General features: G+C 57.6%; 109 protein-coding genes and 4 pseudogenes (1 of these 113 running past the window's edge). 68 read left to right on the top strand and 45 right to left on the bottom strand.

The window, feature by feature from the left end; genetic code table 11:
* The 9 genes from ssb to G5137_RS00525 form a co-directional block, all read right to left on the bottom strand.
* On the bottom strand, positions 1–203 hold the beginning of the coding sequence (gene ssb / locus G5137_RS00565; RefSeq protein WP_421254728.1) for a single-stranded DNA-binding protein. Its footprint begins 280 nt before the window's first position; only the first 203 of its 483 coding nucleotides appear in the window; it begins with the start codon at positions 201–203; its stop codon lies beyond the left edge, outside the window.
* On the bottom strand, positions 203–460 hold the full coding sequence (locus G5137_RS00560) for a hypothetical protein (RefSeq protein ID WP_421254727.1): 258 nt from the start codon (positions 458–460) through the stop codon (positions 203–205). Before G5137_RS00560 ends, ssb begins: the two co-directional genes overlap by 1 nt.
* An 85-nt stretch (positions 461–545) precedes the next feature.
* Entirely contained in the window at positions 546–740 is a 195-nt protein-coding gene (locus G5137_RS00555; protein ID WP_421254726.1) for a hypothetical protein, read from the bottom strand.
* Positions 716–1,153 carry a hypothetical protein gene (locus G5137_RS00550; RefSeq protein ID WP_421254725.1) on the bottom strand — a complete coding sequence of 146 codons (438 nt, stop codon included), beginning with the start codon at positions 1,151–1,153 and terminating at the stop codon, positions 716–718. Before G5137_RS00550 ends, G5137_RS00555 begins: the two co-directional genes overlap by 25 nt.
* The gene (locus G5137_RS00545; protein ID WP_421254724.1) at positions 1,150–1,401 is read right to left on the bottom strand and encodes a hypothetical protein; all 252 of its coding nucleotides are present in this window, start codon (positions 1,399–1,401) and stop codon (positions 1,150–1,152) included. The genes G5137_RS00550 and G5137_RS00545 overlap by 4 nt, the downstream gene beginning before the upstream one ends.
* The gene (locus G5137_RS00540) at positions 1,401–1,556 is read right to left on the bottom strand and encodes a hypothetical protein (RefSeq protein ID WP_421254723.1); all 156 of its coding nucleotides are present in this window, start codon (positions 1,554–1,556) and stop codon (positions 1,401–1,403) included. The genes G5137_RS00545 and G5137_RS00540 overlap by 1 nt, the downstream gene beginning before the upstream one ends.
* Complete coding sequence (locus tag G5137_RS00535; protein WP_421254722.1) at positions 1,553–3,289, bottom strand: phosphoadenosine phosphosulfate reductase family protein; 1,737 nt, start codon at positions 3,287–3,289, stop codon at positions 1,553–1,555. Before G5137_RS00535 ends, G5137_RS00540 begins: the two co-directional genes overlap by 4 nt.
* Positions 3,286–4,623 (bottom strand): phage N-6-adenine-methyltransferase, encoded by a 1,338-nt coding sequence (locus G5137_RS00530; protein ID WP_421254721.1) that lies wholly within the window; start codon positions 4,621–4,623, stop codon positions 3,286–3,288. The genes G5137_RS00535 and G5137_RS00530 overlap by 4 nt, the downstream gene beginning before the upstream one ends.
* A 37-nt stretch (positions 4,624–4,660) precedes the next feature.
* Positions 4,661–4,882: a hypothetical protein gene (locus tag G5137_RS00525; protein ID WP_421254720.1), complete on the bottom strand. Its 222-nt coding sequence runs from the start codon at positions 4,880–4,882 to the stop codon at positions 4,661–4,663.
* Positions 4,883–5,937: 1,055 nt separating this feature from the next.
* Between G5137_RS00525 and G5137_RS00520 the strand changes: the two genes are divergently transcribed.
* The gene (locus G5137_RS00520; protein WP_421254719.1) at positions 5,938–6,687 is read left to right on the top strand and encodes an SHOCT domain-containing protein; all 750 of its coding nucleotides are present in this window, start codon (positions 5,938–5,940) and stop codon (positions 6,685–6,687) included.
* Between the two features lie 11 nt (positions 6,688–6,698).
* Here G5137_RS00520 and G5137_RS00515 read toward each other — a convergent pair whose 3' ends face one another.
* On the bottom strand, positions 6,699–7,391 hold the full coding sequence (locus G5137_RS00515) for a LexA family protein (protein WP_421254718.1): 693 nt from the start codon (positions 7,389–7,391) through the stop codon (positions 6,699–6,701).
* 409 nt (positions 7,392–7,800) lie between these two features.
* Between G5137_RS00515 and G5137_RS00510 the strand changes: the two genes are divergently transcribed.
* The 18 genes from G5137_RS00510 to G5137_RS00425 all read left to right on the top strand — a co-directional run bounded on the left by G5137_RS00510 (position 7,801) and on the right by G5137_RS00425 (position 18,173).
* On the top strand, positions 7,801–8,247 hold the full coding sequence (locus G5137_RS00510) for a phage regulatory CII family protein (RefSeq protein ID WP_421254869.1): 447 nt from the start codon (positions 7,801–7,803) through the stop codon (positions 8,245–8,247).
* A 68-nt stretch (positions 8,248–8,315) separates the two neighbouring features.
* Positions 8,316–8,612: a hypothetical protein gene (locus G5137_RS00505; protein WP_421254717.1), complete on the top strand. Its 297-nt coding sequence runs from the start codon at positions 8,316–8,318 to the stop codon at positions 8,610–8,612.
* Positions 8,605–9,699, top strand: coding sequence for a hypothetical protein (locus G5137_RS00500; RefSeq protein WP_421254716.1), 1,095 nt, complete (start codon positions 8,605–8,607; stop codon positions 9,697–9,699). Before G5137_RS00505 ends, G5137_RS00500 begins: the two co-directional genes overlap by 8 nt.
* Positions 9,700–9,748: 49 nt before the next feature.
* The gene (locus tag G5137_RS00495) at positions 9,749–10,174 is read left to right on the top strand and encodes a hypothetical protein (RefSeq protein ID WP_265061559.1); all 426 of its coding nucleotides are present in this window, start codon (positions 9,749–9,751) and stop codon (positions 10,172–10,174) included.
* Positions 10,175–10,176: 2 nt separating this feature from the next.
* Positions 10,177–10,437, top strand: a complete 261-nt coding sequence (locus tag G5137_RS00490; protein WP_421254715.1) for a hypothetical protein — start codon at positions 10,177–10,179, stop codon at positions 10,435–10,437.
* Positions 10,434–10,661 (top strand): hypothetical protein, encoded by a 228-nt coding sequence (locus G5137_RS00485; RefSeq protein ID WP_362789973.1) that lies wholly within the window; start codon positions 10,434–10,436, stop codon positions 10,659–10,661. Before G5137_RS00490 ends, G5137_RS00485 begins: the two co-directional genes overlap by 4 nt.
* Positions 10,661–10,867, top strand: a complete 207-nt coding sequence (locus G5137_RS00480) for a hypothetical protein (RefSeq protein ID WP_421254714.1) — start codon at positions 10,661–10,663, stop codon at positions 10,865–10,867. The genes G5137_RS00485 and G5137_RS00480 overlap by 1 nt, the downstream gene beginning before the upstream one ends.
* Entirely contained in the window at positions 10,860–11,165 is a 306-nt protein-coding gene (locus tag G5137_RS00475; RefSeq protein ID WP_421254713.1) for a hypothetical protein, read from the top strand. Before G5137_RS00480 ends, G5137_RS00475 begins: the two co-directional genes overlap by 8 nt.
* Complete coding sequence (locus G5137_RS00470) at positions 11,155–11,544, top strand: DUF4406 domain-containing protein (protein ID WP_421254712.1); 390 nt, start codon at positions 11,155–11,157, stop codon at positions 11,542–11,544. The genes G5137_RS00475 and G5137_RS00470 overlap by 11 nt, the downstream gene beginning before the upstream one ends.
* 102 nt (positions 11,545–11,646) lie before the next feature.
* Entirely contained in the window at positions 11,647–12,456 is an 810-nt protein-coding gene (locus G5137_RS00465) for a Bro-N domain-containing protein (RefSeq protein ID WP_421254711.1), read from the top strand.
* Between the two features lie 237 nt (positions 12,457–12,693).
* On the top strand, positions 12,694–12,999 hold the full coding sequence (locus G5137_RS00460) for a type II toxin-antitoxin system RelE/ParE family toxin (RefSeq protein WP_421254710.1): 306 nt from the start codon (positions 12,694–12,696) through the stop codon (positions 12,997–12,999).
* A 20-nt stretch (positions 13,000–13,019) separates the two neighbouring features.
* Positions 13,020–13,322: a HigA family addiction module antitoxin gene (locus G5137_RS00455; RefSeq protein WP_411633293.1), complete on the top strand. Its 303-nt coding sequence runs from the start codon at positions 13,020–13,022 to the stop codon at positions 13,320–13,322.
* Positions 13,323–13,449: 127 nt separating this feature from the next.
* A complete protein-coding gene (locus G5137_RS00450; protein ID WP_421254709.1) occupies positions 13,450–13,713 on the top strand; it encodes a hypothetical protein in 264 nt (87 codons plus the stop codon).
* Positions 13,710–14,699 (top strand): DUF968 domain-containing protein, encoded by a 990-nt coding sequence (locus G5137_RS00445; protein WP_421254708.1) that lies wholly within the window; start codon positions 13,710–13,712, stop codon positions 14,697–14,699. The genes G5137_RS00450 and G5137_RS00445 overlap by 4 nt, the downstream gene beginning before the upstream one ends.
* A gap of 62 nt (positions 14,700–14,761) precedes the next feature.
* Positions 14,762–15,052 (top strand): hypothetical protein, encoded by a 291-nt coding sequence (locus G5137_RS00440; protein WP_421254707.1) that lies wholly within the window; start codon positions 14,762–14,764, stop codon positions 15,050–15,052.
* A gap of 86 nt (positions 15,053–15,138) precedes the next feature.
* Positions 15,139–15,678 (top strand): antitermination protein, encoded by a 540-nt coding sequence (locus G5137_RS00435; protein ID WP_421254706.1) that lies wholly within the window; start codon positions 15,139–15,141, stop codon positions 15,676–15,678.
* Positions 15,679–16,048: 370 nt separating this feature from the next.
* On the top strand, positions 16,049–17,506 hold the full coding sequence (locus G5137_RS00430; protein WP_421254705.1) for a restriction endonuclease: 1,458 nt from the start codon (positions 16,049–16,051) through the stop codon (positions 17,504–17,506).
* Positions 17,507–17,741: 235 nt separating this feature from the next.
* Positions 17,742–18,173 (top strand): hypothetical protein, encoded by a 432-nt coding sequence (locus G5137_RS00425; RefSeq protein ID WP_421254704.1) that lies wholly within the window; start codon positions 17,742–17,744, stop codon positions 18,171–18,173.
* A 289-nt stretch (positions 18,174–18,462) separates the two neighbouring features.
* Here G5137_RS00425 and G5137_RS00420 read toward each other — a convergent pair whose 3' ends face one another.
* The gene (locus G5137_RS00420; protein ID WP_421254703.1) at positions 18,463–21,108 is read right to left on the bottom strand and encodes an AAA family ATPase; all 2,646 of its coding nucleotides are present in this window, start codon (positions 21,106–21,108) and stop codon (positions 18,463–18,465) included.
* Between the two features lie 281 nt (positions 21,109–21,389).
* Here G5137_RS00420 and G5137_RS00415 point away from each other — a divergent pair, with 281 nt between their 5' ends.
* The gene (locus G5137_RS00415; RefSeq protein WP_421254702.1) at positions 21,390–21,617 is read left to right on the top strand and encodes a hypothetical protein; all 228 of its coding nucleotides are present in this window, start codon (positions 21,390–21,392) and stop codon (positions 21,615–21,617) included.
* Here G5137_RS00415 and umuC read toward each other — a convergent pair.
* Both umuC and umuD read right to left on the bottom strand, forming a co-directional pair.
* A complete protein-coding gene (gene umuC, locus G5137_RS00410; protein ID WP_421254701.1) occupies positions 21,589–22,863 on the bottom strand; it encodes a translesion error-prone DNA polymerase V subunit UmuC in 1,275 nt (424 codons plus the stop codon). The two genes, G5137_RS00415 and umuC, sit on opposite strands and share 29 nt — an antisense overlap.
* 3 nt (positions 22,864–22,866) lie before the next feature.
* Complete coding sequence (umuD, locus tag G5137_RS00405) at positions 22,867–23,289, bottom strand: translesion error-prone DNA polymerase V autoproteolytic subunit (protein ID WP_421254700.1); 423 nt, start codon at positions 23,287–23,289, stop codon at positions 22,867–22,869.
* 1,004 nt (positions 23,290–24,293) lie between these two features.
* Between umuD and G5137_RS00400 the strand changes: the two genes are divergently transcribed.
* The 27 genes and pseudogenes from G5137_RS00400 (at position 24,294) to G5137_RS00270 (ending at position 51,502) form a co-directional block, all read left to right on the top strand.
* Complete coding sequence (locus tag G5137_RS00400) at positions 24,294–24,659, top strand: hypothetical protein (protein WP_421254699.1); 366 nt, start codon at positions 24,294–24,296, stop codon at positions 24,657–24,659.
* A 658-nt stretch (positions 24,660–25,317) separates the two neighbouring features.
* Complete coding sequence (locus G5137_RS00395) at positions 25,318–25,809, top strand: lysozyme (RefSeq protein ID WP_421254698.1); 492 nt, start codon at positions 25,318–25,320, stop codon at positions 25,807–25,809.
* Entirely contained in the window at positions 25,809–26,348 is a 540-nt protein-coding gene (locus G5137_RS00390) for a DUF2514 family protein (RefSeq protein ID WP_421254697.1), read from the top strand. The genes G5137_RS00395 and G5137_RS00390 overlap by 1 nt, the downstream gene beginning before the upstream one ends.
* Positions 26,349–26,433: 85 nt before the next feature.
* On the top strand, positions 26,434–26,814 hold the full coding sequence (locus G5137_RS00385; protein WP_421254696.1) for an HNH endonuclease: 381 nt from the start codon (positions 26,434–26,436) through the stop codon (positions 26,812–26,814).
* Between the two features lie 95 nt (positions 26,815–26,909).
* Positions 26,910–27,395, top strand: a complete 486-nt coding sequence (locus G5137_RS00380; protein WP_421254695.1) for a phage terminase small subunit P27 family — start codon at positions 26,910–26,912, stop codon at positions 27,393–27,395.
* A 9-nt stretch (positions 27,396–27,404) separates the two neighbouring features.
* On the top strand, positions 27,405–29,126 hold the full coding sequence (locus G5137_RS00375) for a terminase large subunit (RefSeq protein WP_421254694.1): 1,722 nt from the start codon (positions 27,405–27,407) through the stop codon (positions 29,124–29,126).
* Positions 29,120–29,308, top strand: coding sequence for a hypothetical protein (locus G5137_RS00370; protein ID WP_005346896.1), 189 nt, complete (start codon positions 29,120–29,122; stop codon positions 29,306–29,308). Before G5137_RS00375 ends, G5137_RS00370 begins: the two co-directional genes overlap by 7 nt.
* On the top strand, positions 29,308–30,561 hold the full coding sequence (locus G5137_RS00365; protein ID WP_319920469.1) for a phage portal protein: 1,254 nt from the start codon (positions 29,308–29,310) through the stop codon (positions 30,559–30,561). The genes G5137_RS00370 and G5137_RS00365 overlap by 1 nt, the downstream gene beginning before the upstream one ends.
* Positions 30,549–31,487 (top strand): S49 family peptidase, encoded by a 939-nt coding sequence (locus G5137_RS00360; protein ID WP_421254693.1) that lies wholly within the window; start codon positions 30,549–30,551, stop codon positions 31,485–31,487. Before G5137_RS00365 ends, G5137_RS00360 begins: the two co-directional genes overlap by 13 nt.
* 68 nt (positions 31,488–31,555) lie before the next feature.
* The gene (locus G5137_RS00355; protein ID WP_075114455.1) at positions 31,556–32,842 is read left to right on the top strand and encodes a phage major capsid protein; all 1,287 of its coding nucleotides are present in this window, start codon (positions 31,556–31,558) and stop codon (positions 32,840–32,842) included.
* A gap of 59 nt (positions 32,843–32,901) precedes the next feature.
* On the top strand, positions 32,902–33,378 hold the full coding sequence (locus G5137_RS00350; protein ID WP_421254692.1) for a hypothetical protein: 477 nt from the start codon (positions 32,902–32,904) through the stop codon (positions 33,376–33,378).
* Positions 33,379–33,380: 2 nt separating this feature from the next.
* The gene (locus G5137_RS00345; RefSeq protein ID WP_290024183.1) at positions 33,381–33,692 is read left to right on the top strand and encodes a head-tail connector protein; all 312 of its coding nucleotides are present in this window, start codon (positions 33,381–33,383) and stop codon (positions 33,690–33,692) included.
* A gap of 170 nt (positions 33,693–33,862) precedes the next feature.
* Positions 33,863–34,240, top strand: a complete 378-nt coding sequence (locus G5137_RS00340) for a head-tail joining protein (protein ID WP_421254691.1) — start codon at positions 33,863–33,865, stop codon at positions 34,238–34,240.
* Positions 34,240–34,797, top strand: a complete 558-nt coding sequence (locus tag G5137_RS00335; RefSeq protein ID WP_421254690.1) for a hypothetical protein — start codon at positions 34,240–34,242, stop codon at positions 34,795–34,797. The genes G5137_RS00340 and G5137_RS00335 overlap by 1 nt, the downstream gene beginning before the upstream one ends.
* Positions 34,794–35,216: a hypothetical protein gene (locus G5137_RS00330; protein WP_421254689.1), complete on the top strand. Its 423-nt coding sequence runs from the start codon at positions 34,794–34,796 to the stop codon at positions 35,214–35,216. The genes G5137_RS00335 and G5137_RS00330 overlap by 4 nt, the downstream gene beginning before the upstream one ends.
* A gap of 38 nt (positions 35,217–35,254) precedes the next feature.
* Entirely contained in the window at positions 35,255–36,004 is a 750-nt protein-coding gene (locus G5137_RS00325) for a hypothetical protein (RefSeq protein WP_319920475.1), read from the top strand.
* Between the two features lie 93 nt (positions 36,005–36,097).
* Entirely contained in the window at positions 36,098–36,874 is a 777-nt protein-coding gene (locus G5137_RS00320) for a hypothetical protein (RefSeq protein WP_421254688.1), read from the top strand.
* Between the two features lie 111 nt (positions 36,875–36,985).
* On the top strand, positions 36,986–40,534 hold the full coding sequence (locus G5137_RS00315) for a tape measure protein (protein WP_421254687.1): 3,549 nt from the start codon (positions 36,986–36,988) through the stop codon (positions 40,532–40,534).
* Positions 40,534–40,917, top strand: a complete 384-nt coding sequence (locus G5137_RS00310; protein ID WP_148140786.1) for a hypothetical protein — start codon at positions 40,534–40,536, stop codon at positions 40,915–40,917. The genes G5137_RS00315 and G5137_RS00310 overlap by 1 nt, the downstream gene beginning before the upstream one ends.
* Positions 40,914–44,507 carry a curculin (mannose-binding) lectin protein gene (locus tag G5137_RS00305; protein ID WP_421254686.1) on the top strand — a complete coding sequence of 1,198 codons (3,594 nt, stop codon included), beginning with the start codon at positions 40,914–40,916 and terminating at the stop codon, positions 44,505–44,507. The genes G5137_RS00310 and G5137_RS00305 overlap by 4 nt, the downstream gene beginning before the upstream one ends.
* A 39-nt stretch (positions 44,508–44,546) precedes the next feature.
* Positions 44,547–45,746, top strand: coding sequence for a hypothetical protein (locus G5137_RS00300; RefSeq protein WP_421254685.1), 1,200 nt, complete (start codon positions 44,547–44,549; stop codon positions 45,744–45,746).
* A 3-nt stretch (positions 45,747–45,749) separates the two neighbouring features.
* A complete protein-coding gene (locus G5137_RS00295) occupies positions 45,750–47,330 on the top strand; it encodes a hypothetical protein (protein ID WP_421254684.1) in 1,581 nt (526 codons plus the stop codon).
* 2 nt (positions 47,331–47,332) lie between these two features.
* Entirely contained in the window at positions 47,333–47,737 is a 405-nt protein-coding gene (locus tag G5137_RS00290) for a hypothetical protein (protein WP_182721791.1), read from the top strand.
* A gap of 12 nt (positions 47,738–47,749) precedes the next feature.
* On the top strand, positions 47,750–49,699 hold the full coding sequence (locus G5137_RS00285; RefSeq protein WP_421254683.1) for a hypothetical protein: 1,950 nt from the start codon (positions 47,750–47,752) through the stop codon (positions 49,697–49,699).
* Complete coding sequence (locus tag G5137_RS00280; RefSeq protein WP_421254682.1) at positions 49,696–49,920, top strand: hypothetical protein; 225 nt, start codon at positions 49,696–49,698, stop codon at positions 49,918–49,920. Before G5137_RS00285 ends, G5137_RS00280 begins: the two co-directional genes overlap by 4 nt.
* A 503-nt stretch (positions 49,921–50,423) precedes the next feature.
* Positions 50,424–50,843, top strand: a pseudogene (locus G5137_RS00275) (hypothetical protein); the annotation flags it as partial.
* Between the two features lie 56 nt (positions 50,844–50,899).
* On the top strand, positions 50,900–51,502 hold the full coding sequence (locus G5137_RS00270; protein ID WP_421254681.1) for a site-specific integrase: 603 nt from the start codon (positions 50,900–50,902) through the stop codon (positions 51,500–51,502).
* Positions 51,503–51,617: 115 nt separating this feature from the next.
* On the opposite strand, the pseudogene G5137_RS00265 reads toward G5137_RS00270, so the two are convergent.
* Together G5137_RS00265 and G5137_RS00260 are read right to left on the bottom strand one after the other, a co-directional pair.
* A pseudogene (locus G5137_RS00265) lies at positions 51,618–52,657 on the bottom strand (IS481 family transposase).
* 135 nt (positions 52,658–52,792) lie between these two features.
* A pseudogene (locus G5137_RS00260) lies at positions 52,793–52,937 on the bottom strand (IS5/IS1182 family transposase); the annotation flags it as partial.
* A 220-nt stretch (positions 52,938–53,157) separates the two neighbouring features.
* On the opposite strand from G5137_RS00260, the gene G5137_RS00255 reads away from it, so the two are divergent.
* From G5137_RS00255 to rplY, 5 genes are all read left to right on the top strand, one after another.
* On the top strand, positions 53,158–54,435 hold the full coding sequence (locus G5137_RS00255) for an HD domain-containing phosphohydrolase (RefSeq protein ID WP_421254680.1): 1,278 nt from the start codon (positions 53,158–53,160) through the stop codon (positions 54,433–54,435).
* Positions 54,436–54,556: 121 nt separating this feature from the next.
* A complete protein-coding gene (locus G5137_RS00250) occupies positions 54,557–54,979 on the top strand; it encodes a CBS domain-containing protein (protein ID WP_421208468.1) in 423 nt (140 codons plus the stop codon).
* A gap of 240 nt (positions 54,980–55,219) precedes the next feature.
* A complete protein-coding gene (gene hrpA / locus G5137_RS00245; RefSeq protein WP_421254679.1) occupies positions 55,220–59,119 on the top strand; it encodes an ATP-dependent RNA helicase HrpA in 3,900 nt (1,299 codons plus the stop codon).
* A gap of 95 nt (positions 59,120–59,214) precedes the next feature.
* Complete coding sequence (locus G5137_RS00240; protein ID WP_421254678.1) at positions 59,215–60,048, top strand: hypothetical protein; 834 nt, start codon at positions 59,215–59,217, stop codon at positions 60,046–60,048.
* Positions 60,049–60,163: 115 nt separating this feature from the next.
* Complete coding sequence (gene rplY / locus G5137_RS00235) at positions 60,164–60,451, top strand: 50S ribosomal protein L25 (RefSeq protein WP_005345280.1); 288 nt, start codon at positions 60,164–60,166, stop codon at positions 60,449–60,451.
* An 89-nt stretch (positions 60,452–60,540) separates the two neighbouring features.
* On the opposite strand, the gene G5137_RS00230 is transcribed toward rplY, so the two are convergent.
* Complete coding sequence (locus G5137_RS00230; RefSeq protein ID WP_216953528.1) at positions 60,541–60,939, bottom strand: MerR family transcriptional regulator; 399 nt, start codon at positions 60,937–60,939, stop codon at positions 60,541–60,543.
* A gap of 122 nt (positions 60,940–61,061) precedes the next feature.
* Here G5137_RS00230 and G5137_RS00225 point away from each other — a divergent pair, with 122 nt between their 5' ends.
* On the top strand, positions 61,062–62,225 hold the full coding sequence (locus G5137_RS00225) for an acetyl-CoA C-acyltransferase (RefSeq protein WP_421223402.1): 1,164 nt from the start codon (positions 61,062–61,064) through the stop codon (positions 62,223–62,225).
* Here G5137_RS00225 and G5137_RS00220 read toward each other — a convergent pair.
* The 11 genes from G5137_RS00220 to G5137_RS00170 all read right to left on the bottom strand — a co-directional run bounded on the left by G5137_RS00220 (position 62,222) and on the right by G5137_RS00170 (position 74,472).
* Positions 62,222–63,445: an EAL and HDOD domain-containing protein gene (locus G5137_RS00220; RefSeq protein ID WP_216953530.1), complete on the bottom strand. Its 1,224-nt coding sequence runs from the start codon at positions 63,443–63,445 to the stop codon at positions 62,222–62,224. The two genes, G5137_RS00225 and G5137_RS00220, sit on opposite strands and share 4 nt — an antisense overlap.
* Positions 63,446–63,561: 116 nt before the next feature.
* A complete protein-coding gene (locus tag G5137_RS00215; protein ID WP_227342804.1) occupies positions 63,562–64,818 on the bottom strand; it encodes an OmpP1/FadL family transporter in 1,257 nt (418 codons plus the stop codon).
* Between the two features lie 252 nt (positions 64,819–65,070).
* Positions 65,071–66,354, bottom strand: coding sequence for an outer membrane protein transport protein (locus G5137_RS00210; protein ID WP_227342806.1), 1,284 nt, complete (start codon positions 66,352–66,354; stop codon positions 65,071–65,073).
* Positions 66,355–66,756: 402 nt separating this feature from the next.
* The gene (locus G5137_RS00205; protein WP_227342808.1) at positions 66,757–67,536 is read right to left on the bottom strand and encodes a DUF3379 domain-containing protein; all 780 of its coding nucleotides are present in this window, start codon (positions 67,534–67,536) and stop codon (positions 66,757–66,759) included.
* Complete coding sequence (locus tag G5137_RS00200; protein ID WP_421230895.1) at positions 67,529–68,128, bottom strand: sigma-70 family RNA polymerase sigma factor; 600 nt, start codon at positions 68,126–68,128, stop codon at positions 67,529–67,531. The genes G5137_RS00205 and G5137_RS00200 overlap by 8 nt, the downstream gene beginning before the upstream one ends.
* Positions 68,129–68,141: 13 nt before the next feature.
* Positions 68,142–69,653 carry a BatD family protein gene (locus G5137_RS00195; RefSeq protein WP_216963840.1) on the bottom strand — a complete coding sequence of 504 codons (1,512 nt, stop codon included), beginning with the start codon at positions 69,651–69,653 and terminating at the stop codon, positions 68,142–68,144.
* Positions 69,654–69,673: 20 nt separating this feature from the next.
* Positions 69,674–71,125, bottom strand: a complete 1,452-nt coding sequence (locus G5137_RS00190; protein WP_421254677.1) for a VWA domain-containing protein — start codon at positions 71,123–71,125, stop codon at positions 69,674–69,676.
* Entirely contained in the window at positions 71,116–72,108 is a 993-nt protein-coding gene (locus G5137_RS00185) for a VWA domain-containing protein (RefSeq protein ID WP_216978739.1), read from the bottom strand. The genes G5137_RS00190 and G5137_RS00185 overlap by 10 nt, the downstream gene beginning before the upstream one ends.
* The gene (locus G5137_RS00180) at positions 72,105–72,644 is read right to left on the bottom strand and encodes a DUF4381 domain-containing protein (RefSeq protein ID WP_407956302.1); all 540 of its coding nucleotides are present in this window, start codon (positions 72,642–72,644) and stop codon (positions 72,105–72,107) included. Before G5137_RS00180 ends, G5137_RS00185 begins: the two co-directional genes overlap by 4 nt.
* Positions 72,629–73,531 carry a DUF58 domain-containing protein gene (locus G5137_RS00175; RefSeq protein ID WP_421254676.1) on the bottom strand — a complete coding sequence of 301 codons (903 nt, stop codon included), beginning with the start codon at positions 73,529–73,531 and terminating at the stop codon, positions 72,629–72,631. The genes G5137_RS00180 and G5137_RS00175 overlap by 16 nt, the downstream gene beginning before the upstream one ends.
* A complete protein-coding gene (locus G5137_RS00170) occupies positions 73,522–74,472 on the bottom strand; it encodes an AAA family ATPase (protein ID WP_421254675.1) in 951 nt (316 codons plus the stop codon). The genes G5137_RS00175 and G5137_RS00170 overlap by 10 nt, the downstream gene beginning before the upstream one ends.
* Before the next feature lie 182 nt (positions 74,473–74,654).
* Here G5137_RS00170 and fadI point away from each other — a divergent pair, with 182 nt between their 5' ends.
* Together fadI and fadJ are read left to right on the top strand one after the other, a co-directional pair.
* Positions 74,655–75,965 carry an acetyl-CoA C-acyltransferase FadI gene (gene fadI, locus G5137_RS00165; protein ID WP_421254674.1) on the top strand — a complete coding sequence of 437 codons (1,311 nt, stop codon included), beginning with the start codon at positions 74,655–74,657 and terminating at the stop codon, positions 75,963–75,965.
* The gene (fadJ, locus tag G5137_RS00160) at positions 75,965–78,112 is read left to right on the top strand and encodes a fatty acid oxidation complex subunit alpha FadJ (protein ID WP_421254868.1); all 2,148 of its coding nucleotides are present in this window, start codon (positions 75,965–75,967) and stop codon (positions 78,110–78,112) included. Before fadI ends, fadJ begins: the two co-directional genes overlap by 1 nt.
* 165 nt (positions 78,113–78,277) lie before the next feature.
* Here the strand turns inward: fadJ and G5137_RS00155 are convergent, their stop codons facing one another.
* The 4 genes from G5137_RS00155 to G5137_RS00140 all read right to left on the bottom strand — a co-directional run bounded on the left by G5137_RS00155 (position 78,278) and on the right by G5137_RS00140 (position 85,533).
* On the bottom strand, positions 78,278–79,798 hold the full coding sequence (locus tag G5137_RS00155; protein ID WP_040065652.1) for a SpoVR family protein: 1,521 nt from the start codon (positions 79,796–79,798) through the stop codon (positions 78,278–78,280).
* A gap of 9 nt (positions 79,799–79,807) precedes the next feature.
* A complete protein-coding gene (locus G5137_RS00150; RefSeq protein ID WP_421249828.1) occupies positions 79,808–81,079 on the bottom strand; it encodes a YeaH/YhbH family protein in 1,272 nt (423 codons plus the stop codon).
* A gap of 23 nt (positions 81,080–81,102) precedes the next feature.
* The gene (locus tag G5137_RS00145; protein ID WP_033113275.1) at positions 81,103–83,025 is read right to left on the bottom strand and encodes a PrkA family serine protein kinase; all 1,923 of its coding nucleotides are present in this window, start codon (positions 83,023–83,025) and stop codon (positions 81,103–81,105) included.
* Positions 83,026–83,616: 591 nt separating this feature from the next.
* Complete coding sequence (locus G5137_RS00140; RefSeq protein WP_421254673.1) at positions 83,617–85,533, bottom strand: RecQ family ATP-dependent DNA helicase; 1,917 nt, start codon at positions 85,531–85,533, stop codon at positions 83,617–83,619.
* 355 nt (positions 85,534–85,888) lie between these two features.
* Between G5137_RS00140 and sstT the strand changes: the two genes are divergently transcribed.
* A complete protein-coding gene (sstT, locus tag G5137_RS00135; protein WP_128815591.1) occupies positions 85,889–87,139 on the top strand; it encodes a serine/threonine transporter SstT in 1,251 nt (416 codons plus the stop codon).
* 597 nt (positions 87,140–87,736) lie between these two features.
* On the opposite strand, the gene G5137_RS00130 is transcribed toward sstT, so the two are convergent.
* The 3 genes from G5137_RS00130 to pabB all read right to left on the bottom strand — a co-directional run bounded on the left by G5137_RS00130 (position 87,737) and on the right by pabB (position 91,144).
* Complete coding sequence (locus tag G5137_RS00130; RefSeq protein WP_005351750.1) at positions 87,737–89,035, bottom strand: serine/threonine transporter; 1,299 nt, start codon at positions 89,033–89,035, stop codon at positions 87,737–87,739.
* 216 nt (positions 89,036–89,251) lie between these two features.
* Positions 89,252–89,818 carry a CoA pyrophosphatase gene (locus tag G5137_RS00125; RefSeq protein WP_268011457.1) on the bottom strand — a complete coding sequence of 189 codons (567 nt, stop codon included), beginning with the start codon at positions 89,816–89,818 and terminating at the stop codon, positions 89,252–89,254.
* A 42-nt stretch (positions 89,819–89,860) separates the two neighbouring features.
* Entirely contained in the window at positions 89,861–91,144 is a 1,284-nt protein-coding gene (gene pabB, locus G5137_RS00120; protein ID WP_421254867.1) for an aminodeoxychorismate synthase component I, read from the bottom strand.
* Between the two features lie 294 nt (positions 91,145–91,438).
* On the opposite strand from pabB, the gene G5137_RS00115 reads away from it, so the two are divergent.
* Entirely contained in the window at positions 91,439–92,965 is a 1,527-nt protein-coding gene (locus tag G5137_RS00115) for a fumarate hydratase (RefSeq protein WP_005351759.1), read from the top strand.
* Between the two features lie 204 nt (positions 92,966–93,169).
* Here the strand turns inward: G5137_RS00115 and G5137_RS00110 are convergent, their stop codons facing one another.
* A complete protein-coding gene (locus tag G5137_RS00110; protein WP_216977641.1) occupies positions 93,170–93,748 on the bottom strand; it encodes a PhnA domain-containing protein in 579 nt (192 codons plus the stop codon).
* 183 nt (positions 93,749–93,931) lie between these two features.
* Between G5137_RS00110 and G5137_RS00105 the strand changes: the two genes are divergently transcribed.
* Both G5137_RS00105 and G5137_RS00100 read left to right on the top strand, forming a co-directional pair.
* Positions 93,932–95,152: a methyltransferase gene (locus tag G5137_RS00105; protein ID WP_421254672.1), complete on the top strand. Its 1,221-nt coding sequence runs from the start codon at positions 93,932–93,934 to the stop codon at positions 95,150–95,152.
* A gap of 306 nt (positions 95,153–95,458) precedes the next feature.
* The gene (locus tag G5137_RS00100) at positions 95,459–96,922 is read left to right on the top strand and encodes a chitinase (protein ID WP_421254671.1); all 1,464 of its coding nucleotides are present in this window, start codon (positions 95,459–95,461) and stop codon (positions 96,920–96,922) included.
* A gap of 125 nt (positions 96,923–97,047) precedes the next feature.
* Here the strand turns inward: G5137_RS00100 and G5137_RS00095 are convergent, their stop codons facing one another.
* Positions 97,048–97,602: a porin family protein gene (locus G5137_RS00095; protein WP_337072204.1), complete on the bottom strand. Its 555-nt coding sequence runs from the start codon at positions 97,600–97,602 to the stop codon at positions 97,048–97,050.
* 392 nt (positions 97,603–97,994) lie between these two features.
* On the opposite strand from G5137_RS00095, the gene G5137_RS00090 reads away from it, so the two are divergent.
* Positions 97,995–98,330 carry a GFA family protein gene (locus G5137_RS00090; protein ID WP_421211118.1) on the top strand — a complete coding sequence of 112 codons (336 nt, stop codon included), beginning with the start codon at positions 97,995–97,997 and terminating at the stop codon, positions 98,328–98,330.
* Positions 98,331–98,365: 35 nt separating this feature from the next.
* Positions 98,366–98,947 (top strand): annotated as a pseudogene (locus G5137_RS00085) (histidine phosphatase family protein).
* Positions 98,948–98,964: 17 nt separating this feature from the next.
* Here the strand turns inward: G5137_RS00085 and smrB are convergent.
* A complete protein-coding gene (gene smrB, locus G5137_RS00080) occupies positions 98,965–99,489 on the bottom strand; it encodes an endonuclease SmrB (protein WP_005333198.1) in 525 nt (174 codons plus the stop codon).
* Positions 99,490–99,571: 82 nt separating this feature from the next.
* Between smrB and prmB the strand changes: the two genes are divergently transcribed.
* Positions 99,572–100,507, top strand: coding sequence for a 50S ribosomal protein L3 N(5)-glutamine methyltransferase (gene prmB / locus G5137_RS00075; protein ID WP_005345333.1), 936 nt, complete (start codon positions 99,572–99,574; stop codon positions 100,505–100,507).
* A gap of 12 nt (positions 100,508–100,519) precedes the next feature.
* The gene (aroC, locus tag G5137_RS00070; RefSeq protein WP_201951171.1) at positions 100,520–101,608 is read left to right on the top strand and encodes a chorismate synthase; all 1,089 of its coding nucleotides are present in this window, start codon (positions 100,520–100,522) and stop codon (positions 101,606–101,608) included.
* 125 nt (positions 101,609–101,733) lie between these two features.
* On the opposite strand, the gene G5137_RS00065 is transcribed toward aroC, so the two are convergent.
* A complete protein-coding gene (locus G5137_RS00065) occupies positions 101,734–102,543 on the bottom strand; it encodes a substrate-binding periplasmic protein (protein WP_266135035.1) in 810 nt (269 codons plus the stop codon).
* Between the two features lie 358 nt (positions 102,544–102,901).
* Here G5137_RS00065 and G5137_RS00060 point away from each other — a divergent pair, with 358 nt between their 5' ends.
* Positions 102,902–104,269 (top strand): DEAD/DEAH box helicase, encoded by a 1,368-nt coding sequence (locus G5137_RS00060; protein WP_421235798.1) that lies wholly within the window; start codon positions 102,902–102,904, stop codon positions 104,267–104,269.
* Positions 104,270–104,382: 113 nt separating this feature from the next.
* Here the strand turns inward: G5137_RS00060 and G5137_RS00055 are convergent, their stop codons facing one another.
* From G5137_RS00055 to cra, 5 genes are all read right to left on the bottom strand, one after another.
* The gene (locus G5137_RS00055) at positions 104,383–104,769 is read right to left on the bottom strand and encodes an MAPEG family protein (protein WP_108571800.1); all 387 of its coding nucleotides are present in this window, start codon (positions 104,767–104,769) and stop codon (positions 104,383–104,385) included.
* A 192-nt stretch (positions 104,770–104,961) separates the two neighbouring features.
* Complete coding sequence (locus tag G5137_RS00050; RefSeq protein WP_421254670.1) at positions 104,962–105,519, bottom strand: hypothetical protein; 558 nt, start codon at positions 105,517–105,519, stop codon at positions 104,962–104,964.
* A gap of 144 nt (positions 105,520–105,663) precedes the next feature.
* Positions 105,664–106,329, bottom strand: a complete 666-nt coding sequence (locus G5137_RS00045; protein WP_421254669.1) for a hypothetical protein — start codon at positions 106,327–106,329, stop codon at positions 105,664–105,666.
* Between the two features lie 154 nt (positions 106,330–106,483).
* Positions 106,484–107,677: an aromatic amino acid transport family protein gene (locus G5137_RS00040; protein ID WP_421254668.1), complete on the bottom strand. Its 1,194-nt coding sequence runs from the start codon at positions 107,675–107,677 to the stop codon at positions 106,484–106,486.
* Positions 107,678–108,236: 559 nt separating this feature from the next.
* On the bottom strand, positions 108,237–109,223 hold the full coding sequence (gene cra / locus G5137_RS00035; protein ID WP_245096561.1) for a catabolite repressor/activator: 987 nt from the start codon (positions 109,221–109,223) through the stop codon (positions 108,237–108,239).
* Between the two features lie 296 nt (positions 109,224–109,519).
* Here cra and fruB point away from each other — a divergent pair, with 296 nt between their 5' ends.
* Genes fruB through fruA form a run of 3 tightly spaced genes read left to right on the top strand, consistent with a single transcriptional unit; the run spans position 109,520 to position 113,345 of the window.
* Complete coding sequence (fruB, locus tag G5137_RS00030) at positions 109,520–110,635, top strand: fused PTS fructose transporter subunit IIA/HPr protein (RefSeq protein ID WP_421254667.1); 1,116 nt, start codon at positions 109,520–109,522, stop codon at positions 110,633–110,635.
* Positions 110,635–111,624 (top strand): 1-phosphofructokinase, encoded by a 990-nt coding sequence (pfkB, locus tag G5137_RS00025; RefSeq protein ID WP_421254666.1) that lies wholly within the window; start codon positions 110,635–110,637, stop codon positions 111,622–111,624. Before fruB ends, pfkB begins: the two co-directional genes overlap by 1 nt.
* Positions 111,621–113,345 carry a PTS fructose transporter subunit IIBC gene (gene fruA, locus G5137_RS00020; protein ID WP_245096568.1) on the top strand — a complete coding sequence of 575 codons (1,725 nt, stop codon included), beginning with the start codon at positions 111,621–111,623 and terminating at the stop codon, positions 113,343–113,345. Before pfkB ends, fruA begins: the two co-directional genes overlap by 4 nt.
* A gap of 101 nt (positions 113,346–113,446) precedes the next feature.
* Here fruA and G5137_RS00015 read toward each other — a convergent pair whose 3' ends face one another.
* On the bottom strand, positions 113,447–113,698 hold the full coding sequence (locus G5137_RS00015) for a DUF1289 domain-containing protein (protein WP_216953548.1): 252 nt from the start codon (positions 113,696–113,698) through the stop codon (positions 113,447–113,449).
* Positions 113,699–113,847: 149 nt separating this feature from the next.
* Here G5137_RS00015 and mltA point away from each other — a divergent pair, with 149 nt between their 5' ends.
* Positions 113,848–114,999: a murein transglycosylase A gene (gene mltA / locus G5137_RS00010; RefSeq protein ID WP_421173214.1), complete on the top strand. Its 1,152-nt coding sequence runs from the start codon at positions 113,848–113,850 to the stop codon at positions 114,997–114,999.
* A 98-nt stretch (positions 115,000–115,097) separates the two neighbouring features.
* Here mltA and G5137_RS00005 read toward each other — a convergent pair.
* The coding region (locus tag G5137_RS00005) for an integrase core domain-containing protein (protein ID WP_421254665.1) at positions 115,098–115,343 on the bottom strand (246 nt) is incomplete at its 5' end.

Genomic DNA, 115,343 nt, shown 5'->3' with positions numbered 1-115,343 from the left:
GCCACTTCTGCCAGCTTGCCCATAAAGACAACCCTGTGCCACTCGGTGCGCTCCTTCTGCTCCCCTGTCTGCTTGTCACGCCACGTTTCAGTGGTGGCCAGGGTGATGTTGGTGACAGCTCCGCCGCTCGGCATGTAGCGCACTTCCGGATCCTGACCGAGATTGCCTATCAGGATGACTTTGTTGATACCGCGGCTGGCCATCAGCGAGCCTCCAGAGGCTGGTGGAGTTGCTGGAACTTATCATTTACCTGACGCCACTCGGGATCTTTGGCGCTCTTGAGGCAGCGAATGCGGCGGGCCATGGCGAACTTGGCCTTGCTCAGCATATTGGCGCTGGCGGCATGGTGCTGGGCCTTCTTGTATGAGAGCGCGGCATCGGCAAAGTTGCCTGACTGCTCTTGCAGGATGGCCTGGGCCATATCATCGCGGTAATTGCGTTGGTGGAGTTTGGTGCTCATCGTGTCCTCCCGGACAGTTGTTATCTGTTACATCGCGGCCAGGGTGGCCAGTATCAGTGCTGTGCCAGCCAGAATTGCCAGCCCTTCAATCTGTGATCGTTTCAATCTCCTGGTACTCCAGCTCGTTGAAGTTGAGATACTGGGCTGGGGCATTATCAATGGCCGCCAGCCTGATCTGTTGGTGGGTCATCGGGTGGTGTGCCTCGATGGTACCGGTCAGGCGATCCGGCGCAGAGCCAAGTTCGGTCGCGGCGCTCAGGGTGTAGCTGTAGCGGTGCATTTGCCTGCTCCTTTGGTGGTGTCTATCTGCCAGCGGTACCCGCCGTGCTTCTCCTGCTGGCCAGCAAGGCAGCGGGTGATGCCAACCCTGACAAAGCCGCCCTTGGTCTCTGCATCTGTGACGCTGTCGAACCGGACAACCTGATCCCCGCAAGTGCCTATTACCGGGGTCTTGCGCCACTGCGGCGGCTTCACCACGTCCACATAGAGGCGGCGAGTGTGGCGGCCACGGCCGTTATCCCCAACCATGCAGAAGTGCTCAACCCTGGTAGTGAAGCGGGACTCTCTGTGGATCTGCCCCATCACAATGCTGGCCTCGCTGACAGCGAGGGAGAACTCGGCTGCCACCTCGGCACTGATGGCCCCGCCTTCTCTGCCGTGAATCCACTCTGCTATGTCCTGCACGATGCTCATGCTGCACCGCCTTGACTCGAATCGCTGACACCTCCGTGAGCGGCGATGATTGCTGTCGCCTGGTTTACTGTGAGGCCGCTGGCGATGAGTCCGTCAGGGCCATGGATTGAAACGAGCTCATCCCGCCAGTCGCCTGACATCATTCGCCATGCCACATGTTTGGAGCATGGTGCCTCTGTCACGGTCTCACCTTGCTGATCCGGCTCGCCTTTCTCGCGCCAGTGAGCTGCTGGGGTTTGATTGGTCATCACTGTATCTCCTCGTGGTCAATGCCATACTGGCTGGCCAGTTGGCGGAGTTCGATCTCCGCCCGTTTCTGCTGGCGCCGCTTGAGCGCTTCGGTCGCGGCGCGGTCCTTCTTCAGGCCTTTGCTGCAAATCAGCTTCTGGCTGTTGGTGGTCATGCTGCCTCCATAAAAATGACGTTATGGCGACTCGATTTCGGATAGAACGCTTTGATCGCCTTGTGCTCTTCATCGGAGATAGAGTTCTCTATTGCCCATGCCTGAATGTCGGGGACGTTGAGTTTTTTCTGTAGACGCGCCCACATCTCTGAGCGCTGGATGATTTCATCCAGGCTGGCGGGCTGGCCATGGCTTACTTGTACCATCCGGTGATGCAGGTAGAATTTGATGGCTTCTGCCGGGTCTTCTCCGGTGCATTCGATGGCTATCTTGTTGTCGATAAAATGCTCCAGCCACAACAGGGCCTCGCTCTTGTCGATCTCCATCTCTGGCACGATGTCGAAGGCCATGACCTCTTTTTCCACCCCGGTGACGCGGTCATTGATAGTGGGCTGCTTAATGCCAGCATGGCGCTGCGCATGAATAATCAGCGGGTCTGTAAGGCCGCCAATGCCATCAGGTGGTGCAAACCCTTCAGGCGGTTTGAACCAACGGCGCTTTGGTACTGGCACCTTTTCTGCTGGCTGACCTTGCTCCGGATAGTAGCGGCGGCCGCAGCGGTGGATCTGGTAATACTCATACAGCGCTGAAAACGCATGGGGTGCATCGCGGTAGATAGACCATATGAAGTCGATGATGACCAACTGCCACGGCTGGATAAGCTGGAACCGCGGGAATCCATCATTGTGTTCATCTGCCCAGGCGCACTCATCAGCATCAATGCTCAGCATGTAGCGCAAGATCTGGCGGCGGGTCTTAAAGCTGAAGTAATCAGGCTGAAGCACGATGTGACCGGTAACCTTGTCAACGGTACGGCCTAACCATTCTCTGGCCGACATATCCCAACGGATACCGAACAACCAGTCGCGGAAGTCGGCGATCGGCTTCAAATAGCCGTATTGGTCGCGGTCATTCTCGATCATGGCCTGCAGCGACTTGTCGCGCTCGCCGGTGGCGACGCATGACCAGCAGCCAAAACGGGCGCCGCAGGCCGAACTGTTGAGCTGACTGTCTGCCAATCCGGATACACACCCGCCGTTGGCATCTTTGTAGAGCAGCACCAGGTCATCAAAGTGGCAAACGAATGAGGTGATCAGCGGATTGCCCATGCGTTGGTCGCACTTGCGCAGCAGCGTCCAGACATCGACTTCATCCCAGTCTGCGATTGGCACTGCGTACAGGTCGCCACCTGGGTTAGTAAGGATGACGCCAGCCTCATCACCTCGCGCCAGCATGCGAGCCTCACGCTCTTCAGACTCACTGAAGCGGGTGCCGACCAAGCTGATAATTGCGTTGCCGAACTGTCTGGACAGCGCCTTCTTCTCCTTGATGATCGGGTTAATCTTCCAATCCTTGCTGCAATCCCGGCTCATGCCTGGGTAGCGTGGCAACTTACCGCGACCAACGGTCACATAGTGGAACGATGCAGTCAGTGGAGGAGTCACGAGCCGGTACTCCAGCGGCAGTTCGTTAAGCACACAGAATCGCTCGAGCTCGCTGGACATCTGTTCAAAGAAGGCGCCAAGAGCCGGGTTCTCAACTGTGGTGTCGCTGGTGATAGCAAAACACTGTGGCAGAGTGATACCCGCAGCTTTTGCCCGCTTCATCGCTTCGATCACCAGCACCAGCACGGCGGTACTATCTTTGCCCCAGCTCAGGGATACGCAGAGCGAATATCCCTCGCGCAGCCAGCCAACCATAGGCGCGACAGCGGTCTCTATCAGGCGATTCATGCTGCAGCTCCTTGCTTACGGGTGTCATCCAGCATGTCGAGCTGCTGCTCGGTATGAACCCGCTTACCGAGCATCTCGGCGGCCTTGACGGTTGCCAGCTCCACCAGGTCAAAGCTGGTTGTCAGGTTGTCGATGACCCAGCCTGCTAGTTCGGACGTCTTGGCCGGTGTCAGGATGTCTGCATCGTCAATCTGGTAGATCACCGCCTTGACAGCAGGGTGGCGCTGCCAGTGCGGAAGGGTCGGTGTGCGTCCGTCCAAAACAAAGCCGTCATGGACCTGCTTACCTGCTTTGAGGTTTGCCGCCGCCAGCGTCAGTCGATAGCAGATCTCGGACGGTGACTCGCCTTCGTTAAACCACCCTTTCAGATAGCTACGCAGGGTGTTCTGGTCTGCATCTGATAGCTCGGCAACTTCATCGATATATCGAACCAGATATAGGCCCGGCTCGGAATAGTCAGGGTGATGAGCGCCAATAGTCGCTACCTGGTCAACCCGATCAGCATGTTTATCTTCTCCAGGCTCCAACAAAGCCAGCTCTTGAGCTGCTGCCTCATTGGTCTGGTCATCGGTTGCCACCGGCTGCTCCCACTCAGCCGGCTTGGCGACGGCAGGCTGGTCTTGCAGCATGGCGGGCTCGGCATTGATTACCTTGGCAATCGCCTGGCTGGCCTCTTCGTTGAGCGCAACAGCCTGGCGGTGGATCATGTCGAGGATGATCTGGCCTGTGGTGATCAGGTCGTCACGGCGCAGGCGGGCTTCCGGGCGACGCTCTCCCTGCCAGCTGGCATCGAAGATCACCACGGCGGAGGCGAAACCGCTGGCGCTTGGCTTATCCTTCTTCGGATCCCGCGGGACGTACCAGCTCGGTACCTCAAAGCCGATGCGGCCGCTGATGAACTGGATAAAGTCGGCATCCTCCGGCCACCAGGTTTCACTGGTAGCGGCCTTGATGAGCAGCATGATCTTGGCGCCCTGCGCCCGCTGCTCGCGACAGAAGTTGAGGATGGGCTCCATCCCGGTGATGTGGTTGCCTTCGCCATCGACACATGGGCGGGAGTAGGGCGGGTTGCCGTAGGCAGCACCACCCAGGCGGCGCAGGTCGGATGCCAGCTCCTGAGTGAGGGCGTTGTCGGCCGCATCGTAGTAGTTCGGCACCAGGTGGTTGCAGTCATCGGCGAACATATCGAGCACCACCGGCCCCAGGGTGGGTGCGAAGTGGTGGAACAGGCCCCAGGCCAGCGCCTTGGGGGTCTGCCACTGGTCGCCGATCTGCTTGAGTTCGTGGTCAGGTTGGAGCTGGAGCTCTGCCAGCGCTTTGGCGTAGTGGTTCATTGGTCTATCACCTACACGTTGCGACCCGTACCCCGGATCAGGGTTTGGCCTTCCTGGCCGATTCCGCCTTCTTCGCGATCCTTGCTACTGCGCGGGCCGCCTTGAGGCACTCATCGAACACCTTCCCTTTGGCAAAGCTGGGTGTCCGGTCGAAATAGCGCTTGGCTTCAGCCACGCCCAGCGAGATCGCATGGGGGGGGAATTGCTCTTTCTCCAGCGTTGCCTTGATGTGCTTGGCAATGAAATCGCTTGGGTGCATGGCTGCCTCCGCTATCTCTGAAATTGGTCTCATCACACAAGCGACAGGCAATAGGAGGCCGTGACCCGCTGTTGGGCCGCTATCGCTTGTGGGATAAGGGCCCCGTTGCCGGGGCCAGGAGAGAACATGTCGGGCTGGTTTGGCAGGGCCTGGAGCCCTGTGCCATCGTAAGCGGTGGAACTGCCCTTGATGGCGCCGCCATGGAGGTGACGGTTGGTGTTGCTTGTTGGTCAGCTGCCAGCCCGAGCAGCCAGATCAACATCAGGAGTAGTAACCACATGCGTTGCACCTGTGGTGAGGCTGAGCGCTTCACAGCGAGTCAGCCGTTCGTGTTGTCGGCACCGGTGCGCCCTCACGGGCAGACCTACCATTTCGAAACTGTCGCCTCTCGGCGAGGGCCTTGGTGGCGCTTCACAGCGGGACCAGGCGACCGCATAACCCAGCGGTGGGAGATATGATCACCTCCTTGGGGTGGTCAAATCGGTTGGCTGTGGTGTCCTACGATTGCACTTCCTATCGGCACCTCCCGGCTGCTCGCAGCTTATGGGATGGTTATCACCACAACTGTGGATTGCACTGGTTACTGATTCCGTGCCATGCAGGGCGGTAATCAGCTGTGGTTTTTAGCGTGGTTCCACTCCACCCCAATGCAATCCCAGTTGTGTCCCGGCCTTTCACCGGGTGGGTGGCTGGGGAGTCAGGCCCGCCACTCGCTTTGTTCTCTGTAACTTCGCTGTCTTTCCAGCTGCCAGCCGGTCACTGATTTTGTTTTCCGGTCACCCTTGTCGGCACGCATTACACCTTTCAAGGGGAGAGCGGGGAGGTGAATCAGCCCGGTTGCCGGTGTTATATTCCCAAGCGGTATGTTGCCACCGCTGCCAGTTTTCGCTGGCCCTCCGGCTGGGGTCGTCTTTCGCACTGAATTCGTTTCCTAACTTTTGGTTAGGATATATTGGTTATTTTTTTGGTCAATAGCCAAAAGTTAGGTTTGTCGTTTTTTTTTCAAATGGGTTCATTTGGTGCAAAAATGGATTTCTTTATGGGAGGGAGTCCATATGAGTGAACTGATGGAGTGTCGCGCCTGCCTCGCTCTGGCTGATAAAGGTGAGCGGGTCTGCCCTCAATGCGGGTCGAGTCTGCTGGGTAGCGTCGGGGAGGAGCTGTCGCAACAGTTGGCCGTCAAGCAACAGCTGGAGGCGTTTGTTGCCACCTATCACACGTGGGCCGAAGGAGCCTGGAATGGGGTAGGGATCGATCTGGTCCGCAATAAATTGGCGGTGCGTTACTACGATGGCTATCGCAACTGTCGCAAGATCATTCAGGGCGAGCAGGTCATAGGCGTGAAGGTGCATGAAACCGCTGGCGCAACGCACACCAAGACCAAGGGCGGAAGTCAGCTGGGGAGGGCGGTGATCGGCGGCGTGATGCTGGGAGGCGTCGGGGCTTTGCTTGGTGGCCTGACAGCCAAGAAGATCAGTACTGGTACGTTGGCAGGCATAGAGGTATTGATCTCCACCACAGACCAAGATTTTCAGTTGGTCACTATCACCCTGCTGGCAAGTGAGCACAGGGCTGATTCATCAGTGGTGGCGCACGCAAGACGAGCTGCAGAGATATGGGTAGCAAGAGTTGAAACACTCATCAAGCAGTGTGCGCGTAACGCGGTAGCGGCTGCCAAGATGAATGGCGGCAGTGTCGCTGACGAGCTGGGGAAATTGGTGTGGCTTCGTGATCGTGGCGAAATAACCCAGCAGGAGTTTGAGCTGCTCAAGGGGCAGCTGCTTGCAAATTGCAATGCAAGTTAAGATGCAAGCAGCTATTCAATCATCACCGAACAGACCAATACTGCACAGATGTGGACATCCTCATTTACCTGGAGCATTGGATATTGCGGGTTCAATGGCTTCAACCACCACTGGCCTGCATCCATCACAAGTTCTTTGAAGGTCATGTCGTTGCCATAACGGGCGATGACTTTCTTCCCGGGCGCCGGCTCAACATCGGGATCCACGATGATGATGGTGCCATCGGGATAAGATTTGCCCCCCATCGGCGCGACCATTGAGTCACCCTTCACTCGAACCGCATAGGCTCTGGTTCCCACGCGCACCGGACTTATTGTGGTTTCTTCAGCCTCTTCAAGGGTTGGTACATCCCCGCAATCCCTAAACTCGCCAGCGCTGACCCAAGCAATAAGTGGCACCTGATAGATAGGGAATGGCTGAGGCTCGACATTGCCTTCACCCGTATCGGTTCCTGTAAGTAGCCACTGCACGCTCTTACCGGTGATCCTGGCCAGCTCACCAAGTCTTTTAACCTCTGGCAAGCCTTCCCCTCTCAGCCATTTGCGCACCGATATTTCGGACAGGTCCTCTCGCAGAGTTCGCTTGAGCATGGCAATTCTGCCCCGCTGTGGCCATCCAAGTTCATCCAGAGCGAAGTTGAGTCGCTCGGCGAATGCCATTTTATCGGCTTCGTAACGCGCCATTTGTGTCTGTTTCTCATCCATATCCTAACGTCCGGTTATTATGTTGCGATCTGGTGCTAACTTTAACCTCTTGCTGGTTTTGCTAACCAAGAGTTATGATTTGAGCTGTAAAAAAGACCAGAGGACGCCATGCATACCCTGATAACTCGATTTGGCTCCAAGAGTGCTCTCGCTAACGCACTGGACATTACCCCCGAGGGTGTAAGCAATGCGTTCCGGAGAGGCAAGGTCCCAGTGACCTGGGTACCCAAGCTCAAGTTGCAAGGTTTGAGCCAATCTGAACTTGCAGCTCTACCCCTCACTGATGAGGGGCGGGCGATTGTATCAGCATTTGCCGAGCGGCAATAACTAGCAGTTAGGAACAACTATGACAGAGCAACGGAATGACACAACGGCAAAAGCTCAGGCAGTTTTCCGGTCATCTGATGTGATGGCTGCTGCCTACGGCATTGGCCATCGCTATAACGCCAGCGAGCTGGCGCGACTGATGGGCCGCAAACCTGGGGAGTTTTGCAAGAAGCTCAATCCTGATTGTGACGATCGCCACATCACACTGGCGGAGGCTGTCGCGATCACCGAACTCACCGGTGACAACGCGATTCTTGAGGCCTGGTCAGCCAGCCGCGGCAAGGTTCTGGTAGAGCTGCCTGCCGGCGTTGTCAGTGATGACGATCTGGTTGAGCAGGTGCTGTTGGCACAGGCGGTGTTTGGCTCGCTGATGCAAGCCATTCACGACGCTCGCGCTGACGGCATCATCGACCGGATGGAGCACGGCCAGATTGAGCGGATCGGCACTCAGGTCGCAGAGCATGTGTTGGGGCTGATCAGTACCACGGCAGTCAACGTTCGACAGTTGCCAACGAGCGCCAGCAAGTAGAAACAAGGCGGCCCCGCACTGCGTCAACAGTCGGGGCCATGGTTCAAGCATCGAACGAGGATGTGAACATGGAAAATCATACGGATATCAAGCCCATTGGGCAAGTGTGGGATGCCGCGGAGCTGGACGAGATTAATGCGTGGTCTCGTGCTCACCCCCCTGTCAAATCGTGCGGGAGCTGCAATGGCACCACCCGGCGCAACGTGATTCCCGAGGTACTGCCGCGCCTGGTTGATGGTACCAGCGGCACATTTCTGGTCTACGGCAGCCTGAAAAGCGGGCTTAAGATCCCGGTTACCGCCGAGCAGGCCCTGCGCCATCTGCAATGCCTGCTGCAGCATCTGCAGGAGGTTCGCCATGGGTGAGGTAGTTAGATTGGCGGCATCTGTGGTCGCCCCAATTCAACGAGGTTGCAACGTGGATGAGAATGCCCGCACCGGATTTCGCCTGTTCTATCGCAGCATGAAGAATGCGGCATGGTACCGCGATGTGGCGAAGAAGGCGGTGATGTTCCACCTGATCCTCGATGTAGCCCATGAACAGCGGTCAGTGGTGTTTGCAGGCAAGCGTGTGCAGCTCTCTCGCGGCCAGCTGGTGTGCTCTGCCAAGAGTTTGGGGCAGGATTGTGGCATCTCTGAAGATCAGGCCCGCAGAGCGCTGGAGTTCTTCAAGGCTGACGGGGCGATCAGCTGCGTTGGCTCTCGTGGCAAGGGTGGTTACACCATCGTCACCCTGCTCAATTTCGATGCGTATCAGCGCGGATTATCACAAATATTTAGCGCGGAATATGGCGCTGATTCTGAGGGCTCGCCAGCACTGGGGTTTGAGGCAGGTTCTCTAATTGGCGGCGCGGATTTACCCGCCGAACAACAAGCCGAAGACTATATCAGTAAGAACATACAGAACATAAAGACAGATCTTAAACCCTCTTTGTCGCAACTCGCTGACGCGAGCTTCGACCAGCGGAGTGAACAGCTCATCGCAGCTGAGCCTGTTTCTGCAGAACAAACCACCACCGAGCCTGACTCTGACGAACCAAAGACCCGCGTTATCCCTGAGGCCGCCATCCAGACCACGAACGGCAAGGCATGGGGCACAGCTGAAGACCTGAAGGCCGCGCAGTGGATGTTTGTCCGGGTACAGCGGATTAACCCAACTGCACTGGAGCCGAACTGGCCGCAATGGGCCAACGTGATCCGCCTGATGCGCGAGCTGGACCATCGTAGCCACAGCGATATCTGCGAGCTGTACGACTGGGTGAGCCGGGATCCGTTCTGGTGTGCCAACGTGCTGTCACCGCAGAAGCTGCGCCAAAAATGGGACCAACTCAACGCCAAGCGCCTGGTTGCGCCGGTAGCAAACAAGTCGATGGCCAATCTAGCCAAGGTTCAACAAGCGGCCGGTGCGCTGCGTGACGCGGGGGTCAGCTATGACCGCAACACACCTCTGTAATTCGGCGGCCATGCCTGCGGTGCGCGGCTCCATGCAGGTGAGCTCTGGCATGACCATGTTTCTCGCCGAGGAGCTGCTGCCGCTGATGGCTGGTCTATGGCCTGCCAGTGCCAACCAGCTGGACGGCAATGTGCGCGGGGTGGCGATGGCGTGGGGCCTTCAGCTTAGCGGTTTTACGGCTGACCAGATCACCGACGCCGTGATGGCGCTGGCCAGCGATACCAATCGCCAGTTCGCCCCGCGTCCCGCCGAGGTGAAGGCGGCGATCATGACCAGTTTGGCTGCATCACAACCAGTAGTGCCAACTGGGCAAACCATATCGATTCGGGCATGCGAGATGGAGGCCACTGTTCGCGTGTATTTGCGGGTGGGGAAGGTTGATGAATTGGTGACTGATGATGCCGTAGCCGCAGAGTTGCAGTCGATTTTATCCGATAAGCGCCGCGCAGGTGTCACTGTGACAGGGAGGATTTAGTGATGGCCAGTCAATTCAGTGAAGTCGCCGAGCGCGATGTGCGTGAGGCGAAGTTCTGCCGGGTTGCCATCTATCCGCCGGTGCGCGGCTGGGTGGGGGAGCGAGTGCAGCTCGAGGTTGCAATTTCACCGGAGAAGTTCGGAGAGACTGAATACCTGACTGATACCGGTTATTACCTGGTGGTTGGTGACCCTGAAGAGGTGCGGGCAGAGGCGGAGCGGATCCGTGGCAAGGCTGTCGAGCTGGTGAGGGTGGGGTCATGATGCACTACTACGCCCAGCACACGGCAACCCGCGACTGGTTCGCACCGGTGCTCAGGATTGATGAGGTCGAGCAGGCAAGGCTGGCTGGTGTGCAATGCACCGAGACCCCTGTGCTGCTGATGACAAAAGGGTTTGATATGTGGGCTGCTGACGTGGCCCAGATCGTCGGGGTGGCGCTCCATCGCGCCGCCCACCACACCACCGCCGGGAGGGGGAGGAGTTGATGGAACTGGTATGGATGTTTGGATTGATTGGGCTGCTCTGGCTGGTGTTGCTGGCCATGTTGGTGGTCACTGTTCGCCAGTGGATGGCAGAGGCGATTGGGCCAGAGCTCGATTGTGACGAGTTCGAGGATGAGCCGCGGTTGGTATCGGCCTGCCGCGAGCTGAGCGAACTGGCGGCCAAGACCCGGGAGGCCAGTCATGGTTAAGGCCTTCTTCCTGTTGATGTATGTGTTTGTGGTGCTGTTTGTGCTGGCCCATGTGCCCTATGAGGGCGGGGTAGGGTGGCAGATGCTACAGGCGCCGGTGGTGTGGGTGATCACGGCAGGTTGGGTGATGGTGATGTTCCCCCGTCAGATCGCCCGCCTGCTACTCGCACCACTGCGGGCCGTGCTGCTGGCGGTGGTGTGGTGCGGCACCCTGTTCCTGGCGTTGGCAAAGGCGGTTCTGGTGAAGCTGAACCGCATGAATCGCGATCTGGCCGAGGAGGCCCATCATGACTGTTAAACCGAAAGAGCTGAACGAGCAGGGGTTGATCGACCTGACTGGAGTGAAGGTCTATATCGCTGGGCCGATGACCGGTTTGCCGATGTTCAACCGGCCAGCCTTTTTCGCCGCCGAGGCGTATCTCCAGGTACAGGGGGCAGTGGTAATGAACCCGGCGATCTTGCCTGACGGGTTCAGTCATGACGCCTATATGCGGATCGCCATCCCCATGATGATGGAGTGTGAGGCTGTTGCGTTTTTGCCGGGTTGGCAGCAGAGCAAGGGGGCGCGGCAGGAGTTCACAAGGGCTCATGCATTCGGGCTGGAACTGCTGCAGCTTGAAGTGGAAGAGGTCGTCGGTGAGCTGTGGGTGAAGCGCCACCTTCCCTTAGTTGTGTAGTGATGACCCGGTATTGCAAACCTAACAAACGGTGATTGTTGCCTGTATAAATAAACAGTAATATTTGGGTCTACCCCTATCCATGACAATCGGGAGAGTGACATGCAGGTGTTGAGTTTTGACAGCGCGGAGTTTGGCAAGGTGCGGCTGATCCAGGAGGATGGGCGCGTGTTGTTCTGCGCAGTCGATGTGTGCAAGGCGTTGGGCTACAGCAATGCGCGGGATGCCGTGAAGCGCCATGTGGATGAGGGGGATGTCGTGAAACGCGACACCCCCACAACCAGCGGAGTTCAGGAGGTATCCTTCCTCGATGAGGGTGGTGTCTATGCCCTGATCTTCGGTAGCAAGCTGCCGGCGGCCAAGTCGTTCAAGCGCTGGGTCACTGGTGAGGTGCTGCCATCTCTGCGCAAGGTAGGCCACTACCAGATGGCACCCAGCCCCGCGGTCAATGTGGAGGCGGTGCAGGTGGAGTTGCTGTTTGTTGAGACCGCCGCCCGTATGCTGAACGTGAGCAACTCCGGCAAGCTTGGCATGCTGCAGACCATCCAGCGCCAGCACGGCTTGCCCAATCTGCTCCCGAGCTACGCCATCGATGCGCCGAGCGATGCCACCGATGGCAGTTCGCGGGCTACCTTCTCGGCAACCGAGGGGCTCAAGCAGCATGGGGTGACCATGGGGGTGCGCTACTTCAACGCCCTGCTGGAGTCGAAAGGGCTGATCGTCAAGATGACCCGCCCCTCTTCCAAGACACCGGATAAGCAGAAGGAGTTCTGGTCGATCACGCCAGCTGGGCTGCGCTATGGCAAAAACATCGTGGATCCGCGCTGTCAGCGAGAGACTGCTCCGCACTGGTACCAGAGCCGGTTTGCCGAGCTGTTGGTCCAGGTCGGGCTGGGGAAGGTGGCGGCGTGATTTAGGATTCTGATTTTTATTGATATTTTTGTTTTATTAAGATCGTTTAGTGGCTTGTTTCTGTGATGTCTATTTGCCACTGCTGATAGAGAAATTGTTTGTGGCACGATACTATAGTGTGTCGAACGGAGATGGATGATCACGTTTTGAGAGTTGCGTTAGTGGGTCTCTATCGGTTTTTTAATTTGCAGAACGCAAACTGATAGTTTACGATTCATGTCAAGTGGAGATTGACGGTTGGCAATCAAGAGTTTCCGCCATAAGGGGTTGAAAAACTTCTTCTACAAGGATGATCGAAGTGGGTTAAGCCCAATGTACATCGATGCCATCGGAGATATCCTCGATGCCCTTGATGCATCGCACCATCCTCAAGATATGAGAGCAATTTTTGGTGATCAATTCGCCAAAAAAAAGGGCCATGCGGCAGGTGTTTACAGTGTGGAAGTGAACGGCAATACGCGAATCACTTTTGAGATAGAGGATGATGGGGCTGTTGTAGTCGACTATGTCGATTATCATGGCAAGAAAATCGCAAAACGGTAGTTTTATTTGGAGTACATAACGTGACTGAGAAGCGTATCAGAAAGCCTACTCACCCCGGTCTTGTTTTTAAGCGTAGGGTGTTAGCTAGACTGGGCCTCAGCATACAACAAGCAGCGGATTATCTCGGTCTGTCGAGACAAACGATGAGCAAGTTCTGCAATGGCACTTCGCCTTGCACTCAAAACCTTGCAAGAAGAATCGCTGAAGCAACCGGAAGCAATGTAGCTGTGTGGATCAATATGCAAGCTGCGCTGGATGCTTGGGAAGCTGAGAACATGGAAACCCCTGTTGTAACCAAGTTTCCTGTCAAAGACGCAGCATAGACATTCAAGTCGCTAATTAATGAACAAAACGGCCAAGATCTCTTGGCCGTTTTTGTTTTCTTAATGCTAACTTTTGGTTTGCATTTTTAGTATGATTTCCTCATCCCCCTACCGTGAGGTACTGGTTATGAGTCAATTCACTAGCCGCAGTGCGGCCCGTTCACGCCATCTGCAACAGCAGGCCAGCAACCCGGCTGGTACCGCGCTCAACGAGAGCGCCGAGCTGTTCCGCTCTATCAATAGCGCCTGCCCTGGCCTGACCGCCGCTGAGGCCGCCCGCCGCGTTATCGCCTCAGAATCAGCCGCCCTGCGCCGCAGCGCCAGCTATCAGCTGCTCGCTCGCTTGGGTCCGCTGCTCGACAAGCTGGAGATGGTGGAGAAGCTGGCGTGAACCCTACCCATCCGGTCTTTGTACCTGAGATGGGGATGGTGTTGCTGGTGGTAGGGGATGGGTTGGCCAAGCTGCGCTCATCCCTTGGCAATCGTCCGGCAATGCTGGTACCCGCCACAGAGGGGGGCGATTTGCTGGCTCAGTTCCCCGAGCTGGCCAGCTCGCTGCTTCACCCCGATATCGTCAAGGCTGCCGGTGGCGAACTGGCCTTGCGCAGCGTGGGCCAGTGCCTGATCGGCGAGGGGTGTGTTGGAGAGACCGTCACCGCCGAGATGGGTGGGCTGCCGCTCCCCCTGTGCTGGCACCACGATAACGAATATCGGGATGGTCAGTTGCCATTCAACCCCGCCAAGCATGCCACTGCCATTGCGCGGGCGCTGCTGACTCGGGTTGCCGGGTGGTGCGGGGTGCAGCTTGCACAGTTGCAGGCCAGGGATCTCTGTTGGTGGGCCAGCGTTTACAAAGTGCAGGGGCATCTGCCGATCGCTGTGGTGCGCCACGCATGCCGCTTGCCGCCGCTGGAGCCTGAACGGGTGCTTGTGCCTGGTCGCGGTTATCGGGAGACCGATGCCCGCTATCGGGTGAACCAGGAAGCGCTGCTGGCGCAGGACCCGCTGGCTGAACTGCGGCCCAAGATCCGTGCCAAGCCGGCGGTGAAGGCCATCGACCCGGATCCGCCGATGCTGCACATCCCCCGCCCAAAGATGAAGCGTTTGGAGTCTGCCAACTATCTGGCGTTCGTGCGCCAGCTTCCCTGCGTGGTGACAGGCCAGACCGAGGGGGTCGAGGCGCATCATGCGATCGGGCACGGCCTAAGCGTGATGGGCAGCAAGGCGAACGACCTGATGACCTTTCCGCTCAGCCACGATGCGCACATGGAATTGCACAACAAAGGCTGGCAGCAGTGGGAGCGTACCCACGGCAGTCAGCTGGTTCACGTCGCGATGACGTTAAACAAGGCCGCTGGCCTGGGAGTGTTTGGATGACGCCTTACAGTGGGAACAAGCCGGTAAAGGGCAGGGCACGGTCACGGCCGGTGCCCGGCAAGATGAACCAGACAGAGCAGGCCTATGCCGATCACCTGCGCTTGCTGATGCTTGCAGGGGAGATCCTCGCTTATGAGTTTGAGCCGCTCAAGCTGAAGCTGGCCGACAAGACCTTCTACACCCCTGACTTCATGGTGGTTGGCAAGGATGGCTTGATCGAGCTGCACGAGGTGAAGGGGTTCTGGGAGGATGACGCCCGGGTCAAGATCAAGGTGGCCGCCAAGCAGCACTGGATGTTCACCTTCGTCGGTGTGATGCGCAAAGGCGCCAACTGGTCACTGGAGGCATTCTAATGCGGCTCGAATATGCAATCTCAATCGGTGCCCCACGTTCGGTGATGATCCAGGCCATTCAATCCCGCTCGACAGGAGCAAGTCATTTGACCAAGGCAGATGTGCTGGGGGCGCTGGGGCTGGTGCAGAAATATGAGGCCGTTGGCCTGGCGCTGATTATGGCCCGCTACACCAAGGACAGAGAGAGCCACAAGCAGGCGGTGATCGGCGTGATGGCCCACTGCAGCAATGTGGCGCCAAAGTACGTGGGGGCCAACAAGGCGCGGGGGCACGGCATGGCGCTCAAGGCGCTTGCGGCGCTTGCTGTGCAGCACTTCTGCCGTACCGTGGATACCCCTGGGGCGGCCTGCCACCCGCAGTTCTGCCGTGGGCGCGGGGTGATCCGCGATCTGGAGTTGAGCCGCCTGCACGGCAAGGCGATCGACAAGACCTGCCCGCGCTGCAACGGTACCGGCCTGCGCCCGATCCCGGGCACTCAGGTGCGCCGTGCCATCGAGCCGCTGCTGGGCACTCTTACCCGCGGCGAGTGGGAACAGCAGTGGTACCCGCTCTATCAGGCGGTACTGGCATGGTGCCATGTGCAGGAGAGCGAGGTGGCGGTGATTTATAAGCGGGTGACGTTGTAACATTTACGGCTTGTCGTATATCCCAGCGCCTGGCTCACGGATACTTACGGGAAGTTGGTGCGTGGCAGGTATCATCGCAATTTGTCCATGATGGTTTGGAGTGATCTGCATTAGGGGGAGTATTACAAGCGGTTAATGCTAGTAAAGGCTGAATCAAGTATTTATAGTTGTTTTCATTTTTATGATCTTTGGCTAGTATTTAGTAAATTATGATTGTCATGTTTTTTCAATGCGATAGCATTGATTTAGGGTAAAGTGCGACCAAACTTCCTGGTTATGTTTGGCTGTTTTTTATAGATACCTTTTGAAGGATTGAACGAAAAATCGGTTTCTATCTCGTTAACATGGTCAACAAGAATAAGATGGGAAAATGAAAATAGATACTTTTTTAGATGGTTTAAATATAATTTCACGAAAGCATCACTACGAATCATATGTTAATTGTGATAGGCTTGTTTTCCATAGAAATGGAACGTTATTGACTATTCCTATTGAGTTCCACGGCGATAATGTGGGCATATATTTATATGCGCGCACAACATCAGGAGATGGCTCCGGGGATAGAACTGACATGAATGATGTCTTTTCAACCCTTCCCGCATTATTTTTACGGATTCATAATGTAAACATATCTAGTAAGCTTTTTGACTTAGAACACCCTCTTGGGCAAGGTGAAAATGGCTGTATTAGCGTAACAGAGTTGTATGCGAGATATATAACATTTTCTCAACCGTTCAAAGGAGGTGTTTTTCCATTATCAAATGCAACGATTAAAACTATTGATAGAATACTTGAAGCAGTGACTAGTTATGAATTTAGTCTATATCACTTTGTCGAATGCAACCATGATGTTGAAGCAAAATCTATATACAATGATCTTGGACTTCATGTTTGGGCTGTTTCGATCGCTAAGTCTTTAGGTGAAAATATAAAGTCAGAGTTGATTTCATATAATAAAAGACTGAATCCAAACTGGTATTATTTTCGTTGTTTAAGCAAAAACCTATCAGTTATACATGCGCCAAAAATGGCATATATGTTTAGGCATCTTATTAATGATAAAAGTCAGGTTAAGAGCTATTCTAGTGATGGTTTTGAATTTTATGTGACTGGCGAAACATTCAATGCATTTAGGTCCGCTTCTGTTGATAATGCTTTAAGTGTATTCAAGTTACTGGGGGAAAAGTTAGAAAAAATATTATATATCCCACTCGAGAATAAACTTGTGGCTGTAGGTGAAGTTAATATTGTTTTTCTAGACTGCGATTGTGGCACTCAAGTTTTTAACCAAGGGAAACATGCGGTAATTCATCGCAGGAAGTGGGAGCAGGATGTATTATTCAATGGGAGGGCCTATGTTTGGGCTAAGAAAATTGATGGGGAAAGGTTTGAAGAGTTTACTAGAGACTTACTCCGTCGCAGAATGGGGGTGGTAAAAGTTAGCCAAACTTCAATTACTAATGAGCCCGATTCTAACGCTGATCTAATTTGTATCTGGGATGTTTCCGACCTATCGGATATGCCTCAATCAGATGATAGAGGCCCAGTTGCAAGACGGAAAATTGTTGTTCAATGCAAGGCTTGGGCTAGAAACATTGGAAAAAATGATGTACCAAGCATCAGGGATACACTCGATCGCTTTGAGGCAGATGGTATGTTGGTTGTATCGTCTAGGTCTATAGCGAGGAGTTTATTTGACCATTTCGAGGTTTTACGGAAAAAAGGTATATGGGTTGATTATTGGGATAGGGCAGACCTTGAGAACATGCTTGATGAAAACCCTGATTTGATGTCTAACTACCCTGATGTAGTCTTATACGATGAATAAACTTGTAATATACTGTGATCTATCAATTTCTTACTCTTGTGTTTCAAGACTAAGTTAGAGGTTATATCTTGTTGATCCGAATCAGATTTTATCTTCGCTAATACGATAAGCTGGTTTCAGATAGAGGGTTGAAGCAAGACTTAGTTATTGGTTTCTCGCTTCATCAGCCCATATCGGCAAATCGGCACTTTTCCTTAATTCCTTAATGAAATCGTTATTAAAGAGCTGGGAAAGTATGAATAGCAAATTGAAAACGCCAGCTCTGAAGATGGCGGGCTGGGGGCTACTGCACGCAGAGTTCTTCGACCTCTATGACGTCGTCGAAGCGTTTGAGATCCCCAGTGGCCTAGCGGGCCAACTCATGATTTACCTGCGCACGATGCACAGTGTGGAGCTGGTGGCAGAGGCTCGTGTTGGGTTGAAGGAGCAAGGAAGGGCCAACAAGCGGATGTTCTTTCAAGGTGCTCTGCCTTTACCCCGACGTTACGCCAAGTCCCAAGAAGGTTCAGCCGGTGCCAAAGTCGGTGTCTCTTCAGCAGCAGTTGACCAAGCGGGTCAAGCTTATGCCTTCACCGCTGGGAGCTCGTTGAAACCAGCCGTACTGGCCTGGTGCCATGTGCAGGAGAGTGAGGTGGCGGCGTTCTATAAGCGGGTGACGGCAGTGTGAATGCAGTTCAAATTCTGGCGATAATGGGAGTATACAACGGATTTTTTCGAGTCGAACTGGCAAAGGCCGGAAAGGCGATAGGCCTTATGACCAGATAATCGCGGCCCATGCCCGTAGTCAGGTGCTGATCATTGTAACAAACAATGTGCGTGAGTTTGAGTGAGTGCCACGCTCGCGAATTGAGGACTGGAACAACCCTAGCCTGTAAGGTTATTCCAGCTTATAACGCCATATACCTGCCCAGAACCGAAAGCATGTCGGGGGGATGTCCAAAATTAGATGATCACCATCAGGCCTGCGGAGCCTCAATCGCATCGTCGAGCTTGACGACGGTCTCGAGCATGCGCCGAACGATCACGGCGTCGAACTCTTCTACCCGGCCCTCCTCATGGGTTCCCTTGTTCAGGTGGCTCCACTCGACTTTGTGCTTCTCGCTGTATCCAAGCATCTCGTTCAGGTGCGGCACGGCTTCCTGGAATACGGTCACGTCCTTCCTGTTGAGAAACTGGTAGAGCCCAGTCGCCAAGCTCATGAGGTCTGGGTCTCCCGGCCCCCTCATCCCGATACTTATCTGCGCCGACAGCTTCTTATTGGCAATCTTCTTCCAGAGACGGTTGAGTTCTTCTTCAAAGGCCTTCCGGATGTAGCTCAGGGAGTCGCGTATACGCCCTTCTTCGTAGCTGCGGGTCGCCACAGTGAGGTAGTGGCGTGGCGAGTCGAGCTTCACTGCGATCTTCTTGGCGGTGAAAGGCACAAGGAAGTCGATTCGAGTCACCGTTTCCTTGTACTTTTTCATCGGCACGGCATTCTCTAGTCGTTTCACGAAGTCCTCGCCGTGAGTCGTGACGATGAGTTGCCTCTTGCCGACCTCTTCCGGATTCAGTATGAGGTCGATGATCGCACCCCGGTGCTCGTCGTCGATCGAGTTCACTACGTCGTCGAATATCAGGAACGGGAGGCCATCCCTGGTGATCTTCGCCAGCAGGATTGCTAGCCCGAGGCACCGAATGTGGCCTTCGCTGAGGACCTGGAGCGCGTCGCACCTGTCCCCGTTCTCGAACTCAATCTCTATCTTCTCCCCGGCGGCTGTCGGTAACCTCAGGGACTTGAGCTTGTCGGAAGGGTGGTCGTTCTTGTTAACCTCGTTGTAGAACTTCAGGGTCTTTTCATTGAGATCCGCGGCTAAGGCCAAGGGCAATTCGGCGTTGTAAGCCAAGAGCTTTTTGCGGAGCGAGGCGTAAGCAAGGCTGTAACCCAGGTTTCTGGCTATTCCTGGTTTCTCGGCTTCCACCTCCCTAATGAGCTCCTCGTTTTCCCGGTTGAACATCTCTATAGCCTTCGTTGCTTCCGTCTCGCTCTTCGAGTTCGCAGCAACGAGGGTCGAGATGGCCACGATTTCCTCGAGGTCCTTGGAGATCGCCAGGTTATCGTCTTCTAGCTTTTTGATCGCGGCTTTGGATTGTTCGACCTTTGCGTTATGGGTGGCGGTTGCGTCCTTTAGCGCCTGAAGGAGCTCGCGCTTGGCTGGTACGGTTCTGAGGAAGAGCTCGATGTCTATCGCACTCTTGGCATCGGATGCCTCTGTGCTGAACGAGCTGATCTCGGTCGCACTGACGAACCCAATGGCCGCGGCGAATGCCGGAAGCCTGGCGATTTTCGAAAGCAGGTCCCGCCAGCCGAGGTTGAGTGCCTCCCGGACTTCCTTGATCCGCCCTTCGACCATCAGGGCGGCGTCGAATTGCTTCAGCTTTTCCTCCGCGTTGTCGTACGGATCGAGCGGAACAGCGAGTTGACCGTCGCGGTAGAGGTCGGAGGCACACGCGGGGCATTTGTTCTCGAACCTTTCGCGGTTCCTCATGATCGCGCCGTAAAGATCCCTAAGGGAAAGCTGTTCTTTGTACTGTTTGAGGAACTCTTCTGATTCAGCCTTCTCTTTGATGAGCCGGAGCAGCTCGTCGGCGTCGGCCAGAATGCTGTCCGTCCCGGGATCTGCGGCTGTTTTAAGGTTCTGCAGGTGGCCGATTTCGGTGTTGTTCGCCTTTTGTTTGCCGCCGTTGCCCTCGGGGCCGGTTAGAATGGCCTTGATTTCTTCGATGTCCTTGCACCCCGGATATTTCGTAAGCAGCGCGGCGCCTCGCGTTTCGGCGGCTTTGGTTTTTTCCGGGAGGCCTTCAAGGAACGCTTTGTGTCCGGCGATGCCCTTCGCTCGGTCCGCGAGTTCCTTCCCTTTTTTACCCGTTAAGTCCAAGTAAGAGTCGATGTTCTCGTTGAACTGCGTTGCGAACGAGTTGAACTCTTCCAAGCCAAACAGAGCGGCTAATCGCGCCTGCTGGGCTGCCGGGGTATTGGCCGCCACTCGCGCGAATCCGTCGATCCGGTTCTTTTCGATGAAGCAGAATTCGAAACTACGGGCGTCCGCTTGTACTTGGATTCCTTTCTCCTTCCCTGTATCCCCGTACAGGACGGGTTTTGCCGACTTCCTCGATGTGGCGTTCCTTATGTAGTCAGTGACGGGGATCCGCTTCGAATCCGCTTCGTGGATCGAGGCGAGCAATCCGAATTCGAGAGCTTCACAGAGACTCGACTTTCCCGTCCCGTTCGGCCCGAAGACGAACGTGTAAGGTGTTTTGAATTCGAAGGTGTGCTTCTCAGAAAAACCCCGAAAATGCTCAACCTCCACTTTGGTAAGCCGGAGAATCTCACTCTCGTTGGTGTTCGCTTCGTCAGCCGCGATATCGAGTACAGGCGACGCCGACTCCCCTTCGTCGACGATCAGTTTCGCCAAGGCTTTCCCGCGCCGGCCTCCGGCCGCTCCGACCACTGCGATTTCGTCGAATCGCCCCAGAATCAAGTTGGCTAGCTTTTTCTCGTTTTCAGTGAGCTTCGGGGCCGATTTGACCAAGAAGCGTTTGAATTCGACTAGGGACTTGGACATGTCAGTTCTCGTAGCGGTTGTTATCGATTATGCGGTAGGGCGCGGGGTGTCAGCTGATGCCTCATTCTATTATGTAAAAACGTTTTTTAGGAATGCCTTGTTCGATTTTTGCGGGAAACATCTCGGTGTCAAAAGACAAATTTTCTCATGTAACAGAGGCGGTGCCCAATACGATTGCCTGCGCTCGACGACGCTATAGCGTTGACACATGTATTTCGGGTCGATCGGACACAGTGTGAATCGCCCCGGCTTCTCTATGAATCGCGCAGGCGCTCCAACGGATGAACTACCTGCGTACCTCTGATTGGGTGGACAAGGCCGTGAAGGTTCGCCGTGGATTGAGGGAAGAGGGAAAGGCGCCAAAACGTATTTTCATCAAGATGCTCTGCATTCATCAGGAACCGGCACCCAGATTGGAGAAGGTGCCACCAGATTCAAATTGGAAGTCGATTCAGCAGCAGCTGACAAAGCTGGTGAAGTTCATGTCTTCACCGCAGGGAGCTCGTTGATGCAGGTGGTGTAGCGGGGGCTCAATTTCTCTCTCTTCATCATCCACTCCCTAGTGTCCCGGCTGCGGGCTGCGAAATAGACCTTTCCCAACCTTCCCTGATTGATCTGGTCTATCACCTTCATCAGAGCATCGCTGCGGGGATCCTGCTGCTGGTCAGCGAATAGATCGCCCTGGTGCATACTGGCCGGGGTGACGTCGGCCAACATGACGCCCCCCTTCATATAACGGACATCTTCCCGCCAGATGTTGGATAGGAGCGGTCCAATCAGGGCAAGCAGCGCCCTGGTGTCGTTGGTGGGGGTGGCTATCCGGGTGCTGATCTGGTTGCCGTAGTATGGCTCTTTGTCATTGAATGGACTGGTGCGGATAAAGAGGGTGACGTGACGACAGCGCATCCCTTCAGCTCTGAGCTTCTCGGCAGCCCGCTCCATGTAACCGGCAAGGGCCTGGTGCATGGCGCCGATCTGGGTGATGCGATCGCCAAAGCTCCGGCTGCAGATGATCTGTTGCTTGGCCTTGGCCATCTCTTCCAATTCGGCGCATGGGATCCCCCGCAGCTCCTGGACAGTTCGCTCGACGACGACCCCATATCTCCGCCGCAGGCTCTTGGCATCTGCTGAGACCAGCTCTGCCACGGTCCGGATCCCCAGTGATTCCAGTTTGGCGGTCAGCCGTCGGCCAATTCCCCACACTTCTTGGACCGGAGTGATGGCCATCAGCCTAGCCCGCCTTGCCTCATCGCGCAGATCCACCACGCCGCCGGTGGCCGGCCACTTCTTGGCGGCATAGTTTGCAAGCTTGGCCAGCGTTTTGGTGGGGCCGATGCCGACTCCTACGGTGAGGCCAGTCCACTGTTGCACCCGCTCACGGATCTGGCGACCGTATGTCGTGAGGTCACCTGCCCATGATTCGCTGAGCTCGATAAAGGCCTCATCGATGCTGTAAACCTCTACCGTCGGCGCCATACCTTCCAGGGTAGTCATGACCCGTTGCGACATGTCGCCATAAAGGGCGTAGTTGCTGGAGAACCAGACGCCTCCCATGGCTTCAAAGAACTGGCGGATCTGGAAGTAGGGAACTCCCATCTTGATCCCCAGCGTTTTCGCCTCTGCCGAGCGGGCCACAATGCACCCGTCATTGTTGGAGAGCACCACGATAGGTCGCCCCTTCAGGTCTGGCCGGAACAGGCGCTCGCAGGAGGCGTAGAAGTTGTTCACATCTACCAGGGCAATAGCCTTCGGCATGGTTTACCCCAGCTTGGTCTTGTGGAGTACGAAGGTGACGACGCCGAATATCTCCAGCTCCTGCCCTTCTTGCGGATAAATTGGAGGAAAATCGGGGTTGGCCGGCAGAAGGGCGGGCCGGGGTGTTTCCTGCAGTTCCTTGACGGTGAACTCGCCATCCAGGCAGGCCAGTACAATGGCGCCGTGGCTGGCCTTTACTGCCCTGTCGATAACCAGCAGGTCGCCGTCATGTATCCCCTTTCTGATCATGCTGTGCCCACTGGCGCGCACGTAGAATGTGGCGGCCGGATGCTGGATGCAGATCTGGTTAAGGTCGATGGTCTGCTCCACATAGTCCTGTGCTGGGCTGGGGAAGCCACAAGCGACAGGCGAAAGGAACAGCGGCAGCTCAAGGCTGTCGGGTGATGGGTGCGGGATAGCAAGCATGGTTGTGACTCTTACTGTGTTTTTGTACAGTATAGCAAGGGCCCGTGCCGTACGCATCAGGTGCCAGTTGGGTTAACGCGGGTTTGCCCAGGCAGCCTTTCACCTCATTAAAATCATTTTAGCGGCTAAAAATGTACTGTTGTGACAAACCCAGATTCTGTATCGGTAAAACATTCTTAAAATACTATATAAGCAATGCATAGATGCTTTAGGCGACGACAGGCTTGTGCCGTTAAAGTGTTTAAGTAACTAACTCGCTTAAACTCTTTTTCGTGGCGGATGATGCCAGTCTTAAAATCATTTTATAGCATCCGCCAATGGTTACTTTTGGTGCACATGAACATCCTAACAATCAATATTAAAAATCTGATGCTGAACAACCGGCCATGATTATTTGATTTTGTGATGATATCATCATGCTGAGCTCACAAAAGTAGATAGTCCATTAAAGTCAGGTGGCATGCCGGTTCCGAGGTGGTTTAGGTGATGGCATTGGTTCGAATGAGACTGCCACTGCCCGGCGCCGGCCCACATCAAGATTGCAATCTTGATTGGTAATCAGCCATAAAGCCTTTAATGAAGCTGTGTTTGCGTGAGTGGACAGCCACCATGGTTTGATGCGATGGGTAAGGACAGTTAGGCAGGCTATGATGTAGCGGATAGTGGCAATGTTTATATCAGGTATAAAAAACATTGTTATCTATTATTGTCGTGACGCTTCAACGATGGATGGGATGATATTTCACGTATTGCTTTTATGTTTTACATAAACTCAAGTTAAAAAATTTCTTAACTATAATCTACAGGCAGTAGAAAAATGCTACAGAGAGTAGCTTTGTTCCGATGGAACAATTTTCATCGCTCAACTTTGTTAATAAAGAACTTTCCGAAACCAGTTGACAGACTGAATTTCAGATCTGTAAATTATGAGCACTGGCAGCTCCTGCCGAATAACTTACGCATTCAATTTTTATCCGAGCAGGTGATGCCGGAGGCCCGTTATTATGTTGATGACTGAATATCCTCTCCATTATTGGCAGGAGAGAGGGGTTTATACATCCCAAGATCACGAGGATGCTTTTATGGAGTTCAAGATTTTCCAGCTGCTTGGGGCTGGTAACTCTGCGCTCATGATGCTGATCTTGGCACAGGAGCGGGATGGTCGTGATATGGGGGCATGCAGGGCGGAGTTGGCTGCGCTGCAACAAGCCACCTGCATGAGTGGGCTTAGTGGGGTGTTGGTGTTGACTGATAGGCTTTTGCCGAGGAGGCGTGATGGGAGTCAAATTAAGATTAGCAGTAGCGGCGGTAGTAGTTGGGTGCTTGATATCTCCACTGGTCAGTGGCGGCACACTGTTGGGGGAAAGTAAGCTCAGTTCGAGACGGAGTCAGGTTGTAATGTGCACGGAGGGGTTGCATGGCAAGTTACCAAGGGGTTTTGCTGAACAGTGCGCCGTGCTGTTTACAGAGCCAGCTGGGTTGATAACCAAAATAGACGATACGCATGCGATTTTTTTAGATTTGCAGGTCGAGAAGTCTGATATTAGGAGGTTGTACGAGGTCGTATTATCTGAGGCTCCTGAGAAACTTGCTGGCAACACCGTGTTTGAAGCGTGGTGGAAAAAGCAGCCAGTGCAAGGCAGTTGACAGTCAAAAGCATTTTTGTGTAGATTGAAACCCAATGATGGAAGACTGCACCCGAATAGATGTGGTCTTTTTTTCAGCTTCCAAACCTCGGCCTGTGCCGGGGTTTTTTCGTTTCTGGGCCCTAGCTGGAGCCCGCATGTCGGCAGCAGGCTGGCGTTTGAATTCGGGGTGGGGCATGGGGAGAGAGGAAGAACTGGCCACAGCAGCTGCGGCCGCTGGTGTGGCAAAATCCGCTCCGCCAGTTGTTGTGTCAGGAATGACGCTGGCCGGTTACTCACTCAATGATTGGGTACTCGTCGCGACGTTGATATGGATTGCTGTGCAGCTGGTGTGGTTTGTCTGGTCGAATATCATTAGGCCGAGATTTGGTGGAGGTTTAGGGTGAGCAAAGTCCGTATAGCCATTGCCGCCATCACACTGAGCGCAACAGGATTTGTGGGGATCCTGAATCGGGAGGGATTTGAGCCGGTGGCTTACCCTGACCCGGTACACGGTACCAAGCTCCCAACTATCGGCTTTGGGAGCACGGAAGGGGTCAAGATGGGTGAAACCATCACGCCCGTCGCCGCGGTGAACCGGAGCCTTCGGGAGGTACGGGTATTCGAGGATGCCCTCAAGTCCTGCATCAAGGTGCCGCTGCACCAGTATGAGTTCGACGCCTATGTCGAGCTCTCCCACAACATCGGCCCCGGCGCCTTCTGTCGCTCCACCATCGTGAAGCGCCTAAACGCTGGCGACTACTCCGGGGCCTGTGAGGCGATCCTGCTGTTCAAGCGCTCCGGCAATCAGGACTGTTCGGTGCCAGGGAACCGGGTATGCCCAGGTCTCTGGAAAGACCGGCTACGCCTCAACACCAAGTGTAAGGGGATGTGATGGCACCGTTCCCGCAAAGCAACGCGATCTCCTTTCTGGTCGGCGCACTGGTGATTGCTGCATTGGCCTGTGCTGGTGTGGCCCTTTACCAATCTGGTCATTCAGCTGGTGAAGAGGGTGAGCGCAAGACATGGCAGGCAAAATGGGATAGGCAATCTGCTGAACTGGCAGAGGCCAGGGCCCAGAACGTTCAACTGGCACGTGAGGAAGAGCAACGTCGCCAGCGTACTATCGATAAGGTGAGGCAAGATGCGGAACAACAAATCGCCCGGGTTGAGACTGATGCTGCTGCTGCCAGTGTTGTTGCTGCTGGGATGTACGAGCAAGCCAGCCGCTTGGCAGCCAGAGCCAGTCAGTGCTCCAGCCATTCCAGCACTGCCCAGTCTGGCGATGCAGCCGGACAGTCCGCCGTGGTGCTCGCCGACCTGCTCAGCAGGGCTGATGCGCGAGCGGGAGAGCTGGCAAAAGCATATGACCGAGCTCGAGCATCAGGTCTGGCCTGCCAAAGTGCCTACCTCTCCTTGAAGAACCCCGATTAAAAGAATTGCCGCACCGGGTCACTCTCCCATCTGGCGGGTCGTCCCGCGTTAATGTGTGCCGGTGCGGCACCTATCAGGAACAGCCATGCCTCCACGTGTGCCAAAGGTCTGTCGTGAGCGGACCTGCCATCAGTTGACTACCGAGCGGCATGGTTACTGTCCTGCCCATGTTCATCTACTCGATGGATGGAAGAAGGTGGCCAAGGTCAGTGCTGATGACCGCGGCTATGACTGGGCATGGCGCAAACTGCGCAAGCGGATCTTGGTGAGGGATAACTATCTCTGCCAGGTGTGCGTTGCCCTTGGCATTGTGACACCCGCAACCCAAGTGGATCACATCGTCAATAAGGCCGCTGGCGGTACCGATGCGGAATCCAATCTGCAGGGCATATGCAACCATTGCCACGATGCCAAGACACGAGCAGAGGCACTGGCAGCCCGCCAGGCTGGGCGCCAGAGGGGGTAGGGGGGATCAAATCCTTCCAGCTTTTTGCTTCCCCCACTGCTCCGCCTCGTCAAATTTTTATACCCGCGAAATTAAAAATTTAAATGGAGGGCGCGATGGCCGGTGCAGCTGCCGTGCCCGGGCGCGGTAGAAAGCCCAAGCCGACAGCTCTGAAGCGCCTGGGTGGTAATGCCGGCAAGCGGGCACTGAATAAAGATGAACCTTCATTCACCCCATTGATCGGGGTTGCCTGCCCTGAGTGGCTGGCAGAAGATCAATGGGCCCCCACGCTATGGGACATGGTGATCCGCGAGCTCTGCAGTGCGGAGGTGTTGTGCATCACCGACCTGCACAACCTCGAGGCATTCTGTGCAGCCTACTCGCGTTGGCGAAGAGCCGAGATCGAGATCACCAAGCACGGCCTAGTTGTCGAAGGGGCAACCGGCGGGCCGGTGAAAAATCCGGCCTGTACCGTGGCCAATGAATCACTTAAGCAAATGACAACTTATGGGGCCCTGCTCGGGCTGGACCCGTCCAGCCGTTCACGCCTGATCGGCGGCAATAAAAAGAAGGGAGGGGGGAACCGGTTCGCGGCTTTGTAGGGATGGACTATGGCAGCACGCAAAAGTTATCCCTATGTCAACGTAGCGAACGGCTACGCCCGCGACGTTGTACGCGGCAAGATCCCAGCCTGCCGCTATGTCATCCAGGCCTGTCAGCGCCACCTCGATGATCTGGCCAAAGAAAAATCAACTAAGTTCCGATACCGCTTCGATAAGGACAAAGCCGAGCGGGTAGCCAAGTTTATTCAGCTCATGCCCCACACCAAGGGTGAGTGGGCATTCAAGCGCCAGACCCTGAATCTTGAGCCGTGGCAGTTGTTCATCGTCTGCTGTGTATTCGGCTGGGTGCGCAAGGGCAGTGGCCTGCGCCGTTTCCGTGAGGTCTACAACGAGATCCCCCGCAAAAACGGCAAGTCGGCGCTCTCTGCGCCGGTCGGCCTCTATTGCTTCGCTGCTGACAACGAATTCGGTGCCGAGGTTTACTCCGGCGCCACCACAGAAAAACAGGCGTGGGAGGTGTTCCGCCCAGCTCGCCTGATGGCTAAGCGAACTCAGGACTTCCTCGACAATTACGGGGTCGAGGTCAACGCCAGCAACCTGAACATCCCTGCTGATGGTGCTCGCTTCGAGCCGCTGATTGGCAACCCGGGTGATGGTCAGTCGCCATCCTGCGCCATCGTGGATGAATACCACGAGCACGATAGCGACGATCTCTACACCACCATGATCACTGGCATGGGGGCTCGTCGTCAGCCACTGCTGTGGGGCATCACCACGGCCGGCTACAACGTCGATGGCCCCTGCTATGACAAACGGCGGGAAGTGATAGAGATGCTGGCAGGCACGGTGCCGGATGATGAGTTGTTCGGGATCATCTACACCATTGACGAGGGTGACGACTGGGCGGATCCGGCAGTGCTGGCGAAGGCCAACCCCAACATGGGTGTCTCAGTCTATGCCGAATACCTGCTGGCGCAGCAGACCAAGGCGATCAAGTCGGCCCGCTTTGCCAACATTTTCAAGACCAAGCACCTCAACGTCTGGGTTTCGGCCAAGACGGCATTCTACAACATGCAGCGCTGGGCGGCCTGTGAGGACAAGAGCCTCACCTTGAAGCAGTTCGCCGGTGACGAGTGCATCCTCGGTTTCGACTTGGCTCGCAAACTCGATATGAACTCCATGGCGCGGTTGTTCTGGCGAGATATTGACGGCAAGCGCCACTACTACTCGGTGGCGCCCCGCTTCTGGGTGCCGGAGGATACCGTTTTTGATAACGACAACCGGCGACTGGCAGAGCGCTACCAGAAGTGGGTCAACCTTGGAGAGCTCAGCACCACAGACGGAGCCGAAATCGACTATCGCGAGATCTTCGAAGAGGCGAAAGAGGCCAACTTGAGCAACAAGGTCTTGGAAACCCCGCTCGATCCTGCTGGTGCCATCGCCTTGTCTCACTCATTGGCGGACGAGGGTATGTCCCCCATCACCATCACCCAGAACTATCAGAACATGTCCGGCGCCATGAAGGAGCTGGAGGCAGCCATCACGGCTGGTCGTTTTCACCATGACGGCAACAGCCTGATGACATGGTGTATCGGCAACGTGATTGGCAAGTTCCTCCCTGGTAACGATGACATGGTGCGCCCCGTAAAGGAGAGCGCGGATCAAAAGATCGACGGCGCGGTCGCGCTGATGATGGCTATCGGTCGAGCCATGGTGCCTGACCGGGAAGAAGAGAGCTCCATCTACGAAACCTCGGACGTCTTATGTTGACACAACTTTCAATTTTCATCGTGGGCCTGATCGGCGCTGCGGCGCTGGCCTATGGTGCCAGCCTCTACTCACCGCCTTTGGGGTGGGTTGTAGGCGGCATGCTCTGCTTGGCCTGGTCATTTTTGATGAGCAGAGCCGTTGCTGCAGCGGACTATGCCAAGCGTAACAAGGGGGATAGCTGATGTTCCTGCCAATCATGTTCGGCAGCGGGCGCAAGGGGGGAAACTTCAGTCAGTGGATCAGCAGCATGGGCGGCAGGACAGCAAAGTCCGGCGTACTGGTTACGCCAGAGACGGCTCTGACCCAGGGCGTAGTGAGAGCCTGTGTCACGTTGCTGGCCGAGTCAGTCGCTCAGCTACCCTGCGAACTGTATCGCCGTGAAGATGACTCACGTAAACGCGCAACCGAGCACCCGCTCTACGATATTGTCCACGCCAGTCCAAACCAGAAAGATACCTCGTTTGAGTTCAACGAACTGCGAATGGGGCATCTCGGCCTGCGCGGTAACAGTTATAGCCTGATTGACAGGGACGGCAGTGGGTACATCACCGAGCTGATCCCGGTCAATCCGGACAAGATTGCAGTGCTCAAGGGGCCAGATGCGCTGCCTTATTATCAGCTGCTTGATGGCAGCAATCAGATCCTGCCGATGCGAATGGTGCACCACGTCAAGGCATTCAGTCTTGATGGCTATCTGGGGCTGTCACCGATCCAGACCAACCCTGACAGCATCGGGCTGGCCATGGCAGTGGATGAGCATGCCGGGCGGGTTTTTGCCAATGGCACCACCTTGTCAGGTGTTATCGAACGACCACACGAAGCAAAGGCGATCGGCGATCAGAAAGTCGTCAACGCCATTCTGGACAGCTTTACGTCCCGCCACTCTGGGCTGCGTAACTCCTTCTCTGTCGCAATGCTTCAGGAAGGAATGCAGTACAAACAGTTGGCGATGAATAACGAGCAGGCGCAGCTGCTTGAGTCGCGGAAGTATGGCGCCATCGAGATTTGTCGGTTGTACAAAATCCCGCCACACATGATCGGTGAGTTGGAGCGGGCGACCAACAACAATATCGAACATCAGGGGCTGCAGTTCGTTATCTACACCCTGCTGCCGTGGGTCAAGCGCATCGAGGCCGCCATGATGCGCGACCTCTTGTTGCCCCAAGAGCGAAAAGACCTCTACATCGAGTTCAACCTTTCCGGCCTGCTGCGGGCAGATCAGAAGTCCCGTTACGAGTCATATGCACTCGGTCGCCAGTGGGGCTGGCTCAGCGTCAACGATATCCGCCGGTTGGAAAACCTACCCCCGATCCCGGGTGGTGACATCTACCTTACCCCGCTCAACATGGTCTCTACCGGCAAGCTGCCGCAAGGCATCAGCCAGGCGACCCAGGAACAAATCAAGGAAATCGAGGCCATCCTATGCCGAAGCTGATGATCAACTACCCGCACCTAGCCAGTCAGGTGTTCGGTGTGCCGCTCTACGTCACCCAGGAGGTGCTGGCAGGGGTCAAGAGTCTGCTGATGCCGCGCATGCTGGGCAACCAGATCGAAGTGATGGCGGCTGATGACTTGCCAGATGGGCTGGAACCCAAGCCGCTTGAGGCACGGAGCGAATCACAGTACCGCGTCGAGGGACTGGCAGTGATCCCGCTGCACGGCATCCTGGTAGCGCGGCGCGGTCACATCGATAACGCCTGCACCGAGCTGACCAGCTACGAGTGGTCGCGGGCGCAGATTGCCACGGCGTTGGCTGATGAGCGGGTCAAGGAGATTGTGCTCGATATCAACTCCGGCGGCGGCCATGCGGTCGGATGCAAGGAGCTGGCTGAGTTCATTTATGCCAAGCGCAGCGTCAAGCCCATTACCGCGCTGGTCAACTTCTCCGCCTACTCGGCGGCCTACTTCATCGCCGCAGCCTGCAGCAAGGTGGTAGTCAGTGAAACCGGTGGCTGCGGCTCTGTCGGCGTCATCATGGAGCATATGGAGGTGAGCAAGTGGGAGGAAGAGGTTGGGCTTAAGTTCACCACCTTCTACCGCGGCGACCGTAAAAAGGACGGCACCCCCCATGAACCGCTCAGCGATGGGGCCATGGCAGCCATCAATCACCGCATGGATCAGGCCTACGACCTGTTTATCAGCTCGGTAGCCCGCTATCGCGGCCTGTCAGTCGAGCAGGTGAAAGCCACCGAAGCCACCCTCTACAGCGGGGATGAGGCGGTCAAGAACGGGCTGGCCGATGAGTTGGCCAATCCGCAGGACTATCTCAACGGTCTGGCTGCTAGCGTGGCCAAGTCAGCCAAACCGGCTCAGAGCATCGGCCTTCGGGCCCGCGCCATCGAAATGCAGAACCAACTCTAGCCCAGCGGCGGAGTCCATCCCAACAAGCCCCGAAAGGGGCTTTTTTTATGTCCAAAGGAAACCAATCGATGAAGACTATCGAAGCCCTCCGCCGCGAGCGTGGCGAAATCGCCGCCCAGGTCAAAGCCTTGGCAGAACTCGAAGCCAGCGGTACCGCTCTCACCGACGAGCAACTGCAGCAGTTTGCTGACCTGGAGAGCGAAGCAAACAAGATCAGCGCAGCCATCGCCCGCCAGGAGAGCGCCGAGCGCCTGATGGCGCAGCAGGCGGTACCGGTCAACGCTCACGGCTCCCAGGCGCCTCCGGCTGTCCATGTGAAGCAGGAGCTTAAACAATATCAGGGCGCAGGCTTTGCCCGTATGGCGATGGCAGTCGCTGCCGGTAAGGGCGACCTGCAACTGGCAGAGAAGTTTGCAGCCACAGAGATCGGCGACCAGCAGGTGGCTATGGCCATCAGTACCGCCGCCGGTTCCGGTGGCGCCCTGATCCCCGAGAATCTGCACTCCGAAGTGATCGAGCTGCTGCGACCGCGCACAATTGTTCGCAAGCTCGGCGCCCGCGTCTTGCCGCTGCCCAACGGTAATCTCTCCATGCCAAGTTTGACCGGCGGTGCAACCTCTGGCTACGTCGGTGAGGGGAAAGATGTACGCGCCACCGCTAGTTCATTCGGTGATGTCAAGCTCTCTGCGAAAACCATGATTACTCTGGTTCCGATCAGTAACCAGCTTATCGGGCGCGCAGGATATAACGTTGAGCAGTTGGTGCTGGGTGACTGTATCGCCTCGATGTCAGTGCGCGAGGATAAAGCCTTCCTGCGCGATGATGGCACCAACGACACCCCGACTGGCTTCAAGCCCGTTGCCACAGCAGCAGGGCGAGTTATCGAGTGGGCTGGTGAAGCTAATCTCACCACCATCGATACCTACCTCGACAAGCTCATCCTCAAGTTGATGAACTCCGACAGCATGATGATCACCCCTGGCTGGGGCATGAGCCCTCGCACCTGGATGAAGCTGTTCGGCCTGCGCGACGGAAACGGCAACAAGGTCTATCCCGAGATGGCTGCCGGTTTGCTCAAGGGCTACCCCATTGCGCACACCAATACCATCCCGGCCAACCTCGGCACAGGTCAAAACGAGTCTGAGATCTACTTCGCCGACTGGAATGACGTGGTGATCGGCGAGCAGGACAACATGACTGTCGATTTCTCCACCGAGGCTACCTATGTGGATACCAACGGCGATCTGATCAGCGCCTTTGCGCGCAACCAGTCGCTGATCCGCTTGGTAGGCAATCACGATGTGGGCTTCCGTCACCCAGAGGGTCTGGCGCTGGGTACCAAGGTTACCTGGTAAGGCCACAGCAGGGCGCCGCACTGGCGCCCTCTCTCATCACCTTGTAACAAGGAGCCGACATGAGCAAGCCATCGAAAGGCGATCGCATAGGGCAAACACCTGCCACTGACGCCGATCACGATCAACAGAGCGGCGAACTGCCGCAGGAGCCTATCAGCAATGCTACTGACACCCCCCAACCCGATGCCGACGCAGGCTCTGGACAAGATCCTCACGCCGGGACTGGCGAAGGCGATGAATCAGATTCTGACCACCACCCAGCAAGTCAAGCGCCAGGCGATGCAGCCGGAGTTGGCACCGCGACGCTGACCGGCGAGCAGTCCACTGGCGCCCCTGAAGTCGATCACGAGCAGCAGAGCGGAGATGAGCCAGCGCCTGACCATGATGAGCGGGTGCTGGTGCGCTTCACCGGCCCGTGGAAAAACTACAGCCGCGGCGATATCACCCGCCTGTCATCTGCAGAAGCCGAACTGGTGTTCAAGAAAGCGTTGGCAGAAGCAGTGGCAGAAGCAGTGGCAGAACCAGACCTGGAGTAAACATGTTGCTGATAACCGTGGCTGAGGCCAAGGCGCAATGTCGTATTGAGCCAGATGAAGTTGACGAAGATGCGTTGTTGACTGGCCTGATTGAAGCGGCGATCAGCCATATCCAGTCTGATATCAACAAGCCGCTGGTGGCTGGGGGGGAAGAGGGACAGGCCCTCACCCCGGCGCTCAAGTTGGCGGCATTGCTGCTGATTGGGCACTGGTATACCAATCGCGAGGCGGTGGTGACAGGGACCATCGCCACCACCCTGCCGTTGGCGTACGAGTCATTGATCCATCCCTATCGTGAAATCGTGGTTGGCTAGGGGGAAGCATGGTTAAAAGTGGCGAACTGAATACCCGGCTAATGCGCTTTGGCGCAGCGACCGGATCGCCCTCCGTATGGCCACCACTGGGGAAAGTTTGGGCAAAGGTCATTGACCCAAAGGCAGCAGGCCGTGAGGCACAAGCCAGTATTTACGCGACAGGATCGACCATGATCACGGTACGTTACCGTTATGACCTGCTGCCAGGTCAGCTGCTTAAAGGGAGAGCCTGTTGGTATCTGATTGAAGATATCGCCAGCGAACCCGGGGCTCTGCAGATCTCGGCCCGCAAACTTTCAGGCGAACCGGCCACCTACACCCCGAAACATGGGGTGGCCTATCCGGTAACCGTCTTTATGGCGGCTGAAAACCTGATGGTGGGGGCGCGTAGCGAACCGCGCCGCCAGATAGACCTGATATTGCCTGAGCTGGTCTGGCCGTTTGCACGCCAAGGTGACCAGATCACCCTGCGCGGACGCAGCTACCGCATCGATGGGGTGGTCGATGGCAGCGACAACGGCACCACGCTGCGAGTGATGGTGGTCTGATGCCGGGGGGACTGAGCCGTAAGCGCAGGGCCAAGGCTATCAACGTCACTGGCCTGAGCGAGAGCAAAGAGGCCTTTGAGGCGCTCCCTGCCAAGATCCGCAAGCAGTTGGTGGCGGTGGTCAATGAAGTCGCCCGCGATACACGCAATGACATGGTAAACCGGATTGCGGCAGATGGTTTCAATACCGCATCGGTCAGGGCCAGGATCAAGTTCGACAAGGCAACGGCAACCCATGACGTGGCGACCCTGAGCCTTGACTTGAAAAAGGTGCCGTTCAGTCGCGTCAAATTCTCCTCAATTCGAACAGATGGAACCGGAACCCGAGCCAGCATCTGGGTGCTGCGTGGCGGCAAGCGGGTGCAGGTCTACGGTTTCATCAACCCCTACGGCAAGAAGCGCCGACCAATGATCCGATACAGCAAAGCTGGCAAACAAAGGTTGGTCATGGCTGGTGGGGTAGGGCTGCGCGGCTGGTGGAATGACATTATCACCGAGCAGTATCTGGCTGAAGTGCAAGCCAAGCTCACCAACACCTTTAACAGGAAGATGACATGACCGAAGCCACCGTCATCATCGATCAGCTACTAGCCAAACTGGGGGCTGTGAGCTCCTTGGCTGGTGATGGGCAAGTGTGTGACAGCGATCCGCAAATTGACCTGTACACCCCATTACCACTGGCGCACTTTCGGGAGCTGAGCGAAGGCAAACCTGAACGGAGGGGGCGTGAATGGAAACGTACCCGCAATATTCAGGTGGACCTCTACCAACCCGTAAATGCAGGCCGTGCCGGGCGTGACCAACTGTTATCGGAGGTACTGGCGGCATTGGTGCCATCGACAGCAGGGGTTCCGCTTGTTGGCACGTCACTGATCTCCATATCGGTTGGCAACATCATTCTCGAGCCAGAGGAGATTGGCCGCGACACCCTGTTGACCTCGATCCCATTCACTCTCACCTATACCGCCAGCCTCTAGGTTGGCAACAATCCTGGATACCATAGGAGCATCCAAGCATGTCATTTACCGACAAAGGCCTGCTGTTGGCTGGTGATGTCTACATCGCCGAAATCAACAACGGCGTGAAAGGGCCCCTGATTGGCCCCATCAACGTCAACGAGATCACCGTCACCCCGCCGACCACCGAGGAAAAGTCGCGCATCTCCAAGAAGCGCAGCACCTTCGGCCAGGCGCTGGACTCGGTTCAACTTCCCAAGGACCCGGCCAAGCTCTCCCTGAAATGGGACTCCATGACCAAACAGCTGCTGGCCGATGCCATCGCCGGCAAACAGGTGGCCTTCACCCAGTCCGAGGCTCCAGTGTCGGACGAGCTGGTCACGCTCAGCAAAGAGGGGTGGGTTGAGCTGGCGAACGCATACATCAAGCCTGGCTCGATCACCGTCAAGTTAAGTGCTGGTGGCACGGCGTTGGTACTGGATACCGATTACAAGGTCAACGGCAACATGGTGATGGCAATCAGCGACCAAGCGGCCGCAGCCTGCAAGATCGGTTACACCAAAGCAGCGGTGACCGGCACCACCTACACCGGCACCACAGAAACACTGAAGCCTCGCTACTTCCTGATCGACGGTGAGAACTTGGCAAACCCTGGGCAGCGCGTGCGCGTCACCATCGACCAAGCCATGCTGGCAGCCCAGGGCGCATTGGCGCTGATGAGTGGCGAGTTTATGGAAGGGGAGCTGGAAGGCTCGCTGGTCACCCAACCAGGCAAGTCCGAGCCGTATCGGATGGAAATCCTTAACTGAAAAGGTTGTTGATTGCTGAGTCCCATTCACTGAGGGACTCAGCCGCTCATTTAATATATAGTCAGCTCATTAATAACACTGAGTGGTGATATTGTGAGCAAGATCTATGAAGTCAAGAACATTGAACATTTTCCATTGTTAATTTATTCAGTAACGATATATCTATTTATTGCTGGTGCCGCTTATGTGTTTGGTTATTGGGCTTTGTTCCCAATAAATATATTTGACTATATGGGCGTGGTAGATATAGCAAAATCATCAGTACCAAGTATTATGTTTTCATTCGGAATTGCATCCTCACAAGTAATTACTCATCTGTTTGTTAATCGCTTTTCAGATGAAGTTGTACCAGTGCAACACAGTAAACTAACAGTTTATCTAACAAAACATATTAAGGTAATATACCTGTTTTTTATGTTGTCTTTCTGTGGTCCCTTTGTTTTTATAAATGAACGGCCTGAACTAGTAATAAAATATGATAGTTATATCATTCTGGTTTTATGGGGTACAGTTCTATTTTCAGCAGTGCTAACCTACTTGTTTATGGTGGTTAAGGGATTTGCAGATGAATTAAACGCTAGGAAGTATGCAATAGGATTAACGATTATTACGCTTGTTACATTAGCATTTGCATGCTTCACTATTGGTTTTACGAAATCTGTCAATATTATTAATGGAAAAAAGTTCAATTACGTTGACTACTCATCTGAAAAAATGGGGAGCGTTAAACTTAGTGTTATGGAGAAAGACCGATATTTAGGGTTCTATGGTGGTAAGAATTTCATGTGGGATCCTTTGAGTCGTTCTATAAAAATAGTGTCCGGTGATGAAGATATAGAAATCAAGGAATACAGGGTGTCAAGAACATAAGGTATTCCATATAAGTGTATTTAATAGTTGTGTCTATTTACATTCACCCGCCTCGGCGGGTTTTTCCATTTTTGAGGATTTCCTATGGCCAGCAATGATACCGATATCCAGTTGCGGATCCGCGCCGCTGTTGAAGGGCTGGCCGAGATCAGCAAACTCATTGCCGAAGTGGATACCCTCGGCGGTGAGACAGAATCAAGCAGCGAACAGGTAGGTAGCCTTGGCGATGAACTGCATCGTCTTGGTGAGCAGGGCACTACCCTAACCCAGTTTGCCAACCTCAAGCGCAGTACCGCTGATTTGGGGGATGGGCTGGAACAGGCTCGTACCCGGGCAACTGGTATGGGCAAGGCACTGGCCGAGGCCAAGAAGGAACTAACCTCATCCAATGCGGCCTACAGTGCCAGCCGTCAGGAAACTGAACGGTTGGCCACGGCCCATGCAGAGGCCAAGGCAAAAGTTGATCTACTGCGCCAAGCCAACAGCGAAGCCACCACCGTCACCAAGGAGCAGCGACAGGCGCTTAAAGATGCACGGGAGCAGGTTCGCCTGCTTGGTGAGCAGTACAAAGAGAGCTCAGGCCAAACTAATGAGCTCAAACGTGGGCTGGAATCCAGCGAGAAAGCCCTACGCCAGCAGACTCGGGAGTTCAATTCTGCACGCCGGGAAGTTCAATCCTTGGATACTCAGTATCAGCGCCAGAACGTGACTCTCAACGGGCTGCGCCGTTCGCTGACCGATGCAGGCATCGATACTCGCAAGCTGGCCAGTGAGCAGAAGCGGGTAGAGGCCGCCAGCCAGCAGGCAGCCAATCAGATCACCTATCTGAAAAACCAGCTGACCGGACAGGCTGGCGCCCTGCGAGCCAATGCCAGTGGCTTGACAGAATACAGCCAGAAGGCCAAGCAGGCAGAGCAGAATACCGAAAGTCTGCATAGCGCTGTCGAAGATGGTGAGCAGGGGTGGGCGACATTGGCCACCAAGATCGGTGGTGTTGCCGCTGCATATTTGACCTTTGACCAGTTGGTGGCAAGAACCACAGGCATGGTCAGAACAGCGGACGAGATTGAACGCCTTGGTGTATCACTCAAGAGTGTAGAGGGCAGTGCCGCAGGCGGTGAGAAAGCGCTGGCCTGGCTGCGTGAGTTCAACGAAAAGACGCCCTTTCAACTCAACGAGATCACTACCGCCTTTATCAAGGCGAAAAACTATGGCCTAGACCCTTACAACGGGGTACTGCAGGCCGCCGCCGACTATACCGCCAAAACGGCGGGAACCTACCAAGATCTTGAAGGTGTCATCGTCGCGCTTGGGCAAGCCTATGTTAAGGGAAAGCTGCAAGCCGAAGAGATGAACCAGCTCAACGAGCGATCTGTTGCAGCGGCCCAGTTGCTGGCAAAAGCGATGGGCAAGACAACGGATGAGATCATCGCGATGGCCTCGGCTGGGAAGCTTGGCAGGAATGAAATCTACCTGCTGATCAAGGCAATGGGAGACGATGCTGCCGGTGCGTCAGAGGAAATGGCGCAGACCTTCAGCGGGATCTGGTCAAATTTTCAGGAGCAGCTGAATAAAGTCGAGCTCGCAATTGCTGATGCGGGCATCTTCGCTTTCATCAAGTCAGAACTTGCTGATGTCACCGCACAGATCCGAGCGGCTGCAGATGATGGAAGTTTGGCTGACTGGGCCAGAAGTGTTTCTGACGGGATGAAAACGGGAGCAGTGGCCATTCGCGGCATCACTGAAACCATCATTGACCTCAGTGCCGGGGTGGGGATCCTCGTTAAAGCTTGGGGCACCATGAAGGTGATCCAGTGGAGTGCTCAGCTACTCGGTATGGGGCAGGCCATGAAGAGCGGTGTGGTCATGCCGACAGTAGAAGCTGGCAAAGAGATGGACGTTACCAGCAAGAAGGCGGTCAAGCTCAATGGTGTACTCAGCGCCTTGACCATGGGTAACGGAGCCTTGTTGGCGGGGCTTTCAGTGCTGGTTTATGAAGGTGGCCGGGGTCTAGTCAAGCTGGCAAAGGATGCCGGTGTTTGGGCTGCAAAGATGGGAGAGGCGGGAGAGATTGAGCAGCGGGTTACTGAACAGTCCAGAGCCTTCTTTAACCAACTGCAGCGCCAAGGGATGACCACCATGGCACAGTTTGACGAGTTCAAAAACGTCCAAGTCCTCACTGCCCAGGAGGTTGCCAACCTCTCGGCAACAGAACGAGCCGCCTATGAGCAACGGCTGCAAGGACACCGTGAATACCTGACTGGTCAACTGCAGGTACAGAAGGCTCTCGAGGCATCAGGCCTCAAGGCCGAGTCGATGCAGTATCAGGCCGATGCCGCGCTGGCTAGCATGCGCCAAGGGTTTATTGACCTTGCGGCTGGGGCGGATATGGCAGGGCAGGCTATTGATGCCAGAACCCGCCCTGCAGTGGTGAAGCTGGTTGCCGATTTCGACATGCTCAAGGCAAAAGGAAAGGAGACCGCCACCGGCATCAACGAGATGTTCAAGGGGCTGCAAATGGGGGACCCCACCTCTTTGCAGAACATCACCTTGGCTCTCGACTCTCTGCGTGAGCAAGGCAAGGTCACACAGACCGAGATCGACGCCGGACTTCGCAAGAGCCTGCAGGATATGAGTCTGCAGGATCTCGAGGTGCTGAAAGTCCAGTCTATGGCTGCTTTCGAAACCATGAAAGGTAGTGTGATCAGCACAGCTCAGGTAACCGAATCAGTTCTTGCTGAAAAGTTGCGTCGTCTCGGGCTGGACTATCAAGAGCTGCAAACCGGGATTGATGCGGTAGGTCGGGCCACTATTGACACCTTCCGCGCTATCGCTACCGATGCATCCGCCACCTCTGTAGAAATCGCCGCGTCGATGAAAGCCGCAGTGAACAAGGCAGATACCGCGCAAGAGCTGGAAGAGTTGCGGAAAATCTGGGCGCAGTTGGGTCAAGCCGGGAAGCTGTCATCTCAGGAGCAAGCTCGCGGACTTGGTTTCCTCGATGAGAAGATCAAGGATACCCGCCGTAAAGCGGCCGAGATTGGTGACGGTTTTAATACCGCCGCCGACAAGTCCAAAGCGGCCGCTGACACCATGAAGGACAGTCTGAAGGGGGTGCAGCAGGAGGCACAGAAGACCAAGAGTGACGTTGAAGACACTATGGCGAGTGTCAACGCTATGAACTCTTCATCTGGTCGTGGGGAGGTAACCCGCACCGTTAATGCCGGTTCTTTCTTCTACAAGACGGTAGATATCAACCAACTGCGCGGTAATGCCGATGCTCTGGCCAATACCTTGGCGGGTGTCGAGGATGAACTCGCCCGTTACAGCCAGAAGGTCAAAGACATTCCGGCCTATAGCGAGTGGTCGAAATGGTACGGCGAGAAGTTCCAAAAGGAGATGGAGGCCATGCGGGCACAGCTCCAGAAAGAGCTGAACAAGGCGCAGCAGAAGGAAGTAGATAAAACTCAGACCACCTCCCAAAAGGCCACCGCCTCTCCCCCTAAAGCCCAAACGCAAAATGACCAACGACGGCCCGTAAGTGGCAAGACAGTCACCATTCACCTTAATACCCCCAATGGCAATGCAGAAGTCCAGTCTGATGAAGAAAATCTGGATGCTCTGTTGCGCCTGTTGAAGCAGCAAGGACTGAGAAGCTGATGATCAAATTGGCCGACATTGAGTTGCCAGATGACCTGGATTGGAGTGATGAGTTCGAGTGGGAACCTATCGGGCAAGTGATCACGCCAACTTTGTCTGGCGCGATCATTGTAGAAGAGGCCGCTCAATCGGAAGGGCGGCCGATCACATTGCGATCTGATGGCGAGGCTTGGGTGATGCGCTCGACTGTTGTTGCACTTCACGCTTTAGCATCAGCGCCATCGGCAAAGATGCCACTCGAGTTAAATGGGCGTCACTTCACAGTACTCTGGCGCCGGGAGAGTGGTGGCGGGTTCGAGGCCAAGCAACTGTATCGGATTGCTGATCCTGACGAGTACACCCCCTATGAAATCACCCTTCGCCTTATCGAGGTAACCCCATGACCATTCTCTCTGGCGATATCGTGTTGTTGGCTAGCCAGCGCCTGGTTGATACCGATGACGGCGGTGGTCGCATCACTGGCCGCGAGATCATCAGCGGTAACCATAACAGCATGTTTCCCGATATCAGCGACATGGATCGGGCCTATGGCACCGTGAATATGCGCAAGGCGTTTCTAGCGGTGCAGACGGACGACACCGACACCTACTATGGCGCCAATGCCATGGTGCTGCTGCCGCCCAGTGACCCCAGTGTCAACCTGACGCTGATGACTACCAAAGACCACAACGACACCCGCGATAACGCCCGCAACACTCTGGAGCGCTATCAGGCCCGAGGCCCAAAGTGGCAGGGGGTGCTCTACGATACCCAGCTGGAAGGGCAGCGGGCGATCCGCATCCTGCAACGGGTAGAGGTGCGGTTGCCGGAGGTCGGGGAGGTGCTGGTGCTGGTCGGCAACGAAGGGAAGGGGAACGAGGTTGAGCAGTATGTACGGGTTGACCGGGTAACCGCCGAGCTGCGCAAGTTCGGGGTGGCGGGCTACCAGGGCGAGTTCACCCGCAACGTGGTCACTTGCGTGATCACTGACCCGCTGCGCCACACCTTTGAAGGGGAGCAGCCCAGCCCCTATGACCAGGCAACCACCAAGACCACCCTGCGGGAAACCGTGGTGGCCGATGCCGCCCACTACTTTTCAACCACCAAGCTGGTCGCGGATGCGGCGCTGGGGGCAATGCGGGTGCAGGCCAAGACCATTTTCACTCAGCTGGTACCCAGTGCTCGCAGTGAAACCCCTGTGGTCGATCTGACCGCTGCCGGTGAGCTGGGCGCTCTGCTGGAATCCGGGGTGGGCAGTCCCCACACCTTCACTACCACCTCACCGGTCAGCCCCAGTCAGGGGCTGTTCCTGGGGATTGGTGCCATGCCGGGCAGCGTATCGGTCACCATCGGCGCGGCGGTGATCACCGACAAGGGCGGCGAGCTGTTCCTGGTCGGTACCGTGGTGGGGTCTATCGACTACGGGCGCGGCTTGCTGACCTTCAACAGCCAGTGCCCGAACTACGGCGCGGCCAGCAAAACCGTGAGCTTTCGCCCGGCAGTGATGCCATCGCGCATCGCTGACACGGCCCAGATCCAGATCGCCGCCAACAACCGGGGCTATGCCTACACCGCGACCCTGCTGCCCACCCCTTGCCCCGGTTCGCTGACCGTCAGCTATCTGGCCCAGGGCAAATGGTACGACCTCAAAGACAACGGGCGTGGGGAGTTGTTTGGCCAGGACAAATCCTATGGCTCTGGCCTGCTCAACTTCACCACCGGCTCTGTGGTGCTGACCCTGGGGGCGCTGCCGGATGTGAACAGCTCGATCATGTTCAGCTGGGGCACCAAGGTCTCTTACCTCAACCGCGCCAGCATGGTGCTGGATCCGGTGCAGCTGACCCATAAGCTGGCCCATGAGGGGATCACCCCCAACAGCCTGACCCTGACCTGGCAAGCCGGTGGCGCGACCAAAACCGCCATCGACAACGGGGCGGGCCAGCTGACCGGGGATGCCACCGGCACCATCAACTATGTGACCGGCGATCTGGCCCTGCGGGTGGCAACCCTGCCAGATGGCGGTCAGGAGTACCAGGTTGTTTACCAGTACGGCGACCCGGACACCCAACGCTTTGACTACCCTGCCCGCAACCCGGACGGGACGATCACCCTGCAGCTTACCAAGCAGAACCTGACCCCAAGAATGGTCTCGCTGCGCTGGAATGCCCTTTATGAGGATGTGAAGGACGACACCGAACTGGTGATCGCCCACCATGACCCGATCATCAGTGTGCGCGACAACGGTGCTGGCAAGCTGCTGGATGCGGCAGGGGTAGAGCGGGGCAGCGTCAACTACACCACCGGCCAGATCACCATCAAGCCGGATGGCCAGGGCGGCATTCCGAAAACCCGCTATGAGTGGCGCACTATCGGCACCTATGGCGATGGTCACGGTAACACCATTGCCCGCCAGCGCTGGACACTGGTGGAGATCTACTATGTGCAGGCCGCTTACCTGTTCCCGGTGGACGACAGTGGTTGGGTCGAGGTGGAGTACCGCAGCAATAACGCCAGCAGCGCGGGCCAGGACACTGTTAAGGCTACCCCGCTGGTGCTGGATATCACCCCGCGCAACGGCGAGGCGATCCTGGCCAACTCAGTGCGCTTTGCCCTGGGCGGGTCTGTCTATGTGGACAGGCAAGGGATCCTCTATCGCAACATCGACCCCGCCACCGGAGCCGGTGAGCAGGCCGGGACGCTGGATTACGCCACCGGCAAGGCGACCGTGACGGTCTGGAACCCTGGTGCGGCGCCCGTGCCTAACCTGAGTTCGCTGGTCACCAGCCTGGTGGCCCAGACGGTGGACGAGGTGACGTTCAGGACGCCGGGGGCACCCATTGCGCCATCCAGCCTCTACCTGAGCGGCAACACCGCAGATGGGCGCCGGTTTGAGGTGACCGCCAACGGTGATGGCACCATCACCAGCCAGGATGTAAGCGGCAAGGTGGACTATCAGACCGGGGTGGTATCGGTGCGCTTTGGCCGCCTGGTGACGGCAGCGGGCAACGAGGGTAAACCCTGGTTTGACCCCGACATGGTGGTCGATGGCAAGATCTGGCGCCCCTTGTCGGTGGTGGCTGACACCATCCGGTTTAATGCGGTGGTCTATAGCTATCTGCCGCTGGATGCGGATCTGATCAAGCTGGATCCGGTGCGCCTGCCATCCGATGGCCGGGTGCCCTTTATTCGCAAGGGGTACATCGTGGTGGTGCATTCCACCAAGCGCAGCGCCTTCCCCATGGGGGTGCAGGCCGGGCAGCAGCTCAGCACCGGGCGAGAACGGCTGGCCTATTGCCGGGTGGAGGACAAGAACGGCAAGGAGCTGGCGCCGCAGCTTTACAGCGTCAACATGAACAGCGGGATGGTGACCTTGGCCAGCCCGCTGAACCTGACCGGCTATGTAGAGCCGCTGACCGTGGTTCACCGGATCGAGGATATGAGCCTGGCCACCGATGTGGAGATTTCTGGCCGGATCACCCTGGCTCGGCCCCTCAGCCACAACTATGAGGCGGCGGATACCCTGGTCTCCAGCGCCCTGATCATCGGTGACCTGTGGGCCCGTTATGGGGCGCTGTTCGACCAACGTACCTGGACAAATAACTGGTCTGATTTTCTGATTGGCGACCCCTGCACGGCAGAATACAACGATACGGACTTCCCGATCGTGGTGACCAACCGGGCCACCCTGCAAGAGCGATGGGCCATCATCTTCCAGACCTCCACCACGTTTATTTTGGTCGGCGAGCATGTGGGCCAAATTGCGGTGGGGGACGTGAATACCGACTTTTCACCCATCAACCCCAACAACGGCCAGCCCTATTTCAGGGTTGACCGCCGTGGCTGGGGGGCCGGTTGGGCTGCGGGCAACGTGCTGCGGTTCAACACCTACGCCGCCAATTACCCGATCTGGTTTATCCGCACCATCTTGCAGTCGGTGGCTGCGGTAGATACCGACCGTTTCGAGGCCCAGCTCAGGGGCAACGTCAACCGTTAACCGGTGAGGCGTTGCGCCTTGCCCGTGGAGAGAAAAGAGATGGCTGAATACAAGGTCAAATGGTTTGCAAGCGAGATGCAGGGGGCCCCGAACCTGGGTGATACCGCAGAGGGCGCCCTGGCGGCGCTGCTCAAGGCGGTGCTGGTCACCGGCTTTGGCACCCTGACCATCAACGCGCTGGCTTTCGATGTCGCCAAGGGGTGGGCAGTGGCGACCTTTACCGGTGGTCATGCCTATCTGCAAGATTCGGTGATCCAGGTCGAGGGGGTATCGCCTGCCGCCTACAGCGGCGAGCATCGGGTGATGCAGGTCACCGCCACTCAGGTCTGGTTTGAGATTGATGGTGGCAACCCCGGCGCTGCGGGTTCCGGCGCGGCCATGACCATGAAGGTGGCGCCGCTGGGCTGGACGATCACCCATGAGAGCGGTGACGGCAAGATCTTTATCGTGCGCCCAACCAACGTCAGTGAGTCGGGGAATGTCAGCCTGCGCATCGACAATTCGGCGTTTACGGGGTGGATGGGGCCAAACTATTTCAACTATCTGGCCAAGGTGGCGATGGTTGAGGATGTGGTGGATATCAACAGTTACACCAATATTGGGGAGTGGCGCTGGCCTTGTACCGGGCGCTTTTCCAACCGGCGTTGGGATCTGGTGGGCGATAGCCAGTTGTTTTACTTCATGCCTGCTTATGCGGCAGGTAACTACCAGTTTATGTATAGCTTTGGCTATATCCGATCGGTTCGACCAGGCGACCGCTATCATGCCGTGATTAACATCTATCCGACTACCAATGCCAATGAGCAGGGGCGTAACTGGCAACAGGGTTCATCCAGTTGGGCGGTTTGGGGCAACCTGTATCCCAATTTTGACAACGCCAGCCACCGGATAATTGCCCGGCCATATCACCAGCTATTCGGTGCCACCAACTGGTTTATCAAAGGGCTGTTTGGCCGATTCGGTAACGGTTTGAACATCCCCAACGGCCCGGACAACGGTTTCTATGTGACCCAGGATCCCACCATGGTGATCGAGAGTGGCAACCACCTGCGTGGGTACTTGCCCGGTTTGGTGTGCCCGTTTGCCACCATAGGGGCGTGGGACAGGAAGAACTTCAAAGACCTGCCTGCCATGCCTGGCAAGTTGTTGCGGTTTGTCAGGGTGGGGTTTCAGGAAGATAACTATACCGCTGGGCAGACCTGCCTGATGGGCTTTGACCTGACTGGCCCCTGGAGGTAAGTCATGGCGACTTTCTTGCCGTCAAAAGGGTGGCTAATGTTATCGGCCGCCCAGACCATTACCTACGATGCCGCGCTTGATGTAACCGCGACCGGTGGGGCGGAATGGGCAGACTGGTTTGGCGATACCGCCGATATCGGGTTGTTCCGTTATGCCTATAACAAGAGCGGTGCCGCTGATACCGGCGTATGGGGTGGGTCTATCCCGTTCAAGCCCATTGGGTATCGGTTGAAGATTGGGGCAGCCAACGCCTGCTGGGCTAATGACCTGTGCGATATGGATCTGGAGTTTTTGGATGCGGCGGGCAATGTGGTCGCCGCCCTTCGCACCCGCACCGATGGCACCTATCGCAGCGGGCTATGGTACGGCCCAAGCCTTACCAGCCTGACCAAAGCCACCCAGCGAGACGCATACCCGCGAACCTATGGAGAGCTGACCTTTACCCCAACCAGCCTGATTTATACCGATGATGGCGGTCAGCATCGCAACCAGTCATTTACCCTGACCTGCAATATGGCGGTGGTAACGACCCTGCGCTTTAGCAATATGCGCTCCTACGAGACCTATACAGGTGGCAACGGTTGCCGTGCTGAAACCTATTTGCGCATTGCAGGCGGGCCACCTGGGTTTAATGGGGACTTTGTGGCGCTGACGGCAGAGCAGTACACCGCATTGCAGCCGGATTTGGTATTGCCAGTCGGTGCGGCTATTGAACATCAATCCGGGATTGGGTTGGTTGCTTCTGGCACTGCACCATCCTATGTCTTGGCGCGCGGTATCCTGCCTGGTCAGACTGGGGTGCTGTTCGATGCGGCTGGCGCTGTGGTTGCCAAACTGGCCTACCTGAATGGTGTGGCCAAATTGACGGTGGGCGGGGTGACCACTCAAGGGCCAGCGGATGCACCCTATCTCGGCTTGGCCGCTATCAATGGGCAGGTGTTTGGCTACTACCAAACCAAGGTGTTTACCCGCTCAACGCAATTCATTGCCTCATCGCAATACAAGATATGGATAGAGCTGCAACCGGGAGACCGACTGGCCAAGATAGGGACTGAATTTGTCCCGCTCCAGGTCGAGTTTACCTATGTGCTGTTCACCACCCCGATGACCGTTACCGTGGCCAACCAAGAGACCCGCGCCCAGTTCCTGCCGCAAGATGTGGCGTGGCAAGGGAAACCGCCGTTTTATCCCGGCCCGTTGAGTATCCAGCAGATGAGCCAGCGAGTGATCTGCAAGGGGCGAGATTACTTCTGGATCCGCGATGGGGTGCGCAACGTGGAGCAGGGGTTTATTGAAAGTACGGTGACCATCAGCGGGATGGGGGTACGGCGGCGGGTGCTCTGCTTCACCCAGGATGGCGAACTGGTAGGCGAGACCTACAGCCGCGCAGCGGATGGGGTCTATCGGTTCGATCTGTTGTGGCTGAATCGCCGTTATATGGTGGTTGCCCAGGATGACCCGGCATATGGCCCCGCTGACTACAACGCCGTAGCCGCCGACTATCAGGCGCCAAAACCCTATCCGCCTGGTGGTGGCGTGGCGCCCGAGCCGTTCCCCCTGATTGCCCTGCTCAAGAGGAAATAACCATGATCTCCTATGCCGAAGGGCTGCGCACCAGTCGCGCCCAGCTATTGGCCACGGCCATTGATACAGGCAGCGGGGCCAGTGCCAAGCTGACTATCTATACCGGCACCAAACCGGCACCTGGGGCGGCTACGACTGACCAGCTGGCTCTGGTGGTGCTGACGTTCAGCCACCCTTGCGCCAAGACGATCAGCGGTGGGGTGCTGACCCTGAAGCCCCTGGCCGAGCAGATGGCCACCGCCAGCGGTGCCCCTACCTGGGGGCGCATTGTTGACCGGGATGGGGCCTTTGTGGCGGATCTTGATGTCGGGGTGCCGGGCAGCGGCGCCGATCTGGAGCTGCCCGCAGCGGAGTTTTTTGCCGGTGCGCTGATCCGCATTAATACCGCCACCATCACCGAACCGTAACCGGGGGGCCATATGGCCAGAAAGGATGCCAGCCTAGCGCTGCGTAAGGCTCGCAGCATCAATGGCCAGCTGGAGCTGAACCAGTCCGACGTGGTGCGCCTGGTAGGTATCCTGAATAGTACCAACTTGCCGCCACGCCTGAGTGCGTCACCGGGTCTGGTGCTGTCATCGGTATTGGATGGCACCCCGCATCGCTCCAGCGCGATGCTGGGCGGCTCTGTGGGACTTGATGCGGTGCTTGCCAGCCATACACATGGCCGTGGGGAGCTGGTCGGCGCGTTCGTCATTGAATGCACCATGGCCAGCACATCCCGCGCCCCGCTGCCTGTGCTCGCCGGGCAGTATGACCAGAACGTATTCCGAGGCCCTGCCAGTGCAATGGGGGATGTTTGGGATCGGGCTGATCGCCATTCCCAGGCCCTCAGTAGCGAATGGCAGAAGGCAGGAACCGAGCGGGCAACCAGCCGCTCCCTGTGGCAACAGGCCGCCGCGCATCAGCAGCAGGTGGCTGAGCTGGGCGAGCAGATGCCCCAGACGTTTATGGCCAATCAACAACGCTTTGCCGAGGGGCTGCCGGTCAGCCAGCAGAGCCGCCAGGGCTATAACAGCCTGGCCGCTGGCCATGTGGCGAATCAGTCCCTGTGGGTTGAGGCGGCGCCGGTCAGCAGCTGGCGCCTGGTCGGGTTCACCAACCCGCCGCGCTTTGACAAGGCTTGGCAGGCTGACCAGTGGCAAGAGGGCATCCTCATTGGTAAGGGGGTCGCCGCTCAAGCCTGGCACCACGGCAAGCCGCTGATAGAGGGCTGGCGTGATGGCTGGGACGAGGCCATGTTGCCCTCCTGGGGCAAGACGCCACCACCAGAACCACCCAAGCCCCCCATCCGCCCCGATAAGCGGGTGCTGCGGCTGGCGTTCGGGCGCAAGCGCGACACGGCAGAGCTGGAGTTCGTCTGGCAGGGCAGTGATGCGGCAATCGTCATTCCAACCCGGAGGGTTTATCTGGTGAGCAATACAGCGAAGATCGTGCGGGTACGGGATGGGCTCGATATCCCGGCCACTGCAGTGAGCATCGAGCTCGATACCGACTCTTGGGCGTGGCAGTTCAGCGCCCAGATCCCCCGTATTGCGGCAGCTGCGTTGACCGATGAGGAAGAGGTCAGCATCCATATCAACGGTCAGCGATGGGACTGCGTGTGCGATGGTTGGCAATCGAGCCAGAGCTTTGGCCGCGAGTCGGCAACGCTGACGGGCCGCTCGCGAACCGCTTACTTGTCGCCAACCCATGTATTGGCGCAGGCGGTGAGTGAGCGTGCAGCCGCGACCATGGCCCAGCTGGCTGCGGCCGTATTGCCGGTGGGGTGGACGCTGGATTGGCAAGCGGCTGACTGGTCGGTGCCTGCAGGGTTCTTTAGCCTGGACAACCAGACCCCGATCGAGGTGGTCAGGTACCTGGCCGAGGCGGCCGGTGGCTTTGTGCTGCCACACCAGCGTAACCGTCATCTGGTCATCAAGCCGCGATATCCCACAGTGCCGTGGCAGCTTGATACTGCCCAGGCCGATGTGGCGATCCCCCGAGCCATCATTACCACCCTGGGCAGTGACTTCCAGCCGGGTCATGCCGCCAACGGGATCTGGGTAAGTGGTGGCCACCAGGGCATCAGTGTGCGGGTTGTGCGCCAGGGAACGGCTGGCGAGCAACAAGCGCCGACCATCACCCACCCGTTGGTGTGTGATGTGACGGCCGCCCGTGCCCAGGGTGTGGTGGGGCTGGCCAAGACCATGCCCAAGCGTACCCAGACCATTGAACTGCCGTTGTCAGCTGATACCGGCTTGATCCTGCCGGGCGCATTGCTCGCCGTGGACGGTTGGAAGGGCTACAACCGGGGCGTCAGGGTCTCTGCTGCGCTGCAGAGCCGGGCCATGACGGTGCGCCAACAGCTGAGTGTGGAGCGATTTGTATGAATCTGTTTAGGCGATTCCTTGAACTGGTACCCGGCGCAGATCCCTTGTTGGTTGGTACCGTGACAGCAGTAGGTACCACGACCACCACTCTCAATACGTTGGCTGGCGGGACAGTCACAGTACGGGGCACCGGGGTAGCCATCGGCAAGAAGGCATTTTACAGGGGAGGGGAGCTGACAGGAGAGGCGCCGGATTTACCGACCTATGAAATAGATGTCTGATTGAGGGCGTACAGTAGTCAGTAGAAATCAGTTGCAGAGATGTGCCGAATAACTGGTCGTTAGACCACACAATCAAAATTAGTACAAAATCTAGTACAAAGTTGTAATTTCCTATTCTTTTTCATTTTAAAACAAACCATTAATTACATGGCTCGTAGTCGTGGAAGTAGTAAGTGGGCTGGGTGGTCTGCTTCGCTGATGTGCTCATGTGTTCTTGTGTGTTCGCGCTTCTGATTGATTTTTCAGGGTTTAGTGCCGTTCTGGTGAGGTGAAAATTCCGAAGACACTTTCATCGTTCACCCAAACCTGACGTTGTTCAATGGCCTGCTGGTACATTATCTGGTACAAAATACCCCCATGAGAGTGGTACAAAATTTTAATGGGGTAGCAATGGCGTTATCAGATAGCTGGCTTCGAGGGGTGAATGGTAAACCATATGCTGGCCCGAGCGAAGTGAGCGACGGTGATGGGTTGAGTGTCCAGGTCTCACCGAAGGGGTAGTTGCGTTCCAAGTTCGGCATGTGGTCGACGGGAAGCGGGTTCGGACCTCTCTTGGTCGGTACCCGGTTCTGACCTTGCGAGAGGCCCGGATAAAGGCCGATAAGCTCAAAAGCGGTGTTGCGCGGATCAGTGCCTCGGGCGACGAGCCTACGCCTGCAGCCTTGTTTGATGAGTGGTTCGAGAAGTACGTGATGCGGGAGTGCCGAGAAGGCACCCAGAAATACTATCGCTATACCTTCTCGTCAGTGAAGAACCGCTTGCCTGACCGGCCAATCAACCAGATCACCATGGACATGTGGTTGAGCTATTTCGATACCATCAGTGAGCGGGCACCAGGGGTAACCCGGGCTGTGATCACGGCATTGAAGGCGTGCTTCAACTGGCAGGCTCGCCGCGGCACGATCTACATGCCCAACAGATGAGTCTGCGGGCCAGGGATGTTGGCGCTCCCGCTAAGACCGGTCACCGGGTGTTGACGGTGCCAGAGGTTGCGAAGATCTGGCGGGCCATTGAGGCCAGTCGGACTGGCACCGGCAACAAGGTGATTCATCTGCTCTGCCTGGTCTATGGGGGCAGGCTTTCCGAGGCCAGAACGCTCAGGCGTCAGGACCTGGATTACGAGTCTATGGTCTGGACCGTGCCGGCGGAGATCAGCAAGACCGGCAGGCCTATCCGCCGCCCCATCACATCGGTGGGCAAGCAATTGTTCGAACGAGCCGCCATGGCGTCGGTGGACCCGGTCTATCTGTTCCCCGGTCAGGGGGAGGGGAATGGTCCGCTAGAGATCCACTCATGTAATCGGTTGGTGAGCCGCTTGCGCAGCAGCCTGGGGATCCCCCATTGGCGGATTCATGATGCTCGTCGAACGCTGTCGACCAGGCTATCGGAATTGGGGGTGTCGCCCCATATCACCGAAGTGATGCTGGGGCACACCCTGACTGGCGTGATGGCTGTTTACAACAAACATGACTGGCTTGAGGATCAAGCGGCTGCCTATGAGCGCTGGTGGACAGTGATCCAGCGGGAGCTAGGCGTTGCCACTGATCCGGTTGTGGCTGTCAATCCAGGCCATGATGTGTGACTTTATCCAGCGCAGTGGCTGGTGGTCGATGGGTTTGGGAAAGGTGGTATCCCTCATGCGCAAGTGTGTACAGATCTAGTTATCACCTGACACCGGCCTCAAGCCGGTGTCTTGTTTACGCTACTTTAGAGCGCACTTCCTTCGGTATCAATTTCAGACCCTTCTTGAACATGCTGTAGGGCGTCAGTCCCTCCATCATCCTGCCCTGATGCGGCCGCTGGGTGTTGTAGTGCGCCAGGTAGCTACCCAGGTCTGTCTGCATCTGCTCTATCGACTCATACCAGGTCGTCCTCCCCTTGATACGGAAGTGTTCATCCAGCAGTGTGCGATGCAGCCGTTCGATAAAGCCGTTGCTCTGCGGCCTGCGTACCTTGGTTGTCCGGTGCTCAATCCCCTCCAGTTGCAGGAACAGCTCGTAGGGATGATGGTCTGGGCGCCCACAGAACTCGCGCCCGTTATCCGACAGAATGGTATAGACCCGTGCCTCGTGGGCCTCGGAAAACGGCAGTACCGTTTCATTGAGCACATAGACCGAGGTCACCGGCAGCTTGCTGATGTAGAGCCGTCCCCAGGCGTGGCGGCTGTAGCAGTCCAGCACGGTTTGCTGATACACCTGCCAACCCCTTGGATCGCGCCGACGAAGAAGGTGTCGACAGCCACCAGTTCTCCGGTGTAGTGGACCTCAATCTGACGTTCTCGAAACTCTGGGCTGAGACGCTCGAACAGGCGAATTTACTCGTCATTGAGCTCAATGGTCAGCTCCCGGTGTGTTTTCTCAAGGCGCAGCAAGCGGTCGTGTTTGGAGAGCAAGTCGTGCCGTTGCCACACGCCACGCACACCGCCCGCACTGACGTTGATGCCTTGCAGAGCCAGTTCTTGTGCGACCCGCTGCGGGCCATGAGTTGGTCTGGTGAGGGAGTAATCGAGGATGGCCTGTTCACTCTCGGGCGCAACCCGGTTGGGATGAGCCCCTTTACAGCCGGGCAATTTGTCGAGCAATCCCTCGGCGCCATAGGTCTGGTAATTACGGCGAATTTCGTAGAACTGCTGACGGCTGTAGCCGATGAGCTTGCAGGCTTTGCTGACATTATTGAGCTCTTTGGCAAGCTCTAGCAGGCTGAGTTTACGACGTGCTACTTTCTCGTTGGTGGTCATATGGTGACTCAAGATAACACGGTAGGGGTACCGTTTTGTTATCCGGTTTGAAGCCGTATGACCACTCCCTTTTGTGGGCAACTGTCAGGTGAATACCATTTCCATACAGCATAACCTCTCGCCTGTTTTTCATATCTGAAACCTCTTCAGCCATCCGAAGCACCGCGCGACTGCATTTAGCTGCAATAACGAGCTTTGTTTAACACCAGTGTGCGGAACCTTATGGTGTCGCGACTGCTCGCACATGCTGTGCGATGATCGCTTTTATCCTTCTACGCCGGTTGGGTGTATCCCGGCAATGCCATCGAGCAGCAGGTCTTGTTCGCGTGAAAGAGGCCCGGTTGAGCGGTAGTAGGGATACAAGGGCTCTATAAGCCTCTTTGCACTGCTTTTTGCAAAACCGTGATGAGGTAAACCATGGGATTAATGACTAGATTTATCAGTAGCAAGGAGTAAAACGACACCCTTGCATCATCACAAAACAGCATGGGACAGGGATCATGAACAAAGCGCAGGAAGCCGGTTCGTGCTCGCTTCAGGTGGATCTCAGACAGGTCGTTTATGCCTTGTCTGCGTCACTGGATCTGGTAGGAATTGGCGATGTGGCCCATGGTAAACGGGTCGGGATCATGGCGGCCGAGTGTGGTCGGGTATTGGGGCTGGATACAGCTGAATGTTGTTTGTTGTTTGAGCTCGGCGTGCTGCACGATATTGGTGTCTCCTCGACCATCACCCATCACCATCTGGTTAGTGAGTTCGATTGGGAGTCCTCCCAGCGTCACTGCGAGGTAGGATATCAGCTGCTCAAGGATTTCCGCTTGCTGGCCCCGTTGGCACTGCCTATCCGTTATCATCATACCCACTGGCATCTCTTGCGCGAGATGGCCGATGTGGACCCCCGGGTTGCTCGTCAGGCCAACCTTATCTTTCTGGTGGATCGTTGCGATGCGCTGGCTGCCCCATTCTATGGCGATGGCTCATTGTTAATGCATACACACGAGATCCGTGCACGCCTGCAGGATTGCCGTGACGAGTTCTTTGCCACCGATCTGTTGGATGGTTTTCTCCAAGCCTCCCGCTCGGAGGCGTTCTGGTTGCAACTGGAGGCGCGAGCCATCAATGATTACATGCACGAGATGCTGAGGCAGCGGGAGTCCTGCATCACCGATAATGGTGAGCTAAAAGCGTTGGCCAGGATCTTCTCGGGTATCGTTGATGCCAAAAGTCCATTCACTATGACACACTCCCTCGGAGTGAGCCGTCTTTCGCGTGCCCTGGCTGAGCGGCTGGGGGTTAGTAGTGTCCATTGTGACATGCTCGAAATTGCAGGGCTGTTGCATGATCTCGGCAAGTTGAGGGTTCCTGATGAAATATTGGACAAACCTGCCGGCTTGACGCCGGAGGAGCGGGCAATCATCAATACCCACAGTTTCGAAACCTACCAGATCCTGCGTCATATCGAAGGGTTTGAGGAGATAGCCTGCTGGGCGGCCTATCACCATGAGGAGCCTGACGGGGAGGGCTATCCGTTCCATCTGCCGGCATCCGCCATGGCGCTCGAAGCGCGCATCCTGCGGGTAGCCGATATTTTCCAGGCCATGGTGCAGGACAGACCTTATCGACGTGGGCTGCCTGCTCGTGATGCTCTGGCCTTTATGCAACAACTGGCGGCTCAGGGTCGGGTAGATCCTGTCGTGGTGGCGACGTTAGCGGATCATCTGCCACAGATGATGGCTGCGGCCATGCCGGCCAATGAAAACAGATATGCAATCGGTTGATGGGGGAGGAGAGGCTGACCCATCCGGCAGTGAGCCAGCTATGCTTGGAGCAAGCCGTGCGTGGTGCCGGTACTGACGCGCAAGACGCCAGCCTGATTGGACTATGGATAGGGGAATTGATATGGAATCGCTAAAAGCCAGGGATTATATGCAGAGCAGACCCATTACCTTCACTGCAGACATGATGGTGCAGGCTGCGGTCGAGAAATTTCTGAACAGTCATCAGCTCGGTGGCCCGGTGGTGGATGGGCAGGGCCATCTGATTGGCTGGATCTCCGAGCAGGATTGCATCGCAGTGCTGCTTAAAGAGGCCTATCACTGCGAACAGGTGGCGCAGGTCAAGGATGTGATGCGCAAGGAGGTGTTGTCGGTGGGACCCGATACCAGCATTTTGAGTCTGGCGGAGATGATGATGGGGCAAAAGCCGAAGATCTATCCGGTAGTGGAGGAGGGACGCCTGCTCGGTGTCATCAATCGCCACAACGTCATGCAGGCCATTCACGCCCAGCTCACCACCTGTTTTGTCCATCATTCCCACGGTTAACCCTGTTTTTCTCTCTCCCAAGGCAAGCTTCGGCTTGCCTTGGCTATTTAATATGCTGCCATTTATTCATGTTATGCCATCTTACAATGGTTGTTTTGTCATGTTTGAGGAGCGGCCAATCTCTCTGTCTTCCCATATATAACGCTACGTTAAGGCTTGCACCGCCCCCGCTCGCTCTTTAGGATCGCTCCCAGCTTATCGATATGGCCCCTTTGGGCACCTATTTAAGGAATTCGTACCTTGTCTCTCTCTATCGAGGCGCTGCGCCGCCGTCTCTCTGCCTGCATGAACCTCGACGCCCGCCGTCTCTCCAGCCGTCTGCACGGGGTCAAGAAGCTGCCCGAGGTCAAGCAGGCTGCCGTGCTTGAGACTATTGCTGCTGATTTGGCCGTCGCCGAAGCGCGCTATCAAACCCGTCTGGCCGGAGTGCCAAAGGTCACCTATCCGGACAATCTGCCAGTCAGCCAAAAGCAGGCGGAGATCGCCAAGGCGATTCAAGAGCACCAAGTGGTGATCATTGCAGGGGAAACCGGTTCGGGCAAAACCACCCAGATCCCCAAGATCTGTCTGGCGCTCGGGCGCGGGGTGAAGGGCTTTATCGGCCACACCCAGCCACGCCGTCTGGCGGCCCGTACCGTGGCGGCCCGTATTGCCGAGGAGATGGAGTCCGAACTCGGCCACTACGTGGGTTACAAGGTGCGCTTTACCGATCAGGTGAGCGAGCAGACCCACATCAAGCTGATGACCGACGGTATCCTGCTGGCGGAGATCCAGAACGACCGGATGCTCACCCAGTACGACACCATCATCATCGATGAGGCCCACGAGCGCAGCCTCAATATCGACTTCATTCTGGGTTATCTGAAACAGCTGCTGCCAAGGCGCCCCGACCTCAAGGTGATCATCACCTCGGCCACCATAGACCCACAGCGCTTCTCCCGCCATTTCAACAAGGCGCCGGTGATCGAGGTCTCCGGTCGCACCTACCCGGTGGAGGTGCGCTACCGTCCACTCACCAGTGACAAGAGCGAAGGGCTCGAAGAGCGCGATGAACTGCAGGGGATTTTCGATGCGGTGGAAGAGCTGGCCCGTGAAGGGCTGGGGGACATCCTCATCTTCATGAACGGCGAGCGGGAGATCCGCGATACCGCCGATGCCCTGCGCAAGCTCAATCTGCGCGACACCGAGGTGCTGCCGCTCTACGCCCGCCTCTCCAACGCCGAGCAGAACAAGGTGTTCCAGCAACATGCCGGACGGCGCATCGTGCTCGCCACCAACGTGGCGGAGACCTCGCTGACGGTGCCGGGCATTCGCTATGTCATCGATCCGGGCACCGCTCGCATCAGCCGCTACTCCTGGCGTACCAAGGTGCAGCGCCTGCCCATCGAGCCGGTATCCCAGGCCAGCGCCAACCAGCGTAAAGGGCGCTGCGGCCGGGTGGCGGATGGTATCTGTATCCGCCTCTACTCGGAGGCGGATTTCAATAGCCGTCCCGCCTTTACCGACCCCGAGATCCTGCGTACCAACCTGGCCTCCGTCATCCTGCAGATGCTGGCGCTCGGCCTTGGCAATATGGAGGCGTTTCCCTTCGTCGAGCCGCCTGAGTCGCGCCATATCAAGGATGGCCTGACCCTATTGAAAGAGTTGGAGGCGGTGCGTGAGCTGCCCGCCACGGGCGATCGCGAAGCCAAGCTGCAGCTGACCGAGACCGGTCGCCAGCTCTCGCGCATCCCCCTTGATCCGCGTTTGGCGAAGATGGTGATCAGCGCGGCGCAAACTGGCTGCCTGAGCGAGGTGATGGTGATCACCGCGGCCCTCAGCATTCAGGATCCCCGCGAGCGGCCCATGGAGAAGAAGCAGGCCGCCGACGAACAGCACAGGCGCTTTGAGGACAAGGATTCCGACTTCCTCGCCTTCGTCAATCTGTGGAACTACCTGAAAGAGCAGCAGGATGCCCTTGGCAGCAACCCGTTCCGCCGCATGTGCCAGAAGGAGTTTCTCTCCTATCTGCGGGTGCGCGAATGGCAGGACATCCATTTCCAGCTGCGTCAGACGGTCAAGGAGCTGGGTTTTAAAGCCAACCATGAACCGGCGGATTTCAAGACGGTGCACTGTGCCCTGCTGACCGGCCTCTTGAGCCACATCGGTAACAAGGATCTGGAAAAGCCCGAGTTCCTTGGTGCTCGCAATGGCCGCTTCCACCTGTTCCCGGCCTCGGGTCTGTTCAAGAAGCCGCCCAAGTGGGTGATGGCCGCAGAATTGGTGGAAACCTCGCGCCTCTACGCCCGCATCAACGCCAAGATTGAACCGGAGTGGGTGGAGCCGCTGGCAGGTCACCTCATCAAGCTGCACCACAGCGACCCCCACTGGTCGAAGAAAAACGGTGCCGTGATGGCCAAGGAGAAGGTGACCCTCTATGGTCTGACTCTGGTCAATGAGCGCACCATCAACTTCAGCCGTATCGATCCGGCGCTGTGCCGCGAGCTGTTTATCCGCCGCGCACTGGTGGAGGGGGATTTCGAGACCCGTCACCGTTTCTTCAGCGATAACCGCAAGCTGTTGACCGAAGTGGAGGCGTTGGAGCACAAGTCCCGTCGGCGCGACATCCTGGTGGATGATGAGGACTTGTTCCGCTTCTACGATGCCCGTTTGCCGGAGGAGGTGATCTCCGCCCGCCACTTCGACAAGTGGTGGAAAGAGGTGCAAAAGCAGGATCCCGAGCTGCTCAACTTCGAAAAAGAGATGCTGATGAAGGGGGATGCCGCTCACATCAGTGATCTCGACTATCCCAACTTCTGGCAGCAGGGACGCCTCAAACTCAAACTGACCTATCAGTTCGAGCCGGGGGAGTCCGCCGATGGCGTGACCCTGCATATTCCGCTGCCGCTCTTGAATCAGGTGGAGGTGAAGGGGTTTGAATGGCTGATCCCGGGGTTGCGTCATGAGCTGCTGGTCGCCCTGATCAAGTCGATGCCCAAGCCGATGCGCAAAAACTTTGTGCCGGCGCCGAACTACGCCGATGCGCTGCTTGCCAGCATCAACCCCGAGCAGGGGCCGCTCTTGGACGAGATGGAGCGCCAACTGCGCCGCATGACCGGCGTCACCGTACCCCGCGAATCCTGGGACTGGGCTGCGGTGCCCGATCACCTGAAACTCACCTTCCGGGTGGTGGATGACAAGCACAAGAAGGTGGCGGAAGGGAAAGATCTGGAAGCCTTGAAAGAGTCGCTGCGTGGCAAGGTACAGGAGACCCTGTCGCAAGTGGCGGACGATGACATCGAGCAGTCCGGCCTCACCCTGTGGAGCTTTGGCGAGCTGCCGCAGGAGTACAGCCAGAAGCGCCGCGGCTTCGAGGTGAAAGCCTATCCGGCGTTGGTAGACGAGAAAGATTCGGTCGCCATCCAGCTGGTGGAGAGCCCGGTGGTGCAACAGCAGCTGATGTGGGCCGGTCAGCGCCGGCTGGTGCTGCTCAACGTGCCATCGCCCATCAAGTATCTGCAGGAGAAGCTGCCCAACAAGGCCAAGCTCGGGCTCTATTTCAACCCGTTTGGCAAGGTGGCGGAGCTGATTGACGACTGCATTGCCTGTGGCTGCGACAAGCTGATCGAGCAGCATGGCGGGCTGGCTTGGGACGAGGCCGGTTTCGAGGCGCTCAAGGAGTATGTTCGCGCCGAGCTCAACGATGCGGTGGTGGAGGTGGCCAAGCAGGTGGAAGCCGTGCTGACGCTCTCCCATGAGATCAAGAAGCGGCTCAAGGGCAAGATGCAGCTCGACACCGCCTTTGCCATGTCAGATATCCAGCAGCAGCTCGGCAACCTTATTCACAAGGGCTTTGTCACCGAGACCGGCTGGCAGCGGCTGCCTGACTTGCTGCGTTACCTGCGGGCCATCGAGCGACGTCTGGAGAAGCTGGCCATCGATTCCAACCGGGATCGGGTCTACATGCTCAAGGTGCACAGTGTGGAGTCGGAGTACAAGGCGCTGCTGGCCAAGATCCCCAAATCCCAGCTGGTGCCCACCGAGGTGGCCAATATCCGCTGGATGATCGAGGAGCTGCGGGTGTCGTTCTTCGCCCAGAATCTGGGCACCCCTTATCCGGTCTCCGATAAACGGGTGCTTAACGCCATCGCTCAGTGCTAAGCTGCTATCTAACTGTTTTAACAGCATGATAGCGCGTGATAAGAAGGGGTTGCCGGTCAGGTAGCCCCTTCAAACCGCAAGTCAGGGAGGCAAGGATGCTGGGGGTCTGGTTGAGTGTGGCGCAGGTGGTGATCAGCGGTTATCAACCCATTGCGGAACAAACCTGGGTGCAGTTGAACCCGGAATATTACCCGCTGGCGCGCACGCCGCCCGCTATGTTTGTGGCATGGCACGGCAACCAGTTTCCGCCGCTGGCCCAGAAACAGAAAAATGGTCGCTGGCAGATCCTCTTTCCTGCCCGTCTGGTACCTCCTTTTGATCTGTTCGAGGGGGAGGCGCAGCTCTCCAAAACCTATCTGGCAAGATTGCGGCGCATCGACGAGATGGCTTACGGGGTCGCCCCCGGCCAGGTCGCTGCAACCGTGCAGCATGGCAGTGTTTCACCTTTTGAGCCATCGCAACTCATAGCGCCCTTTATCGCCGAGTTCAACGTTCCTCGTGCCATGCCGGTTCAGTTGGCGGTCGCCCCCCGCTACGAAGCAGAGCCATTGCTGGCGTTGCTTGGTGCCGCAGTTGGCGAGAGGGGGAGTCGCAGTGATGGTCTGCTGGCGGCCAGCGTGTCATCTGATAGCACCACACTGACACTCTCTGCGCCGGCGGTTGGCGAGGGGCGCTCAGTGTGCCATCGGGTCGCGGCGGGTGAGACGCTGTGGCGCATCGCCAATCAGCTATCCAGCAGGGTGGGGGCAGATACTTACAGCTATCTGCTGGCCTTGGCCGCAGAAAACAGGGCGGGCCTCGGTAACAGTATCCGGGTCAAAACCGGGGAGGGGCTCTACTGTCCTCGCGCCGAGACGCTTGCGCAGTTTGATGCGTTGAGTCCGGCCCAGCGGCAACAGCAATTTGCTCGTCTTGAGCAGGGGCGTTAAAGCGCGGGATGAGCCTTGTATCCGCTATTGGCCCATGGTAGTATTCGCGCTCGTTTTGCGAGGTGCTGACCGGTCGCAGTTTGCACCATACATTCCTTTAAAAGAGATACATACTATGTCTTTCGTATTCCAAGCTGAAGTCCGTTCTGACCTGGGGAAAGGTGCGAGCCGCCGCCTGCGTCAAGCTGACCAAGTTCCTGCCATCGTTTACGGTGCAGGCAAAGAAGCCCAGTCCATCACTGTTGACCACAAGAAATTCATCCTGGCCCAAGAAAAGCCGGAATTCTATGAGTCCGTACTGACTCTGGTTATCAACGGCGAAGAAGTTAACGTGAAAGTGAAAGCTATCCAGCGTCACCCGGTACGTTACAAGCTGGTTCACCTGGACTTCGTTCGCGTTTAATCACGAACCGTCAGGTAGCAGAAAAGCCACTCTCAGGAGTGGCTTTTTGTTATCTGAAGCATGAGAAGGGGATCTCACGGCCCCCTTCTTTAACGACCCAGTTGCTGCAATGCCTGTTGACAGCGCCGCTCCGCGGCATCCAGCTCCAGCAGCACCATCCTGATATCTTCCATCTGCTGCTGCAGCGTCTCCCGCTTTTCGGTAACCAGCCCGAGCATGGTTTGCAGCTGGGTGCGGCTGCTCTTGTCGGCATCATAAAGATCAAACAACTCCCGGATCTCGGCCAGACTGAAACCGAGCCGCTTACCACGCAGGGTCAACTTGAGACGAACCCGATCCTGCTTGCTGTAGATGCGGGTCTGCCCTTCTCTGGCGGGATTGAGTAACCCTTGATCCTCATAGAAACGGATGCTACGCGTCGTAATATCAAATTCCCGAGCCAGTTCACTGATGCTGTAGCTCCGGGCTTCATCCTTGTTTTTGTTCATATAAACTTCTTGGCGAGCTAAATCCTGCTGGCACCTTACCTAAACGTAAACTGCACTGCAACTCTTGTTCCCATGGCATAGAAAACCTATGTTATGACCAGGTAACTAAAAGAGGCGGGCAAATGGATATTGCAATTGTGGCTGCAAAACGTACGCCAATGGGGGCGTTTCAAGGGGCACTGGCAGAGGTGGCGGCCCCGGAGCTGGGGGCCTGTGCCATTGCCGCTGCGTTGGCACAGGGCGGGCTTGTTCCCGAGCAGATCGATGAAGTGTTTATGGGCAATGTGCTCTCGGCAGGTGTGGGACAAGCGCCGGCAAGGCAGGCGATGTTAAAAGCGGGATTGCCAGAGAGTGTGCCTGCTACCACGGTCAACAAGGTGTGTGGCTCCGGCATGAAGGCGGTGATGCTGGCGGCAGATTCCCTTCGTCTGGGCGATAACAAGGTTGTGGTGGCTGGGGGGATGGAGAGCATGAGCAGGGCCCCCTATCTGCTGGATAATGCCCGCAATGGTTTTCGGATGGGCCATCAACAGCTGTTTGATCACCTTTTCCTCGACGGATTGCAGGATGCCTATGATGGCCAGTTGATGGGAATACACGCCCAGCGCAGCGCCGATCATGCCAGTTTGACCCGCATTGCCATGGATGAGTTTGCCCTTGCGTCGTTGCAGCGTGCCCGCGCTGCGCAGCAAGCCGGCGCGTTTGCATCCGAGCTGGCAAGTGTCTATCGCGGTGATCGCTTGTTGCTGGCCGAAGACGAACAACCGGGCAAAGGGAGGCCGGAGAAGATCCCGACCCTGAAGCCTGCATTTGGTAAAGATGGCACCATTACGGCGGCCAATTCGAGCTCCATCTCGGACGGCGCGGCGGCGCTGATATTGATGGATGGTGCCACTGCGCAAGCTTGGCAGGTACCTGTATTGGCGCGGATCGTCGGTTATCAGAGCCATGCGGCATTGCCGGCCGAGTTCACTTCCGCTCCCGTTGGCGCAATATCCAGACTGCTGGCTCGTCTCGACTGGTCAGTGGATGAGGTTGACCTGTTCGAAGTCAACGAAGCCTTTGCCATGGTCACCATGCTGGCCATGAGCGGGTGCGGGATCCCCCATCACAAGGTGAATGTTCATGGTGGCGCCTGCGCATTGGGTCACCCGCTTGGCGCGAGTGGAGCACGTATTCTGGTGACGCTGATCTCGGCATTGAGGTTGCGGAGAGAGAGACGAGGCATTGCGTCTCTTTGTATCGGTGGCGGAGAGGCGACCGCTATTGCGGTAGAGATCCCTTAATCGCCGGTATCCATCGCTTGCAGTTGCTCGTTCACCCAGGTCGTTGCCGCGAGATAAAGGTGGCTTACCTTATCTTCATTCAACCCCAGGCGGGCTGTTCGGGCCGTGACTTTGGGCCAGTTGGCATTCTCGTAGTCTTCACAAAATGCGAGATAGAAACCGAGAGTGCCTTTGCGCTCGAGCAGCGCCAGCCGGATATCCTCGATCAGGGGGATAGTCCCCAGCAGCTTGTCCATCGGCTGCTCCATAAGCACATCCAGTAGCGAAAAGAGACCGGTGATAAACGCTTGCTGAGCCTGTAGGGTCGGCGCATGGGTATGCGCCAGCAACTCGCAGAAACGGGCACGGATCATCGACATCTGGTAGAGCTCGGCACTTTTCCCCTTGCCTGCACTGGTCGCAGCCACCAGTGAAACAAAACGCTTTAGCTGGGTATTGCCCAAGTATATCGCAGCCTGGCGAAACGAGGAGATGGGGTTGGCATGGCCTTTGAGATGATTGACATAGCGCAGCAACTTGAGTGACAGAGAGATATCCTGGCTGAGCAGTTGCTCGATCTTGTTGATATCGGGTTCTGTCTCGTTGACCACATTGAGCAACTGCATGACCACGACCTGGGCGGGCTCCATAGTGGCTTGTTTGACCATCTCGGGGCGGCTGAAGAAAAAGCCCTGAAACAGCTGGATCCCCAGCTTTTTGGCTCGTTCGAACTCAGCCTTGTCCTCAACTTTTTCTGCCAGATAGGTGAGTCCCAGCGCCTGATGGCGCTTGATGAACACCCTGATCTGCAACAGGGGCGTGTCACGCAGATCAAACTTGATGATGTGGATAAACGGGAGGAAGCGCTCCCAATCCGGCGACATGGTGAAGTCATCGAGTGCCAGCTGATAGCCCAGTTTGTGCAACTGCTTCACCTTTTCCAGAAGGGCATCATCCGGAGGGGCATCCTCCAGAATTTCGATCACCACCTTTTCGGGTGGCAGGCACTCGGCCAGTCCTTCCAGTAACAGTGAGTGGGGGAAATTGATAAAGCAGGGGCGGCCACCCAACAGCTGATCGATATTCTGTTGCAGAAACTGCTCGACCACCAACCGGGAGGTGGCTTGTTGTGAGGAGATGCTCGGGAAGACATTATTCAGGCTATCGCGAAAGAGCAGCTCATAGGCATGGGTATTGAGGTCTCTGTCGAGGATCGGCTGTCTGGCTACGTAGGAATACATGCCTTGCTCCAGTATGGGTACTGGGTTGATTTTATGGTGTTGCAGAACACTATGCCAGTTTTGACCCTGTTCGGTAAGGCAATAATTGGCATAGTGTTTTTCTGCAGGGAGGGAACTTAGAAGAGATAACTCATTTGGGCGCCAGCCAGCCAGGCATCTCCCTCGGAGGTGCCCTGGAAGGTGGAGGTGCTCTGCGGGTTGCCCGGTTGCAACTCCATTTTTTCAGTAACATCAACCTTCTTGCCATCGATCAGGGTTAACCCCAGATCCATGGTCAGGTTGGGGGTGAACTGATAACCCATCCCCAGGCTGTACCAGATCCGGTCGGCATCAGGAATGGAGATAGTACGGCGATCCGCTGGTACCGGGCTCGCATCGTAAGCAACTCCCGAGCGCAGCTGCCACTGGGGAGTCAGTTGATAGGTCATCCCGATCGCATAGCGCCAGCTATCTTCCCAGTGTTCATCCTTGATATGCATGTTGGGCAGTGTATCCAGATCGGCTTCCAGCTGGACAAATTTGCTCCAGTTGGTCCAGTTCAGGCTGCCATGGATCGCCAGTTTTTCGGTCAGCTGGTGAAATGCAGCAAGCTCTGCCGTTGCGGGTAGCGGAAGATCCAGAGAACCTGTGTCTTTTAGCTCCTTGCCGTTGGGCAGGCCAAGAATGGCATCACCCGAGAGTGTCAAATTGACATCGTGGCGGTATGAGAGCCCAATCCGGGTTTGCTCCGACAACTCCAGCAAGGTGCCGACATTCCAGCCCCATGCCCAGCCATCCCCTTGCAGATGTTTTGCTATCAGATTGCGAGAGGGGAAGGTGCCACCGACTTCGCCCTCGCCCTGAATAGCAGAGATCCCTGCGCCAATTGACCACATCTCATTGATGCGATAGGCAAGAGAGGTTCCCAAATCCATGGTCTTGATATCGGAAACATTGCCAAAGTGGCCGGCACTGTAGTTATCCGGCATCTTGATGCCAAGACCATAGTAAGAGGTGGCCGAGAAGCCGAGGCGCCACTGCTCATTCAGCGGGATGATGAGATAGGCGTTGGGCACCCAGGCCGAGGCCGCGATATCGTGTGCACTCGCATCGGAGGTGACGATGCCGGCTTGCGTCGGCAAACGTGTGTGGCCTTCGATATTGACGTCAGGGCTGACATAGATAGCTCCGCCAGACAGCGCCATCTGATCGAAACGGGTCATGGCTGCGGCATTGCGGGAGAGTACGCTGGCGTTATCCGCAATGGCGGCTTCACCGGCAAAAGCGCGTCCCAGGCCCGTGGCGGATTGTTCAGCCAGCTGGAACCCGGCGGCATGGGTTTGACCCGCGATCACCAGCAGGGCGATGGCGGACGGTTTGATGATGGAATGCATGGGAAAATCCTTGCTGTTACCCGAGGTTTCAATAGGTCATATGGATGGAGGCAGGATTTTATATGGTATGACCAGTAAGGCAACACTCATGGTGGTTATCCGGAGAAAACAAGATTTAATGCTGGGATGATGTAGTCTAATAGCTTGATTGAAAAAGAAAAATAAACACGTGTGTGCTACAGCTGTGCGCTGAAACTGTTTTTTCGGATAAAAAAAGAGCGCCTGTCGGCGCTCTTTTCGGTGGCGTTCTAATCAGAACTTCATATTGAACTGGGCAGAGGCCAGGAAGGCATTGCCGTGGGAGGAGCCTTTCCAACGCAGAGGGTCTGAGTGGTTACGCAGACCTTCGTTGACATCAACCTCTTTACCGTCCAGATAGGCCATACCAAAGTCAATGCTCATATCAGTATTGATATGGTAGGTCGCGCCAGCGCTATACCAGACACGGTCAGAATCCGGGATGCTCAGGCTGCGGTATTCGGGCTCGATTGGGCTGTTGTCATAAGCAAAGCCAATACGCGCTTCCCAAGCCGGGTTGATATACCAGGTACCGCCAATTGAGTAACGAGTAGAGTCTTTAAACTTCTCATCCTTTTGCAGACATACGCCGCCAGCGCATTGGCCGCTGGTTGCTTTCAGCTCCTGGAAGGCACTCCAGTCAGTCCAGTTGACAGAGTAGTGAACGGCGAATTGCTGATTCAAACGGTGATAACCGGCAAACTCGGCCTGAGCAGGGAGATCCAGTTTCAGATTGCCATCAACAGTGCGGTTCCCTGAAGTGAGCCCCTGGAAGTCACCATCAAAGCTCATATCGACCTGTGAACGGTAGGTCAGAGCAAAGCGATGGTTCTCATTGACTTCGTACAGAGTGCCAACGTTCCAGCCAAAGCCCCAGGTATCGCCTTTCAGGTGAGCCAAGCGAGTATCTGTTGCCAGCGGGCCACCCTGGCTCGGTGGGTTCAGCGGACCCAGCAGACCAGCATAGCGGTTGAGTTCGGCAGCACCGTAAACGGCGTTGATACCGGCACCCACACTGAAGTGCTCATTGATGCGATAGGCGATGTTCGGGTTGATATTGAGAGTCATCAGTTCAGTATCACCGGCACCGGCACCAGCCGGGAAGGTTTTGGAGTACTCGGTAGATAGCCCGTAATTTGAGAAGAGGCCGATACCCCAAGCCCACTGGTCATTCAGCGGCTGAATAAAATAAGCGGCAGGAACGAATGCTGACGGAGCAATACCTGATTCGCTGGCAGGAACTGTACCCAGAGGCGTAGCAACGCTGCCATTCACATCGACATCCGGCTTGATGTAGGTGCCGGAGACAGAAACCGCCATCTTGTCGAAGGTGGTCATGGCAGCCGGGTTACGGGCCAGCACGGAGGCGTTGTCGGCGATAGCCGCTTCACCGGCATAGGCGCGACCCAGACCGGAGGCCGAGTGCTCGTTCAACTGGAATGCCGCGGCATGGACTTGACCGGTGGCCAGCGCGATGGTGGCGGCAATCAGGCTCTTCTTGAAAATAGTTGTCGTCATGGTGTTCTCTCTTGTAGGCAGATTTTTTTGCCGATATTGGCTGCACGTTCAATGCAAACCTCGACAAAATCCGTTTTTATTTCAGCTTCTTCCCAATCAATTCTGGCGTGATTCTATGGATCTGGTAGGAGGTAAGAAATCAGACCAGTGACAGCAGAATACATAAAAGTGATCGATGTGTTAATCATTTGTTTTAACTTGCTGTTTAATTCATCATTTTCAGGGTCTAAAGGCGGAATATTGACCTGGATTGCCGATCTCCGTCACAAAAATAATTTTGTCAATTTTTCGAAATCTTGAGGCAAATGAGTGACAAAGGGGAGTAAACAGGGAGGGAACAGGCAGCGTCTCGTGACCGCCGCCTGCTATTGAGGATGGCTCTGAGGTTGTTAACCAGCGATGTTAAATGTCCCACTGCAGACGTGACTGCAGGGCGTTGGCAACAGGGGCAAGTGGCTCTTTCATCTCGCCAATCAGTACCATATTGGCGCCTTTGAGCTGGACTATCTCCCCTTTGAGGGTGCCATCATCAAAGGTGTCCTGTTGCAGGGTTAATGGCACATGTTTGGGCACTAAAAAGAGAGTGACTGGCCCCATCTTTCCCTGGATCACCATGTGCAAGGCCGGTCCCTGATAAAACGAGCAGTGATTGACATAGGTCACCTTAAGCCCATCCATCCCGCTTAAGGTGGCGCCATACTTCTCCATCTTGGCATTGATGCTATGCAGATTGACCTGCTCATCGACACCTTCAATAAAGGGTTCTTCACCATAGACATGAGCCATCGCCACCTGTGCGAGGGAGAGGGCCGCAGGAGCCGTTTCTGGCAGCGTGATCCAGCGGGTGCTCATTCCCAGCAGGAAGGCGACCGATGCAGCCAGGGCGATCTGGCGCCAGGATGTCGATGTCCGGATCTTGACCGGCGCCGTGCCAAGGGGGCGGGATGGCGGCATATCATCTGGCGCGTCACTGTCTTGCAGCATGGCTTGCCTGAGCAGGATCCGCTCGGCCAGCCCGGCGGGAACCTCTACCTGCATGGTGCGCTTGAGGCTTCTGTCGAACTGCTTCATCTCGTCGAGGTAGTTCCGATTGGCCTGGCTTGCTTCAGCAGTTTTGAGAAAGTCCGGTTGTTGATCGTTGGGCTGGATCATGGCGTTGCGGCGAAATTCGAGTTCATCCATGTCCGTGTCCTCTTGCTTGGTTCTTCTGCTCCATCGCCTCCTTGATCTGGTTGCGGGCGCGAAACAGTCGGGTCATAACGGTGTTCTTGTTGAGGCCGAGCATCTCGGCAATCTCCTCACCACTGAATCCTCCCACGACTTGCAGCAGCAGTGGCTCCTGATACTCCTCGGGCAACCGGGCGATGTGACGGTGCAACCACTCGTTCTCCATCTCCTGTTCGCTGTGCAGCGCATCGTGCTGGGGTTGAGGGTGATCGTCGAGATCAATCAGCTCCAGCTGTTTGCGTTCAAAGCGGCGGGCGTTTTCCCGTCTGAGGATGGTGATCAGCCACCCTTTGGCTGCCTTGTCATCCTGCAGGGTGTCGATAGCCTTCCATGCACGCAGAAAGGTCTCTTGCACCAGATCTTCCGCTACGTTGGGATCCCGGGTCAGCCAGTAGGCATACCGGTAGAGATCGCCGTGCAGCGCATGAACCAGTGCTTCAAATTTGGTTTGTTTGTCAGCCATGGGATCAGAGACCGGCGAAATGGCCGGATCATTTCCACCAATATGCTGCTGAGCACGTTTTTTTCTAAAAAACAGCTGTGCCATAGAGCAATCCTTGTCAGGGGGCGTGGCGGCGGGAGCGGGAACTCCCGTGCGCCAGCAGGTAAATCAGGTGCGCAATACCGGCAGCTTCATCTGCCCTGAGGGTACGCGCCAGAGCGCGCCACTCGATGGGGGGGCCAGAAGAGGGTCGTGAAAAACAGGCTCGCTCGAGTGCGGCTAGCGCGTTGCCGACCCGATTATGCCCAGCGTCAGGCAACTGGCCTAATTGATAATAGGAGACCTGCCAGCGCAAGGTCGCCCACCGGATCAGCGTCTTGCGACTGGCATCCGGCTGGTGTCGGGCAAGGGCTCGTTGCAGTTGATAGAAGGCGCGCCAGCGGGGCCAGTGGCGCCATAGCGCACGCAGCGTTATGGCCAGCACGACCCACCAAAGGCTCTCTCGCAGTGCCATCTGCGATGTCTGCTGATCAGGTTGCCGATTTGTCGTTGCCTGAAACGTCAGCGTGATGGCAGGTAGGCTGGCCTGCTCAATCCGGCCACTTTGGGTATTAAACCAGGGCAGATCAATGGGGGGCAGCTGGTAGTCGCCGCTCTGCTCCGCGACCAGAGTCTGGCGCCACTGTCGCTTAAACAGCAGCTTGCCATCTCGGTAACGCTCCTGCTGTTGCTCGCCATCGGGATGTGCCTGTATGCCGCTTGGCAGTTGATGGGCCATCAGGGGGGCAAGCTGGATCTGGGCACTGTCACCATTTTCCATGGTCAGGGTGAGGATCCGGATCAGCGGTTCACCCACTTCCCCCGTGGTGGCCGGTTCAAGTCGTTGACTCAGGGTCAGCCGGGTGGCCACCGGCGTGGCGGGGGCCTTGTCAACCCTTACCTCGAGCGGTGCCGCGCGGGCCGAGAGTTTTTGGGGCTTGCCCCCTTTCTGCGTGAGCTGCCCCTGCAAGCGGGGCGAGTCGAGGTGCCAGAGCCCAGGCGCTTTTGCCTGAACGAGCCAGCTGCGGGTGAGCCTGCCGGGCAGACCAGCCTGAGCGGGGGCGATCCACTCGTCGCGACCGAGGCGACGGATAGTGAAGTGGGCAGAGCTGAGTTCGCTCAGCGCCGGGTTTTGCATACTGGTGGGCAGCCATAGTGTCAGCCGGTAGATCACCGGCTGGCCGGGATAGAGCGGGCCCTGATGATCAAGGCTGGCCTGCATCTCGAGGGGCGAGGGGGCTGCGGGTTGCGGCAGCGCCGCTGTTTTCACCTCTCTCAATGGCAGGGTGAGCGAGGGAGTGAACTCATTTCCCAGCTTGAGCGGGGCAATCACCACCTCGGTATTTGCGGTTGAATTGCTCTGGTGCAGCGGGATCTGCCAGCGAGTCAGTTGTTGTACCGGGGTCGTGACCCGGCTCATGGTCACTCTGCCCACTGCAAATTGGCGCAGTAGGGGGGAGATCTCCAGCTCGTTGCTCTGGCGCTCGCCATCCGCTTCGATGATCAGCAGCCAATCGCTGGGGTCAGCCCCCGGCAGCAGCTCTGCCCGGGGGGGTAAGGCCCAGCAAAGTGGACTCGCCAGTGCGAGCAACAACCCCCATCCTGCCCGCGTCACCAGGGCTCCTCCACCTTGATAAGATCCCGGCGCAGCGCCTCTTTACGCAGTCGCTGCTCCAGTAGCAACACCGGGGGAGAGGAGGGCAAGGGCATTGCCGTCGCCTGCTGAGCTGCCGATGGTTCGGGCTGCTTGCTGTTGCTGGTATCGGGAGCGGCCGCCGCTGTGCCCTGTAACAGAGAGAGGTTATAGAGCGCATCTTCATGGCCGGGTTCCAGTGCCAGGGCCGCCAGATAGGCCTCCTTGGCCGCGGCAAACTCCCCCAGCTGCAGCAGGGCATTGCCGCGGTTGTAGTGGGCGGTGGCACTCGCCGCTTCCTGATAGGCTGAGATGGCTTGCCGGTAGGCACCAGCTCGATACCAGGCGTTGCCGCGCCAGACTGGATCGTTGAAGGTGCGGGCTGCCCGCTGAAAATCCCCCTCTTGATAAGCCTGCATCGCTTGCAGGTCTCCCCTCTCTGCCGCTTGCAGGTCTTGTGGCGCAAGCAGCTGAGCACCCACCATCAGCGCCATCATCAACCGGGCGCCGACTCTGGCCAGCAAGGCCAGTGGTAACAAGGGGATCAGCAGCCAGGGGCCAAGATCCAGTGGTGCCGGGGTGAGGGCCGAGGTCGTGGTGGGGAGGGAAGCAAAGCGGGGTGTGTTGCTGCCAAGCCACTGCAGCTCACCGCCGAGGCGATTGGCCAGTGCGGCAATGGCCTGACTATCGGGGGCGGGCAACTGCGCGGGCATGCGGGCGGCAAACCCCAACTCATTGGCCGGAATGGCGGGCATGGGGGCCGGTTGACCACTGCTGGCAAGCAGAATATCGAGGCGTGCCGACTGGGTGTCGCGGCAGAGAAGGCGTTGCTGGCAGGGCCACAGAGCAGCGATTTGGGTCATCTGATTCTGGGTGAGGTCGTCGGTGATCAGCAGCAGACGTGCTTGTTCACCGGGAGCAATCTGCTTCATGGCAAGTTCCACCGCCCGTGCCGGGTTGCTGCCCTGCAGCGGCATGATATCGGGGCGCAAGTCGGGCAGTAGCAGCGAAAGGGCTTGATGATCCCGGGTTGGTGGCATGGCGAGGTAGGCATCGCCCGCGTAGAGGATCAGCGCAATGCGCTCTCCCTTTGCGCGGCTCAGCAGCTGCTGCAACTGCCATCTGACCCGGGTCGCCCGATCCGGTTTGACGTCGGTGGCGGTCATCGAGCGTGACAAGTCCAGCAGCCAGATATCGAGCGGCGCCGCAGGCTGCTGTTGCAGCTCGCCGCGCAGTGCGGGACCACTCAGGGCTAAAATGACGGGCAGGGTTGCCAGCCAGAGCCAGGGGCGCTGAGGACGAGATGCTGGCAGCAGATAAGCCTGCATCGCAGGTGCGAGCAGCGGGGGCTGGCGACGATGGTGCCACCCTTGCCAGAGCCAGGGGATGAGTGCGATCAGCCACAGGGGGCGGAGCAAGATCAGCTCCATCTGCGCGTGCCTCGTGCCAGCCAGTTACGCACCATGCGAAACTCCAGTCTGCCGTGCCCTGATGGCAGAAGCAGCAAGCCACAAAGCAGTGCCAACGGCCAGGGATAGAGCTCGATCACCGGCTGGTACTGGGCAATCGGCATGGGGGCAGGTTCAAGGGCATTGAGAGTCGCATTGATGGTATCGAGATCGCTTTGGGTGCGTGCCCGAAAGTAACGCCCCTGGCCTGTCTCGGCCAGCTCTTTCAGGAGCGGCTCGTCAAGTTCGCTGCTGGGATCGGCCTGACCGCTGCCCGCCTCATCGTAGGGTTGGATAAAGGTATCGGGATCGGCCCCGACCCCCAGCGTGTAGATCCGTATTCCCTGCGCTGCGGCGAGTTTGGCCTCCTGCAGCGGATCGGCATTGCCTGCGGTATTGCGGCCATCAGTGACCAGCAGCAGGGCGGTGGGGCGACCCGGATCCCCATGCTGACGTGCCAGCTGGATCGCCTCGCCAAGGGCGGTGGTACGGCCGACCAGATCAAAATCGAGCTCGTCGCTCAAGGTCAACAGCGCCGGTATCTCCTGAGTGAGGGGAGAGAGCAGATAGGCGTGATCGGCAAAGACGATGAGGCCCACCCTGTCACCAGCCCGCTTGGCGATCAACGCCTTGATCTGCTGGCGCACCGCCGTCAGGCGCGCTTGCTGTTCGCCGTTGTCGAGCATATCCGGAGTACGCATACTGTCTGACAGATCCACTGCCAGCAGCAGATCCCGACTCCCTTCATATTGGATAACCGGTTCCCCCCACCACTGGGGGCGGCAGAGGGCGAGAATAAGAGCGCACCAGAGCAGCATGGCGCGCCAGAGCGGTAATCCGGCCTGAGGGCGCAGCAGCGCAAACCCGGGATGAGCCAGATAACCGCGGCGCAGGGGTGGCAAGCCGAAGCGCACCAGCAAGGGCAGCACCAGCGCCAGCGCAAACCAGGGCCAGGCCAGGATCATGGCTGCCTCCGCGCAGCTTTACGCTTCAAGCGGGGATAGCGTTGCAAGAAGAGGCTCTTACCCCAGCGGCGATAATGTTGCCGAAGCTGTTCGCTCTGCTCGCGAGTCGGGTTCTGGCTGCCATAGAGCCAACTGCTCCAGTGAGACGAGAACTGGCTGAAATCGCTGCCACCGTGACGATCGACGAAGGCGAGCCACGCCTCTCCCTGAAGCTGGCGCGCCTCGGGCCAGCGTTGCAGTGCTTCATGACGCAGGGCCTCCTGTATGCGTGCCACCAGCAGTGCCGGATCTCCCTCCAGCTGACGACACCAGCGGCGGTAACGTATCACCCTCTTGGCAATCAGGGCGATCAGCAGCAGTAATAACGCTGTGATCAATAGCCACAATAGCGCCTGCACTCTGGGGTCAAGACTCTGTTCAATCAGATCCGGCCCCGGGTGGATGTCGCGCATCAGGGCGGCCAGCGGCGGAGTGATGGCCTCGGAGGCGGGACTGGCGCTGTCGAGTTCGGTGGGCGAGCTCATCCCTGATGACATAACCCCTCCTGCCACTGCTGTTGCAGCGTCTGGCTGTTATCGAGCAGATAGAGGCGCTGCACCAGCGGCAGCAACAGCTGCTTGCCATGGGCCAGCTGCTGTTCGGCAGCTTGCTGGTAGCGGCGGGAGAAACCGGCATGGCCCCCATCCAGCCAGCCCTGATAGTGCTGGGCTGGCCGATCGATGGCCACCGGCAGCTGGCCGTCAGGGGGAAGGGCAGCCTCAAGGGGATCGCGGATCTGCCAATAGTGGATATCGTGGCGGCGGGAGAGCAGCTGCAACTGCTGACAGAGCGCTGACTCACAGGGTCTGTGGTCGGTGATGATCGTCAGCTTGGCACCGTGAGGCAGCTTCACGTCGGACAAGGTGTCGCCCAGCGAGTGAGAAAGCGCCCGGCGGGCCAGCCCTTGCTGATAGTGATGGCAGAGGGATTCGAGCAGGGGCAGCACGCTGCCGCGCTGGCTCTGGTGATTTGGGATAAGCCCGTGGTAAATCAGGGTGTTGTGCAGCTTCTCCCCTTGCCAGATCAGGGCTGCAGCCAGCTCGCACCCCAGTCGCGCCTTGAGCTGCAGTGTGGAGCCGAAATACATGGCGGGAGAGAGATCGAGCAGCAGCCAGTGCGCCTGATCCAGCTCCTCGCTATAGAGGCGGGTATAGGGACGACCGAGGCGTGCGGTCACTCGCCAGTCGATATGGCGTACCTCGTCACCAGCCTGATAGGCGCGCAGCTCCCGAAACGTGAGTCCGGGAGAGCGGCCCGGTTTGCCGCGTTCGCTGCTGCTTCTGCCTGCGTGAGGTGGCTTCCTGGCCTTGGCCCATAGCCGGATATTGAGCAGCCGTGGCAGCGACAGGGCGATATCGGGATGCAGACCGGGTTCTAGGGGCATGGCACCTGATCCAGCAGTTGAGCGATCAGGATATCGTTATCCAGATTGTCGGCCAGTGCCTGATAGCTGGGAATAAGGCGGTGGCGCATCACCGGATAGGCTTGCAGCTGGATATCTTCCGGTAGCACATAATCTCGTCCGGCAAGCCAGGCTCGGGCGCGGGCGGAGCGAGCCAGCCCCAGCGTAGCCCGAGGGCTGGCCCCCACGGCAATCAATGGCTCAAGGGCAAGGCAAAGGCCGCTGCCCGGGCGAGTGGCGCAGACCAGCTCCACCAGATAGTGCTCCAGTCGGCTTTGCATGGTTACCGCCAGCACTTCGCTGCGGGCACGCTGCAAGCTGGTCTGACTCAGGGTCACTGGTGCCGCGCCAAGCTGTTCGCCGCTGGCGTTGAGCTGCAAGATGGCGAGCTCCATGGTGGGGCTCGGGTAATCCACCATCAACTTGAGCAGAAAGCGGTCGAGCTGCGCCTCCGGCAGGGGATAGGTTCCCTCCTGCTCGATGGGGTTCTGGGTGGCGGCGACCATAAAGAGAGGTGGCAGCCGCCAGCTCTTTTTGCCCACGGTGATCTGGTGTTCGGCCATGGCTTCCAGCAGCGCTGATTGTACCTTGGCTGGCGCCCGGTTGATCTCGTCTGCCAGCACCAGATGGTTGAAGAGGGGGCCTGGCTGGAAAACAAAACTGGCATCCTGCGGGTGAAACACCTCGCTGCCGGTGAGATCGGCAGGAAGCAGGTCGGGGGTAAACTGGATACGGGCAAAGCGCCCTTCGACGGCGCCAGCGAGCGCCTTGACGGCGCGGGTTTTGGCAAGGCCGGGGGCCCCTTCGATTAACACATGTCCTTCACATAACAGGGCAATCAGGAGCCCTTCTATTAGCTCCTCCTGCCCCAGGATCTGACTGCCAAGATAGTCCCTAAGTGCTCTGAACTCGGCCGCTGCCATGCGATAAACCCGTTGTTTTTATGGAAGTTGATCTTTTTATACTCCAGTTGCTCCCCAAGGGCGAGCAAAGGGGCCTTGCCGTGCTTAATTTAGTTTCAATCAGCTGTATGAAACTTGTGATTGGATTGTTAAGATGTGGCGCAATGAGGTCAGACCTCTGCCTTTTAAACCAAGGAGCCAGGATGAAACAGCCATTGAAACTGACGACTCGCCAGGGCGAACGGATTGCCGTCGTGGCGGGGCTGCGTACCCCCTTTGCCAAGCAGGCCACCGCCTTTCATGGCGTGCCTGCAGTCGATCTCGGCAAACTGGTGGTGAGCGAGATGCTCGCCCGTACCAATCTCGATCCCAAGCTTATCGACCAGCTGGTGTTTGGTCAGGTGGTTCAGATGCCGGAAGCCCCCAACATTGCCCGTGAAATCGTGCTTGGCACCGGCATGAGCGTCAATACCGATGCCTATAGCGTCTCCCGCGCCTGCGCCACCAGTTTTCAGGCGGTGGCCAACGTCACCGAATCCATCATGGCGGGCACTGTGGATATCGCCATCGCTGGCGGTGCGGACTCCTCCTCCGTGCTCCCTATCGGAGTGAGCAAGAAGCTGGCCCGCGCCTTGGTGGATCTCAACAAGGCGCGCAATCTGCAGCAGCGCTTCAATATTCTACGTCAGCTGCGGGTCAAGGATCTGCTGCCGGTGCCGCCTGCCGTGGCGGAATACTCTACTGGCCTCTCCATGGGACAGACCGCCGAGCAGATGGCCAAGAGTCACCAGATCAGCCGCGAGGCGCAAGATGCGTTAGCTCATCGCTCCCACACTCTGGCCGCGCAGGCTTGGGCCGATGGCAAGCTCAGTGGCGAGGTGTTTACCGCCCATGTACCGCCCTACAAGTCGCCGCTGGAGCGGGACAACAATATCCGTGAAAGCTCGGATCTCGCGAGCTACGCCAAGCTCAAGCCGGTGTTTGATCGGGTTCATGGCACAGTGACGGCTGCCAACGCCACGCCGCTGACCGATGGCGCTGCCGCCGTGCTGCTGATGCGCGAAGGGCGGGCGAAAGAGCTGGGACTCGAACCGTTGGGTTATATCCGCAGCTTCGCCTTCTCGGCCATCGATGTCTGGCAAGACATGCTGATGGGCCCCTCCTATGCCACGCCGCTGGCGCTGGACAGAGCCGGCATCACGCTCGGTGATCTCACCCTGATCGACATGCACGAAGCCTTTGCCGCCCAGACGCTGGCCAACCTCAAGATGTTTGCCAGTGCCGATTTTGCCCGCGACAAGCTGGGCCGCGATCAGGCCATCGGCGAGGTGGACATGGAGAAGTTCAACGTCCTCGGCGGTTCGCTGGCCTATGGCCACCCCTTTGCCGCGACTGGTGCGCGGATGATCACCCAGACCCTGCACGAGCTGCGTCGTCGCGGTGGGGGACTGGGGCTCAACACCGCCTGTGCGGCGGGTGGATTGGGCGTGGCTATGGTGTTGGAGGTTGAATGATGAGCGCTAAGACTTTTTCCCTGGATGTTCGCAAAGATGGCATCGGCATCCTCACCATGGATGTGCCGGGCGAGAGCATGAATACCCTGAAGGCCGCCTTTGTGGAGGAGATCCGCACCGTGCTGGCCGAAGTGAAACGCAACAAAGATTTGATCGGTCTGGTGATCACCTCCGGCAAGAAGGACTCCTTCATCGCTGGTGCTGATATCACTATGCTGGCCACCTGCACCAGTGCCAAGGATGCCGAGACCCTGTCACGAGAAGGACAGGAGATCTTTGCCGAGATCGAGGGGCTGACCATTCCGGTGATCGCCGCCATTCACGGCCCCTGCCTCGGAGGCGGGCTGGAGCTGGCGCTGGCCTGTCATGGTCGGGTGGTGACCGATCATGGCAAATCTGTGCTGGGATTGCCGGAAGTTCAGCTCGGCCTGCTGCCGGGCTCTGGCGGTACCCAGCGTCTGCCGCGCCTTATCGGGGTGGCCAAGGCGCTGGATCTGATGCTGACCGGCAAGCAGGTCCGGGCCAAACAAGCCAAAAAACTGGGGCTGGTGGACGATGTGGTGCCGCCGTCAATCTTGCTGGATGCTGCCATCAAGCTGGCCAAGAAGGGCAAACCGCGCCATCAGTTGAAACGGGATCTGCAGGGCAAGGTGCTGGAGACCAACAAGCTGGGCCGCAAGGTGTTGTTCGATCAGGCCAGCAAGGGGGTGAAAGCCAAGACCCGCGGCAACTATCCGGCGCCGGAGCGGATCCTGGACGTTGTGCGCATCGGCGTGGAGGAGGGGATGAAGGCCGGCCTGGCTGCCGAATCCCGTCACTTTGGCGAGCTGGTGATGACTGCTGAGTCTGCCGCCCTGCGTTCCATCTTCTTTGCCACCACCGAGATGAAGAAAGAGGTCACCTATCAGGGGGCCGAGCCGCGCAAGGTGGGCCACGCGGCCGTGCTGGGCGGTGGTCTGATGGGGGGCGGCATTGCGTTCGTCACCGCCACCAAGGCGGGCGTACCGGTACGGATCAAGGATGTGGCAAGTAGTGGCATCGGTAATGCCATGCGCTACAGCTACGACATTCTGGCCAAGAAGCTCAAGCGTCGTCACATTCTGCGCAGCGAACTGGAAAAACAGATGAGCTTGCTGACCGGCACCCTCGACTACTCCGGTTTCCACCGGGTCGACATGGTGGTGGAGGCGGTGTTTGAAGATCTCGCGCTCAAACACCAGATGGTGAAGGACGTGGAGCGTGAGTGCGGTGAGCACACAGTGTTTGCATCCAACACCTCCTCCCTGCCCATCAACCAGATTGCGGCAGAGGCGGCGCACCCGGAGCGAGTCGTGGGGCTGCACTACTTCAGCCCGGTGGACAAGATGCCGCTGGCGGAGATCATCCCCCACGCTGGCACCAGTGCCGAGACGGTCGCCACCACTCTGGCCTTTGCCCGTGCTCAGGGTAAAACGCCTATCGTGGTGAAGGACGAAGCCGGTTTCTACGTCAACCGCATCCTGGCGCCCTACATGAATGAGGCGGCAAGACTGGTGCTGGAAGGGGAGCCGGTGGAGGTGCTGGACAGCGCGCTGCTGGACTTTGGTTTCCCGGTTGGCCCCATCACCTTGCTGGACGAGGTGGGGATCGATGTGGGCGCCAAGATCTCCCCCATTCTCGAGAAAGAGCTGGGCGGCGAGCAGTTCCAGGCGCCCAAGGCGTTCGACAAGCTGCTGCAAAATGATCGCAAGGGACGCAAGAACGGCAAGGGCTTCTATCTCTATGGCAAGGCGGCACCGCGCAACAAGCTGACAGGCAAAGAGGGCAAGAAGACGGTGGACGAGAGCGTCTATGGCGTGCTCGGCATCAAGCCGTCTGCCAAGCTGGCTCGCCAGGAAATCGCCGAGCGCTGCGTGTTGCTGATGCTCAACGAAGCGGCCATGGCGTTGGATAGCGGTGTGGTGGCTTCGGCCCGTGATGGCGATATCGGCGCCATCTTCGGCATCGGTTTCCCGCCTTTCCTTGGCGGCCCGTTCCGTTATATGGACACGCTCGGGATCGATCATCTGGTTGGCCGTCTGGAGTATTACCAGAAGCGCCACGGCGACCGGTTCGCCCCCTGTGCCCGTCTCAAGGCGATGGCCGCAGAGCAGCAGACCTTCTACTGATAATCGCTGCAGAGTGACCGCAAGACAACGAGGCCCGCACCCATGCGGGCCTCTTTCTATGTTGTGGTTTGTTCGGGTTATTCAGGTAGTGCTGCGATGATGCAGGCAGAGGCGAAGGCCGAAAAAATGGCCCACCGAAGTGGGCAATTTGCGAGGTAGCATGGTTCAGATACCCGGCTTACGCTCCGGGCAGCGGCCGATAATATCGGGTGGCAGTTCACCGTTGTCCTGCTCCAGCACCACGTCGAATCCCCACAGTTGATGGAGGTGCTTGAGCACCTCATGGCGAGAGTCGCCAAGGGGGATGCGGTTGTGGGGCACATAGCGCAGGGTGAGGGAGCGATCCCCCTTCACGGCGACGTTGTACACCTGAATATTGGGTTCCAGATTGCTGAGGTTGTACTGGGCCGACAGAGTATTGCGCACCTGACGGTACCCCTCGTCATTGTGGATGGCGGAGACCTTCAGATAGTTCTTCAGATCGTCGTCATCAATAGCGAACAGCTTCATATCCCGCATCACTTTCGGGCTTAAGAACTGGCTGATAAAGCTCTCGTCCTTGAAGTTCTGCATGGCAAAGTGGAGGGTGTCGACCCAGTTGCTGCCGGCATAGTCGGGGAACCAGTATCTATCTTCCTCGGTCGGGTTCTCGCAGATGCGGCGCAGGTCGGTAAACATGGCAAACCCCAGCGCATAAGGGTTGATCCCCGAGTAGTAGCGGCTGTTGTAAGCAGGTTGATAAACCACGTTGGTGTGGCTATGCAGCACCTCCATCATGAAGCGATCGCTCAGCTTGCCCTCGTCATAGAGGTGATTGAGGATGGTGTAGTGCCAGAAGGTGGCCCACCCCTCATTCATCACCTGAGTCTGCTTTTGCGGATAGAAATACTGGCTTATCTTGCGCACGATGCGCACCACTTCCCGCTGCCAGGGCTCCAGCAAGGGGGCATTCTTCTCGATAAAGTAGAGAATGTTCTCCTGGGGTTCGGCGGGGTAGCGCCTGTCCTCCACACCAGCGGCTTTATGCTGCTTGGGCAGGGTTCGCCACAGCTCGTTGACCTGAGTCTGCAGATAATCTTCCCGCGCCTTCTGACGCCGCTTCTCCTCAGCCATCGAGATCTTCTGTGGACGCTTGTAGCGATCCACCCCGAAGTTCATCAGGGCATGGCAGGAGTCGAGCAGCTGTTCCACCGCCTCGATGCCATGCTTCTCTTCACACTGGGTGATGTAGTTCTTGGCGAACAGCAGGTAGTCGATGATGGAGGAGGCATCGGTCCAGGCCTTGAACAGGTAGTTGTTCTTGAAGAAGGAGTTATGACCGTAGCAGGCGTGGGCCATCACCAGCGCCTGCATCGGCATGGTGTTCTCCTCCATCAGGTAGGCGATACAGGGATCGGAATTGATGACGATCTCGTAGGCCAGCCCCATCTGGCCGCGCTTGTAGTTGCGCTCGGTATGGATAAAGCGCTTGCCGAATGACCAGTGCTGATAGCCGATGGGCATGCCAACGCTGGAGTAGGCATCCATCATCTGCTCGGCGGTGATCACCTCGATCTGGTTGGGGTAGGTATCCAGCTTGTAGAAACGGGCGACCCGGGCGATCTCCTGGTGATAGGTCTCCAGCAGATCGAAGTTCCAGTCTGGTCCGTCATCCAGTGGCGCTACACGTTTTTCTGTTTCGATCATGTGACCTCCTCACGCCGCTTGTTTCTTGAACAGCTCGCGGAACACCGGATAGATATCCTCGACCTTGCGAATGTGCTCCATCGCAAAGTGGGGGAACTGGCTGGCTACCGACTCATATTCGTGCCACAGGGTCTGGTGGGCACGGGTGGTGATCTCGATGTAGGAGTAGTACCTCACCCTTGGCATGATGTCCCGCGCCAGGATCTCCCTGCACTGCGGTGAGTCATCAGCCCAGTTGTCACCATCCGACGCCTGCGCCGCATAGATGTTCCACTGGTTGGCGGGGTAACGCTCGTTGATGATGTCATTCATCATCTTGAGCGCACTGGAGACAATAGTGCCGCCGGTCTCCTGGGAGTAGAAGAACTCGTGCTCGTCCACCTCCTTGGCCTGGGTATGGTGGCGGATATAGACCACCTCGACATTCTTATAGGTCCGGCTCAGGAACAGATAGAGCAGGATATAGAAACGCTTGGCCATCTCCTTGGTGGCCTGATCCATGGAGCCCGATACGTCCATCAGACAGAACATCACCGCCTGACTGGAAGGGACGGGCCGTTTGACGAAGTTGTTGAATTTGAGGTCGAAGGTGTCAATAAACGGCACCGCGTCTATCCGTCGTTTCAGCTCCCTGATCTCCTTCTCGAGCAGGGCTATTTCGGCAAAGTGCTCGTTGGGATCGGTGGCCAGCAGAGCCAGCCGCTCTTCCAGTTGGTGCAGTTGGCGTTTCTTGCCCGCTTGCAGCGCCATGCGCCGCGCCAGCGAATTTTGCAGGGAACGCACCACGTTGATGTTGGCGGGCACCCCGTTTGAGGTGTAGCCCGCCCGATAGGTTTTGACCTCCATCAGCTGATTGAGCTGGGTTTTCTGCAGCCTGGGTAGCTCCAGATCTTCAAACAGCAGATCGAGATACTCATCCTTGGAGATCTGGAACACGAAATCATCGGCCCCTTCACCCTGATTGGATGCCTGTCCCTCGCCGGAACCCTGTCCACCGCCCCCTCCTTTGGGGCGGTCAATCTTGTCGCCGGAGACGAACTGATCATTGCCGGGATGCACCATCTCCCGTTTACCGCCGTGCCCCTGATGAAAATGGGGCTCGCCGATATCCTTGGTCGGGATGCTGATGCTCTCACCCTTGTCTACGTCCTGAATGCTGCGCTTGGAGACAGCATCCGAGACCGCTTGTTTTATCTGCTTCTTGTAGCGGCGGATGAAGCGCTGCCGATTGACAGCGCTTTTGTTTTTGCCGTTGAGCCTGCGGTCGATAAAATGCGCCATAACTCCCCCTTGAACAGTCAGGGTCAGGATGACTTGCGTACCCTGAGATACCATTCGGAGAGCAGTCGCACCTGTTTACGGGTGTAGCCTTTCTCCATCATCCGTTCGACAAAGTTATCGTGCTTCTTCTGCTCCTCGGCCGAGGTTTTGCTGTTGAAGGAGATAACCGGCAGCAGCTCTTCCGTGTTGGAGAACATCTTCTTCTCGATCACGGTGCGCAGCTTCTCGTAACTGGTCCAGTTGGGGTTACGGCCTGCATTGTTGGCCCGGGCACGCAGCACGAAGTTGACGATTTCGTTACGGAAATCCTTCGGGTTGCTGATCCCGGCGGGTTTTTCAATCTTCTCCAGCTCGCTGTTGAGGGACGCTCTATCAAACAGCTGGCCGGTTTCGGGGTCACGGTACTCCTGATCCTGGATCCAGAAGTCGGCGTAGGTGACGTAGCGATCGAAGATGTTCTGACCGTACTCGGAGTAGGACTCGAGATAGGCGGTCTGAATCTCCTTGCCGATGAACTCCACATAGCGCGGGGTCAGATAGCCCTTGATGAACTCAAGGTAGCGATCGTGCAGCTCTTGCGGGAACTGTTCGCGCTCGATCTGCTGCTCCAGCACATAGAAGAGGTGCACCGGGTTGGCGGCCACTTCCGCGTGGTCGAAGTTGAAGACGCGGGAGAGGATCTTGAACGCGAAGCGGGTAGAGAGACCATTCATCCCTTCATCTACACCTGCGTAGTCGCGATACTCCTGATAGCTCTTCGCCTTGGGATCGGTGTCTTTCAGGCTCTCGCCATCATAGACCCGCATCTTGGAGTAGATGCTGGAGTTTTCCGGCTCTTTCAACCGTGACAGTACCGAGAACTGGCCCAGCAGCTCGAGGGTGCCCGGAGCGCATTTGGCCTCGGTCAATTCGCTGTTGACCAACAGTTTTTCGTAGATCTTCACCTCTTCGGAGACGCGCAGGCAGTAAGGTACCTTGACGATGTAAACCCGGTCGAGGAAGGCCTCGTTGTTCTTGTTGTTGCGGAACTGCTGCCACTCGGATTCGTTGGAGTGGGCCAGCAGAATGCCGTCAAAGGGGAGGGCGGAGAGCCCTTCGGTACCGTTGTAGTTACCCTCCTGGGTCGCTGTCAGCAGCGGGTGCAGCACCTTGATGGGCGCTTTGAACATCTCGACAAACTCCATCACCCCCTGGTTCGCTTTACACAGCGCGCCTGAGTAGGAGTAGGCATCGGCGTCATCCTGGGCGAAGTGCTCCAGCATGCGGATGTCTACCTTGCCGACCAGTGAGGAGATATCCTGGTTGTTGTCATCACCCGGTTCCGTTTTGGCAATGGCAATCTGATCGAGAATGGAGGGGTTGACCTTCTCCACCTTGAACTTGGTGATGTCGCCGCCAAACTCGTGCAGGCGTTTGGCCACCCAGGGGGACATGATGGGACGCAGGTAACGGCGCGGGATGCCGTACTCTTTCTCCAGGATCTCTCCATCCTCTTCGATGTCAAACAGACAGAAGGGGTGATCGTTGACTGGTGAGCCCTTGATGCGATAGATGGGCACCTTCTGCATCAGGGATTTGAGTTTCTCTGCCAGCGAGGATTTACCGCCGCCAACGGGGCCCAGCAGATAGAGGATCTGTTTCTTCTCCTCCAGCCCCTGGGCGGAGTGTTTGAGGTAGGAGACGATCTGTTCGATGGCCTCTTCCATCCCGTAGAAATCCTTGAAGGCGGGATAGCGTGCCACGACGCGGTTGGAGAAGAGTCGGCTCAGTCTGGGGTTGGCTGAGGTGTCTACCATCTCCGGCTCACCAATGGCGGTCAGCAGACGTTCGGCTGCGGAGGCGTAGCAGGCTTTGTCCTGCTTACACATATCCAGGAACTCCTGGATGGTATATTCCTCTTCTCTCGCTTTTTCATATCGCTGTTGGTAATGCTCGAATATGCCCATAACTTTGCCCTCGTTATAGTCGCTTACCCTGAAAAAAGTGGATGACTGCTTTTGTGTTGTGCGCTTTTAAAGCCTAGTCAACAGACTCCAGTAATCCATCACGGTTGATAGGTTAAATTCTGAAGAAACCTGCCCGATCCTTGTGCGGGGAGGGTCAGTCAACAACACCGCTATGTTACTGACTGTTAAATTATTTTTGCCACGATAGTGAGGCAAATGTCAAAGACATAAAAAATAAATGTTTATGGGAAAGAGGGAACTTATTGCGAAAAGATTAAGGGGTTTGACGAAAGGCAATAGGGCTGCGGGTTGGCGGGGTTATGGATGAGAATGTCATTACGTGAACGTCAACGTAAATCACTCTGTTTGGAGTTTTGGCTCTAATTTTTACATTGACGCTACATTTTGAGTGCCCTAGATTGGCGAGGTGTGAGCAGCAAGATGCTTTAGCAAGAGAGTTGACTGTTGCCTCACCAAGCTCTGTTTAAGCACGTTTCCGTTGGCTTGACCCTCGCAACCGCGAGGGTCTTCTTTTTCTGCGTCTGTAAACGCTTGTTTCTGTTGGTGGCTATTGACGCCGCCAGCACTCATCTAGCAAGGGTAGGCTTGTTGCACGGCCGCCAGGACGCTGGCAAACGGGTGGGCGGCCAACTGGCCTGCGCCCGCCAGCGATTTGGCTTTGACCCGGCTGGTCAGCGGTGTGGTGATGCCGCACAGGAAACGGGCCAGAACACGAGCATCCACCGAACCGGTTTTGGTAATCAGCGGATCGCACCAGGCACGGATCCCCGCCGCGTTTGGCATGGTCAGTGGGGGCAGGGGAGGGAGATGTGCCACCTCGCCGCGACAAACCGAACAGTGGCCACAATGAACCGGCGCCACCTCATCGGCAAAATAGCGGGCGAGGCGGTGACTCAGGCACTCATCCGAGGTGAAAAAGTCGAGCATGGCTTGCAGTCTGGCCAGCTCACTCTGCTCTTTTTGCAGGAACAGGGCGTGCAGGGCATTTGCTTCCTGCTCGTTGTCCCACCTCTGACGGGTGATCCGGTAGACCTCGGTCATCTGTTTGCTTTCAAGCTCGATCCAGCCTTGCTGCTGCAGGTAGTCGAGCGCCGCAACCGCCCGCTGTCGCTCCCCCTGATAGCCCTGCCAGAGGGCGTCAAAGTCCATGGTGCACCAGCTGCGCGCTTGCGGGGCGCAGGCGAACAGTTGCTCCAGAAACTGGCGACGATCCGGATTGAAGCGGCTCACTATCTCGCCTTTATCCAGCACAAACTTGAAGCGGTAGTCGGCGTAGTAGCTGTAGGCCGGGGTGATGATGCCTGTCATCTCCAGATAGACCAGCAGGGTTTTAAGGGGCAACTGGCGGATATTGGTGTCGTTGGAGAGGCGCAGCAGGGTGAATTCCCACTCGCTCCCGCTCTGCTTGATGATGGCAAGGAGCTGGAGGATGGCACTCAAATCCGGCGTATCGCCGTAGACGAAGTTCTCCAGCACCGGTAGTTGGCTCTGGTTGGCCAGCACGATACAGCGCGATGGCTGGCCATCCCGTCCGGCGCGGCCAATTTCCTGGCTGTAGTTTTCGATGGATTTGGGCAGATCGTAGTGAATGACCCGCCGGATATCCGCTTTGTCGATCCCCATCCCAAAGGCGATGGTGGCGACGATGCAATCCACCTTGCCCGCCATGAAGTCGTGCTGGATCTGACTGCGCAGCACCGAGTCGAGTCCGGCATGATAGGCGCGGGCGTTGATCCCTTCTCTAATGAGTTGCTCGGCACAGGCTTCTGCGGTGTGTTGCAAAGTGACGTAGACGATGGTGGGGGCCGCCGGATCGTTGGCCAACTCCTGCGCGAGCCAGCTATCCCGCGCGTCGGGCGACAGGGGAATGACCGCCAGATCAAGATTGGGGCGGTAGAAACCGGTGACCACGACCCCCTCCGGCGCGATGCCGAATTTGGTCTGCATATCCTGAATCACCGCCGGTGTGGCGGTGGCGGTGAGCAGCAATACCTGCGGGATCTTCAGATCATGGCAATAGCTCGGCAGCTTGAGGTAGTCGGGGCGAAAGTTGTGGCCCCACTCCGAGATACAGTGCGCCTCATCGACGACCAGCAGCGAGAGCGGCACTTGCTGGATAAAGCGGCGAAAGCGCTCGTTCTTGAGTCGCTCCACCGAGATCATCAGGATCTTGAGCTGGCCATCCAGCGCCTGCTGCATCACTCGTCGGCTCTCCTCCGGGCTCTGGCTTGAGTCGAGGGTAGCGGCGCTTATTCCCTTGCTTTTAAGGAAGGCGAGCTGATCGTGCATCAGCGCCAGTAGCGGCGAGATAACTAGGGTCAGGTGAGGCAGGGCGAGGGCCGGCAGTTGATAACAGAGGGACTTGCCGGAGCCGGTGGGAAAGATGGCGGCGGCACTCTGACCTGCCAGCACCCGGCTGATCACCGCTTCCTGACCTGGCCTGAGTGCGGAGAAACCAAAATATTGGTTGAGCAGGGATGGGATCATGGCAAGGCTCCGCGGCAAATGGGGGATGATAGCACAGCGATGCCGGTCACGGGTGACACAGGAATGGTCGTGAGGGTAAGGGCAGAGAGTGTCGATAAAACGTACAAAAATGGGTGGTTGCGCTGTGGTTAAGGTTTTGTTGCGGTTTTTTGTGATGGAAACGGGATATTTTTTGGTGAGTCTCTGGAAAAAAAAGATGGCGAATGGGATATTCCGTCATGCAATCCGGTGACTGGCGGATCGGCCCGGCAGAAGGCTGGCCACAGACACCACATCCGGGCGACAGGGGTCTCCCGATGAGTGGTTGCAGACAGGACTCATGATTCATGCACTACGGTGCTTAGGGACTTTTTTGATGACACAACAACACCCCCTCCTTCGGCTGGTCAATAGCACCAGTCTGGTCAGCCAGATCCTGGTTGGTCTGGTATTCGGTATCTTGCTGGCGATGTTTGCCCCCGAGTGGGCGAAAACGGCTGGTCTGCTCGGCAGTCTGTTCGTTGGCGCACTGAAAGCGGTAGCCCCGCTGCTGGTATTCGTACTGGTGATGGCGGCCATCATTGGTCACAAGCAGGGTCAGAAGACCAATATGCGACCGATCCTGCTGCTCTATCTGTTTGGTACCTTCTCTGCGGCCGTGGTCGCGGTGATTGCCAGCTTCCTGTTTCCCTCCAACCTCCATCTGGTGGCCAATACTGCCGAGATCACCCCACCAGGCGGGATCACCGAGGTGCTGCAGACCCTGCTGTTCAACGTGGTGACCAACCCGGTCAAGGCGCTGATGGATGCCAACTATATCGGGATCCTGGCGTGGGCCATCGGTCTGGGTATCGCCATGCGCCATGCCAACGAGAGCACCAAGGCGCTGATCACTGACCTGTCTCACGGTGTCTCCGCCATCGTGAAAGCGGTGATCCGCTGTGCCCCGCTCGGGATCCTGGGTCTGGTTGCCTCCACGCTGGCAGAGACCGGCTTTGACGCCCTGTTTGGCTATGCCCAACTGCTGGTGGTGCTGATCGGCTGCATGCTGTTTATCGCCTTCGTGGTCAACCCGTTGATCGTCTTCTGGAAGATCAAGCGCAACCCTTATCCGCTGGTGCTGACCTGCCTCAAAGAGAGCGGCGTTACCGCATTCTTTACCCGCAGCTCTGCCGCCAACATTCCGGTCAACATGGCGCTGTGTGAAAAACTGCGCCTGCCCAAAGATACCTACGCGGTCTCCATCCCGCTGGGTGCCACCATCAATATGGCCGGTGCGGCCATCACCATCACTGTGCTCGCCATGGCGGCGGTACATACCCTGGGGATGGAAGTGGACATGGCAACGGCCGTGCTGCTTTCCGTGGTTGCCACCGTCAGTGCCTGTGGCGCGTCCGGTGTCGCCGGTGGCTCCTTGCTGCTGATCCCGCTGGCGTGCAGCCTGTTTGGTATCAGCAACGACATCGCCATGCAGGTGGTAGCCGTCGGCTTTATCATCGGTGTGCTGCAGGATTCTGCCGAGACAGCGCTGAACAGCTCCACCGACGTGCTGTTCACCGCCGCAGCTTGCATGGCCGAAGATGAAACCCTGCTTGATGTGGCTCCGGTACCGAGCCGCGAAGCCTGATCTCGTAACGCTCAGTTTCGCAACACACTTGCGCCCTCTTCGGAGGGCGCTTTTTATTGTCAGCTTTGCGCTGTATCCCTCTTTGATCAATCTCATTGGCTGATGTGCCGAACATTCTGTCGCCCTTCTCCAGGGCGCTGCCTTATCTTTATCCCTTCGAGTCGTGCTTCCTCCTTCTGTTGTGCGTTACACACCTTTGTCTGTTCTGCTAACAGCCGATTGCTATGGCTTACCCCAGATCTTCAGGACAATCACAGCATCACAGCATCACAGCATCACAGCATCACAGCATCACAGCATCACAGCATCACAGAAGAACGAAGATAGCTGGCTGCGGCAGATGAACCCGTCCTATCAGACACGCCATCATGGTTTGGTGAGGGGGAGTAAACGTGTTGGCGATATTGAGCTGCGGGCATGGGGGGTCATGTTGATGCCCGATGTGCTCAGTCATGGTGCTTGTGAGCATGCAGATATCCAACAAGGTGAGGAGAGTAATAAGGAGAGAGCAGGGGAATCGCGGAGGCACAGATTGCAGAGATAAAAAAGCCAGCCGACTATTCGGCTGGCTTTTTGCTATCAGCGGCAGGTAGGGGATTAACCGACCAGCTGATAGAGGATGGCGGAGATAGCGATCATCCCCATCACAGCGACAAATACGTTGCTGATATGGCCCTGATATTTCGCCATGGCCGGTACGCGCTTGATAGCGTACATCGGCATGATGAACAGGATGGTGGCGATGATCGGGCCGCCCAAGGATTCAATCATGCCCAGGATGGAGGGGTTGGCAATGGCAGTGCCCCACAGGGTCAGGATGAAGAAGGCGATGATGAACATCTCGACTTTCTTGGCGTTCGGCTCTTTGCCGGATTTGCGCATGTTCTGCACGATCATCCCCTTCAGACCTTCACGGGCACCCAGATAGTGGCCGAAGAAGGAGGAGACGATGGCCACGAACGCAACCAGCGGACCGAAGTAGGAGATGATGGGGCTGGCATGCTGGTTAGCCAGATAGGAGAGCACGGCGATGTTCTGAGCCTTGGCTTCTGCCAGCTGGGCCGGTGTCAGGCTCATGACGCAAGAGAAGACGAAGAACATCACGAAGCCCAGCAGCACCATGGCGGTACGCTTGAGGATGGCATCGGCTTTCTCGACAGCCTGATCACCGTGGTCGCGGCGCTGGGCCAGGGAGAAGCTGGAGATGGCCGGGCTGTGGTTGAAGGAGAAGACCAGTACCGGGATGGTCAGCCACAGGGTAGTGGCGAAATCCTTGGCAGAGGGCACTTGCTCCAGCGCCGCGCCGGTCCAGTCCGGGATCAGGTAGAGGGAGATACCGGCCAGAATGGCGATCAGCGGATAAACCAGCAGCTCGGTCACTTTCAGCATCAGCTTTTCACCGGCCAGCATCACCGACATCATGCCCATGATCAGCACGATGGAGAGGATCCAGCGCGGCGGAGCACTCATCTGCAGCTGGTTGACCATAAAGCTTTCCACGGTGTTGGTGATACCCACGCCGTAGATCAGCACGATGGGGTAGATGGCGAAGAAGTAGAGCAGGGTGATTAATTTACCGGCACCCACGCCAAAGTGTTCTTCCACCACTTCGGTGATGTCTGCGTTTGGCTTTTTGGAGGAAAGGACGAAGCGGGCCAGACCACGGTGGGCCAGATAGGTCATGGGACCTACCAGTAGCGCCATGACGACCAGCGGCCAGAAACCGCCCATACCCGCGTTGATCGGCAGGAACAGGATACCCGCACCAACCGCGGTCCCGAACAGACTGATGACCCAGGTAGAGTCGCGTTTTTCCCAACGAGTGGTTTGAGTAGAGCGGATCCCTTGCTCTGTTGACGCCGCAACTCCCTGCGTGCCAGTGACTGTGTTTGACATCTATCTCACCCCGAATGTGTGGTTCTTATTAAGTCGGCGCAAGGATACGGTTTTTCTAATCAAAAATGTTGATCAAATTCATCTTTACGGCACGAAAAACCGCACTTTCTTATGGAAATGTGATCAAAACAAGAAAAATTCAATTATTGTTTATCAATTGGCACGTTATTTTAGTGTTAATGATTAAATCTCGCTCAGTCAAATGTAGGTAAATTGTTATTTTGCGAGATGCTGGGCTAGCTGGTTGATCATGCTGGCGGTAGCCCCCCAGATAAAGTGCTGTTGCCAGGGGATCCAGTAGATGGTGTGTGCTTTCCCCCCTCTGGAAAGGGTCAGGGGGATGTGGTTGCGCCGATCCAGCAGATGGGTCAGCGGCACTTCGAAGGCGTGATCCACCTCATCCGGACTCAGGATGAGGGGATAGTTGCCATCGAGCAGTCCCAGTACCGGCAGTACCTCGAATCGTGACACCGTATTGAGCGGGTTGAGGGTGCCGATCACTTCAATCAGCCGGGCCGGAATGCCGAGCTCCTCTTCGGTCTCCCGCAGCGCCGTGGCAATGAGGTTTTCGTCGCCGGGATCCTGTCGCCCGCCGGGGAAGCTGATCTGCCCCCCATGATGACGCAGCCGTGGGCTGCGCTGGGTCAACAACACGCTGAGCCCCTCGTCGCGCATCACCACCGGGATCAACACCGCCGCCGGACTGAGCCCGCCGATGGCGAGGCGATGGGCCGGGGCGGGTCGCTGCAACTGGAAGCGGGTCAGCAGTTCGTGGCGATCCATGGCGGGGAGCTCTCCTGTGCGTTGGCCAGACAGTGGCGAGGGTTACAGCCCTGACAGCGGCGGCAGGATGCGGGCGACCTTGTCATAGGTCTCCTGATATTCGCTGTCGGCATCGGAGTCGGCGATGATGCCGCCACCGGCCCAGCAGTGCAGGCGACCCGCTTCGGCGATCAAAGTGCGAATGCAGATGCTGGTATCCATCCGGCCATGCTGGCTGAGATAGCCGATGCTGCCGCAATAGGCGTTGCGGCGCTGGGGCTCCAGCTCTTCGATGATCTCCATGGCGCGGATCTTGGGGGCGCCTGTGATGGAGCCACCAGGGAAACAGGCACGTAGCAGATCGACCCCTTGCCAGCGTGCATCCAGCTCACCATGGATGGTGGAGACCAGATGATGTACCGCCGGAAACGACTCCACCGCAAAGAGATGAGGCACGCTGACCGAGCCAGGCCGGCTGACCCGACCGATATCGTTGCGCAGCAGATCAACGATCATCAGATTCTCTGATCTGTCCTTGTCCGCCTGCGCCAGCTCCTGCGCGACTTGTCGATCGGTCGCCGGATCGGGGTGGCGAGGGCGAGTGCCTTTGATAGGTTTGGTTTCGATATAACGGCCATCAAGCAGCAGGAACCGCTCGGGGGAGAGGCTCAGCAGCGCACTATCCGGCAAGCGGATAAAGGCAGAGAAGGGGGCCTTGTTGGCAGCCGCCAGCAGGCAATAGGCCTGCCACTCATCACCGTGATAGGGGGCGCTGAAACGCTGGGTCAGGTTGATCTGGTAGCAATCCCCCGCGGCAAGGTATTCCTGAATGCGGGCAAACTTCTCGCCATATTCCGCGCGGCTCATATTGCTCTGCCACTCCCCCTGCAAGGCAAAAGCGGGGAGCGGGGCGGCCTGTTGTTGCTCAAGCCAGGCCAGCCGCTTGGCAAGGCCCGCTTCATCCCCCCAGTGCACCAGCTGCCAGTCGCCGGTCGCCACATTGCGCAGCAGCGCCCAGTCGTAGATGCCTACCGCCATGTCCGGCACCGCGATATCGGCGGCGGCCTGCACTGGCAGTCGTTCGAAGCGACGGCCGAGATCATAGCCAAACAGACCGAGGGCGCCGCCAATAAAGGGCAGGTGAGTGGCGCACAGTTCCAGCTCCCCCAGCAGCTGTTGCTGGGTATGGGCCAGCAGAGCGAGGGGATCTTCGTGGTGTTTGCTGATATTCATCCCGACACGCAGAGTGGTCGCCTCGCCGCGGGTTTCGAGGGTCGCCAGCGGATCGGCGGTGATGATATCAAAGCCGTTATCGGCACCGAGTGGTCCCGCCGACTCCAGCAACATGGCCCACGGCTGATGTTGCAGGCGGGCAAAAAGCTGATGGAGTTCAGCACTATGGTCTAGATGATGGATATGAAGTGTTGGCGTCATTTTATGTTACACAGGCAACAGTTTGGTTCCCGAACCCTAGTCGGTGCTGGTGGGCAAGCGTATCATAGGTGTCGGTGACTTAAGAAAAAACTGCCGTGTCGTTCGTTTTTTGCTGGTTGATAGTTTTTAGCCAGCACGTCAGCACGGCCCATCATATGGAAGCCCTTGCCCTGCTCCGTGGCAGAGACAAGGACCAGTGAGGATGATATGAGCATTATAAAAAAACAGGATTTCATCGATTCTATCGCAGATGCCCTCCAGTACATCTCCTATTACCACCCGTTGGATTTTGTTCAGGCTGCCAAAGCGGCGTATGACCGTGAGGCCAACCCGGCCGCCAAAGATGCGCTGGCCCAGATCCTGATCAACTCCCGCATGTCCGCCGAAGGTCATCGTCCGCTCTGCCAGGACACCGGCATCGTGACCTGTTTCGTCAAGATTGGCATGCAAGTCCAGTGGGACAGCGACATGACTGTGCAGGAGATGGTGGACGAAGGGACCCGTCGTGCCTACACCAATCCTGACAACCCGCTGCGCGCCTCCGTGCTGGCCGATCCGGCTGGCAGTCGCAAAAACACCAAAGACAACGCCCCTGCCGTGGTCCATATCGACATGATCCCCGGCAACAAGGTGGAAGTGAGCATCGCGGCCAAAGGTGGCGGCTCCGAGAACAAATCCAAGATGGTGATGCTCAACCCCTCTGACGATATCGTCGAGTGGGTGCTGAAAACCGTGCCGACCATGGGCGCAGGCTGGTGCCCGCCCGGCATGCTGGGCATCGGCATCGGCGGTACCGCCGAGAAAGCGGCGGTACTGGCCAAAGAGGCCCTGATGGAGCACATCGACATTCAGGAGCTGATCGCCCGTGGCCCGCAAACCACTGAAGAGAAGCTGCGGGTCGAGCTCTACGACAAGGTCAACAAGCTGGGGATCGGTGCCCAGGGGTTGGGCGGCCTCACTACCGTGCTAGATGTGAAGGTGAAATCTGCGCCGACTCACGCCGCTTCCAAGCCGGTGGTGATGATCCCCAACTGCGCCGCGACCCGCCACGTTCACTTCGAGCTGGATGGTTCAGGCCCTGCCGAACTGACTCCGCCGAAACTGAGTGACTGGCCGGAGATCACCCGTGAAGCGGGTGGCAACGTGCGCCGCGTCAACGTTGATGGCATCACCAAGGCCGAGCTGGCCAGCTGGAAGAGCGGTGATACAGTGCTGCTCTCCGGCAAGATCCTCACCGGTCGCGACGCCGCCCACAAGCGTATCGCCGACATGCTGAAAAATGGCGAAGGGCTGCCGGAAGGGGTTGATTTCACCAACCGCTTCATCTACTACGTTGGCCCGGTCGATGCAGTGCGCGACGAAGTGGTCGGCCCGGCTGGCCCCACCACCTCCACTCGGATGGACAAGTTCACCGACATGATGCTGGGTGAGACTGGCCTTATCGGCATGATCGGCAAATCCGAGCGTGGCCCGAAAACCGTCGAGAGCATCAAGCAGCACAAGGCCGTCTATCTGATGGCGGTAGGCGGCGCCGCTTATCTGGTGGCCAAGGCCATCAAGAAGGCGCGTGTGGTAGCTTTTGCCGATCTCGGCATGGAAGCGATCTACGAGTTTGAAGTGGAAGATATGCCGGTGACCGTTGCGGTCGATTCCGAAGGCAACAATATCCACGAAACCGGCCCGGCCTACTGGTCTGCGAAAATTGCAGAGCTGGACGGCAAACTCTCCTCCTGAGTGACCGTTTTCGCTGCCGGTTAACGGCATCGGCCATGTAAACAAGGCGCGTCCATCCGGATGCGCCTTGTTGCTTTGGCTGGTCTGTTATGAGCTCAAGTTGGCCGTTTGCGACAAGCAGGTATAAAAAAAGGATGGCGTGACGCCATCCTTTTTCGTTGTGCTTGTTCTCTGGCCGCAGATAGCAGAGCAATCGCCCTTGGCTTAGGCCTTTTTCAGGTAGGCCGCAACCAGTACGATCTGCACGCCATTGACCTTGCCTTCGATATGAAGCGGGTTGTTGGTCAGACGGATGCCCTTGACCAGGGTGCCGCGCTTGGCGGTGAAACCGGCGCCTTTCACGTCCAGATCTTTGATCAAGGTGACGGAGTCGCCCTCTTGCAGCACGGCGCCATTGGAGTCAACGGTCGGTACGCTGTCGTCATCTTCGTCAGCAATACCAGCTTCAGCCCAGGCCTTGGCTTCGTCTTCCATGTACATCATGTCCAGCAGATCCTGAGCCCACACTTCACCCTTGCCGGAGAGAGCTTTGAGCTGGCGCCATGCCATCACCTGCACCGCAGGCACCTGGCTCCACATGCTGTCACTCAGGCAACGCCAGTGGTTGACCATCAGGGTATCCGGTTGTTCCAGCTGACCACGGCAGGTGTCACAGATAGCAACGCTGTGATCATCGTCGCTGGCGGGGGAGTGAGGCACCACGAAGGCGGTCAGCGCCTGCTCGGCGCTGCACAGTTCACACTTGGCGCCCGCGCGCGCTTGCAGAATGGCGTTGATGGTCATGTTGTTGGTCCCATAGCTAGTGGTAAAGCATCCCGCGTTGGCGGGGCGCGTGAAAGAGGGGGCGGAATATAGCATAAAACCCCGCACTTTGTCAGGTCTGCCCTGGCTCACAAGGTTGGCTGTGCTGTTGCGCGGCGCTGATCGTCAGGTATTGAGAGTGCAATTTGAAGCGGGATCGCTAGAATGAGCCTCCTTTTTGACTGCAAGGCAGGGGCATTCGTGCTGGCTCAACGTTTTCAACAACTGGATCGACTGCTCACCCGCTACCGACGCTGGTGGCAATATCAGCCATATCATCATTTGACCATGGCCTTTGCCGATGAGGCGCCCGAGCTGGCGGTACTGCTCAATGGGCTGACGCTCGGCCAGTTGGCAGAGCTCGATGCGGATATGGATGCCCTCAGCAGTCTGCTTGCCCCCTGGATTGCCGAGGGAGCCGAGCTGCAGCAACTCAGTCAGCTTGCCCCGTTTACCCCTGAGCCAATCACTTGCAGCAAGGAGATGGCGCTGCATATGCCGGGGCGCAAGCAGGCCCAGATCGAGTCGTTCACCGCCTGTCTGCCTGCCCATCAGGGCCCCTATCTGGAGTGGTGTGCTGGCAAGGGCCACCTTGGGCGGCTGGTGTCACTTCATCGACAGGCTCCGATCCTCAGTCTGGAGTTGCAAGATCAGCTTTGTGACGAAGGTCGGCTGCTGGCCGAGCGAGATGGCGCCAATATGACCTTTACCTGCGCCGATGCTTTTGCCCCCGAGTCGGCGGCGCTGATCGCCCCCGAACATCACGCTATGGCACTCCATGCCTGCGGCGAGCTGCACACCCATCTGCTGGAACGGGTGGCCGAGCGCAGTGCCAGCGGCGTGACCATCTCTCCCTGTTGTTACCACCTGATCCGCAGCAGCCACTATCGCCCGCTGTCGGCCGCGGCCAGCGCCAGCGAGCTGGTGTTGAGCAAAGCGGATCTCAAGTTGCCGCTACAGGAGACGGTGACTGGCGGTGCGCGGATCGCCCGCCTGCGCGAGCAGGAAGTGGTGTGGCGGCTCGGGTTTGATTGCCTGCAGCGTCAGGTGCGCGGGGTGGATGAGTATCTGCCGGTGCCCAATATGCAAAAGAGCCTGCTGACCGGCACCTTCGAGGCGTTCTGCGTTTGGGCTTCCGAGCGCAAAGGGATTGTGCTGCCCGCCGGGCTCGACTATTCCGCCTGGTTGGAACATGGGGAGCGTCGCTTTGGTGATGTCGCCCGCATGGAGCTGGTGCGTCATTTGTTTCGCCGTCCCCTCGAGATCTGGCTGGCGCTGGATCGCGCGCTCTTTTTGCAAGAGCAGGGTTATCGGGTCGAAGTGGGGGAGTTTTGTGCCAAACCCATGACCCCGCGCAATATCCTGATCCGTGCCGTGCGCTCCTGACACCGAGCTCTTTGTGAGCGTTATTTGAACATTGTTGATGGCTGACGGGTGAAGCGGGTCAGCCATTTTTTTTGCCACGAATAATAAATTGGTGACAGATCATCTGATCGTCTTTCGCCTCCCCATACGGGTGACAAAACAGGCCAAAATGGTCATCGTTTGAGTTCTTTTATGTCGTTTTAGCTGCGTTGAGTAGCACAAGGTGAAATGGTTCACAAATTACGCGCATTTCTTAATTTTCATCGTGAATTTAGTTGTTGGAACACCTACTCTTGGAGCGCATTAATTCAAACAAGGACGATAAACATGTTCAAACCCAAGCGTTGTGCCTGGCTGATCGCTGCCGCTTGCACATTGCCAAGCTATGCCGCAATGAGTGCAGCCATGAATATTCAACCCGATCCGCAAAATGCGGGAGGATATGTGATTGCGGCCCCGGATCTGGCCGCTGTGGAAAAGGCCAAGACGGCCAACCCCATGTATGCAATATGGGCCAAGGCACTGGCCACCCGGTCAAATAAAATAGTCGATGCCATTGAACCGGGTCTGGCAAGCAATCCTGACAACGTAAAACGGGTTGAACGGGTATTTCCCCAATCTGAATGGGAATATTTAACCCAGATGGCCGCGCCGGAATATACCTATGTCCGCTTCTTGCGGGCCATCGGTAAATTTCCTGCGTTCTGCGGTGAATATACCGATGGGCGCGATTCTGATGCGATCTGTAAAAAATCCATTGTGACGGCCTTTGCCCACTTCTCTCAGGAGACGGGCGGCCATATTGCCAAGGAGAACGTCTCTGATAACCCGCTGGGGCTGGAGGAGTGGCAACAGGCGCTGGTGCATGTGCGGGAGATGGGCTGGTCAGAGGGACAGACCGGCTACACCACCGGCTGTGGCCAGAACGACTGGCAAAACAAGAAGTGGCCCTGTAGTACCGGACAAGGTTACTTTGGCCGCGGCGCCAAGCAGCTTTCTTACCACTTCAACTACGGTGCCTTCTCCGAGGCGATGTTTGATGGCGATGCCTCAGTGCTGCTCAACAACCCGGGGCTGGTGGCTGACTCCTGGCTCAACCTCGCTTCTGCCATCTGGTTTTTCCTCACCCCTCAGGCCCCGAAACCGGCCATGTTGCACGTGATTGATCGCACCTGGGTACCCTCCAAGCGGGAAGCTGACGCTGGTATCGGCTATGGCTTCGGTACCACCATCAACGTCATCAACGGCGGCATCGAGTGCGGCGAGCAGAACAAGGACAAGGGGCAGCCGGTCAATCGCATCCGCTACTGGGAAGGGCTGGCCAACCACTACCAGATCCCGCTCAAGGCGGATGAGAAGAACACCTGCTGGCAGCAGACTCCTTATGGCAGCCTCAATCTTAACGGCGCTACCGACGTGCTCTACACCAACTGGGATGGCAACTGGAAATACTATCCGGATCGCCCGGGCGGTTACTCCTTCGAGTGCGAGCTGGTGGGCTTTCAGACCGCTTATTCTGCGCTGGTGCCGGGTGATTACGAGAAGTGCGTGACCAACTTCTACGGCTCCCACGCCAACTGGCCGAAAGTGCGGATCGTCGCCAAGCTCGATCCTGCCCCGGTCGATCCGGTTGACCCGCCCATTGATGGCCAGCCTGCCTGGGAGGCCAGCAAGGTCTATACCGCGGGCAACAAGGTGAGCTACAAGGGCGCCGTCTATCAGGCCAAATGGTGGACGCAAGGGGATGATCCCGCCAAAGGTGGCCCCTGGGCTGTGGTGGTGACCAAATAAGGTTGCCGTTGGGATCATGGTCAATCACCATGATCTATCGGTAGTGGAAACAAGCAGGCTGCAGGGAGGAGATATCTCCCTGCTTTTTACCCGTTATCGGCCTGTTGTCGCCCCATCAGGCGGGATCAGAAACGGTAGTTGAGACCGACACTGACCCCTTTGACATCGAGTCGAGGCATGGGGATATATTGGTACTCTGCATTGAGTCCGATACCCGAATCAAAGCGATATTGCCAACCCGCAGCGCCATACAAACCGACCCCGGAGTTGCTCTGATCTTCCTTGTTGATGGTGTATTCGACTCTGTGGGCGTTGGCACCCAGTTTGGCATAAAAGCTGTTGCCGGAAGAGACCGGGAATTGTGCATACAAGGCAGAGCGGATCCCTTTGTAATGGATATCTTTTACGTCATTGAGGGTTGCATCGAAGAGGGCGCTGACTACGCCACCGGTACCAAACAATATTCCTGAATCGATACCGATATAATCGTTGAACATATAACGGTAATAGAGATCGGCAGTCATATTGTCACCGCCATCGGCCTGATCCCCATTTTGTGCTTTGAATGACTGGGTGCCATAGCCAAGGGTGGCGCCGACGATATGGGGAGAGGGGGTTGCTATCGCCACGGAAGAGAAGATCGCCGTGGCAACCACCAGGGGAGTGAATAACTTCATCATGCAGGTTCCAATTAAATAGCGTGGAATATGGCTGCGACGAACAGATTTATATGGGCTCGGGTGAGCTTGTCTTATATTCGCAGGCCAGTAGTGAGTGGCAATATCTCATATTGTCAGGGGGATGAATAATCAGAGCCCCCATAGTTGTTATGATGGGAGGTGAGAGTGGTTATCTTCTGTCTGAACAATGGTGAAATGTGTCAATCCTATCTGAAATGAGCGCTGATAAATCGCAAATTTCATTGGTTTTCTGCACTAATCAACTTAGTGTAACGGGATGTTAGGCTGGCAATATATGCCTTCAAACGTGGACTGGATGGTAAACAAGATGGTGATTTCTCGTAACGGGATATTAGAGGGGGGGTTGCCATTGTGGTGCAATCCGCTACAAGGTGCTAGCTGCTCCCTTTGCTACCGATTTTTGCCACTGCCGGGATTGTCAGCGCACGACCGGCGCCTGGATGGATTTTCGGGTGAAACAGGTGCAATGGCTATGCGGCGTATTGACTGAGTACGCCTCGTCGGAGGCGATTCGACGCGGCTTTTGTGCAACCTGTGGCGCCACCCTCAGCTATCGCAGCATTCAATACCCCGAGTACCTGACGCTGGCTATTGTCTCACTTGATAACCCCGAAACGGTCGCACCAACCTATCACATCCATACCGTCAGCCAGCTCTCCTGGTTGCCGATCCAGGACGATCATCCCCGTTATCCGAAAGGGAAGTAGTTTTGCGATATTCCACGTAGAAAGAGGAGTACACCATGGAGCTGATAGTGATCCGCCATGGAGAGACCCAAGCCAACGCCGAGGGGCGCTATCAAGGGGCGTTGGATATCGGGCTTAACTAAGATGGCGCGCGGCATATATGCTGGCTGGCCGATGAGATAGCGACCACACTGGCCCCTTTCGAGCGGTTGCTGGCGTCGCCCCTGCTGCGAACAAGAGAGAGCGCCGCGATCTTCTCACGTCAGTTGGGCTTGCCTGTGAAACTTGCTCCGGACTTTCGTGAACGGCATGTCGGCCTAGAGGCCAAGGCGCGTTATCCCGAGTTGTGGGTGCGCAACATCACCCGGCGCTGGGCGGAGGCTCCGCTTGGCGGTGAGAGGCTGGATGAGGTGATTGCCTGAGTCTCGCAGGGACTAACGGCACTGGCCTCGACCATGCAGGGGGAGCGGGTATTGCTGGTGGCGCACGGTGTGGTCGCCAAGGTGACCCGCGCCCTAACGACCGCCGGATTTGATGACTTCTTCGCGTGGCAGTTGCCCAACGGCGGCATGCTGGTGGTCAATCTTGACTCCTCTATATCACCATTGCGATTCAATCGACCGGTTGGGCAGAGTTAGTTTGTGCGCTGCTTTTTCTACTCTTCGATATCCAGCAACACCAGAATGGCGCTGTCGCCGCCCCATTCGCGGGGAGCCTGATGGAAGGCGCGAACATTGGGGTGCTGGGCCAGCCAGCTGGGAATGCGCTGCTTGAGAATATGTTTGCCGATGCCGTGCATCACCGAGGCGACGTGAATGTTCTCTTTCTGGCAGAGGGTGAGCAGGGCGGCCAGCTCCTGTTTTGCCTGCTGCTGGTTCATGCCGTGCAGATCCAGGTAGATCTCCGGCGGATAAATGCCCCGCTTGAGCTTTTTCAGCTCAAATTTTGACACATCTTCCCGCACGTAACGGGTCGGCCCATCATCGTCGAGATGGGGCTGATACTCATCGCTGAAATAGTGGTCAACCCCAAGCTTTTCGCGGGTTTCGCGCAATTCGCGTTTCTGCTTGACCGGGCGTAACTCGGCCCTTATGGTATCTTGCTTGATTTTCCGGGTACCTTTTATCGCATCGCGGAACAGCAGGGTTTCCTCGTCTGTCGGTGAGGGCGTTTTTTTCATCAGATGCTCATGTATTAGGAATGCGTCTTGCCCGCAACGTAAACGGGGCTCGGGCCGGATATTACTCGACTTGGAGGTGGATTTGGACAAGATATTTATCGATGAGGTGGTTGCCGAGATGCACACCATCCAGGACATGTTGCGTTGGGCCATGAGTCGTTTCAACGACGCCGGGATTTTTTACGGTCATGGAACCGACAACGCCTGGGATGAAGCTGTGCAGCTGGTACTGCCCGCGTTACATCTGCCACCGGATGTAGACCCGGCCATGCGCCACTCCCGTCTCACCAGCAGCGAGCGTCACCGCATCGCCGAGCTGATTATCCGCCGTGTACAGGAGCGGGTACCGGCCGCCTACCTGACCAACAAGGCCTGGTATGCCGGTTGGGAGTTCTACGTGGACGAGCGGGTGCTCATTCCCCGTTCCCCTATTGCCGAGATGGTCGCCAACCGTTTCGCGCCCTTCCTCAAACATGAACCGACCCGGATCATGGACTTGTGCACTGGCTCCGGCTGTATCGCCATCATCATGGCCCACGAGTTCCCGGAAGCGGAAGTGGATGCCATCGACATCAGCATCGATGCGCTGAACGTGGCCGAGCGCAATATCAACGATCACGGGCTGGAGCAGCAGGTCATTCCGATCCGTTCCGATCTGTTCCGCGATCTGCCAGCGGGCGACAAGTACGATCTCATCGTCTCCAATCCGCCCTATGTGGACTCCGAAGATATGTCGGATCTGCCGGACGAGTTCCGTCACGAGCCTGAGCTGGCGCTGGCGTCCGGCTCCGATGGTCTCAAGCTGACCAAGCGTCTGCTGGCCCATGCCGCCGATTTCCTCAAGGATAACGGTGTGCTGGTGGTTGAAGTAGGCAACAGCATGATCCATCTGGAAGCCCAGTTCCCCGAGATCCCCTTTACCTGGGTTGAATTCGAAAACGGCGGTCACGGCGTCTTTGTGATGACCCGTGAAGAGCTGGTGCAGTATCAGGATCATTTCGCCATCTACAAGAACTAAGCAGGAGCGCGCATGGCAGGGAACAGTTTTGGTCAACTCTTTCGGGTCACCACCTTTGGCGAGAGCCACGGCCTGGCGCTGGGCGCCGTGGTCGATGGTTGCCCGCCTGGGCTGGAGATCAGCGAAGCGGATCTGCAGGGGGATCTGGATCGGCGCAAGCCCGGCACTTCCCGCTACACCACGCCGCGCCGCGAGCCGGACGAGGTGAAGATCCTCTCCGGGGTGTTCGAGGGCAAGACCACCGGCACCTCCATCGGGCTGCTCATCGAGAATACCGATCAGCGCTCCAAGGATTACTCCGATATCAAGGATCTGTTCCGGCCGGGTCATGCTGACTACACCTACCACCAGAAGTATGGTCAGCGGGACTATCGTGGCGGTGGTCGCTCATCTGCCCGCGAGACCGCGATGCGAGTGGCGGCGGGGGCGATTGCCAAGAAGTACCTGAAACAGGTACATGGCATCGAGATCACCGGTTTTCTCTCCCAGCTCGGCCCCATCAAGGCTGAGGCGTTTGACGCGGCGCAGATTGAGCAGAATCCCTTCTTCTTCCCCGATGCGGGCAAGCTGGAAGCGCTCGATCAATATATGCGCGACCTGAAAAAAGAGGGCAACAGTATCGGTGCCAAGGTGCAGGTCATTGCGCGCAATGTGCCGGTGGGCCTGGGTGAGCCGGTGTTTGATCGTCTCGACGCCGACATTGCCCATGCCATGATGGGCATCAATGCGGTGAAAGGGGTGGAGATCGGTGATGGCTTTGCGGTGGTGGAGCAAAAAGGCTCCGAGCATCGCGACGAGATGACCCCGGCGGGCTTTGCCAGCAACCATGCGGGCGGCATTCTGGGCGGCATCTCGTCGGGTCAGGATATTGTGGTGAGCATGGCGCTCAAACCGACTTCCAGCATCACTGTGCCGGGCAAGACCATCAATACCGAAGGCGAGGCAATCGAGATGATCACCAAGGGGCGTCACGATCCCTGTGTCGGCATTCGCGCCGTGCCCATCGCCGAAGCCATGCTGGCGCTGGTGTTGATGGATCACCTGCTGCGCCATCGTGCCCAGAATCAGGGGGTGTTGACCCATACCCCACAGCTGCGTTGATCGCTCTTGCTGCACATCGACTGATCGCACCCTGTTCAGGGTGCTGGTTCGTCAACCAAATCAAAGGCGACCTTCGGGTCGCCTTTGTTCTTATGCTCTGCGGTACTTCTATCACTCGTCGGTTATCAAGAGTGATCAGCGTCCTGCGGATCGGCATCGAGACGGCAGTTGGGGGGAGAGAACTTCCCATGGTGTTTGGGCATAGCGTGAATGGCCTCGTTGACCTTGAGGAGCTGCTCTTCGCTCATGCTGTTTTTGGCAAACATCAGGCTGACCGGCTGATGGTGCAGCAACAGCTGACAACTGATAAACCCCTCGGCGCCCAATTGGGAGAGCCGATAGCGTGCATATTGCCACTCCATAATGATGCCATCGAGACGGCGGGCCAGCAGCAGTTCGATTAGTCGATCATCGGCATTGTACTCGGTCGCCCCCTTGAGGGCAGGACACTCGTCCATTTGATGAATGGGGCGAGTACCGCGCAGTTTGCCAATTTTGAGCTCCTTGTTGTGGCACAGTTTGGACAAGGTATCGAGCTTTCCCCAGCGATCCTGATGGCCTGGAATCGGGTTATTACTCAACAGCACATAGGCGCTCTGGCGATAGGGTGCAGAGAAGCGGGCATACTTCTGCCGCTCCGGCAGGGGGAGGGCGGCCATCGCCACATCCAGCTGATCGTGCTCCACCAGATGGAGTGCCCGCGCCCAGGGGATCTCACGAAATTTGGGGGCAAAGCCCGCCTGGGTGAGGATCTGGCGAGTCAGGCTGACATCCAGCCCGTCCAGCTCACCCCTGTTGTTGATTTGACTGAAGGGGGGCCAGTGGCTCCAGGCCACGGTCAGGGTCTGACTGGCCTGCAGGGAAGGGGTCAGCAAAAGCAGCAGCAGGCAGAGCTTGGCCTGCCAGTTGCCGTGGGGACGATATTGCGTGCTCATAGCTTAACCTCGTTATTCTGCTTTTTGTTCTCTACTATCCCGTGCGCCTGCGACCCGCGCATCACGATGGCGGGACAGGTAATAAGTTGTCAGTTAATAGTGTGGTGCGTGCTTCACTGGTCAACGGGATTATTCGGTGGAGAGCAGAGGGCTTTTCTGTGCGTGCTGGGAGGAGCATCACATTTTTCTCGTTTATCCGGCACAACTCCGTTAGACTGCGCCCCTATTCTTTCCCCTTTGCTCTGCTCCCCGGGGAAATCGTTGTGTTCTCAACAGGCCCGAGTCTGGCGAGATGGCATCGGCTCAGCAGAGGAGCCCCATCCCGGATTGTCGGCGCCCCTATCCCTAGCAGGTAACTATGAGTTTTACTTCCCTCGGTCTGGCCGAACCCTTGTTGCGTGCCGTTGCCGAACAAGGCTACGACACCCCGTCTCCCATTCAGCAACAAGCGATCCCCGCCGTTCTGGCTGGCCGCGATCTGATGGCGGCGGCCCAAACAGGGACCGGCAAGACCGCAGGCTTTACCCTGCCGATGCTGCAACGTCTGATGGAGAGCAAGCGCAAGGTCTCTCCGAACCGCGTCCGTGCGCTGGTACTGACCCCGACGCGCGAGCTGGCCGCCCAGGTGGGCGAGAGCGTGCGCAACTATGGCAAGCATCTGCCCCTGCGCAGCCACGTGGTATTCGGTGGCGTGAGCATCAACCCGCAGATGATGGCGACTCGCCGTGGTCTGGACGTGCTGGTGGCCTGTCCTGGCCGTCTGATCGATCTCTACAACCAGAATGCCGTCAAGTTTGACGAAGTGGAGATCCTGGTACTGGACGAAGCGGATCGCATGCTCGACATGGGCTTTATCCGCGACATCCGCCGCATCCTGACCCTGCTGCCGAAGAAGCGCCAGAACCTGCTCTTCTCCGCCACCTTCGCCGATGAAATTCGCGAGCTGGCCACCGGTCTGCTGGATAACCCGGCGGTGATCGAAGTGGCCCCGCGCAACAGTACCGCCGAGCGTATCGAGCAGCTGGTGCACCCGTGCGACAAGGCCAACAAGATTGCCCTGCTGAGCCACCTGATCTCCAGCAACAACTGGCAGCAGGTGCTGGTCTTTACCCGTACCAAGCACATCGCCAACCGCGTTGCCGAGAAGCTTGAAAAAGACGGCATCAGTGCTGCCGCCATTCACGGCAACAAGAGCCAGGGCGCCCGTACCCGCGCGCTGGCCGGTTTCAAGGATGGCAGTGTGCGCGTGATGGTGGCGACCGACATCGCGGCCCGTGGCCTCGATATCGACAAGCTGCCGCAGGTAGTGAACTTCGAGCTGCCGAACGTGGCGGAAGATTACGTGCACCGTATCGGTCGTACCGGTCGTGCCGGCGCGGCCGGTCACGCCATCTCCCTGGTTGCGGCCGATGAAGGCAAACTGATCAAAGCCATCGAGCGTCTGACCAAGCAGAACATCCCCTGCGAGCAGGTGGCTGGTTTTGAAGCGTCCCGCGAGACCCTCGACAACATCGCCCGTGGTATCGGCGCGCCGCTGCGCAAAGAGCCCCGTGATCCGAGCGAGCAGCGCCGTGCGCCGCGTCCGCAAGGTCAAGGCCAGCGTCAGGGTGCCGCTCGCTCCGGCAACGGCGGCAAGCCCAAGCCCCAGGGGGGTCAGCGTCCGGCTGATGGCGCCGCCAAGCCGGCTCAGGCCCGTCGCCCCCGTCGCGCCAGCCATAACCAGTAAGGGCAAGGAGAGCCACTCTCCCACCCTGATCGGTTAAACGAAAAGCCCTGCCATATCGGCAGGGCTTTTCTATTTCTGCTTCTGCGGCTCCGCGTTTGGCTGACCTGCTCTGGTCAGGAGAGCAGGGCGGTGATCAGGAGACAGGCCGCACTCAGCAAAATGACGGTGAAAGTCAGCCCCATTCCCACTATTCGATAGCGGAAATTCTCCGGCGTGCGGCTCATGCCGAAGGCGTGACAGAGGCGACCAAGCAGCAGGGCACTCCCTAGCAGATGAACCAGCCAGGGGGCATGGCTGCCGGTTTCGACGAAATAGATGAGCAGCAGGGCGAGGGGGACATACTCGGCAAAGTTGGCGTGCACCCGCATGGCCCGCAGCATGGCGGGATCATCGCCATGGCCGAGCGCCACTTTCTGGCGGTGACGGGTGCGAATGGTGCGTACGCTGAGCAGGACAAAGAGCAGGGCAAGCAGGGCTGCATAGATGGGCAGTATGGTCATGGCGTAGGGCTCCCGAGGTGATGGATAAGCATGGATCTGTTGCGTGCTCAATGGCTTGCCCTTGAGGGTAGCAGTAAAGGGGGCTCGGCCATGGCGCCCAAAGCACCCTTGCCGGATAAAAAAGCCCCGCCAGTCTGGCAGGGCTTGTTGTCTGGTTTTAGGTGGCGTGCTCTGTCAGCTGCACTTCGCCAGTCAGGCGCCGTAGGGGAGAGAGGAGTGGTGCAGCACGATGCGCACCTTGCCATCATTCCCCTTCTTGAAACCCCAGCTCTTGTCGACCGTGGTCTCCTTGTTGTCGCGATCCACCAGATGCACCTTGCCCATGGTCAGCGCCATGTTGCCGTTGATATAGACGGCGGCATTGTCATAGCGGTAGCTCTGCCAGTTTTTCAGGGCAAAACCGCTATCTGCCGGATAGGCGCTGTTGTTGCCGACAAAATAGGCCAGCGCCCCCTCGCGGGTGGTGCGAAAGGTCTGCTCACCACCGGCGAGGGTGGGTTTGAACAGTACCGGCCCCTGCTGGTAGCCATAAGCGCTGTCGAGTACCGCCTCGGCGGTGGCTTTGGCGCGCTCAATGCCGCCGGCCCGATAGTCATCGCTGATCTTGATGAGCACCGCGCCCCAGGCATCCTGCGCCGCCTTGATGTCGGCCTCGGTGATATTGTTGTTGGTGATTTCGGCCGCGCTGAGGGCGCCGCTGGCTGCCAGCAGAGCAAGGGCAAGGGAACTCTTCGTGAGATGCAACATCATTGTTTTCAGGCTCCTGAAAGCGATAAACGAGGGGGCAGTGTAGCGAGCGGGCATGAACGGGTTTTGAACTGTCCGTTCAGGCTTCGGTGGCAAAAAAGATTGTATAAAACACGGTTCTTGGCGGTTTGTTCGGTGGTGCCCCGATCAGCGGATGGGGGTCAGCAGGGCCGAGAAGTAGCGCTCCTGCATCTGCTGCCAGCGGCCGCTCGCTATCAGCTGCTGCTGGGATTGGACAAGGGCGGCGATATCGGCCTGGCGGCTCTTGTTGAGGTAGAGATAAACCTCGATATCGGAGACCCGTTTCCATGGTGCGGCAAGGGGGGATTGATTGGTGGGCAGTAGCCGGATCACCCAGTCGGTTCTGCCGCGCTGGAGCAGGGCGAGACCCTGCTTCTCATCGTTGAACCAGACGATGCGTCGACTGTCGAGATAGCGGCTGCACCACTGAATGCCGCGCAGGCAGCCAACCCGCTCCTGACTGGCGGGTGGCCAGCTGGCGTCCTGCTTGCTCTGGGCATAGATGGTCACTTCGCCAATCGCCGTGCCGACCGGGATCATATGCGGATGGGTCTGCTCAAAGCCCTTGATCCGGGCGATATCGCCAGCGATGGTGCTATCGGAATCAAGCAGCTTTTTGCAGCGGGCGCTGGTACAGGGGATAAAGGTAAAATCGACCCTGGCCTTGCCAAACCACTCCTCATAGAAGGGGCGCAGCAGGGAGATATATTCCACGGGCGCCGCCAGCGTCAGGGGCGCGCCCTGGGCAATCGAGTTCAGGCAAAACAGCAGCCACCAGCCAGCCCACTTCATACCTTGCTCCCCACTCCATTGCATATGGAGAAAGCGTAGCTGAAACGTCCTTTATCCCTCTTGTGCGAGGAGGGAATGGGCAGAATCATGGCAGCGTTGATAGCACAAAGCCCCGCCAAGTTAATTGGCGGGGCTTTGCTTTCAGTATCGGGGATTACAGCGCGGGCAGCAGTCCCATGCTGACGCTGATTTGGACGCCGACAATCAGCACACCCATCACGCCGGCCACTCCAAGCGCCACTACGCCACCCGGGGCGCGGTAGTGGTGGGCGGGCGCCTGTTTGCGGCTCTGCCACACCAGCGCCACCGGCAGCAGTACCGCGAGGATCGCCAGCGCAATGGCGGCGTAGCCGAGGGCCATGATAAAGCCCTGCGGGAAGTAGAGGGCAAACAGCAATGGCGGCACAAAGGTGATAAGGCCAGTCTGGGTGCGGCCCTGCCAGTTGTCCTTGCGGCGAGTCACCTTGGCCATAAAGTCAAACAGTCCCAGCGTTACCCCGAGGAAGGAGGTGGCGAGCGCCAGGTCGGCAAACAAGTGCATCGCCTGATTAAACACAGGCCAGCTCACCAGTTTGCCGACGTTTGCCAGCAGGCTGTCCAGCGCACCACCGGTTTGCAGCAGGGCTTGTTGGCCGAGCAGACCGAGGATCGCTACCTGCCACAGCACGTAGAGGATCAGTGGCAGGGCTGAGCCCCAGACAAAGACCCGACGCAGCTGTTTTGGGCAGTCACCGAGGTAGAGCATCACGCTCGGAATGGAGCCGTGAAAGCCAAACGAGGTGAAGATGACCGGCAGGCCCGCCAGCAACAGGCCCTGACCCAGCGGCATCGAGAGCAGATGCTGCCCTTCGGTGCGGGGCAGCAGCAACGCCAGCACCACCACCATGATCACCAGTTTGACGGTGAACATCAGTCGGTTGAGGTAATCCACCGAGCGGGTGCCGACACAGACCATGCCACCAAACAGCAGGGTAAAGGCCCAAGCGGCCTGCTCCTGGCTCAGGGTGATGCCGGCATCGGCCAGCGCCTGTGCCAGCAGGCTGCTGCCGCCGCTGATGTAGGCGGAGGCCAGCGAGTAGAACAGCATCAGGATACAGAAGGAGGCGATACGCTTGCCCCAGGGGCCGAGCAGATGGTCCGCCAGCTGGTGCAGGTACCATTTGCCGGTGTTGAGGCTTGCCTCTACTTGCAGCATGGCGGTAAAGGCCATCAGGGCCCAGAGGCCGACCATCAACATCAGGGTGGCGGGGCCGCCGAGGGAGGAGGAGGCCAGCGGCAGGGCCAGCATGCCGGCACCTATGGTGGTGCCGGCAATCAACAGGGTACAACCCAGAGTTTTGGTATTCATGTTATCCATCCGAACATAGCGGTATCAGTGCAAACAGGCGATGTCAGCAGTGACGTCAACAAGAGGGGGCCGATTGGCGTTATCAGAAGGTGCCTCCGGTGATAGGGCCGGAGGCTAGCAATATCGGAACGGGAACATCTGTACCTAAAACCTGTCAGTTGTAAAAGATGGTTGCCACGTTAGCGGATCAAAATAGCGGAAACAACCCCCTTTATACGGATCTTGTGCTGGCTGGTGGCAACAAGTGGAAATAAATGATGACAGTGATGGCTAATTGCAGAAAAAAGCACCGAAAAAATGACTGGCAGGGGCTCATTGATACAGGTCAGCCAAGTGGTTGCTGCACGGATGGGGGAGTGCCTTGTCGTAGCGTTGGCGTTTAGTTGCGGGGTGAAAGGAGTGTGGAGGCCGGTTGTTTAGTCGGCCAGACGGTAGAGAAAGCAAAGCGGGCGGGTAGGGTTGTGGGGGAAAACAATAAGGCTGCCGATGCTGGCAGCCTTATTGTTATCTGTTCGCTTTACCCACCCATTGACAGCAAATCGGGTCTGCTGCGGTCAGGTTAGCGGCGGCGCTTGAGGGTGCGGCTCACATAGTGCAGCCCGCTCTGGTATTCGCCGTTAACCGCCTTGAGCGCCAGATCCAGCGCCTGGCTCGCCAGCGCGTCGTGCTGCTGGGGCAGGGAGTTGATGCCAAAGGGGAGGAAGTCGAGCAGGCGATCGTCCCCGAAGGTGGCCATGGCGAGCTGGCTCATGTCGATCTCTTGCTCCAACAGGTAGTCGAGTACTCCCTCCATCAGGATATAGGAGGTGGTGATCAGCGCTTCGGGCAACTGGCCCAGCTGCTGGTGCAGATCTTTGATCAGGCGATACCCCTCAAGGCGGGAGAAGTGATCCCCCTCGCACAGGTGGCGAGCCGCGCTGTGACTGGCGACCGCCTGCTCGAAACCGGCTTTGCGCTCCTGACTGATCGTGAGTGCCGGCAGCGCGGTGATCAAGGCGATATGGCGTAAGTTCGGGGTGAGCAGGGAGCTGGTGAGATCAAAGCTCGCTTTCTCGTTTTCACTGGCGACGGTGACGAACTTGTCGGCGGCCATCGCCCGGTCGATGGCGAGGATCTGGCTGCCTTGCGCCTGCAATTTGCCGTAGAAGGGGTCGTCCGGGGGCAGGCAGCTGGCCACCAGCAGGGCATCCACATGGCGGCTCACCAGCATCTGGGCCAGCTCTTTTTCTGTGGCGGGATCATCCTCCGAGCAGACGATGAGCAGCTGATAGCCCTGCGCCCGGGCCCCCTGTTCCAGCCGTTTGGCCAGCTTGGCGTAACTAGCGTTCTCAAGGTCGGGCAGGATAAAGCCCAGAGTCTTGGTCTGGCCGCCGCGCAGGGAGGCGGCGCGGCTGTCCGGCTGATAGTTATGGGCGGTGACAACGGCCATCACCTTGTCGCGGGTGGCCTGACTGATGCGGTATTGATCGGCCTTGCCATTGATCACATAGCTTGCCGTGGTGCGCGAGACACCGGCGAGGGCGGCGATTTCATCCAGTTTCATCATATTGGCTCTGTTTGAGTTGCAAGGCCCACGGTCACTGCCGGGTGAGGGCACCGAAAAGTGTGCGCGGGATCATATCATTGAAAAGCACTCTTTGTGGGTACTTGATCAATTCGCTGAAACGATTCAGTCTGAGTGTAAGTGAAACGATTCAGCCTGTCAGCAACGAAGAGACCCAGTGGCCTGAAAATCAGGCTCCGATCACAGTCAACCGTGTTCGGGTCTATTGTCAGCTGGCGAGTTACCCGAATGTTCAATTGTGACGTACCGGCGCGGCCGGAACCTGATGGAGAGTCTCTATGTTGAAGTTGGCGCGAGAGCAGATCTTGCTGGGACAGTCGGTGGCAACCAAGTCGGACGCCATTGCCCTGCTGGCAGGCAAACTGACCGAAGCCGGTCTGGTGGAAGCGGGCTATGTGGATGGGATGCTGGCCCGTGAAGCGCAGCATGCCACCTATCTTGGCAGTGGCATCGCCATTCCCCACGGCACCACCGATACCCGTCATCTGGTGAAGAGCACAGGCGTCATGGTGGCCCAGTTCCCCAATGGTATCGAGTGGGACGAGGGGCAGATCGCCTACGTCGCCATCGGCATCGCCGCCAAGTCCGACGAACATCTGGGCATTTTGCGCCAGCTCACCCATGTGCTGGGTGACGAGCAGGCGGCAGCTCAGCTCAAAGAAGCCACCGATGCCGACACCATCATCAACATCCTGACTGGCGCCACTGCCGCCAAAGAGGTGCAATACCTGACCCTGGCTGACTTCCCGGCCGATGATCGCGACCAACTGCTGCTGGGAGCAGCCGCCCGCGCCAAATCGGCGGGCTGGGGCGATGCCGCCATGGTGAGCACCCTGTTGGCAAGTGAACCCGCCTACCTGGGCGAGGGCGTCTGGCTGGCGCGGGCCAATGTTCAGCAAATAGCATCGGCCCAGACTGGCTGGGTGCTGGCAACCCCGAGCAGCGAACTTCGCGCAGGTGAACTGCCGGTCAGCGCCATGCTGCTGCTGTGCGCCGCAGATAGCGGCCATCTGCCGCAGCTGGAGAATCTGGCCAAACTGGCGGCTGCAGGCCAACTTGCCACGCTGGCGGGCGGTGAGGGGCTGGCCATGTTGCAGGCGGGGCCTGCGAGCGGTCTTTCCGAAACCTTCACCATCATCAACCCCCACGGCCTGCACGCTCGTCCCGGTGCCATGCTGGTCAAGGTGGCCAAAGAGTTTGAATCCGACATCCGGGTTGCCAATCTGGATGGCAGCGGCGAGGCGGTCTCCGCCAAGAGCCTGATGAAAGTGATCGGCCTTGGGGTCAAGTGCGGGCATCGTCTGGCGTTTCGCGCTGAAGGGGCAGATGCCGAAGCCGCCCTCAAGGGGATAGGTGAGGCCATCGCCGCAGGTCTCGGCGAGGGGGCGCATTGATGAAGATTGTTACCATCACCCTCAACCCTGCCCTTGATCTCACTACTCGCCTTGAGGCGATGAGTCTTGGCGAGGTCAATCTGGTGAGCGAGGCCAACTTGCGTGCCGCAGGCAAGGGGATCAACGTCGCCATGGTGCTCAAGGACTTGGGCCGCGACGTGGGCGTCACCGGCTGGCTGGGCGCAGACAATGAACAGAGCTTTGTCTCCCTGTTTGCAGAGCGTGCGCTGGATGATCACTTTGTCCGTGTCGCGGGCAGCACCCGCATCAACGTCAAGATCTCCGAGCAATCCGGTCGGGTCACCGATCTCAACCTGCCGGGGCTCACCATCCAGCAAGGGGAGGTGAGCGAGCTGGAGCAGGCCATCGACGAGCTGGCTGCGCATGCAGAGTGGTTTGTGCTGGCGGGCAGCCTGCCCAAAGGGGTGGCTCCTGATTACTGCACCCATCTGATCCGTCTGCTCAAGGCCAAGGGCAAGCAGGTGATCTTCGATTGCAGCGGCGCGGCCTTAAGCGAAGGGATCAAGGCGGCACCGACCCTGGTCAAACCCAATCTGGAGGAGCTGAGCCAGTGGGCGGGCCGCCCGATCAAGACGCTGAGCGAGCAGGCCGAGTGTGCCCGCACGCTGCAGGCAAGCGGCATTCCCAACGTGGTGATCTCCAACGGCGCCGATGGCCTTATCTGGTTTGCTCCGGATGCCGTCTGGCAGGCCATTCCGCCGCGGATGCAGGTGGTCAGTACCGTGGGTGCCGGCGATTCGCTGGTGGCCGGTCTTGCCCATGGTCTGAGCCTTGGCTGGGCGCCGGAGCAGACCCTGCGGCTGGCCACCGCCGTCTCGGCCTTGGCGGTCAGTCAGGTGGCGGTCGGCTTTGACGATATCAATGTGCTCAACCCTTTACTTGAACAGGTGCGCGTAGAGCGTCTGGATGCGCTGGCACCGGTTCAATGCCATACCCCCTCAATGGAAAACTCAGGAGATGCCCAATGAAAGCAATCTTGGTTACGGCTTGCCCGGCGGGCATTGCCACCAGCTTTCTCGCTGCAAAACGGATAGAACAGCAGGCCAAACAGGCTGGCTGGGAACTCACCCTCGACGTCGGCTCCAGCGTGCAGCCCCGCCAAGTACCGAGCAAGGAGCAGATTGCCGCCGCCGATCTGGTGCTGGTTGTCGCCAGTGCCCCGGTGGATCTCGCCGCCTATGATGGCAAGCGAGTCTATCAGGGCAGTATGGATCTCGCCATGCAGGATCCGGCTGCCTTGCTGGAAGCCGCAACCAGCGGTGCCAGCGTCTATCGTCATCAAGCCGCGCCCGCTGCCGCCAAACCGGCCGCTGCTGGCAAGCGCATCGTGGCAGTGACAGCGTGCCCGACTGGCGTTGCACACACCTTTATGTCGGCAGAAGCGCTGGAGACCATGGCCAAACAGCTGGGTTATCAGATCCGCGTCGAGACCCAAGGCTCGGTCGGTGCCCAGAACGCCCTGACTGCCGAGGAGATTGCATCTGCCGATCTGGTGTTCCTCGCCACCGATATCGAGGTGGACATGGCCCGTTTCGACGGCAAGCCGGTCTATCGCACCAGCACGGGGGCGGCATTGAAGAAAACCCGCGCCGAGCTGGACAAGGCTTGGAGTGAGGCGAAAACCTATCGCCACAGCGGTGCCAGCCAGCCCAAGAAAGAGGAAAAAGCAGGCCCCTACAAGCACCTGTTGACCGGCGTCTCCTTCATGCTGCCCATGGTGGTGGCGGGCGGCCTTATCATCGCGCTCTCGTTTGTGTTCGGTATCGAAGCGTTCAAGGTGGAAGGCACTCTGGCCGCCGCTCTGATGAAGATCGGTGGTGGCTCCGCCTTTGCCCTGATGATCCCGGTGCTGGCCGGTTACATTGCCTACTCCATCGCTGACCGCCCGGGTCTCGCTCCCGGCATGATCGGCGGTATGCTGGCAAGCTCGCTGGGAGCCGGTTTCCTCGGCGGCATCGTGGCCGGTTTCCTGGCCGGTTACAGCGCCAAATACCTGAGTGACAAAGTGCGCCTGCCGACTACCCTGGAAGCGCTCAAGCCCATCCTGATCATTCCGCTCTTTGCCAGCCTCTTTACCGGTCTGGTGATGATCTACGTAGTGGGTGGTCCGGTGGCTGGCATCATGAATGCCATGACCGAGTTCCTCAACAACATGGGCTCTGCCAATGCCGTGCTGCTGGGTGTGATCATCGGGGCCATGATGTGCTTCGACATGGGCGGCCCGGTCAACAAAGCGGCTTACGCCTTCGGTGTCGGCCTGCTGGCCTCCAAAACCTACGCCCCGATGGCAGCGGTGATGGCCGCTGGTATGGTGCCGGCACTGGGCATGGGTATTGCCACCTTCCTGGCCCGCACCAAGTTCATCAAGGCGGAGCAGGAAGCGGGTAAAGCCTCCTTCGTACTGGGACTGTGCTTTATCTCCGAGGGGGCCATTCCGTTTGCCGCCAAGGATCCGATGCGCGTTATCCCGGCCTGTATGGTTGGCGGCGCCCTGACCGGTGCGCTCTCCATGCTGTTCGGCTGTGAGCTGATGGCACCCCACGGCGGCCTGTTTGTGCTGTTCATCCCGCACGCCATCAGCAATGTCATGATGTATATCGTGGCCATTGCAGCAGGCTCGCTGCTGACCGGTGTCTCCTACGCCATGCTCAAGCGCGGCGAAGAGCAGGCCAAGCTGGCCACGGCATAAGCCTCGCCACCCGGCAAGACGTCATAACCAAGAGCGGCCTGCGGGCCGCTTTTTGTTTTGTCGGGAGGATAGGTAACCTGTGAGGGGAAGATAGGGAGTGGTTAAAACTCCCAGCCTTGTTGTTCTGGCAACTGGGGTTGCGCTCCTTCCAGCGCTTTGCGCCGCGCAGCCTCAACCCGCGCCTTGCGGGCGCGACACAGACGCATTACATCCTGTTGCTGGGCCGGGCTCATTTTCTGCCAGTTGAAACGCTCCTCGCGATTGCGCAGGCATCCTTTGCAATAGCCCTTGTTGTTCACCTCGCAGACCCCGATACAGGGGCTCTGCAACGGGAATATTTCGAGCTGTTCCATCCATTACCTCGCATATCCTGTCACCTTGTTATAACCCAGCATCCTCCCTTTGGAGAAATCTCTCTTCAAGTGATTGATGTCGTTTGCTTTCCCCCTGCAAATTTGGCATCTTGCCGCCGAGCAGGACTCTTGGTGTTAAATGAGGACATATGAACAAACACGGATTCTGGCTGACCGCGATAGTGCTGGGGTTGGCCGGGTGTGCGGGTAACTCTGACAAAGCAGAGGTGCCAAAAAAACAGACTGATGACAGATGTTTTCTCAACTGCGAGGTGCCGGAAAATCTGGGCAAGCAGTATCTGGACGGTACCTTGCCGGGGGATCTGGTGCGGGTCGAGCGGGTCAACAGTCGTGCCAGTGCCGATTACAGCAAGTTTGGCCCCCAGAGTCGCATTGTCATGCAGCGTTCAGGGCGGATGGCGAGCCGTTATGGCGAGCTCTATCACCAGCTCTCCCGCTGGGTGGCGGGCGGCGGCAATCCTGCCGACATCACCCGTTACGGTATCAGCCTGGCTCAGCTGGGCGGCGCCGATCGCATGGGTAACGTGCTCTTTACCGGCTACTACTCGCCGGTGCTGGAGGTGCGTCACCGCCCGGATGCCGAGTATAAGTACCCCATCTATGCCATGCCCAACTGCGGCAGCCGTTGTCCGACCCGGGCACAGATCCACCAGGGCGCCCTTGCCAACCGCGGGTTGGAGCTGGGTTACAGCAAATCCCTTATCGACAACTTCCTGATGGACGTGCAGGGATCGGGCTTTGTTCACTACGGTGACGACGATAGGCTGCAATATCTGGGTTACAGCGGCAAGAACGGCCACGGCTATGTGAGCATTGGCCGGGTGCTGATTGACCGCGGTGAAGTGCCCAAGGAGCAGATGTCGATGAAGGCCATCAAGGAGTGGGCCAACCAGCAACCTGAGCACAGGGTCAAGGAGCTGGTAGAGCAGAACCCCTCCTATGTCTTCTTCGAGCGTCGCCCGACTAATGATGTGATCGGTGCCGCCGGTATCCCGCTGCTGCCGCTGGCGGCCGTCGCTGCCGACAAGACCCTGCTGCCGATGGGTACCCCGATCCTGGCCGAAGTTCCCTTGCTCGATAAAGAGGGCAACTGGACCGGCAAGCACCAGCTGCGCTTGTTGATTGCGCTGGATGTGGGCGGGGCGGTGAAGAAGGGTCACCTCGATCTCTACCACGGCATGGGTGAGAAGGCAGGTGTCGCGGCCGGTCACTACAAGCACTTTGGCCGTGTCTGGAAGCTGGGCCTGCACCACGGGCCGACTGCTGCCCCCTGGTTGTAATACTCTGAGGGTTTGGGCGTCTGTAATCGGGCGCTCGAGCAAAGATGAATATCTAGTCCTGAAATAGGTTTACACATTTTCAACTAGCATTTCTCTACTCAGAACCCCCTATGTACCGCATCGGGGGTTCTGTATTTCAACGCATGATGCGGCCGCTCCTCGTTGTAAATATCCACCGCCTCACGCACCATTTCCCGCGCTTGCGCCAAATCCTGCGGGCTTTGCAACAATAACTCTCCTTTCAAAATCCCGTTCACCCGCTCCGCTAACGCATTCTGGTAGCAGTCATACCCATCCGTCATCGAGCATTTCACCCCGTACCGTTCATGTAATGACTGATACAG

Source organism: Aeromonas sp. 600282 (assembly GCF_049175755.1).
Taxonomy (GTDB): domain Bacteria; phylum Pseudomonadota; class Gammaproteobacteria; order Enterobacterales; family Aeromonadaceae; genus Aeromonas; species Aeromonas veronii_A.
Note: the sequence above shows the minus strand (reverse complement) of the source record. Positions and strands in the feature narration are given on the sequence as shown.

Coding starts and splice junctions, on each gene's coding strand:
- G5137_RS00560 (WP_421254727.1), bottom strand. CDS start 460: ATGAGCACCAAACTCCACCAACGCAATTACCGCGATGATATGGCCCAG.
- G5137_RS00555 (WP_421254726.1), bottom strand. CDS start 740: ATGCACCGCTACAGCTACACCCTGAGCGCCGCGACCGAACTTGGCTCT.
- G5137_RS00550 (WP_421254725.1), bottom strand. CDS start 1,153: ATGAGCATCGTGCAGGACATAGCAGAGTGGATTCACGGCAGAGAAGGC.
- G5137_RS00545 (WP_421254724.1), bottom strand. CDS start 1,401: ATGACCAATCAAACCCCAGCAGCTCACTGGCGCGAGAAAGGCGAGCCG.
- G5137_RS00540 (WP_421254723.1), bottom strand. CDS start 1,556: ATGACCACCAACAGCCAGAAGCTGATTTGCAGCAAAGGCCTGAAGAAG.
- G5137_RS00535 (WP_421254722.1), bottom strand. CDS start 3,289: ATGAATCGCCTGATAGAGACCGCTGTCGCGCCTATGGTTGGCTGGCTG.
- G5137_RS00530 (WP_421254721.1), bottom strand. CDS start 4,623: ATGAACCACTACGCCAAAGCGCTGGCAGAGCTCCAGCTCCAACCTGAC.
- G5137_RS00525 (WP_421254720.1), bottom strand. CDS start 4,882: ATGCACCCAAGCGATTTCATTGCCAAGCACATCAAGGCAACGCTGGAG.
- G5137_RS00520 (WP_421254719.1), top strand. CDS start 5,938: ATGAGTGAACTGATGGAGTGTCGCGCCTGCCTCGCTCTGGCTGATAAA.
- G5137_RS00515 (WP_421254718.1), bottom strand. CDS start 7,391: ATGGATGAGAAACAGACACAAATGGCGCGTTACGAAGCCGATAAAATG.
- G5137_RS00510 (WP_421254869.1), top strand. CDS start 7,801: ATGGCTGCTGCCTACGGCATTGGCCATCGCTATAACGCCAGCGAGCTG.
- G5137_RS00505 (WP_421254717.1), top strand. CDS start 8,316: ATGGAAAATCATACGGATATCAAGCCCATTGGGCAAGTGTGGGATGCC.
- G5137_RS00500 (WP_421254716.1), top strand. CDS start 8,605: ATGGGTGAGGTAGTTAGATTGGCGGCATCTGTGGTCGCCCCAATTCAA.
- G5137_RS00495 (WP_265061559.1), top strand. CDS start 9,749: ATGACCATGTTTCTCGCCGAGGAGCTGCTGCCGCTGATGGCTGGTCTA.
- G5137_RS00490 (WP_421254715.1), top strand. CDS start 10,177: ATGGCCAGTCAATTCAGTGAAGTCGCCGAGCGCGATGTGCGTGAGGCG.
- G5137_RS00485 (WP_362789973.1), top strand. CDS start 10,434: ATGATGCACTACTACGCCCAGCACACGGCAACCCGCGACTGGTTCGCA.
- G5137_RS00480 (WP_421254714.1), top strand. CDS start 10,661: ATGGAACTGGTATGGATGTTTGGATTGATTGGGCTGCTCTGGCTGGTG.
- G5137_RS00475 (WP_421254713.1), top strand. CDS start 10,860: ATGGTTAAGGCCTTCTTCCTGTTGATGTATGTGTTTGTGGTGCTGTTT.
- G5137_RS00470 (WP_421254712.1), top strand. CDS start 11,155: ATGACTGTTAAACCGAAAGAGCTGAACGAGCAGGGGTTGATCGACCTG.
- G5137_RS00465 (WP_421254711.1), top strand. CDS start 11,647: ATGCAGGTGTTGAGTTTTGACAGCGCGGAGTTTGGCAAGGTGCGGCTG.
- G5137_RS00450 (WP_421254709.1), top strand. CDS start 13,450: ATGAGTCAATTCACTAGCCGCAGTGCGGCCCGTTCACGCCATCTGCAA.
- G5137_RS00440 (WP_421254707.1), top strand. CDS start 14,762: ATGAACCAGACAGAGCAGGCCTATGCCGATCACCTGCGCTTGCTGATG.
- G5137_RS00430 (WP_421254705.1), top strand. CDS start 16,049: ATGAAAATAGATACTTTTTTAGATGGTTTAAATATAATTTCACGAAAG.
- G5137_RS00425 (WP_421254704.1), top strand. CDS start 17,742: ATGAATAGCAAATTGAAAACGCCAGCTCTGAAGATGGCGGGCTGGGGG.
- G5137_RS00420 (WP_421254703.1), bottom strand. CDS start 21,108: ATGTCCAAGTCCCTAGTCGAATTCAAACGCTTCTTGGTCAAATCGGCC.
- G5137_RS00415 (WP_421254702.1), top strand. CDS start 21,390: ATGAACTACCTGCGTACCTCTGATTGGGTGGACAAGGCCGTGAAGGTT.
- umuC (WP_421254701.1), bottom strand. CDS start 22,863: ATGCCGAAGGCTATTGCCCTGGTAGATGTGAACAACTTCTACGCCTCC.
- umuD (WP_421254700.1), bottom strand. CDS start 23,289: ATGCTTGCTATCCCGCACCCATCACCCGACAGCCTTGAGCTGCCGCTG.
- G5137_RS00400 (WP_421254699.1), top strand. CDS start 24,294: ATGTTGATGACTGAATATCCTCTCCATTATTGGCAGGAGAGAGGGGTT.
- G5137_RS00390 (WP_421254697.1), top strand. CDS start 25,809: ATGGCACCGTTCCCGCAAAGCAACGCGATCTCCTTTCTGGTCGGCGCA.
- G5137_RS00385 (WP_421254696.1), top strand. CDS start 26,434: ATGCCTCCACGTGTGCCAAAGGTCTGTCGTGAGCGGACCTGCCATCAG.
- G5137_RS00380 (WP_421254695.1), top strand. CDS start 26,910: ATGGCCGGTGCAGCTGCCGTGCCCGGGCGCGGTAGAAAGCCCAAGCCG.
- G5137_RS00375 (WP_421254694.1), top strand. CDS start 27,405: ATGGCAGCACGCAAAAGTTATCCCTATGTCAACGTAGCGAACGGCTAC.
- G5137_RS00370 (WP_005346896.1), top strand. CDS start 29,120: ATGTTGACACAACTTTCAATTTTCATCGTGGGCCTGATCGGCGCTGCG.
- G5137_RS00365 (WP_319920469.1), top strand. CDS start 29,308: ATGTTCCTGCCAATCATGTTCGGCAGCGGGCGCAAGGGGGGAAACTTC.
- G5137_RS00360 (WP_421254693.1), top strand. CDS start 30,549: ATGCCGAAGCTGATGATCAACTACCCGCACCTAGCCAGTCAGGTGTTC.
- G5137_RS00355 (WP_075114455.1), top strand. CDS start 31,556: ATGAAGACTATCGAAGCCCTCCGCCGCGAGCGTGGCGAAATCGCCGCC.
- G5137_RS00350 (WP_421254692.1), top strand. CDS start 32,902: ATGAGCAAGCCATCGAAAGGCGATCGCATAGGGCAAACACCTGCCACT.
- G5137_RS00345 (WP_290024183.1), top strand. CDS start 33,381: ATGTTGCTGATAACCGTGGCTGAGGCCAAGGCGCAATGTCGTATTGAG.
- G5137_RS00340 (WP_421254691.1), top strand. CDS start 33,863: ATGATCACGGTACGTTACCGTTATGACCTGCTGCCAGGTCAGCTGCTT.
- G5137_RS00335 (WP_421254690.1), top strand. CDS start 34,240: ATGCCGGGGGGACTGAGCCGTAAGCGCAGGGCCAAGGCTATCAACGTC.
- G5137_RS00330 (WP_421254689.1), top strand. CDS start 34,794: ATGACCGAAGCCACCGTCATCATCGATCAGCTACTAGCCAAACTGGGG.
- G5137_RS00325 (WP_319920475.1), top strand. CDS start 35,255: ATGTCATTTACCGACAAAGGCCTGCTGTTGGCTGGTGATGTCTACATC.
- G5137_RS00310 (WP_148140786.1), top strand. CDS start 40,534: ATGATCAAATTGGCCGACATTGAGTTGCCAGATGACCTGGATTGGAGT.
- G5137_RS00305 (WP_421254686.1), top strand. CDS start 40,914: ATGACCATTCTCTCTGGCGATATCGTGTTGTTGGCTAGCCAGCGCCTG.
- G5137_RS00300 (WP_421254685.1), top strand. CDS start 44,547: ATGGCTGAATACAAGGTCAAATGGTTTGCAAGCGAGATGCAGGGGGCC.
- G5137_RS00295 (WP_421254684.1), top strand. CDS start 45,750: ATGGCGACTTTCTTGCCGTCAAAAGGGTGGCTAATGTTATCGGCCGCC.
- G5137_RS00290 (WP_182721791.1), top strand. CDS start 47,333: ATGATCTCCTATGCCGAAGGGCTGCGCACCAGTCGCGCCCAGCTATTG.
- G5137_RS00285 (WP_421254683.1), top strand. CDS start 47,750: ATGGCCAGAAAGGATGCCAGCCTAGCGCTGCGTAAGGCTCGCAGCATC.
- G5137_RS00280 (WP_421254682.1), top strand. CDS start 49,696: ATGAATCTGTTTAGGCGATTCCTTGAACTGGTACCCGGCGCAGATCCC.
- G5137_RS00255 (WP_421254680.1), top strand. CDS start 53,158: ATGAACAAAGCGCAGGAAGCCGGTTCGTGCTCGCTTCAGGTGGATCTC.
- G5137_RS00250 (WP_421208468.1), top strand. CDS start 54,557: ATGGAATCGCTAAAAGCCAGGGATTATATGCAGAGCAGACCCATTACC.
- G5137_RS00240 (WP_421254678.1), top strand. CDS start 59,215: ATGCTGGGGGTCTGGTTGAGTGTGGCGCAGGTGGTGATCAGCGGTTAT.
- rplY (WP_005345280.1), top strand. CDS start 60,164: ATGTCTTTCGTATTCCAAGCTGAAGTCCGTTCTGACCTGGGGAAAGGT.
- G5137_RS00230 (WP_216953528.1), bottom strand. CDS start 60,939: ATGAACAAAAACAAGGATGAAGCCCGGAGCTACAGCATCAGTGAACTG.
- G5137_RS00225 (WP_421223402.1), top strand. CDS start 61,062: ATGGATATTGCAATTGTGGCTGCAAAACGTACGCCAATGGGGGCGTTT.
- G5137_RS00220 (WP_216953530.1), bottom strand. CDS start 63,445: ATGTATTCCTACGTAGCCAGACAGCCGATCCTCGACAGAGACCTCAAT.
- G5137_RS00215 (WP_227342804.1), bottom strand. CDS start 64,818: ATGCATTCCATCATCAAACCGTCCGCCATCGCCCTGCTGGTGATCGCG.
- G5137_RS00210 (WP_227342806.1), bottom strand. CDS start 66,354: ATGACGACAACTATTTTCAAGAAGAGCCTGATTGCCGCCACCATCGCG.
- G5137_RS00205 (WP_227342808.1), bottom strand. CDS start 67,536: ATGGATGAACTCGAATTTCGCCGCAACGCCATGATCCAGCCCAACGAT.
- G5137_RS00200 (WP_421230895.1), bottom strand. CDS start 68,128: ATGGCACAGCTGTTTTTTAGAAAAAAACGTGCTCAGCAGCATATTGGT.
- G5137_RS00190 (WP_421254677.1), bottom strand. CDS start 71,125: ATGGAGCTGATCTTGCTCCGCCCCCTGTGGCTGATCGCACTCATCCCC.
- G5137_RS00185 (WP_216978739.1), bottom strand. CDS start 72,108: ATGATCCTGGCCTGGCCCTGGTTTGCGCTGGCGCTGGTGCTGCCCTTG.
- G5137_RS00180 (WP_407956302.1), bottom strand. CDS start 72,644: ATGTCATCAGGGATGAGCTCGCCCACCGAACTCGACAGCGCCAGTCCC.
- G5137_RS00175 (WP_421254676.1), bottom strand. CDS start 73,531: ATGCCCCTAGAACCCGGTCTGCATCCCGATATCGCCCTGTCGCTGCCA.
- G5137_RS00170 (WP_421254675.1), bottom strand. CDS start 74,472: ATGGCAGCGGCCGAGTTCAGAGCACTTAGGGACTATCTTGGCAGTCAG.
- fadI (WP_421254674.1), top strand. CDS start 74,655: ATGAAACAGCCATTGAAACTGACGACTCGCCAGGGCGAACGGATTGCC.
- fadJ (WP_421254868.1), top strand. CDS start 75,965: ATGAGCGCTAAGACTTTTTCCCTGGATGTTCGCAAAGATGGCATCGGC.
- G5137_RS00155 (WP_040065652.1), bottom strand. CDS start 79,798: ATGATCGAAACAGAAAAACGTGTAGCGCCACTGGATGACGGACCAGAC.
- G5137_RS00150 (WP_421249828.1), bottom strand. CDS start 81,079: ATGGCGCATTTTATCGACCGCAGGCTCAACGGCAAAAACAAAAGCGCT.
- G5137_RS00145 (WP_033113275.1), bottom strand. CDS start 83,025: ATGGGCATATTCGAGCATTACCAACAGCGATATGAAAAAGCGAGAGAA.
- G5137_RS00140 (WP_421254673.1), bottom strand. CDS start 85,533: ATGATCCCATCCCTGCTCAACCAATATTTTGGTTTCTCCGCACTCAGG.
- sstT (WP_128815591.1), top strand. CDS start 85,889: ATGACACAACAACACCCCCTCCTTCGGCTGGTCAATAGCACCAGTCTG.
- G5137_RS00130 (WP_005351750.1), bottom strand. CDS start 89,035: ATGTCAAACACAGTCACTGGCACGCAGGGAGTTGCGGCGTCAACAGAG.
- G5137_RS00125 (WP_268011457.1), bottom strand. CDS start 89,818: ATGGATCGCCACGAACTGCTGACCCGCTTCCAGTTGCAGCGACCCGCC.
- pabB (WP_421254867.1), bottom strand. CDS start 91,144: ATGTTGCTGGAGTCGGCGGGACCACTCGGTGCCGATAACGGCTTTGAT.
- G5137_RS00115 (WP_005351759.1), top strand. CDS start 91,439: ATGAGCATTATAAAAAAACAGGATTTCATCGATTCTATCGCAGATGCC.
- G5137_RS00110 (WP_216977641.1), bottom strand. CDS start 93,748: ATGACCATCAACGCCATTCTGCAAGCGCGCGCGGGCGCCAAGTGTGAA.
- G5137_RS00105 (WP_421254672.1), top strand. CDS start 93,932: ATGAGCCTCCTTTTTGACTGCAAGGCAGGGGCATTCGTGCTGGCTCAA.
- G5137_RS00100 (WP_421254671.1), top strand. CDS start 95,459: ATGTTCAAACCCAAGCGTTGTGCCTGGCTGATCGCTGCCGCTTGCACA.
- G5137_RS00095 (WP_337072204.1), bottom strand. CDS start 97,602: ATGATGAAGTTATTCACTCCCCTGGTGGTTGCCACGGCGATCTTCTCT.
- smrB (WP_005333198.1), bottom strand. CDS start 99,489: ATGAAAAAAACGCCCTCACCGACAGACGAGGAAACCCTGCTGTTCCGC.
- aroC (WP_201951171.1), top strand. CDS start 100,520: ATGGCAGGGAACAGTTTTGGTCAACTCTTTCGGGTCACCACCTTTGGC.
- G5137_RS00065 (WP_266135035.1), bottom strand. CDS start 102,543: ATGAGCACGCAATATCGTCCCCACGGCAACTGGCAGGCCAAGCTCTGC.
- G5137_RS00060 (WP_421235798.1), top strand. CDS start 102,902: ATGAGTTTTACTTCCCTCGGTCTGGCCGAACCCTTGTTGCGTGCCGTT.
- G5137_RS00055 (WP_108571800.1), bottom strand. CDS start 104,769: ATGACCATACTGCCCATCTATGCAGCCCTGCTTGCCCTGCTCTTTGTC.
- G5137_RS00050 (WP_421254670.1), bottom strand. CDS start 105,519: ATGATGTTGCATCTCACGAAGAGTTCCCTTGCCCTTGCTCTGCTGGCA.
- G5137_RS00045 (WP_421254669.1), bottom strand. CDS start 106,329: ATGAAGTGGGCTGGCTGGTGGCTGCTGTTTTGCCTGAACTCGATTGCC.
- G5137_RS00040 (WP_421254668.1), bottom strand. CDS start 107,677: ATGAATACCAAAACTCTGGGTTGTACCCTGTTGATTGCCGGCACCACC.
- cra (WP_245096561.1), bottom strand. CDS start 109,223: ATGATGAAACTGGATGAAATCGCCGCCCTCGCCGGTGTCTCGCGCACC.
- fruB (WP_421254667.1), top strand. CDS start 109,520: ATGTTGAAGTTGGCGCGAGAGCAGATCTTGCTGGGACAGTCGGTGGCA.
- pfkB (WP_421254666.1), top strand. CDS start 110,635: ATGAAGATTGTTACCATCACCCTCAACCCTGCCCTTGATCTCACTACT.
- fruA (WP_245096568.1), top strand. CDS start 111,621: ATGAAAGCAATCTTGGTTACGGCTTGCCCGGCGGGCATTGCCACCAGC.
- G5137_RS00015 (WP_216953548.1), bottom strand. CDS start 113,698: ATGGAACAGCTCGAAATATTCCCGTTGCAGAGCCCCTGTATCGGGGTC.
- mltA (WP_421173214.1), top strand. CDS start 113,848: ATGAACAAACACGGATTCTGGCTGACCGCGATAGTGCTGGGGTTGGCC.